Origin of the sequence: Pseudomonas sp. lyk4-TYG-107, from assembly GCF_030209055.1 — a bacterium.
Classification (GTDB): domain Bacteria; phylum Pseudomonadota; class Gammaproteobacteria; order Pseudomonadales; family Pseudomonadaceae; genus Aquipseudomonas; species Aquipseudomonas putida_A.
The window spans coordinates 1-113291 of sequence record NZ_JARVST010000035.1 but is presented as its reverse complement, the minus strand read 5'-3'; the positions used below and the strand labels follow the sequence as shown (position 1 = coordinate 113291).

Sequence of the window (113291 nt, the reverse complement as noted above, 5' to 3'; positions counted from 1 at the left end):
GTGCGGCGCCTGGAACACCCTGACCGAAACCATGATCGAAAGCGGCGGGGCCACGGCGCCCACCGGGCGTACCGGCTGGGCCGGGCAGCAAGCGCAGATCAAGACCCTGGCCGAAGTCAGCATCGAGGAGATTCCACGTTTCTCCACTGCGTCCGGTGAGCTGGATCGGGTTTTGGGTGGCGGTCTGGTCGATGGCTCGGTGGTGCTGATAGGTGGTGATCCGGGCATCGGCAAGTCGACGATTCTGTTACAGACCCTGTGCAACCTCGCCAAGAGCATGCCGGCGCTGTACGTCACCGGCGAAGAATCCCAGCAGCAAGTGGCAATGCGCGCCCGGCGTCTGGGGCTGCCACAGGATCAACTGCGGGTGATGACCGAAACCTGCATCGAAACCATCATCGCCACCGCCCGTCAGGAAAAACCCAAGGTGATGGTGATCGACTCGATCCAGACCATTTTCACCGAACAGTTGCAATCAGCGCCGGGTGGCGTCTCGCAGGTACGTGAGAGTGCGGCGCTGCTGGTGCGTTATGCCAAGCAGAGTGGCACGGCGATCTTCCTCGTCGGTCACGTCACCAAGGAAGGCGCATTGGCAGGCCCAAGGGTTCTCGAACACATGGTCGACACCGTGCTGTATTTCGAAGGCGAATCCGATGGCCGTTTGCGTTTGTTGCGGGCGGTGAAAAACCGTTTCGGTGCGGTCAATGAACTGGGCGTGTTCGGCATGACCGACAAGGGCCTGAAAGAAGTCTCCAACCCTTCGGCGATTTTTCTCACCCGTGCCCAGGAAGAAGTCCCGGGCAGTGTGGTGATGGCCACCTGGGAAGGCACCCGGCCGATGCTGGTGGAAGTGCAGGCGTTGGTCGATGACAGCCATCTGGCCAATCCACGGCGCGTGACGTTGGGCCTTGATCAGAACCGATTGGCGATGTTGTTGGCGGTATTGCATCGCCATGGCGGCATTCCGACCCATGATCAGGACGTGTTCCTCAACGTGGTCGGCGGGGTGAAGGTGCTGGAGACCGCGTCCGACCTGGCGTTGATGGCGGCGGTGATGTCGAGCCTGCGCAACCGGCCGTTGCCGCATGATCTGCTGGTGTTTGGCGAAGTCGGTTTGTCCGGCGAGGTGCGTCCGGTGCCGAGCGGCCAGGAGCGCTTGAAGGAAGCGGCCAAGCATGGCTTCAAACGGGCGATCGTGCCCAAGGGCAATGCACCGAAAGAGGCGCCGCCGGGGTTGCAGATCATTGCCGTGACCCGGTTGGAACAGGCGCTCGACGCATTGTTCGAATAGTCCTGTGGGAGCGGGCTTGCCCGCGAAAGCGGTGTGTCAGTCGAAATCAATGTTGATTGACACGGCTTCTTCGCGGGCAAGCCCGCTCCCACAGGGGATTTGTATTGATGGCTAGATTTCGATCAGGGCGCCGAGTTCGCGCTCAAGCTCGGCTTCGTCAGCCAGGTTGAGCTCGATCAACCGTCGCAAGCGCTGGATCGACTCCAGACTGATATGCCGGCAGACGAAGCCTAGTTGTCCGTGATCTTCGTGAGCCAGGTGTACATCCATCTCGATATCGACATCATCGCTCAGATGAATGTTGACGAAGAAATCCTGCTCCCTATCCCCAAGCCACGGCTCCGGCCGTTCGATCAGCAGCCCTTTGAGCGACAGGTCGATCAGTTTCACCGGCCAGATATATTCACCTTGGCGCAACTCGGTTCTGGCATCGAACGCAATACGTTTGAAGCGACGGCGATTGGCTGGGTGTTCGCTCATGGCGCAATCCTCGGGAGAGTTCGCTGACTATAGACCCGACTCGCGGGTGGCTGCCAATCAACGAGCCGTCTAGACCAACGTCGGGGTATGGCCTTTGGCGCCGTAAGCGCTAAACTCGGGGTGGCTGTCTTTCTTGTCCACCCTGGCTGGAATAATAAAATGAAAAATAATAATAGCCTGCTACGCCACTTACCCTGGCTAGTGCTGGCAATCGTAGGAGCGTGCGCCCTGGGCGTAGTGGCATTGCGCCGAGGAGAGGCGATCAACGCCTTGTGGATCGTGGTCGCGGCAGTGGCCATTTATCTGGTCGCGTACCGTTACTACAGCCTGTTCATCGCCAACAATGTGATGCAACTCGATCCGCGTCGGGCCACCCCCGCCGTGCTCAACAACGACGGTCTGGACTACGTTCCAACCAACAAACACATTCTTTTCGGTCACCACTTCGCCGCGATCGCGGGCGCCGGACCTCTGGTCGGCCCGGTATTGGCGGCGCAGATGGGTTATCTGCCCGGCACGCTGTGGCTGATTGCCGGGGTGGTGCTGGCGGGCGCGGTGCAGGACTTCATGGTTCTGTTCATGTCGACCCGGCGCAACGGCCGTTCCCTGGGCGACATGGTGCGTGAAGAAATGGGCCGCATCCCCGGCACCATCGCCCTGTTCGGCTGCTTCCTGATCATGATCATCATCCTCGCGGTGCTGGCGCTGATCGTGGTCAAGGCACTGGCAGAGAGCCCATGGGGCATCTTCACCGTGATGGCGACCATCCCGATCGCGATGTTCATGGGCATCTACATGCGCTACATCCGCCCGGGCCGCATCGGCGAGATCTCGGTCATCGGTGTGTTGCTGCTGCTCGGTTCGATCTGGCTCGGCGGGCAGATTGCCGCTGATCCGGTGTGGGCCAAGGCCTTCAGCTTCACCGGCGTGCAAATCACCTGGATGCTGATCGGTTATGGCTTCGTCGCCGCCGTGTTGCCGGTGTGGCTGATCCTCGCGCCACGCGACTACCTGTCGACGTTCCTCAAGATCGGCACCATCATCGCCCTGGCGATCGGCATTCTGGTGACCATGCCCGAGCTGAAAATGCCGGCGCTGACCCAGTTCGTCGACGGCACCGGCCCGGTGTGGAAGGGCGGTCTGTTCCCGTTCCTGTTCATCACCATCGCTTGCGGTGCGGTGTCCGGGTTCCACGCACTGATCTCTTCGGGCACCACGCCGAAGTTGCTGGATAACGAAACCAACGCGCGCTACATCGGTTACGGCGGCATGCTGATGGAATCGTTTGTGGCGATCATGGCCATGGTTGCCGCTTCGGTGATCGAGCCGGGCGTGTACTTCGCCATGAACAGCCCGGCCGCCGTGGTCGGCGGTGACGTCGCATCGGTGGCGCAGATGGTCAGCAGCTGGGGCTTCGCGATCACGCCGGAGGCGCTGCAAGCCGTGGCTCACGACATCGGCGAAACCACCATCCTCGCCCGTGCCGGCGGTGCGCCGACCCTGGCGGTCGGTATCGCGCAGATCCTGCACAGTGTCCTGCCGGGTGAAAACACCATGGCGTTCTGGTACCACTTCGCGATCCTGTTCGAAGCGCTGTTCATCCTGACCGCTGTAGACGCCGGCACCCGTGCCGGGCGCTTCATGCTGCAGGACCTGCTCGGCTCCTTCGTTCCGGCGCTCAAGCGCACCGAATCGTGGACTGCCAACCTGATCGCCACCGCCGGTTGTGTGGCGATGTGGGGCTGGTTGCTGTATCAGGGCGTGATCGATCCACTGGGCGGCATCAACACCCTGTGGCCGCTGTTCGGTATCTCCAACCAGATGCTGGCCGGTATCGCGCTGATGCTCGGCACCGTGGTCCTGATCAAGATGAAGCGCCAGCGCTACATCTGGGTCACCCTGCTGCCAGCCGCTTGGCTGCTGATCTGCACCACCACCGCAGGCTTCATCAAGCTGTTCGACGCCAACCCGGCGATCGGCTTCCTGTCGCTGGCCAAGAAATACAGCGATGCGCTGGCCAACGGTCAGGTGCTGGCACCGGCAAAAAGCGTCGAGCAGATGCAGCACGTGATCTTCAACGCCTACACCAACGCAACGCTCACTGCGCTGTTCCTGTTCGTGGTCTTCAGCATCCTGTTCTATGCGCTCAAGGTCGGCATCGCTGCCTGGGGCAAAAAAGAGCGTACGGATAAAGAATCGCCATTCCAGGCCCTGCCGGACGCGTAACCAGAGGATTGCACCATGTTCAATGACCTGAGTCGCCTCGGTAAATACCTCGGTCAGGCCGCGCGCCTGATGGTCGGCATGCCCGACTACGACACCTACGTCGAGCATATGCAAACCAAACACCCGGACAAACCGGTGATGAGCTACGAGATGTTCTTCCGCGAACGTCAGGAAGCGCGTTACGGTGGCAAGGGTGGGCCGAAGTGCTGTTGAGCTGACAGCCTGCGGTTGATGCAGTCCCCCTGTGGGAGCGGGCTTGCTCGCGAATACGGAGTGTCAGTTGATACGTGTGGTGACTGACACACCGCTTTCGCGAGCAAGCCCGCTCCCACATTTGTTTTGTGTTTCTTTAAGGAGATCGTGTTTTGTCTTCTCCCATACCTGTAACGGTACTCAGCGGTTTCCTCGGTGCCGGCAAGACCACCTTGCTGCGCCATCTGCTTAAAGCCGATCATGGCCTGAAGATCGCCGTGATCGAGAACGAATTCAGCGACGCCGGCATCGACACCCAGTTGCTCGGCGTCGAGCCGGTGCAAGTCATGACCCTGGCCAACGGCTGCGTCTGCTGCACCATCCACACCGATCTGACCAAGGCCCTGTACCTGCTGCTCGAACGCCTGGACAGCGGTGAAATCGCCTTCGACCGTCTGGTGATCGAGTGCACCGGTCTGGCCGATCCGGCCCCGGTGGCGCAGACCTTTTTTATCGACGAAGAACTGCGCGAGCGCTATCTGCTCGACGGCATCATCACCCTGGTGGATGCGGCTCACGCCGACCAGCACCTGACCCAGACCATCGCCCAGGCGCAGATCGGTTTCGCCGACCGCTTGCTGGTGAGCAAGACCGATCTGGTGGATGAGGCCACGTTCACCGCGCTGAGCGAACGCCTGACGCGGATCAATCGTCGTGCGCCGATCCGCGTGGTCGAGCATGGCAACATCGATCTGGCCGAACTGCTCGACGTGCGTGGCTTCAATCTCAATGCCGACCTCGGTGGCGGGGTGAGCCTGCGTCCGGTGAGCAAGGCGCCGTCCATCGACCGCATCTCCAGTCTGGTGCTGCGCACAGACCAGCCGCTGGATATCGATCAACTCAGCGAGTTCATGAATGAGCTGCTGGAAGAACATGGCAAGCAGTTGTTGCGCTACAAGGGCGTGTTGAACATCGCTGGCGAGGATCGGCGGCTGGTGTTTCAGGGCGTACTGAAACTTTACGGATTCGACTGGGACACCGAGTGGGCCGAGGGTGAGGCGCGGGAAAGTGTGATTGTGTTTATTGCCGATGATTTGCCGGAAGAGAAGATTCGGGCGGGGTTTGCCAGAGTGACTTCTGCCTGATGATTCTTCGGCGCCAGGGCTGACGCCTTCGCGAGCAAGCCCGCTCCCACAGTAGGCCGCATTCTGTCAGGAGGAATGCAATTCACTGTGGGAGCGGGCTTGCTCGCGAAGGCGATCTAACCGGCGACACGATGCTCAAGGGCTGTACCCAGCAAGGTCTGCTCAAGATGATCCAGGTGTTGATTCATCAGTCGCTCAGCCATGGACATATCCTCAGACGCGACCGCCTCGACAATCGCCAGATGCTCCTGCCACGCGCAGCAACCCGGCGTCGATCTATCACACCGCGCAATCGCCAGCGACGTCAACGGCACCAGGCTGCCAAGAAAATGCGCCAACGGTGCATTCCCCGCCATCCGTGCCAACTGCAGATGAAACTCGCCGGACAAACGAATCGCCGCCGCACGCCGTTCCTGAGCCACGGCCAGACGTTCGCGTTCGACCAGCGTGCGCAAGCGTTTCAAACCCTCCGCTGAGGCATTCTGACAAGCCAGACGCACCAGCGTCGCTTCGGTCAGGCGCCGGGCGTGCAGGGTTTGCCGGGTCTGCTCGGCATCCGGTGCGGCCACCCGTGGCCGATGGTTGGCGCGCAGCACAATCACCTGCTCATGGGACAACTGCGTCAGCACCCGGCGCACATCGGCGCGGCTGACGCCAAACATCTGCTTGAGACTGTCTTCGGTGAAGCGGCTGGCCGGGTCGATTCGCCGGTCCAGAATCGCGTCGAACAGCCGCGGGTATAGATCATCTGCCGGCGCCTGCAGGCGGGAGAAGGGCAGGGGGGCCGACATCTGACGAGTGTGCGGCGACGTGGCAAGGCTGTTCATGGCCGGTCTCCAGTGTGAATCAATCAGTGGCTGAGGTTGTCATCCGGAATGTTCAATTCAACGCCCATCCGTTGGCCTTCGCGCAGAATGTGCCGACGCATTTCGGCGCTGGCCTGAGCGCTGTTCTTGCTGCGGATTGCGCGTACCACCGCTTCGTTTTCTTCCAGGCGTTCGGCCAAATGCTCAGGCGAATTGCGCAGCACTTCGGCGCTTTGCTTGAGGGCATTGCTGGTTTGCTGCACCACACTCTGGAAAATCGGGTTCGAAGTCAGGGTGAACAGCTCCTCGTGGAAGGCGATGTAGGCGCTGACCCCGGCTTCACTGTCGCCTGCCTCAAGGGCTTCGCGCATGTCCATCAACGTCAGGCGCAATTGCCCGACTTCCTTGCTGCTGATCGACTGCGCGACCAGACCGACGATGAACGGCTCTAGGGTGTAGCGCAGTTGCAGCACGTCTTCGAGGCTGGCGCCGGCCACCGCGCTGTCGTGGCTCTGGCTGTCGCTGAGTTGGGCGTCGAGCACCACCACGCCTTTGCCCGGCATCGAACGCACCAGGCCAAGGGTTTCCAGGACGATCACCGCTTCGCGCAGGCTTGGGCGGCTGATGCCCAGTTGTTCGGCCAGTTCGCGCTGGCCCGGCAGCATGTCGCCGGAGCGCCACTGACCGCGGGCGAGGGCGGCGCGCAGTTTTTCTACGACTGAGTTGACGACGGTTGATGTGGTGATCACTTGTCTTGCTCCGTGAGCCCGTTGGGGCTGCCGCAAATAGGATCAGAAGATCGCAGCCTGCGGCAGCTCCTGTGGGGTTGAAAATCAGAACTCTTGCTGGTGCGCCGGAGTTCCGGTTTTACGCGGTTGAAAGGTGTAGCCCTGCTGACCGCTGAGTACTTTGTTTGCGCGTTGCACATCGATGTCCTTTTCCCAGCGGGCGATGGCCACGGTGGCGACGCAGTTGCCGATCAGGTTGGTCAGTGCCCGGCCGATGCCCATGAACCAGTCCACCGCCAGTACCAGCACCAGACCCACTACCGGAATCGCCGGGATCGCCGTCAGCGTCGCCGCCAGGATCACCAGCGCCGAGCCGGGAATGCCGTGGGCGCCCTTGGAAGTGATCAGCGACACCAGCAGAATCGTCAGCAGATCGGTCATCGCCAGTGGCGTGCCGGTGGCGTTGGCGATGAACACGATGGCCAGGGTCAGGTAGATCGAGAAACCGTCGAGGTTGAACGAATAGCCGGTGGGAATCACCAGCCCGACCGTCGAGCTGCCAATCCCCAGGTGTTCAAGTTTGCGCATGATCTGTGGCAGCACGGCGTCGGAAGAAGCGGTGCCCATGACGATCAGCAGCTCTTCACGCAGGTACTTGAGCAGCGGCCACAGACGCAGGCCCGAGGCGCGCATTACCACGCCGAGGATCACGCTGACGAACGCCATGCAGGTCAGGTAAAACAGGCCGACCAGACTGCCCAAGTGCTGTAGCGAATCGAGGCCGTACTTGCTGGTGGTGAAGGCGATGGCGCCGAACACGCCGATCGGCGCCAGGCGCACGATCATGCCCATGATCCGGAAGATCACATGGCTCAGTTCGTTGATCAGCCGCGAGATTCCGGAGGCCGCTTCGCCCACCAGATTCAGCGCACTGCCGAACAGCACCGAGAACAACAGCACTTGCAAAATGTTGTTGTCGGCGAAAGCTCCCAGCACCGAGGTCGGGATCAGGTCCATCAGGAACTGGGTGGTGGTGTGCATGTGCTGGCCGCGTTCAGCGATATCGCCCATGTCGGCGGCGGACAGTTGCTCCAGATGGATATTCGCGCCGCTGCCGATTCCGGTGCTGAAGGCGAATACCAGGCCGATCACCAGCGCGATGGTGGTCAGCACTTCAAAGTAGATCACCGACTTGAGGCCGATGCGCCCGACCTTCTTCAGATCGCCCGCGCCGCTGATGCCGCTGACCACCACGCAGAACACGATCAGGCCGATGAGCATCTTGATCAGTTTGATGAAGCCGTCGCCCAACGGTTTCAGCTGAGCGGAATATTCGGGAAGGGTCAGCCCGCAGACGATGCCGAGCACCAGTCCGAGAACCACTTGGAGGAAGATTGAACGCGAGCACCATCTGAGCATGGGAGGAATCCTGGTCGGTGTCCTGGCTGCCGTACGCCTTTGGGCGCATCAGATTCAGAACTTAATTATTGTGGTCTTACCGGTATGTCCAGTGCGGGTGCAGTCTAGGCGCGGATTTTTGCGGATCGCAAGTGAAAATTGATGAATTGGCATGACCGGTCTGACCAGTTGTGCGGTGAGTCCCATTCTTGAGCGGTTCAGGCGTTTGAAAAAATGTGGGCATAAAAAAACCGGCCAATCACGTGGCCGGTTTTTCATGCTGCGGATTTGGCGTCGCGATTACGCGCCGTACACCGGCAGTTTCTTGCAGATGGCTTTGACTTTCTCACGAACGGCGTCGATCACCGCTTCGTTGTTCAGGTCAGCCAGGATGTCGCAGATCCAGCCGGCCAGCTCTTTGCACTCTGCTTCCTTGAAGCCGCGAGTGGTCACAGCCGGGGTACCGAAACGCAGACCGGAGGTCACGAATGGCGAGCGTGGGTCGTTAGGCACGGAGTTCTTGTTCACGGTGATGAACGCTTTGCCCAGCGCGGCGTCGGCGTCTTTACCGGAGATGTCCTGCTTGATCAGCGACAGCAGGAACAGGTGGTTCTTGGTACCGCCGGAAACCACGTCGAAACCACGCTCGATGAACACTTCGGCCATGGCCTGGGCGTTCTTCACCACTTGTTCCTGGTAAGCCTTGAACTCAGGCTGCAGCGCTTCCTTGAAGCAGATCGCTTTAGCGGCGATCACGTGCTCCAGCGGGCCACCCTGGGCGCCCGGGAATACCGCGGAGTTCAGCTTCTTCTCGATCTCGGCGTTGGCGCGCGCCAGGATCAGACCGCCACGAGGACCGCGCAGGGTCTTGTGCGTGGTGGTGGTGACCACGTCAGCGAATGGCACCGGGTTCGGGTAGACGCCAGCGGCGACCAGACCGGCCACGTGCGCCATGTCGACGAACAGGTAGGCACCGACCTTGTCAGCGATGGCGCGGAAGCGTGGGAAGTCGAGGATCTGCGAGTAGGCAGAGAAACCGGCCACGATCATTTTCGGCTTGTGCTCAACCGCCAGACGCTCGACTTCGTCGTAGTCGATCAGGCCGTTGGCGTCGATGCCGTACTGCACGGCGTTGTACAGCTTGCCGGAGGACGAAACGCTGGCGCCGTGGGTCAGGTGACCACCGTGGGCCAGGCTCATGCCCAGGATAGTGTCGCCACCTTGCAGCAGAGCCAGGTAGACAGCGGCGTTGGCTTGGGAACCGGCGTGCGGCTGAACGTTGGCGTAATCGGCGCCGAACAGCTCTTTGGCGCGGTCGATGGCCAGTTGCTCAACAACGTCGACGTACTCGCAACCACCGTAGTAGCGCTTGCCCGGGTAGCCTTCGGCGTACTTGTTGGTCAATACCGAGCCTTGAGCTTCCATCACCGCAGGGCTGGTGTAGTTTTCCGAAGCGATCAGCTCAATGTGCTCTTCCTGGCGCTGAGCTTCTTGCTCCATGGCGGCAAAGAGATCGGCGTCGTACTTGGCAATAGTCAAATCACGGCTGAACATGGCGGTCCTCAAGGATCGGGGGCAGAAAAGGGGGGCATTCTAACCCAATGGGTTTTGGATGGCATATGAAACGACATCATGTCGCAGACAAGTGGCGTTCATGCCAGATGTGCGGTGCCTTTGAAGGCCTCTTCGCGAGCAGGCTCGCTCCCACAGTAATCGAGGCAGGCCTGCGATTTTGTGATCGACATCAATCCCAGTGGGAGCGAGCCTGCTCGCGAAGGGCGCGCCGCCGATGTTCAGTCGAACATGAAGAGGGCGTCGTTACTGAACTGCGCTTCAAACCGGCTCGCCGGCATTGGCCGTCCGAACAGATAGCCCTGAACCTCATCGCAGCCGTGCTCGCGCAGGAAGTCCAGTTGCTCATGGGTTTCCACGCCTTCGGCGATTACCGCCAGATTGAGGCTGTGGGCCATGGCGATGATTGCGCGAGCGATCTGCGCGTCCTGCTCGCCGGACGGCAGGCCGTCGACGAAGGTACGGTCGATCTTCAGCACGTCGATCGGAAATTGCTTGAGGTAGTTCAGCGACGAATAACCGGTGCCGAAGTCGTCGACCGCAATGCTCAGGCCCAGGTTTTTCAGCCCGGCCAGAATCTGCATTGCTTCGCTGACTTCGCGCATCAGGATACTTTCGGTCAGCTCCAGCTCCAGACACGCCGGTGGCAGCCCGGTTTCGCGCAGGATCGTGGCGATGCGCGTACCGAGCTGGCCATCGGAGAACTGCCGCGCCGAAATGTTCACCGACACCTTCGGCACGCGCACCCGATTCTGGTGCCAGGTCTTGAGCTGACGGCAGGCCTCGCTGATCACCCAGTCGCCAACGTCCACCACCAGACCCAGCTCTTCCAGCACCGGAATGAAATCCCCCGGCGGCACCAGTCCACGACGCGGATGACGCCAGCGTAGCAGTGCCTCGGCGCCAGTCAGGCGTTTGCCGTCGCCACTGAATTGCGGCTGGTAATACAGGACGAATTCGTTCTGCTCCAGCGCATGACGCAGGTCGCTTTCCAGCTCCAGACGTTCCAGCGCACTGGCGTTCATGTCGGCCTGATAGAACTGGAAGTTGTTCTTGCCGCGCTCCTTGGCGTGGTACATCGCGGTGTCGGCGTTCTTCATCAACTGGCTGAGTTCGTTGCCGTCCTGCGGGCTCAGGGCGATACCGATACTGGCGGTGACGAAGAACTCGCGACCTTCCAGCACAAATGGACGCACCAGGCTGGCGAGAATCTGCTCGGCCACATGAATCGCTCGGTTCAGCGCCATTTCGCGGCTGGAGCGGTGTTGCAGGAGCAAGGTGAACTCGTCACCGCCCATGCGCGCCACGGTGTCGTCATCGTCGACGCAGGCCAGCAACCGCGTGGCCATGTCTTTCAACATGCGGTCGCCAGCCGCGTGGCCGAGGGAGTCGTTGATCGGTTTGAAGCGGTCGAGGTCGAGGAACATCAGCACCACCCATGACTTCTGCCGTTCGGCCGATTGCAGCGCGGTGTGCAGACGATCCTGGAACAGCGTGCGGTTCGGCAGGTGGGTCAGGGCGTCGTAGTAAGCGAGACGATGGATGCGTTGTTCGCTGGCCTTGCGCTCGCTGATGTCGCTGAAGAAGCACACGTAACTGGCCAGATCGCCTTCATCGTCGAGTACCGCCGTGATGCCGACCCACGCCGGGTAATGCTCGCCGTTACGGCGCTTGAGCCAGACTTCGCCTTCCCAGGTGCTGTGCTGATGCAATTGCTTGAGCACGTAGCGCAGGTGCGCGTCCTGTTGCTCGTCGACGGTGAGCATGTTCGGCAACTGATCGAGCACCTCCGACACCGCGTAACCGCTGACCCGGCTGAAGGCTTCGTTGGCCTGCACGATGTAACCGGCCGGGTCGGTGATCAGGATCGCCGAGGTCGAGTGCTCGAATACGGTGGCGGCCATGCGCAAGTCTTTCTCGGCGCGGCGCTGCTGGCTGATGTCGCGACCGACGCCGAGCACGCCTTCGAACGCGCCGTGTTCGTCCCACACCAGCACCAGCCGCAGCTCGATCGGGATCTTGCGGCCGTCGGCGCGCAGGCAGTCGAACAGGAACATCTGCGTCTGTACCTGGCTTCGCAGTTGCGCGAGTTGCTCAGGCTTGTCGAGCGCTTTGCTCACCCGATCCATCAAGGTGTAGATGCCGGATAGCTGCTGCGGGTTGGCGATCGTCGATTGCCAGCCATTCTGGAAGATCCACTCGGCGTCGTAACCCAGCACCGCCTGCACCGACGGGCTGACGTAGTTCAACGACAGCTTGCTGTCGGTGGAGAAAATCACATCGCTGATGCTTTCGGCGAGCATGCGGTAGCGCTGCTCGCTGTCGCGCAGCGATTCGCTGGCCTCGATCTGCTCGGTGATGTCCTTGGCCACACCGATGATCCGCGTGACCTGATCATGTTTGTCACGGGCCAGCGCCTGCTCACGAATATCGAAGCGCCGCCACTTGCCGTCGCGATGACGGAAGCGCAATTGGCATTGCAACAGCTGGCTGTACCCGGCGTGCCGCTGCATCTGCCGCGAGCGGTGGTAATAGTCGGCATCCTCCGGGTGCAGGAGGATTTCCCAGAAGTACTCGCCCATCTGGTGCAGCTCGGAGCGGTTGTAACCGAGGGTCTGGCCGAGGTGGTGGTTGCTGAAAATCATCCGCTGGCTGATCACGTCCTGCACATACAGATGATCCGGCACGGTGCGCACCACGTCCGACCAGAAACCTTCGCGCTCCAGCAGCGACAGTTCGATCAGCTTGCGGCTGGTGATGTCGTTGATGCTGAGGATCACCGCTTTATAGTCGTGCTGTTCCTCGGGCAGGCGCAGGACCATCCACAGGTGCTGATCGCGGCCGTTGATGTCCGGCAGTCTGATTTCCAGCTCCAGCTGTTTTTGCTGCTGCAGAACCGCGTCGAGCACCTGGTGGCCGATGGCGCACTGGTTGTGCGGCTGACCGTCGATCAGCAACTGCCAGGCGTGCTCGCAGGAATTGACGTTGAGCAGTTGCAGCGCCACCTGATTGACCTCGGTGACGCGCAGTTCCTGCAGCAATTGCTGGCGCTGGACCGGTTGGTCGAGCCAGGCCTTGAGCTGGTCGCTGGTCTGAATCTGCGCCTTGTCGAACAACTGCTTGAGGCCGGACAGGTCGAGCACGCACAACGCAACGCCAGTGCCTTCGAAAATGTCCTGATAGCGCCGGCGACCTTCATGCAACTGGCGCTGGCGGCGACGCATGTTCAGCAGCGCGATCACCGGCAACATCGAGAACGCCAAACCCAGCAGGCATTTGCCGATGAACGCCGGCAGCAGTTCTTCGAGCACCCGCTGGCGATCGAACAGCCCGCGCAACTGCCAGTCGCTGCTGCTCAGCGGCACGGTCAGCACGGTGTTGGCCATGTCGTCCGGGCTCAGCACCCCGGGCCGGGCGGAGGATAGCGCTTCGTCGCGGCTGATGATTTGATGGTTGAGGCGGTTTTCCACCAGCCACAATGGGCGGATGCCGGTTTCGCCCAGCTTGGTCAGCGAGTCGAAGAAGGTCGGGGTCAGGCGCAATACCCAGTAGCCGCGCGTGCTGCCGCTGGCCTGATGCAATAACAGATGCACCACCGAGCCGTCGTCGGCGTTACTGAAGTAATGTGCCTGGGCGCGGCTGCGGCGCACCAGTTCAGCGAGGTAATCGGCGTCGTGGCTGTCGCTGGCGCTGTCGTTGAGGATTTTCCCGGAGGGGCTGAGCAGGGCCAGGCTGCGCAGTTCCGGCAGCGATTGCTGGAGCTTGCGCAGCAGCGCCTGCTGTTCGTCGGACGACTGCGGCTGTTCGACGATCGGTAGCAGGTTGAGGGCGATTTGCGCATTCAGCGACATGTTCAGGCTGACCTGCGAGGCGAGGTCGGCGGTGTAGTCGATGGTGTACTGGCGCTGGTTTTTCTGGGTCTCGCGCAATTGATCGAGCAGTTGCCAGAACAGCAAGGCCAGCAGCAAAAGTACCAGCGTCGCCAATGCACCCTTCAATGTTCCGCGCAGGGGCGAGCCGGTCCCCGGATTGGACGCGCTCACAGAAGCTGGCGGGGTAACGTTGGACAAGCTGAAATCCTGCGGTTTGGCTGGACTGGCGCGACGTGCACTATAAGCCGGACGCCCGAAGGGCGGCTAGCATGCCTTGAGTTGTGGCGAAGTGCCAGCCCCACTCGGCTGGACTGCCTTCCGTCATTAAGGTAGCTTTGCCGGTTACGCGGGAGCCCAGACACTGTTAAAACTACTGCGCTCGGAAATACTGCGTTGAAAACAGGCTCGGACTGCTCATTTACAACCCGTAAACTCCGCGTCCTCGCCTGTTTCCGCCTTGTCTTTCCTTCGCTCGTTACGTTTTAACAGCGTCTGGCCCAGCTCCTAGACTCAGACTTTTTCAGCGCGCACGCATTGTGATGACCATCAAGTGAACGACGCGCATCGGTCTGGCCGGGCATCGCCTGCGCTCCAATCATTCATCTGTCACTGACCCAAGGTTCTCCATGGCTCAATACGTCTTCACCATGCATCGGCTGGGCAAAGTTGTTCCGCCGAAGCGGGAAATCCTGAAAAACATTTCGCTGTCGTTCTTTCCCGGCGCCAAGATCGGCGTACTCGGCCTCAACGGTTCGGGTAAGTCCACGTTGCTGAAAATCATGGCCGGCGTCGACACCGAGTTCGAGGGCGAAGCCCGTCCGATGCCGGATCTGAACATCGGTTATCTGCCGCAAGAGCCACAACTTGATCCGACCAAGACCGTGCGTGAAGTGGTCGAGGAAGCGGTCAGCGTGATCAAGGATGCGCAAGCGCGTCTGGACGAGGTCTACGCCGCTTACGCCGATCCGGACGCCGACTTCGACAAGCTGGCAGCCGAACAGGCCAAGCTCGAAGCGATCCTGCAGGCCAGCGATGGTCATAACCTGGAGCGTCAACTGGAAGTCGCGGCCGATGCCCTGCGTCTGCCGGCCTGGGACGCCAAGGTCGAACACCTGTCTGGTGGTGAAAAACGTCGTGTGGCCCTGTGCCGTCTGCTGCTGTCCGCTCCGGACATGCTGCTGCTCGACGAACCGACCAACCACCTGGACGCTGACTCCGTGGCGTGGCTGGAGCACTTCCTGCACGACTTCCCGGGCACCGTGGTCGCGATCACGCACGACCGTTACTTCCTGGATAACGTTGCTGGCTGGATTCTCGAACTCGACCGCGGCGCGGGCATTCCTTACGAAGGCAACTACTCGGGTTGGCTCGAAGCCAAGTCCGATCGTCTGGCGGCCGAATCCAAGCAGCAGTCGGCTCACGAAAAAGCCATGAAGGAAGAACTGGAGTGGGTGCGCAAAGGCGCGAAAGCCCGTCAGTCGAAATCCAAGGCTCGTCTGCAACGCTTCGAAGAAATGCAGTCGCAGGAATTCCAGAAGCGTTCGGAAACCAACGAGATCTACATCCCGGCCGGTCCGCGTCTGGGCGACAAGGTCATCGAATTCAAGAACGTCACCAAGGGCTACGGCGATCGCGTGCTGATCGACAACCTGTCGTTCTCCATGCCGAAGGGCGCCATTGTCGGCGTGATCGGTGGTAACGGTGCCGGTAAGTCGACCCTGTTCCGCATGCTGATGGGCAAGGAAACTCCGGATTCCGGCACCATCGAAGTCGGCGAAACCGTGCAACTGGCCTGCGTTGACCAGAGCCGCGAAGACCTCGACGGCAGCAAGACCGTGTTCCAGCAGATCTCCGACGGTTCCGATCAGATCCGCATCGGCAACTACGAGATCCCATCGCGCACTTATGTCGGTCGCTTCAACTTCAAGGGCGGCGACCAGCAGAAGTTCGTCAAGGACCTGTCCGGTGGTGAGCGCGGTCGTCTGCACCTGGCGCTGACCCTGAAGGAGGGCGGCAACGTCCTGCTGCTCGACGAACCGTCCAACGACCTCGACGTTGAAACCCTGCGTTCGCTGGAAGAAGCCCTGCTGGACTTCCCGGGCGCCGCCATTGTGATCTCTCACGATCGCTGGTTCCTGGACCGCGTCGCGACCCACATCCTGGCGTACGAAGACGACTCGCAAGCGGTGTTCTTCGAAGGTAACTACACCGAGTACGAAGCCGACCGCAAAAAGCGCCTCGGCGAAGCGGCGGCCCAGCCACATCGGGTACGCCACAAGAAACTGGCCTGATTCGGGTTGGTTGCATGAAAAAGCGGAGCCTTCGGGCTCCGTTTTTTTTGAGTTTTTTTCAGTGATACCGAGTCGTGGCCATCGCGAGCAGGCTCACTCCTACAATTGAAATACGGTCCCCTGTAGGAGTGAGCCTGCTCGCGATAGCGGTGTAATTGTTGGTGCATTACTTCGATTTGACCTCCCCATTCAGGTGCAAAACCAGCTCAAAAAACCGCCTGATTTATATCCTGTGCACCATTTAATTTCATAACTGCGACATTTTGCGCTGTTCCTGTGCGCAAATCGTTTGCTACAGTCCGGCTCAATCGCTTCCAACGACAATAAATTTGCCGAGACTTTTCCCATGATCGAATCCGTCGAATCCTTCCTCGCCCGCCTGAAAAAACGCGACCCGGATCAACCCGAATTCCACCAGGCTGTCGAAGAAGTCCTGCGCAGTCTGTGGCCGTTTCTCGAAGCCAATCCGCGTTACCTGACCTCGGGCATTCTGGAGCGCATCTGCGAGCCGGAGCGCGCGGTGGTGTTTCGCGTGTCGTGGGTCGACGATCAGGGCAAGGTCCAGGTCAATCGCGGTTTCCGCATTCAGATGAACAGCGCGATTGGCCCGTACAAGGGCGGCTTGCGCTTCCATCCTTCGGTGAACATGGGCGTGCTGAAGTTTCTCGCCTTCGAACAGACTTTCAAGAACTCCCTGACCTCGTTGCCCATGGGCGGCGGCAAGGGCGGTTCGGACTTCGATCCGAAGGGCAAGAGCGACGCCGAAGTCATGCGTTTCTGCCAGGCGTTCATGAGCGAGCTGTACCGACATATCGGCGCGGACGTCGATGTGCCGGCCGGTGACATCGGTGTCGGTGCGCGGGAGATCGGCTTCCTGTTTGGCCAGTACAAACGCCTGAGCAACCAGTTCACCAGCGTGTTCACCGGTAAAGGCATGACCTATGGCGGCAGCCTGATTCGCCCGGAAGCCACCGGTTTCGGTTGCGTGTACTTCGCCGAGGAGATGCTCAAGCGCCGCGGGCAGACCGTCGAAGGCAAGCGCGTGGCGATCTCTGGTTCCGGCAACGTCGCGCAGTACGCGGCGCGCAAGGTCATGGACCTGGGCGGCAAGGTGATTTCGCTGTCCGACTCCGAAGGCACGTTGTACTGCGAATCGGGCCTGAGCGAAGAACAGTGGCAGGCGCTGCTGGAGCTGAAAAACGTCAAACGCGGACGCATCAGCGAACTGGCCACGGCGTTCGGTCTGGAGTTCCGCGCCGGTCAGTTGCCGTGGTCGCTGCCGTGCGACATTGCGCTGCCCTGTGCCACACAGAACGAACTCGACGCCGACGCGGCGCGTACGCTGCTGCGCAATGGCTGCGTGTGCGTCGCCGAAGGCGCGAACATGCCGACCACGCTGGCGGCTGTGGATATCTTCATCGAGGCCGGCATTCTGTTCGCCCCGGGCAAGGCGTCGAACGCCGGTGGGGTCGCGGTCAGTGGGTTGGAGATGTCGCAGAACGCCATGCGCCTGCTGTGGACGGCGGGTGAGGTGGACAGCAAGCTGCACGCGATCATGCAGTCGATCCACCATGCCTGCGTGCATTACGGCGAAGAGAACGGACGGATCAACTACGTCAAAGGCGCGAACATCGCCGGCTTCGTCAAAGTCGCCGATGCGATGCTCGCGCAGGGTGTGGTTTAAGCCGGTTCGATGCGAATCACTTCAATCACCTGATCGCCAGCGGGGCGCTGCCACAGCACTTCGTCATTGAGCCGGGCGCCGAGCAGCGCCCGGCCCAGCGGCGAAGCCCAGTTGATCAGGCCCTGGCTGGCGTCGGCCTGATCTTCGCCGACCAGTTGCACCCGACTTTCGGTGTTGTGTTCGTCGGCGTAGGTCACCCAGCTGCCGATCTGCACTTTATCGGTCGAGATCGCCGGGGCCGCGACCTGTGCGCTGGCGAGGCGTTGGTTGAAGTAGCGCAAATCTCTTTCGAGATCGGCTTGGCGCTGCTTGTCGGTCTGTTCGCCCTTGGCCGATTGTTCGGCGTGCAAGGCTTGCAGTTCGGCGACTTTAGCCTGCAACTGCACCAATCCTTGGGGGGTGACGTAATTGGGCTGCGCACTGACCTGCCGTTCGACGGGCTGATCGGCTTGCGCAGCGGCGTTATCTTCGTTGACGAAAGCGCGGCTCATGCTGTCCTCCTCTGCAAAGAGTTTGGGCCATGGTCGCCGGCATTTGGTTTCACTGGATGTCTGGAAGCGACCTATTGCGAGCGATAAGCCCGCCCGGCGTCCTGATCTTTCTGCTGCTGCCAGGCGCGCTCGCGTTCGTCCCAGTGCTCGTTGCGATACTCTTCGCGATCCTTGTTTTCCAGCATTGCCTGGCACTGGCGGAAGCCGTCGGTCCAGCCTTCGGCGTATTGCTTGTCCTTGAGATAGCGCGGCACGTTCTTGCGAAACTCGCCACTGATCGAACCGGCGGCTTGCCGGCCACTGACGCAGCCATCGTCAAAACCGTCGGCGAAGGCCGGTGGATAACCTTTGGCGATCAAGTCTTCGTGGGTGGTCTGGCAACCCCCGAGCAACAGCAAAACACCCAACAGCCCCGCACACCGCCCCATCGCACTCTCCCGCGCCGATTCTCGGCTGATAGGGAAAGTCTAGAAGCGGATACGTCGGGCGTTGGTGAAAGACATGTAAGTAATTCGTTGAATACCGGAGAACCCTGTGGGAGCGGGCTTGCTCGCGAAAGCGGTGGGTCAGTCGAGATTTGAATCGCCTGACACGACGCCTTCGCGAGCAAGCCCGCTCCCACAGGGGGTATTGATTAGGCTTCAGATCAGTAGTGGTACCACTTCACCTCAAGCATCACTTCGGTTTCCGGTGTCGCCACATGACTGAACTCACGCTGCGCACTCAGGCGCAAACCGAGGTTGCGCGACAATTCCCACTGCTGGTTCAGGCTCAGGCTGCGGCGTACTTCGCCGTTGGTGAAATAGTCGCCCTTGGCCTCGACGCTCATATTGCCCAACGGGTTTTTCCACAGCACGCCGGTGTTGAAGCCAGCGGCCGGCGTGACGAATCCGGCGAAGTCATTGTTGTGTTCGATGCGTACGGTGCCGAGGGCAAAGCCGAGCGTATCTTCGCCCAACTGCCAGGTGCCGCCACCACCACCGTTGACGTGGCTGACCAGGTTTTCGTCATCGTGTTTGCCCGGTACGCGCTCAAGGCCACCGGTGACTTGCCATGACAGTGGCTGCAGCAGTTCATTGCGCGGGGTGAGCGAGCGAATGGTCGCCAGGTCCAGTTGCTGGAACTGCCACTGGTTGCCTTCGTACTGGCGCAGCTTCATCTGCAGGATTTCGATTTGCGCGCCAAGGGGGAAGCTTTCGGCGTTGTCGTTGAGATCGTGATAGGCCATGCGCAAACCGTACTCACCGAATGCCCGATCACCGCGAGTGCCGATGCCAGCCTGCCAGGTGCGTGATTCGTGGCCGTCTTCGGGCAGGCCCGGTTGTGGAATCTGCAACTCCGGAGCCGGGTTCTTGTTGATCGCCCGCAGCAGTTCGAAGCTGCGCTGTGCACGTTGCGCATCACGTTCCTGCCCGTTGGCGCGGTAACGCTCCAGACGATAGGCGGCATCGATGATCAGCGCCTGACGATCCCGGGGCAGGGCCTTGAAGGTCGGCTCCTGCAACACCTGTTGATCGGCGCTGACCTTCAGCACCCATTGCTGTTCTTCCTTATTCAACGGCTCGGCGCGGCTGAGCAGTTCACGCTCGCGGGACGGGCGATATTCGATGCTTTCCACCAGCCCGGCTTCTTTCACCGCTTTGACCGTATCGGTAGGGATGGCGGTCAGCGGGAATTGCTCGGTCAGGCGCAGGCTCGGACGTGCCACTTGCAGCAGTTCGAGCAGGCGATAGGAGCAGTTTTCGTCGAAGAAGAAATAGTCGAACTGGATCTGCTTCAGCTCCCACACATGCTCGACCATGCGGGCGGTTTCTGTTTGCGTCAGGTTCAGCCGGTATTCCCACAGATCGCGGTTTTCCAGGCTGCGGTACTCGGAGAGTTTTTCCTGATACGGCACCAGCGCGAACAGCCCCGGGTAGCCACCCATCAAGCCCTTCCAGGCGTAGAGGATGCTATTGTCCGAGCCTTCGATGTAGGCGCCGAAGTTGATCGCGTAACTCAGCAGCGAAGTCTTGTCGCTTTGCACGTCAGCCTGGTCGATGCGCAGCAGGGTGTGGCCGAACATCGACGACGGGCTGTTGAGGTAGGCCGCCGGGAAGATCATCACCGCGCTGTGCGGCGAGACGTCCTTGAACCACTTCTTGAATTCGGCGCAATCGGGGGCGGGCAGATCGCTGAGGTTGAGCTGTGCTTTCAACCAGCGCGTACGCGCCGGGTAGACGCACTGCGCATGCTGTTCGCCGAGACTGGCCGGGGCGTACAGCGCCTGCACGGTGGCGGCCAGCTCATGGTCGGGGTGTTCGTTGCCATCGGGCGCAAGAAAGAATTTCCTGTCGCTGACATAGCTGCGCCAGCCGCCAAGCTTGGCGGTTTCGTAATGACCGAGGGAAATCCAGAAGCGGTCGTTGGCCAGTTGCTGCAAACGTTGAGGGTCGATGTGAGGCGCGGCGGACAGCGGGGCGCAGACACAGAGCGCCAGCCAGGCAAGGCGTTTGAGCATAAGTGGCAACTTAAGTCGAAAGAAAATAAAACCCGGATCGGGCTGCGATCACTCCCCTGTGGCGAGGGGATTCATCCCCGATGGGCTGCGAAGCGGCCCTCATACCTGCAAAACTCGGTGTATCAGATACACCGAATTGAATGGTTTCACGACTGCTCCGCAGCCGATCGGGGATAAATCCCCTCACCACAGGTTCAGCGTCACATTCGAGTGATTGCACTCAAAACAAAACCCGCTTCCCGAAAGAAGCGGGTGGGGTCGAGCTTAAGCCTGAGTTGCGTACTTGGCCAGACGTGGGTCCGACTTCAGCACGGCCAGGGTGTTGGTATGCACGTCTTCTGCGGTCACGTCAGCTTTGCTGAAGATCTGCTGGAAGTGCTCGTGAGTGACAGCAGCGAAGTGCGCACGGTCTTCCGGCGCCACGCCCAGTACCACGGCGTAGGTCGTCAGCGCTTCGCCGTTGCCCTTGGCCATGTCTTCGGACAGCTCGTTCATCATGCCATTCATGGCGAACCAGGATTTACCGCCGTAGGTCAGCGACGCGTTGGTCGAGCAACCGTTGGTGCCGGAAGTCATACCGAACGTAGCGTTACCGGAGGTGCCGTTAGTGGTGGATGCCAGGAAGTGTGCCGGGGTGCCACGCTGACCTTCGAACAGCATGTTGCCCCAACCGCAATCCGGGCCACCCGGGGCTTGCGCCATGGCGTTGATGGAAACAGCGGTGAAGAGAGTACCGAGAAGAATCCGTTTCATAGCTTTGTTCTCTTTGTGTGCATACCAATGGACAGGGTTCTGACACCTGACGGTGCCAGTGGGCCAGTATTCGTTCCAGCCGCGCAGTTTGGAGTTTAGGCACGTTCCAGGGGTTCCGTGAGTTTTTACAAAAGATTTGGCGATAACCCCGATTTGCCGGGGGGCGGGGCAGGGTCACCCGGTTGTCTATGCTTTGTCGTGTGGCGCGCCTTGCCAGTGGGGCACGGGCAGCGCCAGAATGCCGCTATCTGCCCCGCCTGATTGTTAAGGAAGCCCGATGCCTGATCCTGTTGCTGCCAGCCTGCGTATAGCGCCCGAAGCGCTGACTCGTCCGTTTTCCGCTGAACAGTTCAGCTTCACTACCACCAATGATCTGGAGCCCTTTCGCGGTGTGCTTGGCCAGGAACGTGCGGTCGAAGCCTTGCAGTTCGGTGTGGCGATGCCACGCCCCGGTTACAACGTCTTTGTCATGGGCGAACCCGGCACCGGCCGGTTTTCGTTCGTCAAACGCTACCTGAAGGCCGAGGGCAAACGTCTACAGACCCCGGCGGACTGGGTCTACGTCAACAATTTCGATGAGCCGCGCGAACCTCGCGCGCTGGAGTTGCCTTCCGGCACGGCGGCCTCGTTCATCGGTGACATCAACGGCCTGATCGATAACCTGCTGGCAACCTTTCCGGCGGTGTTCGAACACCCGTCCTACCAGCAAAAGAAAAGCGCCATCGACCGCGCCTTTAACCAGCGCTACGACAAGGCGCTGGACGTCATCGAGCGTCTGGCCCTTGAGAAAGACGTCGCCCTGTATCGTGACAGCAGCAACATTGCCTTCACCCCGATGCTCGAAGGCAAGGCGCTGGACGAGGCCGAGTTCTCGCAATTGCCGGAAGCCGAGCGTGAGCGTTTCCACGAGGACATCTCCGGCCTCGAAGAACGCCTGAACGAAGAACTCGCGAGCCTGCCGCAGTGGAAGCGCGAGTCGAACAATCAGTTGCGTCAGCTCAACGAAGAAACCATCACCCTGGCCTTGCAGCCGTTGCTCTCGCCGTTGTCCGAGAAGTACGCGGAGAACGCCGCGGTCTGCGGCTACCTGCAAGCGATGCAGGTGTATCTGCTGAAAACCGTGGTCGAGCAACTGGTCGACGACAGCAAGACCGACGCCGTGGCGCGCAAGCTGCTCGAAGAGCAATACGCGCCGAGCCTGGTGGTGGGCCATCCGGCCAGCGGCGGTGCGCCAGTGGTTTTCGAGCCGCACCCGACTTACGAAAACCTGTTCGGGCGCATCGAGTACACCACCGATCAAGGTGCGCTCTACACGACTTATCGCCAGTTGCGCCCGGGTGCACTGCACCGTGCCAACGGCGGCTTCCTGATTCTTGAAGCGGAAAAAATGCTCAGCGAGCCATTCGTGTGGGATGCGCTCAAGCGTGCCCTGCAATCGCGCAAGCTGAAGATGGAATCACCGCTGGGCGAGATGGGCCGTTTCGCCACCGTGACCCTCAACCCGCAGCACATTCCGTTGCAGGTCAAAGTGGTGATCATCGGTGCGCGGCAGTTGTACTACACGCTGCAGGATCTGGATCCGGACTTCCAGGAGATGTTCCGCGTACTGGTCGACTTCGACGAAGACATCCCGATGGTCGACGAAAGCCTGGAGCAGTTCGCCCAGTTGCTGAAAACCCGCACTTCGGAAGAAGGCATGGCGCCGCTGACGGCTGATGCGGTGGCGCGTCTGGCGACCTACAGCGCAAGGCTGGCCGAGCATCAGGGGCGTTTGTCGGCGCGGATCGGCGATCTGTTCCAACTGGTCAGCGAGGCGGACTTCATTCGTCATCTGGCCGGTGATGAAATGACCGATGCCGGGCATATCGAGCGCGCATTGAAAGCCAAGGCCACTCGCACCGGTCGGGTCTCGGCGCGGATTCTCGACGACATGCTCGCCGGGATCATCCTGATCGACACCGACGGCGCCGCGGTCGGCAAGTGCAACGGGCTGACTGTGCTGGAAGTCGGTGATTCGGCGTTCGGTGTACCGGCGCGGATTTCCGCCACGGTGTACCCGGGCGGCAGCGGTATCGTCGACATCGAGCGCGAGGTCAACCTTGGGCAACCGATCCACTCCAAGGGCGTGATGATCCTCACCGGGTATCTGGGCAGCCGTTACGCCCAGGAATTCCCGCTGGCGATTTCCGCGAGCATCGCGCTGGAGCAATCCTACGGTTACGTTGATGGCGACAGCGCATCGCTGGGCGAGGCCTGCACGCTGATTTCGGCGCTGTCGAAAACTCCGCTCAAGCAGTGTTTTGCGATCACCGGTTCGATCAACCAGTTCGGCGAAGTGCAGGCGGTCGGCGGGGTCAACGAGAAGATCGAAGGTTTCTTCCGCCTCTGCGAAGCACGCGGGTTGACCGGCGAGCAGGGCGCGATCATTCCGCAGGCCAACGTCGCCACGCTGATGCTCGACGAGAAGGTGCTGGCGGCGGTGCGCGCCGGGCAGTTCCACGTGTACGCGGTGCGTCAGGCCGATGAAGCGTTGAGCCTGTTGGTCGGCGAACCGGCCGGTGAGCCGGATGCTGACGGTCAGTTCCCCGAGGGCAGCGTCAATGCACGGGTAGTCGAGCGTCTGCGGGTGATTGCCGAGATGATCAGCGAAGACGATCTGAAAGAAGCCGAGAAGGAGTTGGCGCAGGAGGCGTTGGCAGAGGCCAAACCGGCGTAAGCCTCAACGCGGTCAAGCTGTAGGAGTGAGCCTGCTCGCGATAGCGGAGTGTCAGTCAACGAATGATTGCTCTGACACCGCTATCGCGAGCAGGCTCACTCCTACATTTGTTTTTTGGTGTAACTCAGCGAAAAGCGCCACTACTCTGGCGTCAGAATTCACACAATGACCATTCGGCGCCTTCTGGTTCTATCCAGCTTCCACGGCGGACTTTTCTTCTATTCTCTGCTCAAGGACATCGACAGTATCACTGGATCGAAACAGCCTTCGCGTGAAGGCTGAATACAGGTTTTACCGAGGGTCGCCGCCATGTCGCGCAACCTCTGCCTCACCCGTCAATGCCTGGGTCTTGTGACCCGCATCGAATGCGCCATCAAACCGCTAGCCGGCGATAACGGCATGTGGACCTTGCTCTTCGCTGCCGGCATGGCCGGCGAACAACCCTCCGCCATCAAGGCCCAGGGCCCGTTTCACGGGCCGGTCGCCGCCGAGTCGATTCTCGACACCATTGTTGAAAGCCTGACGATGCACGGTTACGAGCTGGCCGACGATCCGCAGATCTGGAGCCTGCACCTGCAGGCACAGTTGCGCCAGATCAATGGCGGGCGTGGGCGTACGGTCGGCGTGTTCGACCACTAGGCGCAATCATGGCGCGGTGTCGGACTGCTGCGCCTTGTCGAGTTTGACCTCAAAGCCGTATTGCACGGTATTGAGCTCGGTCCGCTGATAGGTCTCCACGTGCGTTGGACGACCATAGAAGTAATGCACGCCGAACAGCGCCGGGCCATCCGCACTCGCGTCATGACTGACCGAGAGAATCTGTTTCAGGTAGTTGCCGCTGTCGTCCTTGACGAAGAATCGCCAGGCGTTGGCCGGAAACAGTTTCAGGTCCACCACCAACGTGTTGTTCTTGATCTCCAGGCCTTTGGGCAGGGATTTGGCGTCGTAGGCTTTTTTCTCCACGCTGGCGAGAAACAGCGGCATAGACCCCACGGCAATCGCCGGGGTTTCCGGGAACAGGTTCAAATCGTAAGTAATGGTCGCTTGCAGCGGATCGACCTGATACGCCTCGGGCGGCAGTTCGATGGGCTCGTCGAGTTTGCCGCTGCGTTTCTCGGTGAAGAACGTCACGGGACTCTCGCCGGGGCTGAAATCATCACCGAGCAATTCATCGTTGAAGGTTCGCCGGTGAGAGAACTCGATGCGTGCAGCGCTCGGATCCTCCACGGACTGATGGATGCGGATGCCGGCCTTCAAGGATTCCTCGGTGAGGCTTGCGCCCTTGAGCCAGTTCGGCGCCAGATCGTCATAGACGACCACCGCCGGGTCCAGCGGTTGGATGGCTTTTTCGGTGGTGTGCTGGCTGAAAGTGCGCACTGGCAGATCCAGTGTTTTGCGGGTCACGGTTGCCGATGAGAAATCCAGCACGCTGACTTCGAGGGTGTCGATGGGGCCGTTGAAGTAGACCTTGTTGTAGCGGCGCGGATGCTGCTGCTCGAAGGTCTGCTGTTCGTCCTCGAGCTGTTTTTCCAACGCCTCGCTCCAGGTTTTCTGCTGTTGCAGATACGCCAGTTGTTTCTCGTAGAAGGCGACTTGTGCCGGGCTCTCATTGATTGAGCCGGCGCGCACCAGGTATTGCCCGCTGGTGTCACGGGCCTGAACGATGACTGGATTGAGCTGCGCACCCTCGACCTCAGGGGCCAATGGCAGGCTGTTGCTGAATTCGACTTCGGCGTAGTTCTTTTCAAGCTTCAGCAGGGTGACGCTGAGGTTGTCATCGGTGCGGGTCTGGCCGACGTCCTTCTGGCTCAGGTTGAAGCTGAACAGGCGGCGCGGCGCGATGACTTCGACTTTGCCTTGCAGGCTCACCGGTTGTGGCTGGCTCTTCTTGTCCACGTCCAGCCCTTCGATGAACGGGTAGGTCACGGTCAGGTCATCGGGGTTGTTGACGTTGGAGCTGGACGGGCTCAACTGAATGCCGGGATCGGTTTCCGACCACTCCGGCTGATAGGCGATCACGCGCTTGTTGCTCAGGGTCACCGACTGCCATTCCACGCCGTGCGGGAATAGAAAGCCGCCGGGAATGTTCAGGTTGAACGGGAATACCGGTTGCAGGTCGGTAAGGTAATCGGAGCTGGCGTCCTTGTGCAGCACGAACAGGCCGTTGATAAAGGTATCGACCAGCGCCTGCGGCGAAGGGTAGTGCTTGAGGATGCCGAGGGTGTCTTCGCCGTAGACGGTTTTCAGCGGGGCGCTGTCGAGCTTGAGCTGCGCGCGTTCGAGCAGCAGCAGCGAACCACCGAGTTCGGTCACGGCGTCCTTGAGTTTCGGGTCGGTAATGGCGTCCAGTGAGTGTTCGAAGGTTGCCGTCTTCGCGTCGAGGCTGACCGAGGGCTTTTTCTCATCGCCGGGTGAGCAGCCACCCAGCAGCAGAACGAGGCAAACTCCGGCAGTCGTCAACGGTAATCGCACATGCATTTCCAGTCGTCCTGTCCACTTTCGCTAGGCGGTCAATGGTTTGGACAGTAGCAGAAAAAAATTCACACACACACGCAGGTTGCGGTGATGGGAGGTGCGAGCCGGGCGGTTTCTGGCGGTCACGGGCGGCTGGTATACTCGCCGCCGATTTCAATCCTTATTGTGTGAGAGTCAATGGAACGCTTTATCGAAAATGCAATGTACGCCACGCGCTGGCTGCTGGCGCCGATCTATATCGGGCTGTCCCTCGGGCTGCTGGCGCTGGCATTGAAATTCTTCCAGGAAGTGTTTCATGTCATTCCCAACGTGTTTTCCATGGCCGAATCGGATCTGATTCTGGTGCTGCTGTCGCTGATTGACATGGCGCTGGTGGGCGGCTTGTTGGTGATGGTGATGATTTCCGGCTACGAGAACTTCGTGTCCGAGCTGAACATCGACGAAGGCAAAGAGAAGCTCAGCTGGCTGGGCACCATGGACTCCTCGTCGCTGAAGATGAAAGTGGCGGCGTCGATCGTGGCGATTTCCTCGATCCACCTGCTGCGGATCTTCATGGATGCCAAGAACGTCGATCCCGAGCACCTGATGTGGTACGTGATCATCCACATGACCTTCGTGATTTCGGCGTTTGCCATGGGCTATCTGGACAAGCTCACCAAGCACTGATCATTGTTTGATCGCTGCAAAAACACCGCCCGTCTGTTGCGAAACAGACGGGCGGTGTCGTTTGTGGCTTGTGCTTTGGTGCGCGCGGGCATATCCCTGTAAAGGTCCTGGCTCGCCACCGCACGAGGTGCGTTCATGAACCTGCAAGAGTTGAATGCGTTTGCCATCGCCAGAAAGGTCGATGAGCTGAACCTGATCTCCATGGAGGGCGGGATTTATCTGCTCGAAGCGCGGATGCACGGGGCGGCGTATCCGCTGAGTGATCTCAAGGGCGAGATGCTGCAGCTGCGTTCGGTGGAGCATGCACGGGATCTTTTGCATAACTTTCCGGTGCTGCCGTTCAACCTTGTGCACACCTCGGTGCACGACGAAATGTGCGGCCTGGGCGGCAGCGTCGATGAAAGCCTGAAAGTGCCACTGGCCTGGCGTTCGGCCCTATAGGCCTTGCGCCCCATCGCCGGGCATCTGTGCTAGTCTGCTCGCCCTTTTGGTTCCGGGCGCGCCGGGACGCGCTGTGCACGCACGGCAAGTCTGATGGCCGTCCGCACAGCGGAGCAGTGTCATGTCCGAAGTAAATCTGTCCACCGACGAAACCCGCGTCAGCTACGGTATTGGCCGTCAGCTGGGTGACCAGCTGCGCGACAACCCGCCACCGGGTGTCAGCCTGGACGCCATCCTGGCCGGTCTGACCGACGCATTCGCCGGCAAGCCAAGCCGTGTCGATCAGGAAGCCATGTCCGCCAGCTTCAAGGTTATCCGCGAGATCATGCAAGCCGAAGCCGCCGCCAAAGCTGAAGCGGCTGCCGGTGAAGGCCGTGCTTTCCTGGCTGAAAACGCCAAGAAAGAAGGCATCACTACTCTGGCTTCCGGTCTGCAATTCGAAGTGCTGACCCAGGGCGAAGGCGCCAAGCCATCCCGTGAAGACACCGTGCGTACTCACTACCACGGCATGCTGATCGACGGCACTGTGTTCGACAGCTCCTACGATCGTGGCCAGCCAGCAGAATTCCCGGTTGGCGGCGTGATTGCTGGCTGGACCGAAGCTCTGCAACTGATGAATGCCGGCAGCAAATGGCGCTTGTACGTGCCGAGCGAACTGGCTTACGGCGCTCAAGGCGTCGGCAGCATCCCGCCGCACAGCGTTCTGGTATTCGACGTCGAGCTGCTGGACGTTCTGTAATGCCTGGCCTGTCCCGGTGACAGGTCAATAATGTGGGAGCGGGCTTGCTCGCGAAGGCGTCCTTTCAGGCAATCATTCGTTGCCTGACACAGCGCTTTCGCCAGCAGGCTGGCTCCCACAGTTTTTTCCGCGCTACTCATATTTCGATCTTGTGATGCAGCTCATTGGTCGGGCGCAAGGCCCGGGCATAGCAGAACAGGAACAGATTGCGCACCAGCTCCTTGAGCACCAGCGGTTCGCTGGAATTCAGGCTGCTGACGTCCAGATCACCCTGATCCTGCAGCTCATGCAGGGCTTCTTCTTCCAGTACCGCACAGACTTCGCCGGTTTCCCGATGCAGGATCCTGAGGTACGGGTGTGGGCGGTCCAGCCAGGCATCGATCAAATAAGTCATGGGTCTCATCTCCTTGAAAGGTTTCAATGAGAATAATTCTTATTCGTCAAATAGCAAGTGCCTATTGGCGGAATGCGATTTTTTCCGGGTAAAGATTGCGTAAGGTCAAAACGGCTGGCGTCTGGCTATTACGCGAGAATGCGGGGGCTGGCGGGGAGGGTGACGCACCATCCCGCGGCGGGCACGGGATGGCTGACAGAAGGATCAGACCTTTCTGACGAACTCGGACTTGAGCTTCATCGGGCCGATGCCATCGATCTTGCAGTCGATGTCGTGGTCGCCGTCGCACAGGCGGATGTTCTTGACCTTGGTGCCGACCTTGACCACCAGCGAGGTGCCCTTGACCTTCAGGTCCTTGATCACGGTGATGGTGTCGCCGTCCTGCAGCACGTTGCCGACCGAATCTTTCTTCACGGCATCATCGGATGCCACTTCGGCTTCGCCGTTGGCCGACCACTCGTGGGCGCACTCAGGGCAGATCAGTTGGGCACCGTCTTCGTAGGTGTATTCGGAATTGCATTTCGGGCAGGGTGGCAACGTGCTCACTAAGGCTCCTTGATAGGGGATCGCTAAAAGTCGCACATTGTATAGGGTTTTACGCGCAGGAGGGCATAGCGCAGAAACAACTGTGGGAGCGGGCTTGCTCGCGAATGCGGTGTGTCATTGAACATTAATGTTGAATGACAGGTTGCTTTCGCGAGCAAGCCCGCTCCCACAGAAGGCAGATCAGTGCGTGCGGGCGACCGCAAATTCGCTCAGTTCCACCAGTGCATCGCGGTATTCGCTGGCCGGCAGCGCGTCGAGGCACTTGATCGCGCGGGCCACGTAGTCGCGGGCCAGTTGCGCGGTGTACTCCAGCGAACCCGAGGCTTCCACGGCGATGCGGATGCTTTCGAGGTCTTCGATCCCGCCTTTCTGGATCGCCTGGCGCACCAGCGCAGCTTGCTCCGGCGTACCTTCGCGCATGGTGTAGATCAGCGGCAGGGTCGGCTTGCCTTCGGCCAGATCGTCACCGACGTTCTTGCCCAGAGTCTCGGCATCGCCCTTGTAGTCCAGCAGGTCGTCGACCAGCTGGAACGCCACGCCGAGGTGATCACCGAAGGTGCGCAGGGCTTCGCTCTGCTCGGCGGTGGCACCGGCCAGTGCGGCGGCGCTGTGGGTCGAGGCTTCGAAAAGCATCGCGGTCTTGCCGCGGATGACTTCCATGTAGGTTTCTTCGGTGGTGCTGGCGTCGCGTACCTTGGACAGTTGCAACACTTCGCCTTCGGCGATGATGCGCGTGGCCTGGGACAGGATCTTCATCACCGGCATCGAGCCCAGCTCGACCATCATTTCGAACGAGCGCGAGTACAGGAAGTCGCCGACCAGCACGCTCGGGGCGTTGCCCCACATGGCGTTGGCGGTCGAGCGGCCACGGCGCATGCCGGACATGTCGACCACGTCGTCATGCAGCAGGGTCGCGGTGTGCAGGAATTCGATGGTGGCGGCCAGCAGGCGCATGTCGTCGCCTTCGCGACCCAGGGCCTTGCCGCACAGCAGCACCAATAAAGGACGCAGGCGTTTGCCGCCGGCCGAGGTGATGTAATCGCCGATTTTCGATACCAGCGGCACTCGGGAAGTCAGCTGCTTCTTGATGATGCCGTCGACGGCGTTAAAATCGTCCGCCACCGCGCGGTAGAAAGCTTGGGGTTGCATCAGCGACAGTTGCTCCAGAAGGGTTGCGCGGCATGCTAGGACCCACACCGGGGCCTGTCAAGGCGCGATGGACGGCCACTTGCGTGACTCTCGCGGCTTGCGTACAATCGCGCACCCTGAACTTCCTGGGCAGCACCTGCCTTACGCAATTGCACTTGGGCCGTTCCAGCCCCATGCAGCCATGCCAGCCAATACCTCTTCTTATAAAGAGCTGGGTGAGCAGGATTATCGGAGAAATACCATGTACGCAGTAATCGTTACCGGCGGTAAGCAATACAAGGTCGCTGAAGGTGAATACCTGAAGATCGAAAAACTGGAAGTCGCTACTGGCGAATCCGTGACTTTTGACCGCGTTCTGCTGGTCGCCAATGGCGACGACGTGAACATCGGCGCACCTGTTGTTGCTGGCGCAACCGTCAAGGCTGAAGTGATCTCCCAAGGTCGTCACGATAAAGTCCGCATCATCAAGTTCCGTCGCCGTAAGCACCACATGAAGCGTATGGGCCACCGCCAGTGGTTCACCGAGATCAAAATCACCGGTATTCAGGCTTAATTACAGCCTAATTCCTCACTAGGAGAATTGAACTCATGGCACACAAAAAAGCTGGTGGTAGTACCCGTAACGGTCGCGACTCAGAAGCCAAACGCCTTGGCGTGAAGATGTATGGCGGCCAGGTCATCAAGGCCGGCAACATCATCGTGCGTCAGCGCGGCACCCAATTCCACGCTGGCTACGGCGTTGGCATGGGTAAGGATCACACCCTCTTCGCGAAAATCGAAGGCGTGATCAAGTTTGAAGTAAAAGGCGCCTTCGGTCGTCGTTACGTGAGCGTTGTCGCGGCTTAATCGCGAGATCGCTGGAAGAGCCCTGTCTTGCGACGGGGCTTTTTCGTTTGTGGGGTGAGTCTCTTGCAAAACTGTTTGTATGGGCTGTCGGCGTGCGATGCAGGTCGTGTTTTGGGGTCGCTGCGCTCATTTTTGCAAGAGTCTTATGTCTTGATTGTTTTTCGGCTCGTCCGTATGGCGAGAGGCGTTGAGTTATGAAGTTTGTAGACGAAGTATCGATCCGCGTAAAAGCTGGCGACGGCGGCAATGGCTGCATGAGTTTCCGTCGGGAAAAATTCATTGAAAACGGCGGCCCGAACGGCGGTGATGGCGGTGACGGCGGTTCCATCTACATGATGGCCGACGAAAACCTCAACACCCTGGTCGACTACCGTTACACCCGGCACTTCGATGCCGAGCGTGGCTCCAACGGCGGCAGCACCGATTGCACCGGCAAGAAGGGTGAAGACCTGATCCTGCGCGTGCCGGTCGGTACCACCGTGATCGACTCGGCCACCCAGGAAGTGATTGGCGACCTGACCAAGGCCGGCCAGAAACTGATGGTGGTGCAGGGCGGTTGGCACGGTCTGGGCAATACCCGTTTCAAATCCAGTACCAACCGTGCGCCGCGCCAGACCACTCCGGGCAAGCCGGGTGAGCAGCGCGACCTGAAACTGGAAATGAAAGTGCTGGCTGATGTCGGTCTGCTGGGCTTGCCGAACGCCGGTAAAAGTACCTTTATCCGTTCGGTGTCGGCGGCCAAGCCGAAAGTCGCCGACTACCCGTTCACCACGCTGGTGCCGAACCTGGGCGTGGTCAGCGTTGATCGCTGGAAAAGCTTCGTCATCGCCGACATTCCGGGGCTGATCGAAGGCGCTTCCGACGGTGCCGGCCTGGGTATTCGCTTCCTCAAGCATTTGGCGCGTACGCGTCTGTTGCTGCACCTCGTCGACATGGCACCGCTGGATGACACCAGCGCACCGGACGCGGCTGAAGTGATCGTCAACGAGCTGGTCAAATTCAGTCCGTCGCTGGCCGAGCGTGATCGCTGGCTGGTGCTGAACAAGTGCGACCAGATTCTCGAGGAAGAGCACGAAGAGCGCGTCAAGGAAATCGTTGATCGCCTGCAGTGGGAAGGTCCGGTCTACGTGATCTCGGCCATCGCCAAAGAAGGCACCGAGCGCCTGACCCGCGACATCATGCGTTATCTGGAAGATCGTGCCGATCGCCTGGCTAACGACCCGGCGTACAAGGAAGAGCTGGCCGACCTCGATCAGCGCATCGAAGACGAAGCCCGTGCACAGCTGCAGGCGCTGGATGACAAGCGTGCCCTGCGTCGCAGCGGCGTGAAGTCGGTCCACGACATCGGCGACGATGACTGGGACGAAGAAGATGTGGATGATGAAGACGGTCCGGAAATCATTTACGTGCGCGACTGATTCGTTGCAGTAAACTTAAGCGCCGCTCAATCGAGCGGCGTTTTAGTATCTGGAAATCGCAAGTCACAAATAACGACATGGGCGGCGCTGGGTCGCGCTGCCCTCAAGCTAAGGTTGAAGATGATGCGGAGCAAGGTGACAGGTGCGCAGCGTTGGGTCGTGAAGATCGGCAGCGCTTTGCTGACAGCTGATGGCAAAGGGCTGGATCGTGCGGCAATGAGTGTCTGGGTCGAGCAGATGGTCGCCCTGCATGAGGCAGGTGTCGAGTTGGTGCTGGTGTCCTCCGGGGCGGTGGCTGCCGGCATGAGTCGTCTGGGCTGGACCGCACGACCCAGTGCGATGCATGAGCTCCAGGCCGCTGCTGCAATCGGTCAGATGGGCTTGGTGCAGGCCTGGGAATCGAGCTTTGCCGAGCATGGCCGGCATACCGCGCAGATTCTCCTGACTCACGATGACCTGTCCGACCGCAAGCGCTACCTGAACGCCCGCAGCACCCTGCGTGCGCTGGTCGAGCTGAAAGTCATCCCGGTGATCAACGAAAACGACACGGTGGTCACCGACGAAATCCGTTTCGGCGACAACGATACGCTGGCGGCGCTGGTGGCCAATCTGGTCGAGGCCGATCTGCTGGTGATCCTCACCGATCGCGACGGCATGTTCGACGCCGACCCGCGCAATAACCCTGATGCGCAACTGATTTACGAAGCGCGCGCCGATGATCCGACGCTTGATGCGGTGGCGGGCGGTACTGGTGGCGCGCTGGGGCGTGGCGGCATGCAGACCAAGCTGCGTGCGGCGCGGCTGGCGGCGCGCTCCGGGGCGCACACGATCATCGTTGGTGGGCGTCTGGAGCGAGTGCTTGATCGCCTGAAGGCTGGCGAGCGCATTGGCACGCTGCTGTCGCCGGAGCGCGGCATGTTGGCGGCGCGCAAGCAGTGGTTGGCCGGGCATCTGCAGACGCGCGGCACGCTGGTGCTGGACGAAGGCGCGGTGTCGGCGTTGTCGCAGGGCAACAAGAGTCTGTTGCCGGTCGGCGTCAAATTGGTCCAGGGCAGCTTCCGGCGTGGCGAGATGGTGGTCTGCGTGGCGCCGGACGGTCGTGAGATTGCCCGTGGCCTGGCCAACTACAGTGCGCTTGAGGCGCAAAAAATCATTGGTCAGTCGTCAGATGCAATTGTCGGCGTGCTGGGCTACATGGCTGAGCCGGAACTGGTTCACCGTGACAACCTGATTCTGGTCTAAGGAAAAACGCGATGCGCATGGCAAAAGGATTGTTGGGTCTGCTGATGGCGTTGCCATTGCTGGCCTCGGCCGAGGAAATCGGTCAGGTGTCGACGGTGTTCAAGTTCGTCGGCCCGAATGACCGGATCGTGGTCGAGGCTTTCGATGATCCGAAGGTCGACGGTGTGACCTGCTACCTGTCTCGCGCCAAGACGGGAGGGGTGAAGGGTGGTCTGGGTCTGGCCGAGGATCGCGCCGAGGCGTCGATCGCCTGTCGTCAGGTCGGTCCGATCAAGTTCAAGGGCGAACTGAAGGATGGTGATGAGGTGTTCAAGGAGCGCACATCGCTGGTGTTCAAGACCATGCAGGTGGTGCGTTTCCTCGACAAGAAGCGCAATACGCTGGTGTACCTGGTTTACAGCGATCGCGTGATCGAGGGTAGCCCGCAGAATGCGGTGACCGCGATCCCGATCGTGCCGTGGGTTCCGGTCCAGCAATAACACTGCAAATCCAGAATGTGGGAGCGGGCTTGCTCGCGAAGAGGTCGTGTCAGTCGCTAGAGATGTCGGCTGACAGATTGCATTCGCGAGCAAGCCCGCTCCCACTTTTTTATGTGCGGGATTTACTAAATCGCAGGCAATAAAAAACCGACCCTAAGGTCGGTTTTTAATGACTACGTCGATTAAGCAGCTTCTTTCAGTGCCTTGACGTGGCCATTCAGACGGCTCTTATGGCGAGCAGCCTTGTTCTTGTGGATGATGCCTTTATCGGCCATACGGTCGATAACTGGCACAGCCAGAACGTATGCAGCTTGAGCTTTTTCAGCGTCTTTTGCGTCGATGGCCTTAACTACATTCTTGATGTAGGTACGAACCATGGAACGCAGGCTGGCGTTGTGGCTGCGACGCTTCTCAGCCTGTTTTGCACGTTTTTTGGCGGAAGGTGAGTTGGCCACCGTCGAGCTCCTCGAAAGACTTTTTAGGAAATAGCAAACAAAATAGGCCGCGAATCATGCCGATGAAGAGAAGTCTTGTCAAGGGCGCTTGAAACGTTCCGCTAAGTGGTAGGTATGAAGAGGCGGGATATTTATTTCCGGCGCTTGACCTGTAAACTCGCGAGCTTTGGCTCTGTGCTGTTGCGGCGCGGAGTATCGCACAAGTGGGCGCATTGTTCGCCTGCTGTTTATCGACAGGCACACATTTCCTCAATGAATCTGCTCAAATCGTTGGCCGCTGTCAGCTCTATCACGATGCTTTCCCGGATTCTGGGGTTCGTTCGTGACACGCTCATCGCTCGCACATTCGGTGCCGGAATGGCGACGGATGCCTTCTTCATTGCCTTCAAACTGCCCAACCTGCTGCGGCGAATCTTCGCCGAGGGCGCGTTCTCGCAGGCTTTCGTGCCGATTCTGGCGGAATACAAGAGTCAGAAGGGCGAAGAAGCGACCCGCACCTTCATTGCTTATGTATCGGGCCTGCTGACACTGGTGCTGGCGCTGGTCACTGCGCTGGGGATGATCGCCGCACCGTGGGTGATCTGGGCCACGGCGCCGGGGTTTGCCGACACGCCGGAAAAATTCCAGCTCACCTCCGACCTGCTGCGGGTGACGTTCCCTTATATATTGCTGATCTCCCTGTCCTCGCTGGCCGGGGCGATCCTCAATACCTGGAACCGCTTTTCGGTGCCGGCCTTCGTGCCGACCCTGCTCAACGTCAGCATGATCGTGTTTTCGCTGTTCCTCACGCCGTATTTCGATCCGCCGGTGATGGCTCTCGGCTGGGCGGTACTGGTCGGTGGTCTGGCGCAGTTGCTCTATCAACTGCCGCACCTGAAAAAGATCGGCATGCTGGTGCTGCCGCGCTTGAATCTGCGCGATAGCGGCGTCTGGCGAGTGATGAAGCAAATGCTGCCGGCGATCATCGGTGTCTCGGTCAGCCAGATTTCGCTGATCATCAACACCATTTTTGCCTCGTTTCTGGTCGCCGGCTCGGTGTCGTGGATGTATTACGCCGACCGTTTGATGGAATTGCCGTCCGGTGTGCTCGGCGTAGCGTTGGGCACCATTTTGCTGCCGACGCTGGCCAAGACTTATGCGAGCAAGGATCGCCACGAATATTCGCGGATCCTCGACTGGGGGCTGCGCCTGTGCTTCGTGCTGGTGTTGCCGTGTGCACTGGCTCTGGGAATTCTCGCCGAGCCACTGACCGTCTCATTGTTCCAGTACGGTCAATTCAGCGCGTTTGATGCGTCCATGACCCAGCGTGCGCTGATTGCCTATTCTGTCGGTCTGCTCGGAATTATCGTGATCAAAGTGCTGGCGCCGGGCTTTTACGCGCAACAGAACATCCGCACCCCGGTAAAAATCGCAATCTTCACACTGGTGTGCACACAGCTGTTCAACCTGATGCTGATCGGCCCGCTGGCTCACGCCGGGCTGGCGCTGGCGATCAGTGCCGGTGCCTGTCTGAATGCCGGGCTGTTGTTCTATCAACTGCGCAAGCAAAAGATGTATCAGCCGCAACCAGGCTGGTACACATTTGGCTTCAAACTGGTGGTGGCAGTGGCGGTGATGTCGGCGGTATTGCTGCTGGGCATGCATTTCATGCCGGCCTGGGATCAGGGGCACATGCTGGAGCGCTTTCTGCGTCTGGGGGCGCTGGTGGTTGCTGGTGTGGTGGCGTATTTCGGTATGTTGCTGCTGCTCGGTTTCCGTCTGCGCGACTTCAATCGCAAGGCTTTGAGCTGAGGTTTCAGCCTTTATAACCGGGCACGGGCCGGCAGTTTTGTCGGCTCGATCACTTTGCGTTACGGTGTTGCCTGTCGTCGACCGTCGGGTGTGGTTATAATCGACCACTTTATGAGCAAGAAGCGCGTTATGCAGCTGGTTCGAGGCCTCCACAACTTGCGCCCCCAGCATCGGGGCTGCGTCGCCACTATTGGCAACTTTGACGGTGTTCACCGTGGTCACCAGGCTATCCTGGCCCGGCTGCGTGAGCGTGCGCTCGAGTTGGGCGTACCCAGCTGCGTGGTGATTTTCGAGCCGCAGCCACGGGAATTCTTTGCCCCGGAGACCGCTCCGGCGCGTCTGGCCCGCTTGCGTGACAAGCTGCAGCTGCTGGCCGCCGAAGGCGTCGACCGGGTGTTGTGCCTGGCTTTCAATCAGCGCCTGAGCAAGCTCAGCGCCAGTGAATTCGTCGATACCATCCTGGTGGACGGTCTCGGCGTGCAGCATCTGGAAGTCGGCGACGATTTCCGCTTTGGCTGCGATCGCCTCGGCGATTTCGATTTTCTGCTGCAGGCCGGCCAGGTCCACGGGTTTACCGTGGAAGCCGCGCAAACCGTCGAGCTGGACGGCATTCGCGTCAGCAGCACTCAGGTGCGCAACGCGTTGGCCGCCGCCGATTTTGCCTTGGCCGAACGCCTGCTCGGCCGCCCGTACCGGATCGCCGGTCGCGTGCTGCACGGTCAGAAACTGGCCCGGCAACTGGGTACGCCCACTGCCAACATTCAACTCAAGCGCCGTCGCGTACCGTTCACCGGGGTTTACCTGGTGGATGTGGACATCGACGGCAAGACCTGGCCCGGCGTCGCCAATATTGGCGTGCGGCCTACGGTCCAAGGTGATGGCAAAGCCCACCTTGAAGTTCATCTACTGGATTTTGCCGGCGATCTGTATGACCGGCGTCTGACGGTGGTTTTCCACCAAAAGCTGCGTGAAGAGCAGCGTTTCGCCTCCCTGGAGGCACTGAAAACGGCGATCAACGCGGATGTCGCCGCCGCCCGTGCACTAGCCGCACCTAGCGCCCATCGCTAATGAAGAGCCTTAAATGACCGACTATAAAGCCACGCTAAACCTTCCGGACACCGCCTTCCCAATGAAGGCCGGCCTGCCACAGCGCGAACCGCAGATCCTGCAGCGCTGGGACAGTATTGGCCTGTACGGAAAGTTGCGCGAGATTGGCAAGGATCGTCCGAAGTTCGTCCTGCACGACGGCCCTCCGTACGCCAACGGCACGATCCACATCGGTCATGCGCTGAACAAGATTCTCAAGGACATGATCATCCGCTCGAAGACCCTGTCGGGTTTCGACGCGCCTTATGTTCCGGGCTGGGACTGCCACGGCCTGCCGATCGAGCACAAGGTTGAAGTGACCCACGGCAAGAACCTGGGCGCGGACAAGACCCGCGAGCTGTGCCGTGCCTATGCCACCGAGCAGATCGAAGGGCAGAAGAGCGAATTCATCCGTCTCGGCGTGCTGGGTGACTTCGCCAACCCGTACAAGACCATGGACTTCAAGAACGAGGCCGGTGAAATCCGCGCCCTCGCCGAAATCGTCAAGGGCGGTTTCGTGTTCAAGGGTCTGAAGCCGGTGAACTGGTGCTTCGATTGCGGTTCGGCGCTGGCCGAAGCCGAAGTCGAGTACGAGAACAAGAAGTCCTCGACCATCGACGTGGCCTTCCCGATCGCCGACGAAGCCAAACTGGCCGCCGCGTTCGGTCTGCCGTCGCTGAGCAAACCCGCTTCGATCGTGATCTGGACCACCACCCCGTGGACCATCCCGGCCAACCAGGCGCTGAACGTACACCCGGAATTCAACTACGCGCTGGTTGATATCGGCGACAAGCTGCTGGTGCTGGCTGAAGAGCTGGTTGAATCCTGCCTGTCCCGTTACGGCGTTGAAGGCACCGTACTGGCCACCGCGCCGGGTTCGGCGCTGGAACTGATCAACTTCCGTCACCCGTTCTACGACCGCCTGTCGCCGGTGTACCTGGCCGACTACGTCGAACTGGGCGCCGGCACCGGTGTGGTTCACTCCGCCCCGGCCTACGGTGTGGACGACTTCGTGACCTGCAAGAAGTACGGCATGGTCAACGATGACATCCTCAATCCGGTACAAAGCAACGGCGTGTACGTGCCGTCGCTGGAGTTCTTTGGCGGCCAGTTCATCTGGAAGGCCAACCCAGCCATCGTCGAAAAACTCACCGAAGTCGGTGCGCTGCTGCACACCACCGTCATCGAACACAGCTACATGCATTGCTGGCGCCACAAAACCCCGCTGATCTACCGCGCCACCGCGCAGTGGTTCATCGGCATGGACAAGGAGCCGGTCAGCGGCGACACCCTGCGCGTGCGCTCGCTCAAAGCCATCGAAGACACCAAGTTCGTTCCGGCCTGGGGCCAGGCGCGCCTGCACTCGATGATCGCCAACCGTCCGGACTGGTGCATCTCCCGTCAGCGCAACTGGGGCGTGCCGATCCCGTTCTTCCTGAACAAGGAAAGCGGCGAACTGCACCCACGCACCGTCGAGCTGATGGAAGAAGTCGCCAAGCGCGTTGAAGTCGAAGGCATCGAAGCCTGGTTCAAGCTCGACGCCGCCGAACTGCTGGGCGACGAAGCGCCGCTGTACGACAAGATCAGCGACACCCTCGACGTGTGGTTCGACTCGGGCACCACCCACTGGCACGTGCTGCGCGGTTCGCACCCGATGGGTCACGAAACCGGCCCGCGCGCCGACCTGTACCTGGAAGGTTCCGACCAGCACCGCGGCTGGTTCCACTCGTCGCTGTTGACCGGTTGCGCCATCGACAACCACGCGCCGTACCGCGAGTTGCTGACACACGGTTTCACCGTCGATGAGTCCGGCCGCAAGATGTCCAAATCCTTGGGCAACGTGATTGCGCCGCAGAAAGTCAACGACACCCTGGGCGCCGACATCATGCGTCTGTGGGTCGCGTCGACCGACTACTCCGGCGAAATGGCCGTGTCCGAGCAGATCCTGCAGCGCAGCGCGGACGCCTATCGTCGCATCCGTAACACCGCGCGCTTCCTGCTTTCCAACCTGACCGGTTTCAACCCGGCCACCGACCTGCTGCCGGCTGAAGACATGCTCGCACTGGATCGCTGGGCGGTGGATCGCACGCTGCTGCTGCAACGCGAATTGCAAGAGCACTACGGCGAATACCGTTTCTGGAACGTCTACTCGAAGATCCACAACTTCTGCGTGCAGGAGCTGGGTGGTTTCTACCTCGACATCATCAAGGATCGCCAGTACACCACCGGCGCCGACAGCAAGGCTCGTCGCTCGTGCCAGACCGCGCTGTTCCACATCTCCGAAGCGCTGGTGCGCTGGATCGCGCCGATCCTCGCGTTCACCGCCGACGAGCTGTGGCAGTACCTGCCGGGCGAGCGCAACGAATCGGTGATGCTCAACACCTGGTACGAAGGTCTGACCGAGTTGCCGGAAGGCTTCGAGCTGGGTCGCGCGTACTGGGATCGCATCATGGAAGTGAAGGTGGCGGTCAACAAAGAAATGGAAATCCAGCGTGCGGCCAAAGCCGTCGGTGGCAACCTGCAAGCCGAAGTGACGCTGTTCGCCGAAGAAGCGCTGAGCGCCGACCTGGCCAAGCTGAGCAACGAACTGCGCTTTGTCCTGATCACTTCGACTGCCAGCGTGGCACCTTTCGTTCAGGCACCTGCGGACGCGGTAGCCACCGAAGTCAGCGGCCTGAAACTGAAGATCGTCAAATCGGCCTTCCCGAAATGCGCGCGTTGCTGGCATTGCCGCGAAGACGTCGGCGTGAACCCGGAGCATCCGGAAATCTGCGGCCGTTGCGTCGACAACATCAGCGGCGCCGGCGAGGTTCGTCACTATGCCTAAAGCCGTTGGCCGTTTCGGACGGTTGAGCTGGCTCTGGTTGAGTTTGCTGGTTCTGGTCATCGACCAGGCCAGCAAGTTCTACTTCGAAGGCAAGCTCGAAATGTTCCAGCAGATCGTGATCATTCCCGATTACTTCAGCTGGACCCTGGCCTACAACACCGGCGCGGCGTTCAGCTTCCTGGCCGACAGCTCCGGCTGGCAGCGCTGGCTGTTCGCCCTGATCGCGATCGTGGTCAGTGCGGTGCTGGTGGTCTGGCTCAAGCGTCTGGGCCGCAACGATACCTGGCTGGCTGTCGCTTTGGCGCTGGTGCTGGGCGGCGCGCTGGGCAATCTGTATGACCGCATTGCCCTGGGCCATGTGATCGACTTCATTCTGGTGCACTGGCAAAACCGCTGGTACTTCCCGGCGTTCAACTTCGCCGACAGCGCCATCACCGTCGGTGCGGTGATGCTGGCACTGGACATGTTCAAAAGTAAGAAAACCGGAGAAGCCGTTCATGACTGAACAGGTATTGGCTGAGCAACGCATCGGCCAGAACACGGAAGTCACTTTGCACTTTGCATTGCGCCTGGAGAACGGCGACACGGTCGACAGCACGTTCGACAAGGCTCCGGCGACCTTCAAGGTCGGCGACGGCAACCTGCTGCCGGGTTTCGAAGCAGCATTGTTCGGCTTCAAGGCCGGCGACAAGCGTACGCTGACCGTCGAGCCGGAAAACGCTTTCGGCCAGCCGAACCCGCAAAACGTACAGATCATCCCGCGTTCGCAGTTCGTCGACATGGAGTTGTCGCCGGGTTTGCTGGTGATCTTCAATGATGCGGCCAATACTGAGCTGCCGGGTGTGGTGAAAGAGTTCGATGACGCGCAAGTGACCATCGACTTCAACCACCCGCTGGCCGGCAAGACGCTGACCTTTGACGTCGAGATCATCAACGTCAAAGCGATCTGAGTAACACTGCAAAACCACTGTGGGAGCGGGCTTTTGTGGTGAGGGGATTTATCCCCGATGGGGTGCGAAGCGCCCCCGAATCTGATCACCGCGATTCAGAACCGGAAAGCGTTGACTGTTTTGACGATTGCTTCGCAATCGATCGGGGATAAATCCCCTCGCCACAACAGGCTCGCTCCCACAATGTTTTCAACCGTTTTCGCTATTTCTTGCGCGCAAGACACGAGGCACAGCATGCAAATCAAACTCGCCAACCCCCGTGGCTTCTGCGCCGGTGTGGACCGGGCGATCGAAATCGTCAACCGCGCCCTGGAAGTCTTCGGGCCGCCGATCTACGTGCGTCATGAAGTGGTGCACAACAAATTTGTCGTCGAAGACCTGCGCAGCCGTGGCGCGATCTTCGTCGAGGAGCTGGATCAGGTGCCGGACGACGTCATCGTAATCTTCAGTGCTCACGGCGTTTCTCAAGCCGTACGCAGCGAAGCCGCCGGCCGTGGCCTGAAAGTTTTCGACGCTACGTGCCCGCTGGTCACCAAGGTGCACATCGAAGTCGCCAAATACAGCCGCGACGGTCGTGAGTGCATCCTGATCGGCCACGCCGGTCACCCGGAAGTCGAAGGCACCATGGGCCAGTACGACGCCAGCAATGGCGGCGCGATCTACCTCGTCGAAGACGAGAAAGACGTCGCTGAACTGCAAGTGCGTGACCCGGAAAGACTGGCGTTCGTGACCCAGACCACCCTGTCGATGGACGACACCAGTCGGGTGATCGATGCCCTGCGCACACGTTTTCCGGCCATCGGTGGCCCGCGCAAGGACGACATCTGCTACGCCACGCAAAACCGTCAGGATGCGGTCAAGCAACTGGCTGACGAATGCGACGTGGTGTTGGTGGTGGGCAGTCCGAACAGCTCCAACTCCAACCGTCTGCGCGAACTGGCCGAACGCATGGCCACGCCGGCCTACCTGATCGACGGCGCCGAAGACCTGCAGAAGAGCTGGTTCGAGGGTGTCGAGCGCATCGGCATCACCGCCGGTGCTTCCGCACCGGAAGTGCTGGTGCGGGGCGTGATCCAGCAGTTGCAAGCCTGGGGCGCGACCGGTGCCGATGAACTGGCCGGCCGCGAAGAGAACATCACCTTCTCGATGCCGAAAGAGCTGCGCGTCCGTTCGATCTGACGCTCTTCGCCTTCAGGCACAGCGCTTGCTCAGCCTTTGCGCTGGTCAGGCGCACCCGGCCGGTTGCCGCCAGCACCACCTGGCGCTGGCTGACCGGCTCGTGTGCCGAACAGATATGTAAAGTCCCTGCCTGAAACGCCCGCCCGGGCATCAGCGGTTGTCCCAGACTGCTGAAACGTACATAACGACTGACCAGCCAATTGCCGACGATCGGTGTCCGCCCGTCACTCGCATGCTCCACCAGCAGCGGATTGCTGCTGTCCAGCGGCCCCTTGCCGCTGATATCCAGAATGATCCGCCAGCCCTGACTCCAGTCGCCGTTGATGCCATGGATAACCACGCTCTGATTGCGGGTGATGGCCAGGGTGCGGGCGTTGCGAATTCCGTCGAGCAGCGACTGCGCCGCCTGGTCGCGCTGAGTCGACTCGGTGAAGGCGGCGAACGCCGGACTGACCAGCGCCAGAACAATTGCGCCAATTGCCAGTCCCATAAGCAATTCGAGCAGGCTGAAACCCTGTTGCGGCATGACGACTCCCTCCGTGGAGCATGAAGCCCGGGGCGATCCTTTTCGCCGGGCAGGGCAAATCAACCGACGCAGGCCGGTTGAATGTTCTAGTTTGTAGAAGCAGGTATAGCCGACGGCAACGGAGGGCATCGATGGATCTTCGTACAAAAGGTTTCACGCTGCCCGAGTTGTTGGCTGCGGTAGCGGTGATGGTGATCCTCATCACCCTCGCGGTGCCGGGTTTTACCCGCTCGATCCAGAGCAGCAAGGCCGACACGGAAATGGGCGACCTGCAGCGCGCCATCAACTATGCCCGGCTGGAGGCGATTGATCGCGGCGTGACCACGCGCTTGCGCCCGAGCGCCGGCGGCAGCGTGTGGACCGGCGAATTGTCGGTCTACGACAGTACTGGCACACCGGCCAATGTATTGCGGGTTGTTCCAGCGATGAGCAGCGGCGCGACTCTGACGCTACCCTCAGGAGTGACCGCACTGGATTTCAATAATCTGGGTGGCCTGGCGGCGCCGTCGACGGCGGTGGCCATCAGTTACGTGTTGGGCACGCAAAGCAGGACGCTGAACGTGTGTCTGAATGGACGAATTCAATTGGGTGGAAGTTGCGGATGAGGGCAGGGAGCACACAGGCACAGGAGGGCATGTCGCTGATCGAAGTGCTGGTCGCGTTGCTGATTCTGACCGTCGGGATATTGGGCGCGGCTGCCGTTCAAGTGAATGCGCTGAAGTACACCGACAGTTCGCGAATGACCAGTCAGGCCAGCTTCATCGCCTACGACATGATGGACCGCATCCGTGCCAACTCCGCCGCCGATTACACGGTGACACCGCCGACCTCGGGCAACCTCAGTGTGGCCCGCGATCAGGATCTCTACGATTTCACCACCAACATCGTCAATTTCGGCGGGCCGACCGCCACCGGCACGATCACCCGCAATCAGCGGGTGTACACCATCACCATCAACTGGAATGACTCACGGGCCGCGAATGCCACCGGTACCACGCGCAGTTTCGTCCTGACCAGCCGTGCAACGGTCGATCCGGTGGCCACGCCATGAAGCACTCCAATCGTGGTTTCGGCCTGATCGAAATGCTTATCGCCCTGGCCCTTGGGCTGATCATCGTGCTGGGGGTGGTGCAGACGTTTCTCGCCGCTAAAAACACTTACGTCAGTCAGAACACCGCTGCAGCGATGCAGGAAGATGCGCGCTTCGTATTGAGCAAGATGATTCAGGAACTGCGCATGGTCGGCATGTTCGGCTGCCTGGGCACGATTACTGACGCGAGTTCGGCAGGGGATTTCAACGCGGCGCAGATCATCCCGATCAGTTGGGACAACAGCAACCTCAAGCTGACTCTGGTTACCGCCGATGTCGGCGGCAGTGGTGGCACGCCGACCTGGACGGTGGTCTCCGATTGCCGCAACAGTGCCACGGCCTATACCGGGTTGCGGGCGGCAGCGAGCGGGCAGATCGCTTTTCCGATCCGCCGCTTGATCTACAGCTTCAGCAACAACCAGATTCTCATGGGCACCGGCAGCGGCACTCCGACCCAACAGGTGCTGGTGAACAATGTCAGTGCGTTCAGCGTCATGTTCGGTCTGGCGACGGCCGCCACTGATGTCGCGGCGTCCTCCTACAGCGCCAACCCCAGCGATCCGGCGCGCATCCGCAGTGTGCGCCTGAGCCTGACTCTCACCGACCCGAACAACCGGGTGGCCAATCAAACCTTCAACGTGGTTGCCGCGTTGCGCAACCGCTTGCAATGAGGGCCGGGCCGATGAAGATGACTTTCAACCAGCGGCAAAACCAGCGCGGCATGGTGTTACTGGTCAGTCTGGTGTTTCTGTTGCTGCTGACCTTGATCGGGCTATCGTCGATGCAGAGTGCCAACCTGCAGGAGAAAATGGCCGGCAGTGTCAGCCTGCGCAATCAGTCGTTCCAGACCGCCGAGGCGGCGTTGCGCATCGGCGAGAGTGCGGTGCAACTCGACAGTTATTCGCTGGCGGTGTGTGCCAGTACCACGCAATGTGCGCCGCCGGCGGAGTCTTCTGTGGTCAGCGCGGCGGGGTTCAATTCGACTTCCGGAGTTACGTGGATCGCTGCCGGTAACGGCTTTTATGGTGTGCAGAACATTGGCACCACCCTGACGGCGGTCAACGTGCCGAGCAACACTTCGGCGACGCTGTATCGAGTTACGGCAGTCGGCATCGCCGGTACTTCGCGCAGTGTGGTGGAGAGCGTCTATGCGAAGTATTAAGCGCTGCTGGACGTTATTGACCGGCATGCTGCTGAGCTTGTATCTGGCGGCACCGGCCTACGCGTTCACGCCGTCCGACTCGCCACTGTTGAGCGCTGCAGCGGTGCCGCCCAACGTGATGTTGCTGATCGATGATTCCGGCAGTATGAACAGCATTATTTATGCGCCAGGATTCGACCCCGGCGTTGATCGCACACCCGCCCGGCAGTGCAACGCGTTGCTCGGACTGTGCCTGAGTTCTACTGCCATCACTGGTGATTCGGTGTTTCTCTCGAGCCTGCCGACCTCGGGTTGTTCCAGTGGGGCCTATGCCTTTTACAACAACAGTATCGCGCCGCTATGCCTGAAACTGCCGGATCCGGTGGGTGGCGGCAACACCCGCTACACCGGGGACTACATCGCCTACGTTGTCGGGCTGGCGATCAACAACGGCACCCGCGACTTCACCAACGGGGCAATTCCCAACGACTATCGGATCAACGTCGCGCGCAATGTGTCCACCGCGCTGGTCACCAGCAACCGTACCTTGCGCATGGGCCTGTCGACCTTCAATCCGGCCACCAGTAACAATTCGGGCAATGGCGGATATATCGCGCGATCGATCAGCGACCTGTCCCCGGTCTCCGGCAGCGTGACCCAGGCGCAGGCCGACGCCAACTACAACGCGCTGATTTCTTCGATCAACGGTTTGAGCGCCGTGGCCAATACGCCGCTGGCAGAAACCTATTACGAAATCACCCGCTACATGCGTGGCATGGCGCCTTACTACAACAGTACGCCGGCGACCTACACCAGCCCGATTCAGTACCGCTGCCAAAAGAACTACGGCGTGGTGATCACCGACGGTTTGCCGACCTACGACCGCACGTTTCCCACCAATGATCCGTTGGGTGGCAGTCGCCTGCCGAACTGGGACGGTATCAACAATGACGGCAACAACCTCAATGGCGATAACGAGGGTGACACGCTGTATCTGGATGACATTGCCAAATTCGCCTTCGACATCGACATGCGTTCCACGGGGACTGACGCCGCTGGCAAAAGCTGGAATGCCGTGGATTTTCCCAAACAGAACATGAACACCTACACCGTGGGTTTTACCGCCGACAACGACATGCTGTCGGACGCCGCCGCTTACGGGCAGGGCAGGTATTACCAAGCCACCGACAGCGCCGGTCTCAACACCGCGCTGTCCTCGGCGTTGAGCGACATCACTTCCAAGGCCGGTTCCGGCGGCAGCGGGGTCACCAGCGGTACCACGCTGGCCAGTGGCACCAGTTATTTCCAGACCAGCTACGATCCCAAGGACTGGCGCGGGACGATCAAGTCTTTCGGCTTCACCTCGGCCGGCGCGGTGAATACTTCGACAGCCCTGTGGACCACCGATACCACGATCGTGCCGGGCGCGACCGCTCCAACCTATCAATCGTGGAACACCTCCAGTAACGCCGCCGTCACCCTGGCCTATGGCAACTTTTCCGCAGCCCAACAGACGACGCTCAGCCAGAGCCTGCCCACCGGTATCAGCGGCAGCGATCTGGTGGAGTGGAGCAAGGGCACCAACAAGACCGGGCTGAAAGTGCGCAGCGTATTGCTCGGCGACATCATCAACTCGCCGCTGGTGCTGGCCTCGCCCAGCGACAAAACCGCCTCCGACCTTTCGGGTGACACCACCTACACTACGTACCTGACCACCAAAGCGGCGAACATGAATTCGAATCTGGTGGTGAATGCCAACGACGGTTTCGTCAACGTGATCAACTCGGCTAACGGCACCCGGCGTTATGCCTACATGCCGTCCAGCGTGTTGCCGTCGCTGCGGCTGATTGCCGACCCGGCTTACATCAATGGCGTCAGCCACAAGTTTCTGGTGGACGGTCAGGTCGGTGTGTATGACGCGCAAATCAACAGCGCCTGGAAAACCCTGGCCATCGGCGGTACCGGTGCTGGCGGCAAGACTTTCTATGCGCTGCAACTGTTCGACGCGTCGGCGGGCAATGTGCTCAATGCCCTGTGGGAAGTCAGTGCACCTGCCACGGCTAACACCGCCAACGCATTCAATGATCTGGGTTACGCCTATGCCCGGCCGGAAGTGGCACGCTTGGCCGATGGTCGCTGGGCGGCGTTCATTGCCAATGGTTATGGCAGCAGCTCCGGGGTGGCGGCGTTGTATGTGCTGGATGTGCGTGACGGATCGTTGATCAAGAAGATCGTGATCGACAGCACCGAAACCACCAATGGCCTGTCGTCGGTGAAGCTCAAGGTCAATTCTTCCAACGTGGTGCAGGCCGCTTACGGCGGTGACCTGAAAGGTCGCTTGTGGAAGTTCGATCTGAGCGCGACATCGACCGACAGTTGGGGCGTGGCGTTTTCCGGTAAGCCGCTGTTCACCACGGCGGGCGGGGCGACTCAACCGATCACCGCGCAGCCGCTGCTGGCGGATAATTCGCTGGGGGGCAAACAGATCTTCGTCGGCACCGGCAAATTTAACGAGACCGCCGACAAGACCAACAAGGATTTGCAGGCGTTCTACTCAGTGTGGGACGCCGATGGTGGTTCCGGCCAGTTGACTGTCAGCAGCTTGCAGGCGCAAGCAGTGACCGGGGTGTTCTCCGGCAGCACCGGGCAGTTCATCACCACCAGCCAGAACGACACGACCTATCCGGCGGAGAAGGGCTGGTACCTGCCCTTGGTGTACAACAACGTACTGACCGGCGAGCGGGTGATCAATCAGGCCAGTCTGGTGCTCGGACGCATCGTGTTTACCACCGCCAGTGTCGACACCACCGACCCGTGTGCCAGTTTCGGCACCGGCAAACTGGTCGAACTCGATGCGTTCAGCGGTAAGATGCTCAACTACGCGGTGCTCGACACCAACGCCGATGGCGTGGTCGACAGCAACGACACGATTTCCAGCGGCGTGGTGTTCACCGGCGGGATTCCGACCCTGAACGCCATCGTCAATGGCGCGACGCGCAAGATCGTCAACGATTCCAGTGGCACTGTCACCACACTGGTGGAAAAATCCGGCGGCGGCAGCCGGCGTATCATGTGGCGACAAATACAGTAAGTGAGAGTTTGAGGCATGCGCAGATTCAACCGAGGTTTCACCCTGATCGAAATCATGATCGTGATTGCGATCATCGGGATCATCATCACCATCGCCGCACCGAGCTACACCGAATACCTGAAAAAGGGCCGACGCGCCGAAGTGGTGTCGCTGCTCTCGGAGCAGGCGCAGAGCCTCGAGCGTTTCTATACCAAAAACAACGTCTACACCGGTATCACTGGTCTGAGCGCGGGCAATGATTTCTATACCATCACCCCGACGATCGCTGATCAGACCTTCCTGCTGACGGCCACCCGCAAGGCCGGCACTGCCATGGCCACCGACAAGTGCGGGGACTTCACCCTGACCAACACCGGCGTCAGAAGCATGAACAACGCTACCACCGGGCTGACCACCAAGGATTGCTGGGGCCGCTGAGGTACCTTCTTAAGGGCGCCTTTTTGCGCCCACTGTCTTTTTTACGGTTGGATCAAACATGACCAGGCAACAGCAAGTGGTGATTGTCGGTGGCGGGGTGATTGGCCTGCTGACCGCCTACAACCTCGCCTCCGAAGTGCGCAGCGTGGTGCTGCTGGATCGCTCGAACGTCGGCCAGGAATCGTCCTGGGCGGGCGGCGGTATCGTTTCACCGCTGTACCCGTGGCGCTACAGCCCGGCAGTCACCGCGCTGGCGCATTGGTCGCAGGATTTTTATCCACAGCTGGGCGAGCGGCTGTTTGCCGATACCGGGGTTGATCCCGAAGTGCACACCACCGGCCTGTATTGGCTGGATCTGGAGGATGAAGCCGAGGCGCTGGCTTGGGCCGAGCGGGAAAACCGTCCGCTGCGGGCTGTTGATATCTCGGCGGCGCACGACGCAGTGCCGGTGTTGGGCGGCGGGTTCTCCCGGGCAATCTACATGGCCGATGTGGCCAATGTGCGTAACCCGCGTCTGGTCAAATCATTGAAAGCCGCTTTGCTGGCGCTGCCGAACGTGACGATTCACGAGCAATGCGAAGCCAGCGGGTTTGTTCGCGAAGGCGAGCGGGTGGTTGGCGTCGAGACGTCCAAAGGCGTGATCAGTGGCGCTCAGGTGGTGCTGACGGCCGGGGCATGGAGCGGTGATCTGCTCAAGACGCTGGACCTGACGCTGCCGGTGGAGCCGGTCAAGGGCCAGATGATTCTCTACAAGTGCGCAGCGGATTTCCTGCCGAGCATGGTGCTGGCCAAGGGGCGTTATGCGATTCCGCGTCGTGACGGGCACATTCTGATCGGCAGTACGCTCGAGCACGAAGGCTACGACAAGACCCCGACCGATGTCGCGTTGCAGAGCCTCAAGGCTTCGGCGGTCGAGCTGCTGCCGGCGCTGGCGGAGGCCGAAGTGGTGGGGCACTGGGCCGGTTTGCGCCCGGGCTCGCCTGAGGGAATCCCGTATATCGGCCGCGTGCCGGGGTTTGAGGGGTTGTGGCTGAACTGCGGGCATTACCGCAATGGCCTGGTGCTGGCGCCGGCGTCGTGTCAGTTGTTTGCCGATATGATGCTGGGGGGTGCGCCGATTATCGATCCGACGCCGTATGCGCCTGCAGGTCGCATTTAGTCAGATTTTTCCCTGCTGGCTGGCAGACCGCTTTCGCGGGCAAGCCCGCTCCCACAGTTGATTTTTGTCGTTCACAAAATCCAATGTGGGAGCGAGCCTGCTCGCGAAGGGGCCCTCAATCCAGCCCGAGTTTCTTCAGGCGATAACGCATCGACCGAAACGAAAGACTCAAACGCTGCGCCGCCGCTGTACGATTCCAGCGCGTTTCCTCCAGCGCCTGCAGGATCAGTTTGCGCTCGACGTTCTCCAGATAATCTTCAAGATTGTCGATCTGCGTCAGGTCGGCAATGCCGTCCTCGACTGCGCAATTGCCTTCGCTCAAGCGCAAATCCGCAGCCTCGATCACCTGGTTTTCGCACAGCGTGTGCGCGCGTTCGAGGACATTCTCCAGTTCTCGCACATTTCCGGGAAAACGATAACGCTTCAGTGCTTCAAGCGCTTGCGGGTGCAATTGGGCTGCCGGCTGGCCACTGTTGCTGGCCAGACGCTGGAGCATGTGCGTGGCCAGCACTTCGATGTCGTCGCGCCGTTCGCGCAGGGATGGCACGCGCAGTTCGATCACATTCAAGCGGTAATACAGATCCTGGCGAAAGCGCCCGGCGGCGACTTCCGCTTCCAGGTCTTTGTGTGTGGCGCACAGAATGCGCACATCGACCACGGTTTCTTGCTGGCCGCCGACGCTGCGCACGGCTTTTTCCTGAATCGCCCGCAGCAGCTTGACTTGCATCGACAGCGGCAGATCCGCCACTTCATCGAGAAACAGGGTGCCGCCGTGCGCGGCCTGAAACAGCCCCGGTTTGTCGTCCACCGCGCCGGTAAAGCTGCCTTTGCGATGGCCAAAAAATTCGCTCTCCATCAGCTCTGAAGGGATCGCCCCGCAATTGACCGGTACAAACGGCTGTTGCGCGCGCGGCCCTTGTTCGTGGATCAGCCGCGCGACCAGTTCTTTGCCGCTGCCCGATTCGCCGCTGATGTAGACCGGGGCCTGACTGCGCGCCAATTTGTCGATCTGTTTGCGCAGGTCGCGCATGGGCTGCGAGTCGCCGAGCAGGCGCCGATCTATCGACGATGCGACGCCACCCGCCGCTGGCATGCGCAACGCGGTGCTGACCAGTTCGCGCAGGCGCGTGAGATCAACCGGTTTGGTGAGGAAGTCGAAGGCTCCGGCTTTCAGCGCATTGATCGCGGTTTCCAGGCTGCCATAGGCGGTGATCATCGCCACCGGCAGTTGTGGATGACGTTGCTGGATGTGCTGCACCAGGTCCAGCCCCGTGCCGTCGGGCAGGCGCATGTCGGTCAGGCACAGGTCGAACGCATTGCGCTGCAACAGTGCCTGGGCTTCGCCGAGGTTGCGAGCGCTGAAAGTGTCGAGTTTCATCCGTCCCAGGGTGATTTCCAGGAGTTCGCGGATATCCGGTTCGTCGTCGACGATGAGGATTTTTTGCCGTGGGCTCGTGTTCAACTTTGTTTCCGTCCGTGAGCAAAGGTGATGCGAAAGCAGCCGCCGCCTTGGCGTGGTTTGAAGTCTAGGCGCGCCTGGTTGCTTTCGCACAGCTCACGGGACAGATAAAGCCCAAGGCCGGTGCCTTGGCTGCTGGTGGTGAAGAACGGTTCGAACAGATGCGCCTGCTGATCGGACGGGACACCGGGGCCGTTGTCCTGTACTTCGAGCACCGCCAGCTGGCTGTCGGGGTCGACGAACAGCGCCAGCCAGACTTCGGCCTGCTGGTGCAGCAGGGCGCTGTGCCGCCAGCCGTTGCGTAACAGATTGTCGAGAATCTGCGTGAGCTGGTCGGGATCCATCAACGTGATGAAGTCCCCGGAATTGATCCGCAAATGAATCGACTGGCGCTCGCTCGCCTGCTCGCGGCTCTCGGCAACAAAGTGTTCCAGCCACGGTTTGAGATCCAGCCGTTGCGGAGCGCTTTGCTGGCGGCGCGACAGTTGTAGGACGTTTTCGATGACTCGGTTCATGCGCTGGGAGTGGTCTTGAATGATCTGCGTCAGACGCCGATCGGCGCTATCGAGTTCCTCGGACTCCGCCAATAGCTGCGCGGCATGACTGATGGCGCCCAGTGGATTGCGGATTTCATGGGAGATGCCGGCAGTCAGACGCCCCAGTGCGGCGAGTTTGAGCTGCTGGGCTTGCTGAGCGATTTGCGCCAGATCTTCGAGGAACACCAGGGTTTGCTGGTTGGGACTCTGGTCGAGGGCGATGAAGCTGGGTTGCAGTTCCAGGCCGTTGCCGGGGATCTTCAGGCTCTGCGGGCGCAGGGTCGGGTTGCTCAGCCACAGCTGCAGACGCTCGACCAATGCCGGCGAGTAGTCGCTGATCAAATGCCCTTCAAGATGCGACTGGGCCAACAGATTTTTCGCGCTGTGATTGGCCAGCTGTACCCGGCGCTGTTCGTCGAGCACCAGGATGCCGGTGCGCATGCGTTGCAGAATCAGGGCGTTGAGGGCTTCAAGACTGGTGACTTCGCTGGCACGCTGTTCGGCGAGATTTTCGCTGACTTCCAGACGCCGGATCAGGCCCTGGACCAGCAACGATGCGGCAAAACACAAAGCGCCGAGGGTCCCGGCTTGCAGATAGTCATTGGCGCTCAGGGGGTGACTGAAGCCCAGCAGAAAGCTGGAGCCGACAATGCCGAGTGCGCCGATGGCGGCAATCAGCAGGCCGATGCGCCGGCGCAGCAGGGTGTTGGCGATCGCCACCGAGACAATCAACAGGTTGCCGATGGCGCTGGCCACGCCGCCCGCCGCGTAGAACAGGCCGCACAGCAACAGCACATCGACCAAGGCCAGGGTGAACAACTGCGCCGGGCGGCGGGTGTTCTCCAGGAACACCACCAGCAGAATGTTCAGCACCAGATACAACCAGCTACCGCTGCGCAGCAGATCGTCGTCGGCTGACGTCAGCAGGCGGTTGTCCATGTTGCTGGAGATCAGCAGCACCAGCGTGATGCCGACGCTCAAACGGTAGAGATGATACAGGCGCAGCAGGCGCTGAGCCTGTTTACGGTCGGCGTTGGCGACCTCAGCGACCACTGGCACCCGGGCCTTGCTCAAGGTGAGCCTGGCTGCAATACCATTGTTGCTGAAGGTTCAGCGCGCGGTCGCGGGGCAGGTGCACGCCGCAGTGAGCGCAGCGCACCATCGGCGCGGCGTCTTGCTCGCGGGGCGATTGGGTAGACGAGGCGGGCGCCTTGAATTTGCGCCACAGCCATACCGCAGCGAAAATCAGGACAATCCAGAACAGTAAACGAAGCATGATGGGCGGCTTTTCGGCTAATGATTCGGCAGTTTAGCCAAGGCGCCGGCAAGCGCACAGACTATTAATGCGCAGCCATGAAAAAGGGAGATCCGCAGATCTCCCTTTTTTGTAACGCCCGGTGTGATCAGTCGAACACGCCGAAGGTCATGTAGCTGAACCACGAACGGTCATCGTTGTTGCCTTCAGCCTCGTGATGTTCTTCCTCGATCACGTCACCGTTTTCGTCTTTAGGCTTGAGCTCGTTCGGGATTGCGTCTTTCGCGTCCTGGAACTGCTTCTGCACGTCCTGGTTGGCGCGGGTTTCTCCCGGCGGCAGCGGTGGACGCGATTCGATCAGACCCAGCGTCGCCTTGCTCAGGAACGAGCGGTTGTCGGCTTCGGCGACCGATGGCACGAACTGACCGTCCTGCAGGCTTGGGTGGTTCGGGTAGTTGAGCTTCAGGGTTTCCAGACTGGTGGCGGCCAGATCGTCCAGGTGCAGACGCTGGTAAGCCTCGGTCATCACCGCCAGGCCGTCGCCGACCGATGGGGTTTCCTGGAAGTTTTCCACTACATAACGGCCACGGTTGGCGGCGGCGACGTAGGCCTGACGAGTCAGGTAGTAGTCGGCTACGTGGATTTCGTAGGCCGCCAGCAGGTTGCGCAGGTAAATCATGCGCTGCTTGGCGTCCGGTGCGTAGCGGCTGTTCGGGTAGCGGCTGGTCAGCTGCGCGAACTCGTTGTACGAGTCGCGGGCAGCGCCGGGGTCACGCTTGGTCATGTCCAGCGGCAGGAAACGCGCCAGCAGGCCGACGTCCTGGTCGAAAGAGGTCAGACCTTTCAAGTAGTACGCGTAATCCACGTTCGGATGCTGCGGATGCAAACGAATGAAACGCTCGGCGGCGGACTTTGCAGCTTCCGGCTCGGCGTTCTTGTAGTTGGCGTAGATCAACTCCAGCTGTGCCTGATCGGCGTAGCGACCGAACGGATAACGCGACTCCAGGGCCTTCAGCTTGGCTGTGGCGCTGGTGTAGCTGTTGTTGTCCAGGTCAGTCTGAGCCTGCTGATACAGCTCGGCTTCGCTGAGGTTTTCGTCTACGACTTCCTTCGATGAGCAAGCAGCGGTCAATGCGAGGATGGCGATCAGCAGCAGGTGTTTCACTTGCATGGCGGCTTGCGTCCCTATGACGGCCGCTGTCTTGGGCGGGGCCGTCCTGTTATGATGAGCGCCCCGTTGAAAAGCCTCGGGGCAAAAGACGCCGTATTTAACCACAAGCGCGCAGCCGAAACCAAAGGCTGTGCCGACGCCAGTCAGAGCATGTCCGATAAAATTGAACTTCGCGCAGAGGTGCCGTCCGATTTGGGCGGCCAACGCCTCGATCAAGTCGCCGCCCAACTCTTCGCTGAGCACTCACGCTCGCGCCTTTCCGCCTGGATCAAAGAAGGTCGCCTGACTGTGGACGGGGCGGTCATCCGCCCGCGCGACATCGTGCATGGCGGTGCCATTCTTGAGCTGACTGCCGAGCAGGAAGCCCAGGGCGAGTGGATCGCCCAGGACATCGAGCTCGACATCGTTTATGAAGACGACGACATCCTGGTGATCAACAAGCCTGCGGGCCTGGTGGTGCACCCGGCTGCCGGCCACGCTGATGGCACCTTGCTCAATGCCTTGCTGCACCACGTGCCGGACATCATCAATGTCCCGCGCGCCGGTATCGTGCACCGCCTGGACAAGGACACCACCGGTCTGATGGTGGTGGCCAAGACCATTCAGGCGCAGACCAAGCTTGTTGCCCAGCTGCAAAGCCGCAGCGTCAGCCGGATCTACGAGTGCATCGTGATCGGTGTCGTGACCGCCGGGGGCAAGATCAACGCCCCGATCGGCCGTCATGGTCAGCAGCGCCAGCGCATGGCAGTGATGGAAGGCGGCAAGCCGGCCGTCAGTCATTACCGCGTGCTGGAGCGTTTCCGGTCCCACACGCATGTGCGGGTCAAACTGGAAACCGGCCGGACCCACCAGATTCGTGTGCACATGTCGCACATCAACTTCCCGTTGGTCGGCGACCCGGCGTACGGTGGTCGTTTCCGCATTCCGCCAGCCGCGAACCCGACCATGGTCGAGTCGCTCAAGCACTTCCCGCGTCAGGCCCTGCACGCGCGCTTCCTTGAGCTGGATCATCCGACCACTGGTGAGCGCATGAGCTGGGAATCGCCGCTGCCGGAAGATTTCGTCTGGCTGCTGACCCTGCTCAAGCAGGATCGCGAGGCATTCGTCGGATGAACTGGCTGACGCCGGACTGGCCTGCGCCGGCCAGCGTCAGCGCCTGTGTCACCACCCGCGAGGGGGGTGTCAGCGAGGCGCCGTTCGACAGCCTCAATCTGGGCGATCATGTCGATGATCGCCCGGAAGCAGTCGCCGAGAATCGTCGGCGTCTGACCGAACACTTCTCGATAAAGCCTGCCTGGTTGCAGCAAGTACACGGGACTGCCGTGGCTCATGCTGATCCGGGCGTGGTTGCCACCGCCGATGCCAGTTGGACGGCGACTCCCGGGATTGCCTGCACGGCGATGACCGCAGATTGCCTGCCGGCGTTGTTCTGCAACCGTGCCGGTACTCGCGTCGCGGCGGCTCACGCTGGTTGGCGCGGTTTGGCGGCGGGCGTACTGGAAGCCACTCTCGATCATCTCGACACCGCTGCGGCGGACGTACTGGTCTGGCTCGGTCCGGCCATTGGCCCGAAGGCCTTTGAAGTCGGCCCGGAAGTCCGCGAAGTCTTCGTCAATCAATTGCCGGAAGCGGCATCCGCCTTCGCCCCCAGCCACAATGCTGGCAAGTTCATGGCTGACATCTATCTGCTGGCGCGCCTGCGTCTGGCTGAACGGGGTGTCACTGCGGTTTATGGCGGCGGTTTCTGCACTGTGACCGATCCACGCTTCTTTTCTTACCGCCGTGCGTCGCGCACTGGCCGTTTCGCCTCCCTTGTCTGGCTCACCCGCTAGACTTGCCTGACCTGAATCAACTCGCTGACGCTTGAATCTCCCAGAATCGACCGCATCTACAGTGGTATCTGGCAGGTTTCTTTATTCAGGATGGTTTTTAGGTCCGGCCTGCTCAAAAGGAAGGTGACCCATGCGTATAGACCGTTTAACCAGCAAATTACAGTTGGCGTTGTCCGACGCCCAATCCCTGGCCGTTGGCCACGATCATCCGGCCATCGAGCCGGCGCATTTGATGCAAGCCATGCTTGAACAGCAGGGTGGTTCGATCAAACCCCTGTTGATGCAAGTCGGCTTCGACGTCAACAGCTTGCGCAAAGAGCTGACCAAAGAGCTCGACCAATTACCGAAAATCCAGAACCCGACCGGCGACGTCAACATGTCGCAGGATCTGGCGCGCCTGCTCAATCAGGCTGATCGTCTGGCCCAGCAGAAGGGCGACCAGTTCATTTCCAGCGAGCTGGTGCTGCTCGCCGCGATGGACGAGAACAGCAAGCTCGGCAAATTGCTGCTCGGCCAGGGCGTGAGCAAGAAAGCCCTGGAAAACGCGATCAACAACCTGCGCGGTGGTGAGGCGGTGAATGACGCCAACCACGAAGAGTCGCGTCAGGCGCTGGACAAATACACCGTCGACCTGACCAAGCGCGCCGAAGACGGCAAGCTCGATCCGGTGATCGGCCGTGACGACGAAATTCGCCGCACCATTCAGGTTCTGCAGCGTCGCACCAAGAACAACCCGGTGCTGATCGGTGAACCTGGCGTGGGTAAAACCGCGATTGCCGAAGGTCTGGCCCAGCGCATCATCAACGGCGAAGTGCCGGACGGCCTCAAGGGCAAACGTCTGCTGTCGCTGGACATGGGCGCGCTGATTGCCGGTGCCAAGTATCGCGGTGAGTTCGAGGAACGCCTGAAAGCGCTGCTCAACGAACTGTCGAAGCAGGAAGGGCAGATCATTCTGTTCATCGACGAGCTGCACACCATGGTCGGCGCGGGTAAGGGCGAAGGCTCGATGGATGCCGGCAACATGCTCAAACCGGCACTGGCGCGCGGTGAGCTGCACTGCGTCGGCGCTACCACGCTCAACGAGTACCGCCAATATATAGAGAAGGATGCGGCCCTCGAACGGCGTTTCCAGAAAGTGCTGGTGGACGAGCCGAGCGAAGAAGACACCATCGCCATTCTGCGTGGCCTCAAGGAGCGTTATGAGGTTCACCATAAAGTGGCGATCACCGACGGCGCGATCATCGCCGCGGCCAAGCTCAGCCATCGTTACATCACTGACCGGCAGTTGCCGGACAAGGCCATCGACCTGATTGACGAGGCCGCCAGCCGTATTCGCATGGAGATCGACTCCAAGCCGGAAGTGCTGGATCGTCTGGAGCGTCGCCTGATTCAGCTCAAGGTTGAATCTCAGGCCCTGAAGAAAGAAAGCGATGAAGCGGCGATGAAACGCCTGGAAAAACTCCAGGAAGAAATCGTCCGCCTCGAGCGTGAATATTCGGATCTGGAAGAAATCTGGAACTCGGAAAAAGCCGAGGTGCAGGGTTCGGCGCAGATTCAGCAGAAGATCGAGCAGTCGCGTCAGGAGCTGGAAGCGGCGCGCCGTAAAGGCGACCTCAACCGCATGGCCGAATTGCAGTACGGGGTGATCCCGGATCTGGAACGCAGCCTGCAAATGGTCGATCAGCACGGCAAGAGCGAAAACCAGCTGCTGCGCAGCAAGGTGACCGAAGAGGAAATCGCCGAAGTCGTTTCGAAGTGGACCGGTATTCCGGTGTCGAAAATGCTCGAAGGCGAGCGCGACAAGCTGATGAAGATGGAAAGCCTGTTGCATCAGCGTGTGATTGGTCAGGACGAGGCGGTGGTCGCGGTCGCCAACGCGGTACGGCGCTCGCGTGCCGGACTGGCGGATCCGAATCGTCCGAGCGGCTCGTTCATGTTCCTCGGCCCGACCGGTGTCGGTAAAACCGAGCTGTGCAAGGCGCTGGCCGAATTCCTCTTTGATACCGAAGAGGCAATGGTGCGGATCGACATGTCCGAGTTCATGGAGAAACATTCCGTGGCGCGGCTGATCGGGGCGCCACCAGGCTACGTGGGTTACGAGGAGGGCGGTTACCTGACCGAAGCGGTACGTCGCAAGCCTTACTCGGTGATCCTGCTGGACGAGGTCGAGAAGGCGCATCCGGATGTATTCAACATCCTGCTGCAAGTGCTTGAGGATGGACGGCTGACCGACAGCCACGGACGCACGGTGGATTTCCGCAATACCGTGATCGTCATGACCTCGAACCTCGGTTCGTCGCAGATCCAGGAACTGGTCGGTGATCGTGAGGCCCAGCGTGCAGCGGTGATGGACGCGCTGACGTCGCACTTCCGTCCCGAGTTCATCAACCGGGTCGACGAAGTGGTGATCTTCGAGCCACTGGCGCGGGATCAGATCGCGGGGATTACCGAGATCCAGTTGGGCCGTCTGCGCAGTCGTCTGGCCGAGCGCGAGCTGAAGCTGGAACTGAGTCCGGAAGCGATGGACAAGCTGATTGCCGTGGGTTACGACCCGGTTTATGGCGCACGTCCACTCAAACGTGCGATCCAGCGCTGGATCGAAAACCCGTTGGCGCAGTTGATCCTGTCGGGGCATTTCATGCCGGGCGATACGGCAACCGGCAAGGTCGTGAACGACGAAATCGTTTTCGACTGAGCGGCAACGCCAATGAAATAAGGAAGGCCTCGCTTTGCGAGGCCTTTTTTTCGTTAGGCTGTTGAAGTCTAAGGAAAAGGCTTGTAAAGTGCGCCCCGCAGTCAGTCACCCGCAGCATCTCAGCTCACTGAGCTGAAATCTGAAATAAGTTGCAAATCATTAACTTGAAAGCGATTTAGGGGGTTGACAGAGGTGTTCTAGGTTGTAGAATAGCGCGCCTCAGACACACGAACGCAGCGATGCGAACGGAAGTCTAAGAGCTGTAAGTTTCACCGTTGTAAATTGAAATATGTAGTTCCGTGATAGCTCAGTCGGTAGAGCAAATGACTGTTAATCATTGGGTCCCAGGTTCGAGTCCTGGTCACGGAGCCAATTTCAAGCCGGGGTATAGCGCAGTCCGGTAGCGCGCCTGCTTTGGGAGCAGGATGTCAGGAGTTCGAATCCCCTTACCCCGACCATTTTTGGGTCGTTAGCTCAGTTGGTAGAGCAGTTGGCTTTTAACCAATTGGTCGTAGGTTCGAATCCCACACGACCCACCATTTTTGAAACCAGGTAACACTGGGATCGAATCTTAAGATCAGAGGCCAAAAGCGCTGATCGAAGAAGGCGATCTTTGAAAGGTCGCCTTTTTTTTACCGGGGTATAGCGCAGTCCGGTAGCGCGCCTGCTTTGGGAGCAGGATGTCAGGAGTTCGAATCCCCTTACCCCGACCATATTAAAAATCCTCGTATCGAAAGATACGGGGATTTTTTTTGTCCTCGCGAAAGACAATTCCCTTCAAGTCATCGTACAACTTGCCGATAGCCCGCTAACGAGAGGGGACTGCCGCTGTTCGCCCCTTCAATCTGGCCAATACAAGAATAAGGGCGTCCGTCATGTTGCTTCGTCAGTTGAATATTGCACCACGTGCCGCATTGGGTTTTGCCCTGATCGCGGTCCTGGTGGCGCTGCTTGGGGTATTCGCCTTGGGGCAGATGTCGAGCATCCGTGACAGTGAGGTCGCGGTCGAGAGCCAGTGGTTGCCGAGCATTCGCGGCGGTGACGAGATTCGCGAGCTGATGTTGCGGATCCGCACGATTTCCCTGCGCATGGCGCTTGATCAGGATCCGAAGAACGTCGCGACTTACCGCAGCCAGATGGATACCCGCGACAAGGAGCTGAGCGAGAAGATCGCCGCCTACGACAAACTGGTCACCACGCCGGAAGGCCAGCAGCTCTATGACCAGTTCAAAACAACCTTCGCCGCGTATCGCACCGGCATCGCGCAATCCTTCACCCTGGCCGATCAAGGCCAGCGTGACGAACTGACCAAATTGTTGCTGGTTGATATGAAAACCGTGGTCGACGGCTCCGGCAAGCAGCTCAATGACCTGGCAGATCTGTTCGCCAAACAGGTTGCTGCGGAGAGCCAGAAATCCGCTGACCACTACCAGACCTCACGCACCATCGTCAGTCTGTTCATCGCGCTGGCGGCGCTGGCCACGGTGGCGCTGGCCATGTTGCTCACCCGCAGCATCATTCGTCCGTTGAGCACGGCCGTCAGCGCTGCCGAAAGTGTGGCCCAAGGCGACCTGACCCGACCGATCGAAACCCACGGTAACGATGAAGTCAGCCGTTTGCTCAAGGCGCTGGCAACCATGCAGCAGAACCTGCGGGAAACGCTGCAAGGCATCAGCGGTTCGGCCACGCAATTGGCCACCGCTGCCGATGAGCTCAACGCGGTAACGCTCGACAGCACACAAGGCCTGCAGCAGCAGAACAACGAAATCGAACAGGCCGCCACGGCGGTCAATGAAATGACCACGGCGGTTGAAGAAGTCGCGCGCAACGCGGTGTCGACGTCCGATGCCACCCGCCAATCCAGTGAGTCGGCGCAACTGGGGCAGGCGCGGGTCAGCGACACCGCATCGGCGATCAATGCACTGGCCAGCGATGTGCAGCACACCGGCGAATTGGTGCAATCGCTGGCCAACCAGTCGCAAGACATCGGCAAAGTGCTGGATGTGATCCGTGCGATTGCCGAGCAGACCAACCTGCTTGCGCTCAACGCGGCCATTGAGGCAGCACGCGCAGGGGAGAGCGGACGCGGTTTTGCGGTGGTTGCCGATGAGGTGCGGGCGCTGGCCTATCGCACTCAGCAATCGACGCAGGAGATCGAGCAGATGGTGCAGGGCATGCGCACCGGTTCAAGCCTGGCGCTGGATTCGATGCAGGCCAGCGCTGCGCGGGCCACATCCACGCTGGCGTTGGCCGAGCGCGCGGGGGAGGCGCTGGAAACCATCACCGCGTCAGTGCATGAGATTCATGAGCGCAATCTGGTGATTGCCAGTGCGGCGGAGGAGCAGGCGCAAGTCGCGCGGGAAGTGGATCGTAATCTGGTGAATATTCGCGACCTGTCAGTCCGTTCCGCAGCGGGAGCCGATCAGACCAGCGCGTCGAGTCACCAACTGTCGCAACTGGCCAACGCGCTGCAAGGCATGGTGCGGCGCTTCCAGCTCTGATGTGCAGAGATCGATTGCAGGAGTGAGCTGGATTTTTGAGCTGCGCAGAACAGTGTGGGAGCGGGCTTGCTCGCGAAAGCGGTGTATCAGTCGACATGAATGTTGAATGACACGACCTCTTCGCGAGCAAGCCCGCTCCCACAGTTTTAGATCAATGCAGCTTCAAGCGTGGCTCGGTGCCGCGGCCGATCTTGCTGCCCAGCATCAGCATCGCCGTGCGGAACGGTCCGTACAGTGCCATCTGGTGCATGCGGTACAGCGACACGTAAAACATCCGCGCCAGCCAGCCCTCCAGCATCACACTGCCGGTCAGGTTACCCATCAAGTTACCCACAGCCGAAAAACGCGACAGCGAAATCAGCGAGCCGTAGTCGGTGTACTTGTACTCCGGCAGGGTTTTGCCTTCGATACGCAGCTTCAGCGACTTGGCCAGCAACGACGCCTGTTGGTGCGCGGCTTGCGCACGCGGCGGCACGTTGCGATCCGAACCCGGTTGCGGGCAGGCGGCGCAGTCACCGAAGGCGAAAATGTTTTCGTCGCGGGTGGTCTGCAACGTCGGCAGCACTTGCAGTTGATTGATACGGTTGGTTTCCAGACCGTCGATGTCCTTGAGGAAACCCGGCGCGCGAATGCCGGCGGCCCAGACTTTCAGGCTGGCCTTGATCACGTTGCCATCGGCGGTGATCAGGCTGTCGGCGGTCACTTCGCTGACCGAAGCGTTGGTCATCACATTGACCCCGAGTTTCTCCAGAGTCTTGTGCACCGGGCCGCTGATGCGCTCCGGCAGGGCTGGCAACACCCGTGGGCCGGCTTCGATCAGGGTGATGTGCATGTTTTCCGGTTTGATTCGGTCCAGACCGTAGGCCGCCAGTTCGTGTGCGGCATTGTGCAGTTCTGCCGCCAGCTCGACACCCGTGGCGCCGGCCCCGACGATCGCCACACTGATCTGCTCGATCACATCGGTCTGCCCGGCATGCGCGCGCAGGTAGTGGTTGAGCAACTGCTGGTGGAAGCGTTCGGCCTGTTTGCGGGTGTCGAGGAACAGGCAGTGCTGCGCTGCGCCCTGGGTGCCGAAATCGTTGGTGGTGCTGCCGACGCTGATCACTAGCGTGTCGTAGGCCACTTCACGCGCAGGAACCAGTTCCACGCCGTTTTCGTCGTAGGTGGCGGCCAGCTGGATTTTCTTCTGCGCGCGATCGAGCCCGCTCATGCGTCCCAGCTGGAACTCGAAGTGGTTCCATTTCGCCTGGGCAACATAGTTGAGTTCATCCTCGGAAGAGTTCAGCGATCCGGCGGCCACTTCGTGCAGCAGGGGCTTCCAGATGTGCGTGAGGTTCGCGTCGACCAGCATCACACTGGCCGTGCCGCGCTTGCCCAGAGTCTTACCCAGACGGGTAGCCAACTCCAGACCGCCGGCGCCGCCGCCGACAATAACAATACGATGGGACATAGGGATCACTCGCAAGGTTTTTAAAGGAAATCGGTGCAATCACCTTCGCGAGCGCAATGCTGCTCATAGCGTCAGGTAACTGATAAGTCGGCTCAGCAGGCCCAGACCAATGGTCACTGCCAGCACCAGCACCAGGAGCATCCACGGCCGAAAAGGCCGGCGCTCGACACGGTGTTGGGACAGTTGCAGGTACTCTTCGACATGCTTTTGGTCTTCGGGGTTCAGGCGGCTGGTCATAAAGGCCTCGTCAGGTAGACGTTGCTGAATGTGCAGAAGCTACAGCGGTTTTCAACCGGGGTTGAACGCAGCATAGCCGCTGTCCGGAACCGGTTCGACAGACACACCGTCGTCGAGGCGAATGATCCCGCTTTGTAACACCCGCGCGGTTATTCCGCCATGCCCGCGCACCGCTTGAAAGGTGCCGGGACCGAGGTTGTTTTGCAGGCGCGCACAGGGCTGGCACCAACCGGTGGTCTCGAATATTGCCTGACCGATGCGAAAGCGCCGACCCTTGAGACTAAACAGATTGATACCGCTGATGACCAGATTGCGCCGCAGGTCTTCAGGCCTCACGGGTTGATCTTCAGGCCGGCCCATCAACGCGCTGATCACGGCCAGGTGTTCGAACTGAATCAACGTTACTTGCCGCGCGTTGCGCACGCCGGGGCGGGCGTGGTCACCGGTCAATCCGGCTTCGAGCCGTGCCTCGACCGCGTCTAGCTCGATCATCGGGCCGCGAGACTCGGGGCGCACGCCGATCCAGCGTACGCGGCCAGTCTGCGGGACGTCGGCAATCAACTGCTGCAGCGGCGTCACAGGCTGATCCCGACATCGAAGACGATACTGCGACCGAGGTTGCTGCGCAGAAAGTCCGGCGCATCGGGATGGGCGAACAGCACCCGGGCGAAGGTCGGGCCGACCAGCGACAGCGAGCGCCAACCCTGACGCAGATACTCGGTCGGTGGTGGAAAATGGCTGTTGAGGTCCAGCACTTCGCGCTTGAGGCTGGCGAAGGCGATGATGTCCAGTTCGCCCAGATCCATGCCGCGTTCCTTGTAGTTGTGCGCTTTTTTGCGCAAGGTCGGCGCCAGTCGCAGTAAGAATTCATTGGCCGGGATCCGCCGTGGCTTGGCTTCACGACGCACCAACTGGCTGAGGGAAAACGCACTGCGGCGGCGTTGCAGTTCATCGCGCCATTCGTCGTTGAGCCGGCGGCCTTCATCGAGAACGAAGAACACTTCGAAATTGGCATCGCGAAACAGCACGTCCGGCGGCTCGCCGGCGGGGGCGAACTCATCGACACGGTAGGGAATGTTCAAGCCTTGCAGCAGGCGCTGGCAGACCCAACGCTCACGCTCCCATTTGCGGGCATTGGACAGGAACGCGTTGGCTTGCTCGGCCGCAATGGTCAGCAGGCGTAAGTAATCTGAGTCATCCATAGGCCAAGCTTAGCGTTCAAATGCGACAAGCAGAAAGCTTTGCATCGGCTGATGCCCGGAAGAGGGCGGTGTAGACTCCGATGAAGGAATCAAACCCATGGAGAAGGTAAGGGATTCATGATCGGTGCAGAACTGCTGTCCTCGACGAGCCTGACACTCGGCTGGCTGATTTACCTGCCGGTGCTGTTGTGGGCGATCTGTCGTGCGCCGTGGGTCGAGTTGTTCAGCGACAGTCGTCGTCAGCATCTGCTGTTCGGCACTGTGTTCGCCTTGTTTCTGCTGTGGATGGTGCGCAGGGATTTCGACACCGGGGTTTCTTATCACTTCATCGGCATGACCGCCGTGACGTTGCTGCTCGACTGGCCGCTGGCGATCATCGGCGGGCTGGTGGCGCAGCTCGGGCTGGTGTTGCTCGGACGTCAGGATCTGGCGGCGGTCGGGGTCAACGGTACGTTGCTGATCCTGTTGCCGGTGTTGATCACCGAGTGCGTGGCGATGGTGGTCGAGCGCGCCCAGCCGCGTAATCCGTTTGTGTACATCTTCTGTTCCGGGTTCTTTGCCGCAGCGTTGTCCGCATTGCTGTGTCTGACGCTGAGTCTGGGCCTGCTGTGGTACGACGGCCTGTTTGCCATGCCGGAATGGCTGGAAGACTTCATCGGCTACCTGTGGCTGCTGATCTTTCCCGAAGCGTTCATCAACGGCATGGTGATCAGCGCGCTGGTGGTGTTCAGCCCCGAGTGGCTGGAAACCTTCAACCGCACCCGCTACCTTTCGGCGCCGTGGAAGGACGACGATCCCAAGTCTTGATCCACATCAAATCCGTCATCCACGCGGCATTTCATGCTCGGCCAAATTCCTTCAGGAGCAGCGGCATGAGTGTTTACGAGTGGGCGAGGCAGGAGACGCGGCAGAGTCTGGACATGGCGCTGGAGGTGGGCTTCGATCCGGGCCTGAGTCTGCGCGCCTTGCTCAGCGCGGTGGTGCAACAGAGCAAGACGGTGCGCAACGCCGAAGACCTGGCCGACGAGTTGCGCTTTCTCGCGGAAAACCTCGACGACGATCAGGACTACGGCTTCATGCGGCCCTGATCGCGATCAGTGACGCGGGTCGAAATCGCCGGAGAACATTTCGTCTTCGGCATCCGGGGCGACCGGAATCTTGTGCTCTTCGGACGCCCAGGCGCCGAGGTCGATCAGCTTGCAGCGATCGGAGCAGAACGGGCGGAATTTGTTCTCGGGGGTAAATTCCACGGGGGCGCCGCAGGTTGGGCATTCGACGGTTGTAGGGCTCATGACTGGCCTCCGGATAAAGTCAGGTAAAAGTGATGCAGGCGCTCGACTTCGCTGTGCAACCAGGCGAGGTCGCGGTCGTTGACGACCACATCATCGGCACGGCTCACGCGGTCTTCACGGCTGGACTGGGCCTTGAGGATCGCCTGGACCTGCTGTTCGCTGGTCTGGTCACGCTGCAAGGTGCGTTCGATCTGCAGTTGTTGCGGGGCATCGATCACCAGAATTCTTTGAGTCATCGCGTACTGCCCGGATTCGATCAGCAACGGTGAAACCAGAATCGCGTAAGGCGATTTTGCCAGCGCCAGATGGTGCGCGATTTCCTCGGCGATCAACGGATGCAGCAGGGCTTCGAGCCAGCGGCGTTCTTCAGGCACTTCAAAGATCAATTTGCGCAGGGCCGCACGGTCCAGCGTGCCATCGGCTTGCAGGACACCGGAACCGAAGTGTTCAGCAATCTTCGCCAGTGCCGGACGCCCCGGCTCGACCACCCAGCGCGCCGCGTGGTCGGCGTCGACCACATGGATCCCGAGATCGATGAAGTGCTGGGCCGCGGCGCTTTTGCCGCTGCCGATGCCGCCGGTCAGGCCGAGAATCCAGGGTTTTTCCACAGGGGTATTCATTTCAAACCGACAAACTGCCAATAGAAGTCGGTTATTTGACCACCCCAAAGCAAGGCAATCCAGCCGGCAATTGCCAGATACGGGCCGAAGGGCATCGGCGTCGAGGTTTTCTGCTCACGCAGACGCAGTAGAACCACCCCGACAATCGCCCCCACCAGCGATGACAGCAGGATCGTCAGCGGCAGAATCTGCCAGCCGCCCCAGGCCCCGAGCAGCGCCAGCAGCTTGAAATCGCCGTGGCCGATGCCGTCCTTGCCGGTCAGCAGCTTGAACAGCCAGAACACTGACCACAGCGCCATGTAACCGGCCACCGCACCCCACAATGCCGCGTGCAGCGAGACGAACAACCCGAAACTGTTGACGATCAACCCCAGCCACAACAACGGCAACACCAGCACATCGGGCAGCAGTTGATGTTCGGTGTCGATCAGGCTCATCGCCAGCAGCCCCCAAGTGAGGACGATCAACAGACCAGCCGGCCAGCCGAACCCCAGATGCCAGGCGACGAATGCCGAGAGCAGGCCGCAGGCCAGTTCGGTCAGAGGATAACGTTTGCTGATGGGCGCGGCACACGCCGAACAGCGTCCGCGCAGCACCAGGTAACTGAGCAGCGGAATGTTTTCCCAAGCCCGAATCCGGTGGCCGCAGTGTGGGCACTGGGAGTGCGGCAGCATCAGGTTGTAGGTCGGCAGTGGCGTTTCGCTTGGCAGGCCGAGGACGTCCTGCGCCTGCTGGCGCCAATCGCGCTCGAGCATTTTCGGCAGGCGCCAGACCAGTACATTGAGAAAACTACCGACCACCAGACCCAGCAGCAGGGCGGTGCACACAAAGGCCAGCGGATACAGACTGAAGAGTTCGTCGATAGGCATGTCAGATCGCTGAGCCAAGCTGGAAGATCGGCAGGTACATGGCCACGACCAGCCCGCCGACGATGACCCCGAGCACCACCATGACGAACGGCTCCATCAGGCTGGTGAGGTTGTCGACCATGTTATCCACTTCCTCTTCATAAAAACCGGCGACCTTGTCGAGCATGTCATCCAGCGCGCCCGATTCCTCACCGATGGCGGTCATCTGCACCGCCATGTTCGGGAAGACTCCGGTGCTGCGCATCGAGAAATTCAGCTGCATGCCGGTGGCGACGTCCTGACGGATGCGCAGCACCGCGCGTTTGAACACCACGTTACCGGTGGCACCCGCCACCGAATCCAGTGCCTCCACCAGCGGTACGCCAGCGGCAAAGGTAGTCGACAGGGTGCGGGCGAATCGCGCCACCGCCGATTTGTACATCAGCGTGCCCACCAGCGGCAGCTTCAGCAGCCAGGTGTCTTTGCGGTCGCGCAAGGCCTGGGATTTCTTCAGCGCATGGCGGATGCCGAACACCGCCGCGATCAGCGCACCAAGCACCGCCCACCACCATTGCTGCATGAACTCCGAGATACTGATTACCATCAGGGTGAAGGCCGGCAATTCGGCGCCGAAGCCGGAAAATACCGATTGAAACTGCGGCACCACTTTTACCAGCAGAATCCCGGTGACGACCATTGCCACCAGCACCACGGCGCTGGGGTAGGTCAGGGCTTTCTTGATCTTGGCCTTGAGCGCTTCGCTTTTTTCCTTATAGGTCGCGACCCGCTCAAGCAACGTATCGAGGGCGCCGGATTGCTCGCCGGCATCCACCAGGTTGCAATACAGCTCATCGAAATACTGCGGTTTCTTGCGCAATGCGGCGGCGAAGCTGTTGCCGGCGGCCACTTCCTGCTTCACCTCGTCTACCAGTTTGCGCATCGCCGGGTTGTCGAAGCCTTCGCCAATGATGTCGAACGACTGCAACAGCGGTACGCCGGCCTTCATCATGGTTGCCATCTGCCGGGTGAACAGGGCGATGTCCTGGGCCTTGATGCGTTTGCCGAGGCTGAGCAGGGAGGTGGATTTCTTGCGTACCTTGCCCGGATTGATTCCTTGCTTGCGCAGTTGGGCCTTGATCAGCGCGGGGTTCTGCCCGCTCAACTCGCCCGTGACTTTGCTGCCTTTGCGATCCGTGCCTTCCCAGGCGTAGATGCTGATTTTCGCTGCCTTGACCGCCATGTTCAGTCCTTGGTGACCCGGTTGATTTCTTCCAGGCTGGTGATGCCTTGCATGGCCTTGTGCAGGCCGGAGGTGCGCAGGTCGTCGAAGCCGTCGCGACGCATCTGGCTGTCGATTTCCAGCGAATTGCCTTCGGCCATGATCAGCCGTTGCAGATCAGGAGTGTTTTTCACCACTTCGTAAATCCCCACGCGTCCCTTGTAGCCGCCGTTGCAGAGGTCGCAACCGACCGGCTCATAGATCGTGAAACTGCCGATCTGTTCCGGCGGGAAACCTTCCTTGATCAGTGTTTCGCGGGGGATCTCGATCGGTTTCTTGCAGTGGCTGCACAGCTTGCGCGCCAGGCGCTGGGCGATGATCAGGCTGACCGAGGTGGCGATGTTGAACCCGGGAATGCCCATGTTGTGCAGACGGGTCAGGGTTTCGGCGGCGCTGTTGGTGTGCAGCGTGGACAGCACCAGGTGGCCGGTCTGCGCAGCCTTGATCGCGATTTCGGCGGTTTCCAGGTCGCGGATTTCCCCGACCATGATCACGTCCGGATCCTGCCGCAGAAACGAACGCAGGGCCTGAGCAAAATCCAGCCCCTGTTTCGGATTGACGTTGACCTGGTTGATGCCTTCCATGTTGATTTCCACCGGGTCTTCGGCGGTGGAAATGTTGATGTCGACGGTGTTGAGAATATTCAGGCCGGTGTACAGCGATACGGTTTTCCCCGAACCCGTAGGCCCGGTAACCAGAATCATCCCTTGGGGCTGCTTGAGCGCGGCCATGTACAGGTCTTTCTGTGCCGGTTCGTAGCCCAATGCATCGATGCCGATCTGCGCGCTGGACGGATCGAGGATCCGGATCACCACTTTTTCGCCCCACAGGGTCGGCAGGGTGTTGACCCGGAAGTCGATGGACTTGGTCTTCGACAGGCGCATCTTGATCCGCCCGTCCTGGGGTTTGCGGCGTTCCGAGATGTCCAGGCTGGCCATGACTTTCAGGCGTGCGGCGATTCGCCCGGCCAACTGGATCGGCGGTTTGGCCACCTCGCGCAGCATGCCATCGGTGCGCACCCGCACCCGGAAGGTCTTTTCGTAAGGTTCGAAGTGCAGATCAGAGGAGCCACTCTTGATCGCGTCGAGCAGCATCTTGTGCACGAAACGCACGACCGGCGCGTCATCGGCGTCGAGTCCGCCAATGGCGTCCTGGCGGCTGTCGTCGACGGACTCGACATCCACGCCGTCGAGATCGACGTCGGCCATTTCTTCGAGGCCGCTGGCGTGGGTGTCGAAGAATTTCTCGATGGCCTCGGTGAGCTTGTCGTCCTCCACCAGAATGGCTTCGGTGCTCAGCCCGGTGCTGAACTGAATGTCATTGATCGCCTGATGATTGCTCGGGTCGGAAATGCCCACGAACAGCTTGTTGCCACGGCGCCACAAGGGCAGGGCGTGATGCTGGCGCACCAGTTTTTCACTGACCAGGCCTTTGGGCTGGGTTTCCTTGTCCAGGCAATTGAGGTCCATGAAGGCCATACCGAAATGCTCGGAAGCGATCTCGGCCACCTGTGAGCTCTTCACCAGTTTGTTCTGCACCAGGTAGCTGACCAGCGACAGCCGATTGCGCTGCGCCTGTTGCCAGGCCTGCTGGGCGCTTTTTTCCGTAAGCAGTTCGGCCTGCACCAATTGCTTGGCCAGACCGCTCAGAGCGATGTCATTCATGGGGATTCCGGATGCTGACAGTTCATGACTTATAGCCTAGTCAAGTGACAGCGCCAAACACGCCCGGTACAGGTGACAAAAAGTGTCAGATAGTGCGGTTACAGGTTGTAGGAAAGCGCGACACGGCACCTTTATGCCGAACGTGCGGGGTCTGCAAGCGGTTGGCACGGCCTATGCTGAGCCCTTTGCAGATCATGAGATTCCGACTCATGCATGGAGAGCCTGTCTATGAACAACCAAAAAGGTTTCACTCTGATCGAGCTGCTGATCGTGGTGGCGATCATCGGGATTCTGGCGACCATCGCCTTGCCGCAATACTCAAAATACCAGGCGCGTTCGAAAGTGACGGCAGGTCTGGCCGAAATCAGTGCGCTGAAGGTGCCGTTCGAGGACACCATTAATCAAGGTACTGACCCTACGCTGACACTGGTGGCGGGGGGCGCTTCAGCCACTACCTCCAACTGCACGCTGGCGGCGTCGGGAACTGCCTCGACCGGTGCCGGCTCGATTACTTGCACATTGGTGAACGCACCGGGTCCGGTATTGGGCAAAACCATCACACTCAGCCGTTCGGGTGCCGCAACAGGCAACACCTCTGGTGTGTGGACCTGCGCCACAACAGTCAATGCTGACTATTCGCCAAAAGGCTGCACCGCCAGCGGCACTTGATGCGATGGTCTGAAGGAAAATGCCCTGCTTTGCGGGGCATTTTTTTGTGTTTTGGCACTGGAAAAAGCTTCAAGAATTTCAGCGTGTTAGGAACTTTCCGAAAAGCCGCAACTTGCATGTCGATAATGCACTTGTCATGCAAATTGCATGATTTTGAAAATTTGCTGAATTCGTAACTATTTGATTTGCAACGATTTATTGCGTTTCGAAAAGTTGGCACAGCCTTCGCAATATACCCAGTAACCCTGCTGACAAGACAACCAGCAGACTTTCCAGAAAAACAGGAGTTACTCGTATGAAGAAGTTCGCTATCACTGCCGCTGCTGCTACCGCGCTGACCCTGACCATGGCTTCCGGTGCTTTCGCACAATCCACCCAGGCTACTCAGGCTCCAATGACTCTGGCTGCTGGTGAAATGACCAAGGCTAAAGAAGCTACTTCCGATACCTGGATCACTACCAAAGTCAAAAGCGACCTGGTAACCGAAAAAGGCATTCCTGGTACCGATATCAAAGTCGAAACCAACAAGGGTGTGGTTTCCCTGTCTTCTGACGTCGCTGTCACCGAAGCTCAGAAAACCACCGCTGTGAACATCACCAAGAAAATCAAAGGCGTCAAAGCGGTCTCCGCTGACGGCCTGAAAGCCGAGTAAGGCATGACTTCTCGCCTGGACCGGGAGAAGACGCGACAGACGGGCCGAGCAATACGTCTGCCGCAACTTTAGAGTTCATGCGAACGGTCACACGGATGTGACCATTACAGGCCCCGGCACTTGTGTCGGGGCCTGTTCTATTTTCAGGTGATAAAAAACGAAATGTGGGAGCGGGCTTGCTCGCGAATGCGGTGTGTCAGCAGGGCATATTCATCAACTGACCCACCGCATTCGCGAGCAAGCCCGCTCCCACAGGGATATAGGTTGTGGTTCAGTTACCGCGCTTGCTGTTGATCTGCCGCAGACGATTGCCTTCAAAGCGCAGGTATTGATACATGCCGTTGCTCGGGCCGTAGGTCCATTCCTCGACCTGAAATTCTTCGCGGCGATTGACGCTGCGCTTGTAGCCGAGGACATCGCGGCTCACGGGTTCGCCACACTTCTGCAGTACTTCGCTGGCGCGGTCGCCGAGACTGACCAGTTGGCTGCCGCAGCGCAGCGTGTCGGAGGCCAGCGCAGGGCTGGCGACGAGCAGCAGCGTCAGCGCAACCCGCCATTTGTGGTTCATCATTCGGCGTCCAGGTGCATTTGCGTCACGACCCGACCATCGCTCTCGGCTTCGCCGAGATTGGCATCAATGAAGTACACCCGATCATCGGCCAGTTGACCTTTGTCGACCAGATAGTCCTTGATGCTGCTGGCGCGTTCCTGACCCAGCTGCCGCAGCAGTACATCGCTGGAACTCCAGAACTTGATCACACCATCACGCATTTTCGCCGTGCGTTCTTCTTTGCCCAGATCCTTCCATTCGGCCGGTGGCTGGGTTTTCAGACGTGTGCGGTAGATGCCTTCGAGCAGCGGGCCTTTCTCGTTCTCCGGCACTTGCAACAGGGAAGCCTGGGCCGGCACCTTGTCACCACGGCGCTGGAGCATCTTGTAGTAGTTGTACTGGTATTCGCGCTCCAGACGCTGCTCGGCAATCAACGGGCCGTCGCTGCTCTGTGCGGCAGTGCCTTCGATTTCCAGACGCAGGGCTGGACGTTCCTTAAGGGCTTGGGACAGTTTATCCAGCGCTGCTTCGGCATCCTTGCTCAAATCGCTTGAGCCCGCAGCAAAGGACACGGTACCGAGGTCTTCGGAGCCGCCACCGTTGATCAGCCCGCCAATCATCTTGAACGGTGCGGCGGCGGCCTTGACGATCAGGTTGCGCAGGGTCTGCCAGACAATCGGCATCACGCTGAACTGCGGGTTGTTGAGGTCGCCGGTCACCGGCAGTTCGATGGAAATCTTGCCATCGACGTCCTTGAGCAGGGCAATCGCCAGTTTCAGCGGCAGGCTCACGGCATCCGGGCTGTCGACTTTTTCACCGAGTTGCAGTTGCTCGACCACCACTTTGTTTTCAGCCTTCAACTGGCCCTTGGTGATCAGGTAATGCAGGTCGAGGTTGAGCCGGCCCTTGCGGATGCGGTAACCGGCGAACTTGCCGGAATACGGGGTCAGGGTAGTCAGCTCGACGCGTTTGAAACTGGTGGCGATGTCGAGGCTGGCCATCGGGTCGAATGGATTGACCGCGCCTTTGATGGTCACCGGGGCATAGCGGTCGACCTTGCCCTTGATGTCGACGCTGGCCGGTTTCGCCTGACGACTGTCGATGGTGCCGATCTGGCCGTTGAGCTGTTGGACCGCCGTAGCGAAATTCGGCGTCAGGCTGAAGTCGGCGAAGTTGGCCGAGCCGTCGTTGATCGCAATCGCGCCGATGTGAATGCCCAGTGGTTTGTCTTTACTGGCCGGTTTCGCCGCTGCGGTTTTCGCACCATTGTCGGCGGGCTGCGGGATCAGCAGGTCGTCGATGTTGGTGGTGCGGTCATCGTTGATCATGAAACGCACATAGGGCTGGAACAGGTTGACCTTGTCGATCGACAGGCTGTCACCGTGTTGATAGTTGATGCCTTCAACCACCACTTGCTGCCACTTGAGGAAGTCGCGGGTTTTCAGGGTGTCGAGGGTGTGCAGTTGATCGATCTGCGCGCGCCCGGTCACGCCGAGTGCCAGGGGGGCGGTGCTCTTGAGGTTGACCTTGAGGTCGCTGCCGAGCATGCCGCTGCGCAGCTCAAGGCGAATGAACGGATTGATGTAGGACTGTGCAACCCGCAGGTCGATGTCCTGGGTTTTCACATTGAGCTGGGCGGTGACCGGCGCGAGGTTGACCACGCCATCGGCGTTGATCTTGCCTTGTTTGCCCAAGCCGCTGTCGAGCCTGACCTTGAAGGGCGAACCGTTGAGGCTGTCGAAATCCTGCAGATCAATGTTCAGCGGCGTCACATCCAGCGCCACCGGCGGGTTGGCCGAACGGTCGGCGAGATGCACGGTGTAGTTGCGTAGCTGGACGTCTTTGAGCAGCACTTGCCAGGGCTTGCTCGGCGCGGCCGGCGCTTTCGGCGAGTCGGCGGCGGCCGGAGTGGTCTTGGGTTCGGCGGCGGCCTTGGCGGCAGGTTTCGATGGCTGGCTGGCGAACAGTTTCTGCCAGTCGAGTTGGCCGTCGGCTTCGAGCGCGGCCCAGGTTTCCAGTTTGTTGCTGCGGATCTTGCCGACCACCACTTGCTGTTTGGCCAGGTCCAGCGAGGTTTCGCTGACGTCGAGGCGTTCAAGTTTTGCCAGCGGGCGGCCGTCCGGCGCCTTGATCGCGAACGGCGCAATGTTCACCGCGACGTTGTTCAACAGCAGTTCGGTTTCTTTCGACAGATTCAGTTTGTACTCGGTGCTGAGATTCAGCACGCCGTCTTCGAGTACCAGCGGCAGCGCGTCACGCACGTAAGGCCAGAAGGATTTCATCTTGCCGTCGGTGACTTTCAAGGTGCCTTCGGAGGTGAACGGGATCAGGCTGAAGTTGCCTTTCCAGTCGATCTGCCCACCGGCCGGGCCGGCGGCGACCAGGGTCATATCGGCGTTATCGTCGGGGAGGGTGCTGAGGTTTTTCAGCTCGAAGTCGAGTTTGTCGTAGATGAACTCGATCGGTTCACTCGGCCGCGCGTCCTGGAAATGTACGTTGCCACCGGCCAGCTGGATGCGATCGATGCGCAGCGGGAACGGCTTGGCATTCGGATCGGCCGGGGTCGGTTCGCTGGCGGGAATTTTGAACAGGCCCAGCAGATTGAGCTGGCCGTCCTTGGCGAAGAGGATTTCGGTCTTGGGCTTGTCCAGCTCGATATCGGCCAAGTGCAGCGCTTTGGTCCACAGGCTGTCGAGTTGCAGGTTGGCGTACAGCCGCTCGAAGCCGACTTGCTCCTTGCCCGGCTCACCGACGACCAGCCCCCACAGGGTGACTTCAAGGCTGAACGGATTGAGTTCGATGCGCTGGATATGCGCCGGCACCGTGGCGTAGTTCGCCAGTTGCTGGTTGGCGATGCGCAGGGCGATGCCCGGCAAAATCAGAAACCCCAGCAGGCTGTAGAGGGCCAGAGCAGTCAACAAGGCGCCAATCGCGCGAATCAATCCTTTGGGCATGTGCGGCGTCATCTCTGAATCGGAGTGCCTTGGAGTATGGCACGCGATTCTGGTTCCGAAGTACCTCGTGGGGTGCAGGATTGTTCAGATTGTTCTGCAGCAACACAAAACCCTGTGGGAGCGAGCCTGCTCGCGAAGGCGTTCTATCAGTCACCCTATCTGGTGGCTGATACACCGCTTTCGCGAGCAGGCTCGCTCCCACAGTGGGCAGCTGTCAGCCGCAGAGGAGGGTTACAACTGCAGGATCAGGGTTTTCAGCGGTGGCTGTTGGTCCAGCGACGGGAAATCCGCGCCCGGAGTCATCACGCTCCATTCGCGCACCGGTCGCCCGGCTTTCTCGGCGCAACGCAGAACCTGTTCGCGCCAGTCGTCCATGCTGACTTTTGCCAGGTTGTTGCAGCAGATCAGCACGCCGTTGTCAGCGGTGGTCAGCAGCGCCGGCTTGAGCAGGCTCTGATAGTCGCGCAGCAGGTCGACGGTGCCGAAGGCGCTCTTGGCCCAAGCGGGCGGGTCGAGCAGCACCAGATCGTATTGGCGCTGGTCGAGGCGCTGATAGCTCGGCAGCTTCTGCCCGCGTCGCTGGCTGATCGGCAGGCCGGCGAGCTGACGGATCGCCGGGAAATAATCGGACTGGATAAATTGCATCTCGGGCAATTGCGGGTTGAGCAGACCGTTTTCCCGGCCGACCGCCAGATTGCCCTCGGCGAAATCCAGATTGCACACCTCGCGCGCACCACCGGCAGCGGCACTCAGGCCGACGCCACAGGTGTAGGCAAAGAGGTTGAGCACACTTTTACCCTTGGCGTGATCCTTGACCCAGCCGCGAGTGTTGCGCAGGTCGAGGAACAGCAGCGGATCCTGCCCGGCATGCCGCCCGCGCACGCGATAGTTCAGGCCCCATTCGTGGCCGACCAGATCCGCCAGCGCGGCGTCGTCGGCCTTGTAGACGCTGTCTTCGCGATCGATGCGCGAGTTGCCGCGGGAGCGGTCGTTGTAGACCAGCAGAGTTTCAAAGCCCAGGGTCTGATTGACCATGGTGTGCAGTTGCAGCAGGTCGTCACGCTCCAGGGTCTGGTGAAAACTCTGCACCAGCAATTGCGGGCCGTAGCGGTCAACGGTCAGGCCACCGGCGCCTTCCTGGCTGCCGTGGAACAGCCGATAGCAATCGGTGCCCTGGCTGTGCAGCTCAGCGAGCAGGTTCTGGCGTTTATCGAGGGCGGCGCGCAGCGCCTGATTCAAGGAAGACATGCGTGCGCCTTGCTGGTGAGAATGGGGGCGCGAGAGTTTAGCAGTTTGGCGGGCAACCGAGTTAAGCCCTTCGCGAGCAAGCCCGCTCCCACAAGGGGGCTGATTTACACCATGGATTCCCTGTGGGAGCGGGCTTGCTCGCGAAGCTTTTCAGGTCAGCACTCCCATCCGCCGCTTGGCCCGCTGCACCGAACCGTTGCGCATCGCCCAGCGCAGCATCGGCGCGCTGCGCTTGACGCTGGCGCGGATCAACTGGCGTTGCAGCGGATTCTGCCGTATGCCGAACATGGCGCTGGCCCACTCCGGCAACAGGTCGATGCCGGCCTTCATCATCAGGTCACCAAACGGCCGCGCGAGAACGCTCGGAGCCGGGGCGTCGAGCAGCAGGCGCAGAACTTCGCGGCTGCGTTCATCACAGAGCAATTGCGGGCGCATGCGTTGCAGATAGTCGGCCACGGCCTGCCGCGATTTCGGCACGTCCCGCGCACCCAGGCGCTCGGCGACCACGGCGATTTCCGCGTAGTAACGATCCTGATCCGCCGCCGACAAATGCGGGTTGCGGTAACGCAGATGCGCGGCAAGAAAGTGACTGACCTCGGCCACATGCACCCAGGTCAGCAGGTCCGGATCGCTGGCGGCATACGGCCGGCCATCCGGTGCGGTACCGACCACTTGCAGGTGAATGGTGCGCACTTTGTCGATCAGCCATTCGGCGTCGCGGCGCGAGCCGAAGGTGGTGCCGGAGACAAACTGACTGGTGCGGCGCAAACGTCCGAGCATGTCCTGACGAAAATTCGAATGGTCCCAGACCCCGGCCAGCGCCAGCGGATGCAGGGCTTGCAGCAACAACGCGCTGATGCCGCCGATCAGCATGCTGCTGAAATCGCCATGCACTTGCCAACTGACCGAGTTCGGCCCGAACAGCCCGGGATCGCCCTTGGGGTTTTCCAGGTCGAGCTGACCGAGGGACAGCCCGGTCAGGCTCATGAGTTGGTTTTCGATGCGGCTGCGGATGAATTCCATGACAACTCATTGGTGGTGGACGGGCGCGGCCGGTTGACCGCGCCGGGGACGTTACTGATTCAGGCGTTTGTCGATCAACCCTTGTACTACGCTCGGGTCGGCCAGGGTCGAGGTGTCGCCGAGGCTGTCGAGTTCGTTGCAGGCGATTTTGCGCAGGATCCGCCGCATGATCTTGCCTGAACGGGTTTTCGGCAAGGCCGGCGCCCACTGGATCAGGTCCGGTTTGGCGAAGCTGCCGATTTCCTTGCTGACGTGGGCCAGCAGTTCTTTCTTCAGCTCATCGCTCGGCTCGACGCCGTTCATGGGGGTGACGAAGGCGTAGATGCCCTGGCCTTTGACATCGTGCGGGTAACCGACCACGGCGGCCTCGGCGATGCTGTCGTGCAGCACCAGCGCGCTTTCCACTTCGGCGGTGCCGATGCGGTGGCCGGAGACGTTGATCACGTCGTCGATGCGCCCGGTAATCCAGTAATCGCCGTCCTCGTCGCGGCGTGCGCCGTCACCGGTGAAGTAATAGCCGGGGTAGGGTTTGAAATAGGTGTCGACCATTCTTTGCGGATCGCCGTAGACGCTGCGGATCTGCGCCGGCCAACTGGATTTGATCGCCAGCACGCCGCTGCCGGCGCCTTTGATTTCCTTGCCGTGCTCGTCGAGCAGCACCGGTTGCACGCCGAACATCGGCTGCGTGGCGCAACCCGGCTTGATTCGTTGCGCACTGACCAGCGGGCTGAGCATGATGCCGCCGGTTTCGGTCTGCCACCAGGTATCGACAATTGGGCAGCGCTGCTCGCCGACCACGTTGAAATACCATTCCCACGCTTCCGGGTTGATTGGCTCACCGACACTGCCGAGCAATCTGAGGCTTTGGCGCGACGTTTCCTGCAGCGGCCCGGCACCTTCGCGCATCAGCGCACGCAGGGCGGTCGGTGCGGTGTAGAAGATGTTCACTTTGTGTTTGTCGATCACCTGCCAAAAGCGCGAAGTGCTCGGATAACTTGGCACGCCTTCGAAGATCAGCGTGGTCGCGCCGTTGGCCAGCGGGCCGTAGACGATGTAGCTGTGGCCGGTCACCCAGCCGACGTCGGCGGTGCACCAGAACACTTCGCCATCGCGGTAATCGAGCACGTATTTGAAGGTCATCGCCGCCTGCAGCAGGTAGCCGCCGGTGGTGTGCAGCACGCCTTTGGGTTTGCCGGTGCTGCCGGAGGTGTAGAGGATGAACAGCGGATCCTCGGCGTCCATCGGCTCAGGCGGGCAATCATCGCTGACGTCGCGCACGGCCTGGTGATACCAGAGGTCACGGCCTTCGACCCAATCGACTTTGCCTTGGCTGCGCTCGACTACAACGACGGTGCTGACGTCCGGGCAGTTTTGCAGGGCCTTGTCGACGTTGTGCTTGAGTGGCACGAACTTGCCGCCGCGTACGCCTTCATCGGCGGTGATCACCGTGCGGCAGTCGGCGTCGAGAATGCGGTCACGCAATGAGTCCGGGGAGAAACCGCCAAACACCACCGAGTGAATCGCGCCGATTCGCGCGCAGGCGAGCATGGCGTAGGCCGCCTCGGGGATCATCGGCATGTAGATGCACACCCGATCACCTTTTTTCACCCCACGGCTTTTCAGCACATTGGCCAGGCGGCAGACGTGATGGTGAAGTTTTTTGTAGGTGATCTGCGCTGATTCGGCAGGGTCGTCGCCTTCCCAGAGGATCGCGGTCTGCTCGCCGCGCTGGGCGAGGTGGCGGTCGATGCAGTTGTAACTGACGTTCAGTTGGCCGCCGGCAAACCAGGACGCTTCACCGGTTTTCAGGTCGTAACGCTGAACGGTCTGCCACGGTGTGCTCCAGTCGAGGAAGCGGGTGGCCTGTTCGGCCCAGAAGGCGCTGGGGTGTTCAATCGATTCGCGGTACAGACGCTTGTAGTCGTCCTGACTCAACTGCGCAGCCCGGCGGACGGCATCGGCTTTGGGGAACGTGCTGATATCGAACATGACGGTTCCTTATTCTTGTTGTGCGACAGGAATAAAGATGCGCCGAGCGGCCCGGAGGTTCAAGTCATCCCTAAAACAACTGTGGGAGCGAGCCTGCTCGCGAATGCGGTGTATCAGTCACAAAGATGCTGAATGACACACCGCATTCGCGAGCAGGCTCGCTCCCACATTGGAAATGGGTTGCCCACAGGAATTGTGGGCAACCCATTCACATCACCCGCGGTGACGACCGCGGAAGTAGTTGATCAGGCCCTGGGTAGAAGCATCGTCAGCAACGGTTTCATCGCTGCCGACCAGACGGTTGTAAACGCCTTTGCCCAGTTCCTTGCCCAGTTCCACGCCCCACTGGTCGAAGGCGTTGATGCCCCAGACCACGCTCTGCACGAACACTTTGTGCTCATACATGGCGACCAGCGCGCCGAGACGCCGTGGGCTGATGCGCTCGACCACAATGGTGTTGCTCGGACGGTTGCCCGGGATCACCTTGTGCGGTGCGAGTTTGTGCACCTGCTCTTCGCTCATGCCTTTTTCGCGCAGTTCGGCTTCGGCTTCCGGCAGGGTCTTGCCGAGCATCAGCGCCTGGCTCTGCGACAGGCAGTTGGCGTACAGCCACTGATGGTGGTCGGAGACCGGGTTGAAGCTGACGATCGGCACGATGAAATCGGCCGGGATCAGCTGGGTGCCCTGGTGCAGCAACTGGTGATACGCGTGTTGACCGTTGCAGCCGACGCCACCCCAGATCACCGGGCCGGTATCGGTCGACACCGAGGTGCCGTCCTGACGCACGCTCTTGCCGTTGGATTCCATGTCCAGCTGTTGCAAGTGCTTGGTGATGTTACGCAGGTAGTGGTCGTACGGCAGGATCGCGTGGCTTTGCGCGCCCCAGAAGTTGCCGTACCAGACGCCGAGCAGGGCCAGCAGCACCGGCATGTTCTGTTCGAACGGTGCGCTCTGGAAATGCTGGTCCATGGTGTAGGCACCGGACAGCAGTTCCTTGAAGTTGGACATGCCGATGGCCAAAGCAATCGGCAGACCGATGGCCGACCACAGCGAGTAACGACCGCCTACCCAGTCCCACATCGGGAAGATGTTTTCTTCACGGATGCCGAACGCAACGGCCGCAGCGTTGTTGCTCGATACCGCGATGAAGTGGCGATACAGCTCGGCTTCCGAACCACCCTGAGCCAGATACCAGGCGCGGGCGGCCTGAGCGTTCTTCAGGGTTTCGAGGGTGTTGAAGGATTTCGACGAAACAATGAACAGTGTGGTTTCGGCGCGCAACTTTTGCGTCAGTTCGTGGAACTCACTGCCGTCGATGTTCGCCAGGTAATGGCAACGCACGCCTTTCTGCGCGTAGGACAACAGCGCTTCGGAGACCAGCTCCGGGCCGAGGAACGAACCACCGATGCCGATGTTGACCACGTCAGTGATCGGCTTCTCGGTGTAACCACGCCACAGACCGTCGTGGATGCGGCCGACCAGATCCGTGATCTGGTTCAGCACCTTGTGCACTTCCGGCATCACGTTGACGCCGTTGACCGACAGCTTGTCGCCGACCGGACGGCGCAGGGCTGTGTGCAGCGCCGGGCGGCCTTCGGAGGCGTTGACGATTTCGCCGTCGAACAGCGCTTTGATCGCGCCTTTCAGATCGACTTCATTGGCCAGACCCACCAGCAGGTTGCGGGTTTCGGCGTTGATCAGGTTCTTCGAATAATCGAGAAACAGTCCGCAGCTGCTGAGCGTGAATTGATTGAAGCGCTGCGGATCGGCGTTGAAGGCTTCGCGCATGCTGAAATCCTGCATGGCTTGGCGGTGATCTTTCAACGCTTGCCAGGCAGGCAGAGCGGTAACGTCATGAGGAGTGCGGTAGTACGCCATCGCTGCGGTTTTCCTTTTTACTTGAACGGCCTTTTGAACACAGAACAGACCGATACGCCATGTTTGGGCGAGGGTCAAATGCGTCGACACGATTTTTCAACGCAGGGCGAATACAGTAAACCTCGCGCTGCGATCTGTCTTGACTTCTTCTGACCTGTTCCCTGTACTTTTTTAACATCAATACCGGGAGCGGGCCGACCAACGGAAGGGGAGTGGCGCGTCGAAGCGGCTCAGGCCACCTGAACCGGAATGGCGTTGCTGGTGTGGCTGAGCTCATTGCCTGGCGCCATGTACAGCATGCGCGGCTTGAAATTCAGCAGTTCCGCTTCGCTGTAATGGGCGTAGGCGCAAATGATCACGCGGTCGCCGACCTTGGCTTTGTGCGCGGCTGCGCCGTTCACCGAAATCATCCGCGAACCTTCTTCGCCACGAATCGCGTAGGTGGTGAAACGCTCGCCATTGTCGACGTTATAAATCTGGATCTGCTCGTACTCACGGATGCCGGACAAGTCCAGCCATTCGCCATCAATGGCGCAGGAACCTTCGTAATCGAGTACCGCGTGAGTGACTTCGGCGCGGTGCAGTTTGGCCTTGAGCATGATGGCGTGCATGAGGGATTTCCCGGGTTGGAAGCAAACGGCGGGCAGTGTGCCCGAAGGCTTTGGGGGCGGCAATATGGTCTGTGTGGACACCAGAAACCAATGTGGGAGCGAGCCTGCTCGCGAAAGCGTCGGAACAGTCGACATCGTTGTCAGCTGACAGATCGCATTCGCGAGCAAGCTCGCTCCCACAGGGGATATTGCGGTGTTGGTTAAGTCGGGCTATCGAGGTTCAGGTGCAGGTTGTCGATCAACCGCGTGGTGCCGAGGAACGCCGCCACCAGAATCACCAGATCGCGGTCTTCTGCCGTCGCCGGACGCAAGGTCAGGGCGTGGCGGATTTCCAGGTAATCCGGACGCAGGCCGGCGGCTTCCAGCTGTTGTACCTGAGCGGCGATCAGCGCCGGGTAGTCGCGCTCACCTTGCTTGATCGACTCGGCAATCGCGCTCAGGGTGCGATAGACCACCGGCGCCACCGCGCGCTGATCTTCGTTGAGGAAGCCGTTGCGCGATGACAGCGCCAGGCCGTCAGCCGCGCGCACGGTCGGTTCGCCGATGATCTGGATTGGCATGTTCAGGTCATGCACCAGCGCGCGGATCACCGCCAGTTGCTGGAAGTCCTTCTGGCCGAAGATCGCCAGATCCGGCTGGACCATGTTGAACAGCTTGCTGACCACCGTCGCCACACCTTCGAAGTGCCCCGGACGGCTGGCGCCGCACAGGCCTTCGGACAGTTGCGGAACGCTGACCCGGGTCTGCCCGGCCATGCCGTCGGGGTACATCTCTTCGACGGTCGGGGCGAACAGCAAGTGGCAGCCGGCTTGCAGCAGCTTTTCCTGATCCGCCGCCAGGGTGCGCGGGTACTTGTCGAGGTCTTCGCCGGCGCCGAACTGCAGCGGGTTGACGAAAATGCTCGCGACCACGAAATCCACGCGCTGAGTGGCTTTGGTGATCAGCGCGATATGGCCGCTGTGCAGGTTGCCCATGGTCGGCACGAAGCCGATGCGCTTGCCTTCACTGCGGGCGCGCGCCACGGCGGCGCGAAGTTCGCGTACGGTTTTAACGGTGTTCATGCAGAGAATCCGTGTTCGATCCCAGGGAAAGTAACGCCTTTGACTTCGTTGACGTAGGCCTTCAGGGCGGACTGGATGCTGTCCTGACCCTGCATGAAGTTCTTGACAAATTTCGGTACGCGGCCAGTGATCGACAGGCCGAGCATGTCGTGCAGCACCAGTACCTGGCCGTCGGTATCGCTACCGGCGCCGATGCCGATGACCGGAATCTTCACCGCCTGGCTGATTTCCGCAGCCAGCTCGCTCGGCACGCATTCGAGCAGCAGCATCGAAGCACCGGCCTGTTCCAGCGAGATCGCGTCGGCACGCATCTGCCGCGCCTGGTTCTCGTTGCGGCCCTGCACTTTATAGCCACCAAGAATGTTCACCGCTTGTGGAGTCAGGCCCATGTGCGCGCAGACCGGCACACCGCGCTCGGCCAGCAGGCGGATCGACTCCGCCAGCCACAGCGCACCCTCGACCTTGACCATGTGCGCACCGGCCTGCATCAGCATGGCGCTGTTGGTCATGGTTTGTTCGAGGGTGGCGTTGGCCATGAACGGCAGGTCAGCCAGGATCAGGGCGTCGGTGTTGCCGCGTTTGACGCAGGCGGTGTGGTAGGCCATTTCTGCGGTGGTCACCGGCAAGGTGCTGTCGTGCCCTTGCAGAACCATGCCGAGGGAGTCGCCCACCAGCAGCACTTCGACACCGGCCTCGTTGCAGGCGTGGGCGAAGGTCGCGTCATAGCAGGTCAGCATGGTGATCTTTTCACCTTTCTGCTTGAGGCTCTGGAGCGTGGTCAGGGTGATGGCTGGCATGTAAAAAATCCTCGTTCAGGCGCTCTGGAAACTACTGCGAGTAACGCGCGTGATTCTTCGTCTACTCAGGCGCACGCTCTTTTGTCGTGCTTATAAGGCCTGGATTGCGCCCGTATGTGCCGGGTTGGCGGCAGCGGGACGCCTATAGTCGTGAGGAGCCAAGCGGAAGTCAATTGCGTGTGTTACCGCATTGTTACGAGGGGAGTGTTACCGGCGTTACTGATGCGATTCAGCGGCGCGGCGGGGCTGATTGGCGGGTTTTTTGTCCGACAAAATCCAGCGTATGCAATAAACCAATGTGGGAGCGAGCCTGCTCGCGAAGGCGACGGATCAGTCAACGCAGTGTTGAATGACACACCGCTTTCGCGAGCAGGCTCGCTCCCACAGGGGATTGTAATCAATCTGTCGGGAGGCGTTCGAGGCCGACGAACGGGCAGGCGGCGAGCAGATCGGACAGCGCGCGGCCATCGGCCAGGCGCAGGTCTGCGGGAGCCAGTTCGGCCAGCGGATACAGAACGAACGCCCGTTCCTGAATCTGATAATGCGGGACTTTCAGGCGTGGCTCATCGATCAGGCGATCGCCGAACAACAGGATGTCCAGATCAAGCGTGCGCGGGCCCCAGCGTTCGAGGCGTTCGCGGCCCTGGTCGTTCTCGATGGCTTGCAGCGCATCGAGCAAATCGAGCGGCGCGAGATCACTGTCGAGGGCGGCGACCGCGTTGGTGTAACGCGGTTGCCCTGGCAGCAGTGAATCGCTCTGATAGAACGCCGAAACACCAGCAAGGGAAGTCTGCGGCAATTGCCCCAGCGCGCTGAGCGCGCTGCGCAATTGTTCGGCCGGGTCAGCGAGGTTGCTGCCCAGGCCGATATAGATGCGTTCCATGCCTTATTCGCCCGATGCGCTCGGTGCCCCGGCGCGCTTGCGCTTGGAGCCGCTGCTGCGGCGACGTTTGCGCGGCGCGCCGCTGGCGTCATCACCCTTGCCGCTGAGTTCGCGAATCATCTCGCGACGCTCGCTGTCGTTGGCGTCCTGATAATCCGTCCACCATTCGCCCAGGCCATCGGTCTGCTCGCCAGCGCTTTCACGTAACAGCAGGAAATCGTAACCGGCGCGGAAACGTGGATTGTCCAGCAGCAGGTCGGCGCGCTTGCCGCTGCGGCGTGGCAAGCGTTCCTGCATGTCCCAGATTTCGCGGATCGGCATGGTGAAGCGCTTTGGAATGGCGATGCGCTGGCACTGTTCGGCGATCAGCTCGTGCGCACCTTCCTGCATCGCCGGAATCGGCGGCATGCCACGCTCTTGCAGACGCAACACGCGGGCCGGCAGGGCAGGCCAGAGCAGGGCGGCAAACAGGAATGCCGGGGTTACCGGTTTGTTCTGCTTGATGCGCAGGTCGGTGTTGGTCAGCGCTTCGCTGATCAACGTATGGGTGTATTCCGGGTTGTATTCCAGGGCGTCGGCACTGGCCGGGAACAGTGGGGCAAACAGTTGCAGATCGACCAGCATCTCGAAGGTGATCGCGCCGTGGCCGGAAAGGAACAGCTTGAGCACTTCCTCAAACAGGCGAGCCGACGGGATCTCGCGCAGCATCGGCGCCAGTTCGCGGATCGGTTGCACAGTGTGTTTTTCGATGCCGAAATTCAGCTTGGCGGCGAAACGAACGGCACGCAGCATGCGCACCGGGTCCTCCTGGTAACGCTGCTTCGGATCGCCGATCAGGCGGATCAGGTGATTGCGGATGTCGTGTACGCCGTTGGCGTAATCGAGAATGCGCTCGCTGACCGGATCGTAATACAAGGCGTTGATGGTGAAGTCGCGGCGTTGCGCGTCTTCTTCCAGGGTGCCGTAGACGTTGTCGCGCAGAATCCGCCCGCTCTCGTTGCGCGAAGACTGGTTGCTGTCCTCGTCGTCTTCATTGACCGGGTGATTGGCGCGGAAGGTCGCGACTTCGATGATTTCGCGACCGAAATGAATGTGCACCAGTTTGAATCGGCGACCGATGATCCGCGCATTGCGGAATTCGGCACGGACTTGCTCGGGGGTGGCGCTGGTGGCGACGTCGAAGTCCTTGGGCGTGATGCCCAACAGCATGTCACGCACGCAACCACCGACCAGATAGGCCTGGTAGCCGGCGCCCTGCAAGCGTTCGACGATATTGACCGCATAGCGGCTGAATTGCCCCTTCTGCAGCGAATGTTGGCCGCTGTTGAGCACTTCAGGGGTGCTGCGGATGTGTTGCGTACGACGCACGGGAGTTCGGAATGACTGGAACAGCTTCTTCAGCATGGGATGCACTGTTTGAAGGAATGTTCGGCCATACCAAAGAATGACCGCATGATGGGCGCAGATTCTAGCATTTAGTCGGGGGATGGTGTAGGACGCAGCGGATTTGCGCTGTAAGTCGCAGGCTAAAGGCTTTGGGGGCGGGTTTTTGCGGGGGGGGAAGAAACTACAAGGGGAGCCGAAGCTCCCCCAGAAGTAGTTGCGTGCTCTTTTTATTATTGATTCGGGCTTCTTGTTTTTGTTGAGTGCCCTCGCCATGAAGCTTTTCCTTCATGACCCTCCCAATCGGGAGCCAAGAGCAAACGGATTGCTTTGGTCGCTGTGTTGCAGTGATCTTGCGATCCAACCAGTACAGGCTCTGTCTTAGGACAGTTTTTGTTGTTCTCGGCCTGGTCGTGGGGCTAGCCCCAAATACAACGCCTCTCCAAAAGAATCAGTTAGCTGCGCCTCTCGCCGTCTTGTTTTTATTGTGCGTGAGTCGATTCGTCTTATTTTTATTGTCTTGTGCATTGCTTGTTATTGTTCTTGTACCAAACATATAGCAGGTGCCGTGCCAACTTTTGCGAAGCCCAATAAAACAAGGGGTTAGGTCGATATAACGGTTTTCTCGGGGCGAAAAAAAGCCGGGGTTTCGTTACCGATAACCCCGGCTTCTGTTACGTGAAAGGACTGAGGTAACAGTTTTTTCACATCTTCAAGCGTTACGCGCACACTCGACAGGTAACGTTCAGCTCTCGCTGGCGACCCCGGTCTTGCGCCGTGGAATGCCCAGGCGCTGACGGCGTTCCCACAGGCACTTGCGGCTGACGCCCAGTTTGCGCGCCAGCTCGGTCTCGGTCATGTGGTCCTGATGCTCAAGAACGAAGTGCTGGAAGTAATCTTCCAGCGACAGGTCTTCCGTCGGCTCATGGCTGCTGTTGCTGGTGTTACCTGCGGTTTGCGCAGGCAAGCCGATGAACTCGTCGTCTTCCAGATCGCTCAACTCGATGTCGATGCCCAGCAGGTCGGCAGAGATTTCCGGGCTTTCGCTCAGGATCACTGCGCGCTCGACTGCGTTTTCCAGCTCGCGCACGTTACCCGGCCAGGAATAGTGCCGGATGGCCTGTTCGGCATCGGCGGCAAATTTCAGGTCGGTACGGTTGATGCGCGCACTCTGGCGAGCGAGGAACGCGGTGGCGATTTCGTTGACGTCGGCGCCACGTTCACGCAGGGGCGGCAATTTCAGGGCAATCACGTGCAGGCGGTAATACAGATCTTCACGGAACTGGCCGATTTTCGCCAGGCTCTTGAGGTCACGGTGGGTCGCGGCGATCAAACGCACATCGACCTTTTGCGACTGCACCGACCCCACGCGGCGAATCTCGCCTTCCTGCAGCACGCGCAGCAGACGGGCCTGGGCTTCGAGCGGCAGTTCGCCGATCTCGTCGAGGAACAGCGTGCCGCCGTCCGCCGCTTCCACCAGACCGGCGCGACCGGCGCTGGCGCCAGTGAACGCGCCTTTTTCGTGGCCGAACAGTTCGGACTCGATCAGGCTTTCCGGAATGGCAGCGCAGTTCACCGAAATCATCGGTGCCTTGGCACGCTTGGACAGGTTATGCAGGGCGCGGGCCACCAGCTCTTTACCGGTGCCGGACTCGCCCTGGATCAGGACATTGGAATCGGTCGGCGCAACTTTGCGGATCTTGCTGTACAGATCCTGCATCGGCGGGCACGAACCGATAATGCCGATCTCGCCGTTGCTGTTGTCGACAGACGACTTGCCGCTGCCATTGGCTGCTTTGCCGGCAGGCACTTCGCTGGCGGCAGGCGTCGACTGGTGATCACGCAGGATCCGCGCGACCGCCTGAAGCATTTCATCGTGATCGAAAGGCTTGGCGATGTAGTCCACCGCGCCCATCTTCATCGAGTCGACCGCCGAGCGCAGGCTGGCGTAGCTGGTCATGATCAGCACCGGCTTGCCCTGGCCAAGCTTGATCAGCTCTGTGCCGGGGGCGCCAGGCAGGCGCAGGTCGCTGACGATCAGATCGAATGTGGGAATACTGAAGCGTTCTTGTGCTTCCTGCACTGAACCGGCTTCGCTGACCTGGTACTGGTTACGTTCCAGCAGGCGGCGCAAGGCGGAGCGGATAATGGTTTCGTCTTCGACGATCAAAATGTGCGGCATTGATTCGATACTCTCGACGGTCTCAGTTCACAGCGGACGTCGCTTCGACATGACGCGGTAAGGTCACCCGGATACGGGTGCCGCGCTGGCTTTGTACATCAGCCGGGCTGTCGATGGTGATTTGTCCATAATGCTCTTCAACGATGGAATAGACCAGTGCAAGGCCCAGACCGGTACCTTCACCCGGGTCCTTGGTGGTGAAGAAAGGTTCGAACAATCGGTCCATGATGTTCTGCGGAATACCACTGCCCTCGTCTTCGACGATCAGATCGACCGTGTGTTCGCCGGCTTCACTCTTGACCCGCACGGCGCTGCCCGCAGGCGAGGCATCACGGGCGTTGGAGAGCAGATTGATCAGCACTTGGGCGAGCCGCTGGGGATCGCCTTCGACCCAGTGATCCGGATCGCACAGGTTGTAGAACTGCACTTCGAAGTTGCGCCGGTTCAGCGCCAACAGACCGATGGCGTCCTGCGCGACTTCGGCCAGACAAACCGGTTCGTCGCTGTGCTGATGGCTGCCGGCGTGGGCAAAGCTCATCAGCGACTGCACGATGCGCGACACGCGCTTGGTCTGTTCGAGGATCTGCCCGCTGATTTCCGTCAGTTCGCCGTCTTCTTCGCGCTCTTCGCGCAGGTTCTGCGCCAGACAGGCGATGCCGGTGATCGGGTTGCCGATTTCATGGGCCACACCCGCCGCCAGCCGACCGATGCTCGCCAGGCGCTCGGAGTGCACCAGTTTGTCTTCGAGCATCTGCGTCTCGGTCAGGTCTTCCACCAACAGCACCAGACCACTGTTGCCCGGCGCCAACGGTTCGTCGATCGCCGCTTTGTGCAGATTGAGCCAGCGGGTCTGGCCGTCGAGAGCCAGGTGTTGCTTGTGCAAGTGCTCGTCGGGCAGGTTGATGAAGCCTTGCAGCAATGGCTTCCACGGATCGGCGATGGTGCTCAGGCGCGAACCGACCACCCGTTGCGCTGCGATGCCGGTGAGTTCTTCCATGGCCTTGTTCCACATCAGGATCTCTTGATCCTTGGCCAGCGAGCAGACGCCCATTGGCAACTCCTGCAAGGTCTGGCGGTGGTAGCGGCGCAGGGCGTCGAGTTCGGCGGCCAGCCCGGTGAGGCGCGAGTGGTAATCCTCGAGACGGCTTTCGATGAAGTGGATGTCTTCGGTCACATAGTTTTCGCCGCCGGCCTTGTACGGCAGGAAGGTTTCGACCATGTCCTGCGCCACGCTCGGGCCCATCAGGCCGGAGAGGTTGGCTTCGATGCGGTCGCGCAAGCGGCGCAAGGCATAAGGACGGCGCTCGTCGAACGGCAGATAGAGGTCGCGCAGGGCCTGCTCGACTTCTTTCTGCGCCGCCTTGGCGCCCAGTGGTTTGGCCAGTTGCGTGGCGAATTCCTGGGGCGAAGCCGCGTGCAGTTCGCGGCGTTGCGGACGACGCACGTTATCCACCGCGCAGGCTTCGGCGGCGCTGGCTTCTTCGGGGCTGGCATTGGTGAACAGCGAGATCAGGGTGAACATCAATACGTTGGCTGCCAGCGAGGCGATCGCCGCCATGTGCCAACTGGTGTCGTCCAGCACGTAAATCATGTTCAGCAGGGGAATGTAGAAACCCTGCAGATTGCCGACCAGCGGCAACAGCATGGTCACGACCCACACCACAATCCCCGCCAGCAGGCCGGCGATAAAGCCGCGCCGGTTGGCGGTCGGCCAGTACAGCACCGAGAGCACGCCGGGCAGGAACTGCAAAGTGGCGACGAAAGCGACGATGCCGAGGTTGGCCAGATCCTGCCCGGCGCCGAGCATCAAGTAGAAGCAGAAGCCGGCCATGATGATCGCGACGATCAGCGCCCGACGTGTCCACTTCAGCCAGCGATAGATGTTGCCTTCGGCCGGCGGCTGATAGAGCGGCAGCACCAGGTGGTTCAGCGCCATGCCCGACAGTGCCAGGGTGGTGACGATGATCAGGCCACTGGCGGCTGAAAGCCCACCGACATAGGCCAGCAGTGCCAGCGGTTTGCTGTTGGCGGCGATGCCGATGCCGAGGGTGAAGTATTCCGGGTCGGTGGTGGCGCCGAGCTTCAGGCCGGCCCAGAGGATCAGCGGCACTGCCAGGCTCATCAGCAACAGGAACAGCGGCAGGCCCCAGCTGGCGCTGACCAGTGAGCGCGGGTTGAGGTTTTCGGTAAAGGTCATGTGATACATGTGCGGCATCACGATCGCCGAGGCGAAAAACACCAGCAGCAGCGTGCGCCATGGGCCTTCCTGCAGGGGCGTGTGCAGGGCGGCGAGGGCGGTCTGGTTTTGCAGCAGCCACAGTTCGAGTTGTTGCGGGCCGTCGAACACGCCGTACAGCGCATACAGACCGACGCCGCCGAGGGCGATCAGTTTGATCACCGATTCGAAAGCAATCGCGAACACCAGCCCTTCATGTTTCTCGCGAGTGGCGATATGCCGGGAACCGAAGAAAATCGTAAACAGAATGATCAGCGCACAGAACGCCAGCGCGACGCGGCTCTGGATCGGCTCACCGGTAAGAATGCCGATGGAATCGGCCACCGCCTGAATCTGCAGCGCCAGCAGCGGCAGCACGCCGATCAACATGAAGATCGTGGTCAGCGCGCCGGCCCAGGTGCTGCGAAAGCGGAACGCGAACAGATCGGCCAGTGACGACAATTGATAGGTGCGGGTGATTTTCAGGATCGGATACAGCAGCACCGGTGCGAGCAGAAACGCACCAGACACCCCGAGGTAACTGGACAGAAAGCCGTAGCCATACTGATAGGCCAGCCCCACCGTGCCGTAAAACGCCCAGGCACTGGCGTAGACCCCCAGCGACAGGGTGTAGGTCAGCGGGTGGCGAATGATCGCCCGCGGGATCATGCCCCGTTCGCTGATCCAGGCAACGCCGAACAGCACCGCCAGGTACGCGGCGCTGATCAGGATCATCTGGGTCAGGCTAAAGCTCATCGGCATCTTTTTGGCTCTGCAGGATGAAGGTCACGACAATCAGGATCAACCAGAGCAGATACGGCCGATACCAGGCGCCCGTGGCGTCGATCCACCAATCCATGATGGCTGGCGAAAACAGATAGATTCCCACGACCAGAAGCAGGACCAAGCGATAGATGTACATCCCGGCCTCTCTTTTTTATGCGCGTGCCCGAAAACGTGCGGCGATGGTAACGGATGGGCGCGCCACTGCAAGTGTCGTCATTGCAGTTGCGCTTCGGGCAGGGTCAGTGTGCGCGGGATCTTTGTCGCATCCCAGTGGGCTGCGCCCCATTTGAGCAATTCCTCGGGGGTGGCATGCGCCAGCTCGGCACCGGGGTTTTGCCCCAGCGCACGCAAGGCTCGCAACAGCAGCGGCGTGGCCTGATCGGACTCAAGCGGCGGCGAACGGTAGGATTTGCCGAGCTTGTTGCCGTCCGGCTGCGTGATCAATGGCAAGTGCAGATAGCGCGGCTGACGCAGGCCCAACAGTTCTTGCAGGTAGAGCTGGCGCGGCGTGGAATCGAGTAGGTCGGCACCGCGCACGATGTCGGTGATGCCTTGCCAGGCGTCATCCAGCACCACGGCCAGTTGATAGGCGTAGAGGCCGTCGCGGCGGCGAATCACGAAATCGCCGACGTCGCGCCCCAGATGCTGGCGGAACTCGCCCTGCACGCGGTCGATGAAGTGGTATTCCAGTTCCGGCACGCGCAGGCGGATCGCCGCGTCTTGCTGCTCATGCCCGGCATTGCGGCACAAGCCCGGGTAAATGCCGTGATACGGCTCCAGTTGCTTGCGCGAACAGGTGCAGGCGTAGGCCAGGCCGTGATTGAACAGACTGTTGAGGACTTCGGCGTAGGCGTCGTGCCGGTCACTCTGGCGCACCATTTCGCCGTCCCATTCGAAACCGTAGCTTTCCAGCGCTTTGAGAATGGCCGCCTGCGCGCCGGGCTCTTCCCGGGGTGGATCGAGATCTTCCATACGCACCAGCCAGCGCCCGCCGACCGCGCGTGCGTCGAGATAAGAGGCGAGGGCGGCAACCAGCGAACCGAAGTGCAGGTGGCCACTGGGGGTCGGGGCGAAGCGGCCGATGTAGGCGGAAGCGGTTTTGGCAGTCATGGAAACGAAACTACTTTTCAGGCTATACGCAGGTCAACTTGTGGGAGCGAGCCTGCTCGCGAAAGCTTGGTGTCAGACGATTAAATGTTGAATGACACACCGCTTTCGCGAGCAGGCTCGCTCCCACAAGGGCAAAAAGCAAAAGGCAGAAACAAAAACGGAGCGTTCGCACGCTCCGTTTTTCATTCAGGTCGAGATTACTTGCCGACCTGCTTTTCCTTGATTTCCGCCAGGGTCTTGCAGTCGATGCACAGATCCGCAGTAGGACGGGCCTCGAGGCGCTTGACGCCGATCTCGATGCCGCAGGACTCGCACCAGCCGTACTCTTCGTCCTGGATCAGTTCGAGAGTCTTGTCGATCTTCTTGATCAGTTTGCGCTCGCGGTCGCGGGCGCGCAGCTCAAGGGCGAATTCTTCTTCCTGGCTGGCACGGTCGGCCGGGTCAGGGAAGTTGGCCGCTTCGTCTTTCATGTGATCAACAGTACGGTCGACTTCCTGCATCAAGTCCTGTTTCCACTTGTTCAGGATCTTGGTGAAGTGCGCGCGCATCGGGGCGCCCATGTACTCCTCGCCTTCCTTCGGAACGTAAGGTTCGAAGCCGCTGATCGTCACTTGCTGCTGTTGCTTTGCTTGGGTGGGCATGAAATGGACCGCCTCTACTCTTGTAATCCATTGCGCAGGATTGCTCCATCACCGACACCTGCCGGCCCTGCGGCTGCAAGCGGGCGAACTTACCAGATCAATTCGGCCTGCGCTACTCCCGGATGTCGAGGCCCCGGCGGGTGGCGCTTGCAGAAGTCTGGCAAGCCATGTCTGACAGTGATGGAGACCTGATCAATCTCTGATTTTAGTCAATCCTGGAGCGTACGCGCATATCGTTACAGTCCAGCGTTCTTGAGGCTGTGACCGCGACGGGTTCTCGCTCGTTCCGGCAGATGGGTAGAATCGTCTCTTTTTCCCCGTCGAAGGAAAACCAATGGCTCAGCCTTACAGTGCGCGCAGTCGTGCGATCGAACCGTTCCATGTGATGGCGCTGCTGGCGCGGGCCAACGAACTGCAGGCCGAAGGTCACGACGTGATCCACCTGGAAATCGGCGAGCCGGACTTCACCACGGCCGAGCCGATCATCCGTGCCGGGCAAGCGGCGCTGACGGCGGGCAAGACCCGCTACACCGCCGCGCGGGGCATTCCTGAACTGCGCGAGGCGATTTCCGGTTTCTATCAGACACGTTACGGCTTGAACATCGATCCACGACGGATCCTGATCACGCCGGGTGGCTCGGGTGCGCTGTTGCTGGCCAGTGCCTTGCTTGTCGATCCCGGCAAACACTGGCTGCTGGCGGATCCGGGCTACCCGTGCAACCGGCACTTCCTGCGTCTGGTCGAAGGCGCGGCGCAACTGGTCCCGGTCGGGCCGGACGTGCGTTACCAACTGACTCCGGATCTGGTGGCACGCCACTGGGACCACGACAGCGTTGGTGCGTTGGTGGCATCGCCAGCCAACCCCACCGGTACCATCCTGACCCGCGATGAACTGGCCGGGTTATCCACCGCGATCAAGGCGCGGCACGGGCATCTGGTGGTGGACGAGATCTACCACGGCCTGACTTATGGCACCGATGCCGCCAGCGTGCTGGAAGTGGATGACAGTGCCTTTGTCCTCAATAGTTTCTCCAAATATTTCGGCATGACCGGCTGGCGGCTCGGCTGGCTGGTGGCGCCGGAGGCTGCGGTCAGTGAGCTGGAAAAGCTCGCACAGAACCTCTACATCAGCGCCCCGAGCATGGCGCAGTACGCGGCACTGGCCTGTTTCGAACCGGGCACCATCAGCATCCTCGAAGAGCGCCGCGCCGAATTTGGCCGCCGCCGCGACTTCCTGCTGCCGGCGTTGCGCGAGTTGGGTTTCAATATCGCCGTCGAGCCTGAAGGGGCGTTTTACTTGTACGCCGATATCAGCCAGTTCGGCGGTGATGCCTTCGCGTTCTGCCGACATTTCCTCGAAACCGAGCACGTTGCCTTCACCCCGGGGCTGGATTTCGGGCGTTATCAGGCCAGCCACCATGTGCGTTTCGCTTACACGCAAAACCTCCCTCGCTTACAGGAAGCGGTGGAACGTATCGCTCGCGGCTTGAAGAGCTGGCAAGGCTGATGCGCTTTTATCCGGCTCTGGAAGAGGCGCGGCTGATTCGTCGCTACAAACGTTTTCTGGCGGACGTTGAAACGGTCAATGGCGAGTTGTTGACCCTGCACTGCCCGAACACCGGCTCGATGCTCAACTGTCAGGTCGAAGGCGGGCAAGTGTGGTTCAGTCGCTCAAATGACCCGAAGCGCAAACTGCCCGGCACTTGGGAAATCGGTGAAACCCCGCAGGGCCGGCTGTTCTGCGTGAATACCGGCCGCGCCAACGCCTTGGTTGAGGAGGCGCTGCAAGCCGGAGTCATCAGCGAGTTGAACGGCTTTACGACGCTTAAGCGTGAAGTGGCGTACGGTCAGGAAAAGAGCCGTATCGATTTTCGCCTCGAATACCCGAGTGGCCCGGCCTACGTGGAAGTAAAAAGCGTCACGTTAGGCTTCGATGGAACCAACGTGGCCGCGTTTCCCGATGCGGTCACCCAGCGCGGTGCCAAGCACCTGCGTGAACTGGCGCATTTGGCCCGTGACGGTATTCGTGCGGTGCAGTTGTATTGCGTCAATCTCAGCGGCATCGAGGCGGTGCGGCCGGCCGAGGAAATCGATTCGGCCTACGCGGATGCCCTGCGCGAGGCCGTTGCATGCGGGGTCGAAGTGCTGGCCTACGGCGTGCGCTTGAACCACGAAGAGATGGTGATCGACCGGCGGCTGGACGTTTTGCTCAACGGTTAAACATCTATCCACAGCCCCTGCGCATCTTCGCGGCAGGGGATGGCGGTCAGCGATTGCCCGGCGCAGGGCCCGGCGACGCATTCACCGTCCTCGATCAGAAACAGTGCGCCGTGGGTGGCGCACTGGATCAGGCTGTTGCTCGGGTCGAGAAACTGGTCGGGCTGCCATTCCAGGCCGACGCCACGATGCGGGCAACGATTGAGATAAACATAGGCCTGGCCATTGCGGCGCACGGCAAACAGTTTGTTGCCATCGATGTCGAACCCACGGCTGCCGGCCTCAGCGAGATCGGCGCCGGCGCACAAAAACTTCATGGCTATCCTCAAATGTCTGCTCGTTTCAGGAAATGTCCGAGCTTGACGTTTAAATGCAAACAATTATCAAATGGCCGCCTTCGCCCACTGCGCGCAACCGCCGTCAAGGATACTTGGCCCGCCGGTTCGCTGCCCGGGAAAACTTTTCAAGGAAAGCTGCGTATGCGCCTGATTACCCGCGTTGCCCTGCTGTGTGTCGGACTGCTCGCCAGCCTTCAGGCGACAGCTGCCGATTTGCCACAGCGTTGGGTCAGCGCCGGTGGGGCGCTTTCGGAGTGGGTGAGTGCATTGGGTGGCGAATCCAAACTGGTCGGGGTCGACACCACCAGCCAGCATCCGCAGTCGCTGAAGAAGCTGCCCAGCATCGGCTATCAACGCAGTCTCTCGGCAGAAGGCATTCTCAATCTGCGCCCGGACATCCTCATCGGCACCGAAGAAATGGGCCCGCCACCGGTTATCGCTCAAGTGAAAAGCGCCAAGGTACAGGTCGAACTGTTCTCGGCGCAGCCGGATCTGTCGACCCTGGAAAAAAACATCACGCATCTCGGGCAGTTGCTCGGCGCGCAAGCCCAGGCGGCGCAGTTGCTGGAAAGTTATCAAAAGCAGCTAACCGCGCAGAAAGCCCGAGTCGCCGAGTTGCAGACCAAACATAATGCGCCCGGTGTGCTGGTGCTGATCGGGCATGCCGGCGGCAAGCCATTGATTGCCGGCAAGGACACTGCCGCCGACTGGCTGCTGCAACGGGCCGGCGGACATAACCTGGCGACGCATACCGGTTACAAGCCGTTCTCCGTGGAGTCGCTGGCCGGGCTCGATCCTGAAGTGCTGGTGTTCGCTGATCGGGCGTTGAGCGGTGAGGCGGCAAAAGCGGCATTGTTCAAGGAAAACCCCATTCTCAATTCAAGCCGCGCGGCCAAGGCCGGACGGGTGCTGGAGCTGGATCCGACGCTGCTGGTCGGCGGGCTCGGGCCGCGTTTACCGGCGGCGTTGAAGGATTTGTCTGACGGCTTCTACCCGACCGCGAGCGGCCAATGACCGTGCTGGTCAAACCACGAAGCCTGTTTATCGGCCTGGCGCTTCTGTGTTTGCTGGCCATCTGGCTGTCGTTGGCGCTGGGGCCGGTGAGCCTGCCGCTGTTCGATACGTTACGCGCTGCATTGCGCATGGTCGGTGTGCCGTTGGCGCCGGACGGTCTGGAGCAGGCCGAGCTGATCCTCGGGCAGATCCGTCTGCCGCGCACCTTGCTCGGTCTGGCCGTCGGCGGTGTGCTTGCACTGTCGGGTGTGGCGATGCAGGGCTTGTTTCGCAATCCGCTGGCCGATCCCGGGTTGGTCGGGGTTTCCAGTGGGGCAGCGCTGGGTGCGGCGGTGGCGATTGTCGGCGGGTCATTTTTTGGCGGTTTGCCGGAGTGGTTCGGGCCGTACCTGTTGTCGGCGTGCGCGTTTCTCGGTGGACTGGGGGTGACGGCGCTGGTCTATCGGCTCGGTCGGCGCAACGGCCAGACTAACGTCGCGACCATGCTGCTGGCCGGGATCGCCCTGACGGCATTGGCAAGCTCGGCGGTGGGTCTGTTCACCTATCTGGCGGATGACGCGACTTTGCGTACGCTGACGTTCTGGAATCTGGGCAGCCTCAATGGCGCCAGTTACGCGCGTTTGTGGCCGTTGCTGATTATCAGTGCTGGCGTCGCGCTGTGGTTGCCGCGGCGTGCCAAGGCGCTGAATGCGCTGTTGCTCGGGGAGTCCGAAGCCGGGCACTTGGGGGTCGATGTCGAACGGCTCAAGCGTGAATTGGTGTTCTGCACGGCGTTGGGTGTTGGCGCAGCGGTGGCAGCAGCCGGGATGATTGGCTTCGTCGGGTTGGTGGTGCCGCATCTGGTGCGTTTATTGGCCGGGCCCGATCACCGTGTGCTATTGCCCGCCTCGGTATTGGCCGGTGCCAGTCTATTGTTGCTGGCGGATCTGGTGGCGCGGCTGGCGCTGGCGCCGGCGGAATTGCCGATCGGTATCGTCACGGCGTTTATCGGTGCGCCGTTCTTCCTCTACCTGCTGTTGCGAGGTCGTGCCTGATGCTGCGTGCGCACAATCTGCACATCCGTCGCGGACGCAAGACCGTGCTCAGCGACGTCACCCTGCAACTTGAGCCCGGTGAGGTGTTGGGTGTGCTTGGGCCGAACGGTGCCGGCAAAAGCACCTTGCTCGGTGCCTTGTGCGGTGAGCTGACGGCCAGTGACGGTGAGGTGTTGCTCGACGACAAGGTGCTGAGTCACTGGACAGGTTCACAGCGCGCTCAGCGCCTGGCGGTGTTGCCGCAGGTGTCGACGCTGGATTTTGCCTTTCGCGTGGAAGAAGTGGTCGGCATGGGCCGCTTGCCGTATCAAAGCGGTCGGGTGCGCGACGACGAAATCATTGCGGCAGCGCTGGACGCTGCGGATGCCGGGCATCTGAGCGGGCGCAGTTATCTGGCGTTGTCAGGCGGCGAGCGCCAGCGTGTGCATCTGGCGCGGGTGCTGGCGCAGTTATGGCCGGGGCAGGTCGGGCAAACCTTGTTGCTGGATGAGCCGACCTCGATGCTCGATCCCTTGCATCAACACACCACGTTGCAGGCGGTGCGCGAGTTTGCCGATCGTGGCGCGGCGGTGCTGGTCATCCTGCATGATCTGAATCTGGCGGCGCGCTATTGTGATCGGGTGTTGCTGCTCGAAGGCGGGCGCCCGGTGGCGCTGGATACGCCGCAGCAAGTCTTGCGACCGGACTCGCTCAAAGCTGTGTTCGGTCTCGAGGTATTGGTGCAGGCGCACCCGGAGCGCGGGCATCCGCTGATCATCGCCCGCTGATTTCTCATCGAGGTGATGGTATGCGCGGGATGTGGTTGTTAGCGGTGTTGCTGCTTGCTGGGTGTCAGCATGTTGCCCCGCCCCCGCCAATCAGTGGCGAAATTCGTGATCTGCACAGCGGCCAGATACTGACGGCACAGGAACTGCTGACGCGTCTGTCGGGGCCGCAACTGCTCATCATCGGCGAGCAGCATGACAACGCCGATCACCACGCCGCGCAGTTGTGGCTGTTGCAGGCACTTGAGGAGCAGCGTCCTCAGGGCAGTCTGCTGCTGGAAATGCTCACGCCGAAGCAACAGCCGAACGTTGACCAGGTTCGCCATGCAGCAGCGCCCTCTACTGATCTTCCCGCCGCGTTGGCCTGGCAGGATGGCTGGGACTGGAATTTCTATGGACCGATCATTCGGTTTGCCCTCACGCAACCCTATCCGCTGTTGGCGGCCAATCTGGACGACAGTGAAATCCGCGCTGTCTATCGTCAGCCGCCAGCCCTGAACGGTGTCCGCAGCAATGCGGCCTCGGTGAAAGCCAGGCTGTTTGAGCAGATCAGCGATTCACATTGCGGCTTGCTGCCCAAATCACAGATGCCGGCGATGCTCGCGGTTCAGCAACAGCGCGATCGACGCATGGCCGAACGTTTGCTGGCAGCGCCGACGCCAGCCTTGCTGCTGGCGGGTGCCTGGCATGCGCGCAAGGATGTTGGCGTGCCGCTGCATGTGCTGGATTTGGGCGCAGCCCAAGCGCCAACGGTGCTGATGCTGGCCGAGCAGGGCGCCGAGGTGACTGCGGCGATGGCCGATTACGTCTGGTACACCCCGGCCACGCCCGCGCAGGATTACTGCGCACAGATGCGCAAACAGTTCGGCCAGTGACTTTTCCACAGGCAAAAAAAGACCCGGTAAAAAACCGGGTCAAATAACCGTGATTAGCCTGATGAGGAGATAATCTGAGAGTCCGAACCAAGGGCTTTTCAGAATATCGACTGATCTCGCGACCAGTTGTGATAATCATAGCGATTCTCATTAGCGAGTCAACCACTGTTTTTCCATTTACTTGATTTAGTCGTGCAAATGGCCGGAATGTCCCGGAAACAGGGGGCTTAACGCGCAGCCTTGATCGCATCCAGTTGCGTAATTTGCTGATTGAGCTGGCCAATACGCCGGGCCATGCTCTCAATCAGACTGTGGGCAATTTTCGGATTGTTGCGGGTCATGCTCAGAAACTGCTCGCCTGGAATCAGCATCACCGTGCTTGGCTCGCGAGCGATGACAGTGGCATTGCGCGGTTCACCGGTGAACACCGCCATGGCGCCGAAAATCTCGTCCTTGGGCACGTCGCCAACCTTGTGTCCATCCACGAACGCTTCGGCTTGCCCATCGATGATCACGAAGACGTGATCGGCGGCATCGCCCTGCTGGATCAACACCTCACCGCTTTCGACCCGTTTGAAGCCATTGGTGCTGCGAAACTCCCGTGGCTTCAGTTCGGCCACCGCGTGTGCCAGCAGCGCCATCTGCCCCAGCAGATACTCAAGCCATTGCTCGGCCCGATCCGGTTCGGCATACAAATGCTGGAACAGTTCGGTTCGCCGATAGGGCAACAAGCGCGATGGCCCTTCGCTGCGCAGTCGGCAATCGGCCCAGGCGTCACCTTGCTGCAGACCGAGCAGATCACCTTCCTGCCAGTAAAACAACGCACGGCCGCCGATGTAGCCGTGGATCACGCCTTCTGTCAGTAGAAACAGCTGATCGTGTGGGAGCTGCGCCATCAGGTCGTCAGAGACTTCTGGCTCAAAGGCTCGCCCGCACGGCGCAAGGCCTTCCAGCCAGCGCGCGGGCAAGCTCTGCAAACGATTGATCAGTGCATCGACCGGTGCCGATTGTTCCCCGAGCAAATACATGGCCGTCAGCGCCTGTTCAGTTCTTGTGACGCGAGGAGATGGCTTCGAGCTGCTTGTTCAAGGCGTCTTTGCGTTCGGCCGGGATGTCGTTCCAGTGCACATCCATCAGCGCCCCTTCGATCGCGTACAACAACACCTTTGATGCGCGAAACCCGCGGGTACGCACGGCCCGATAGGCGTCCACCGCCCCCAGGCGACGCAAGTCCGAGGCGCTGTGGATGCCCACGGCATGCAGCCACTGCGCCGACGTCTTGCCAAGATTCTTCAGGTGTTGCAGTTCATCATTCATCAAGCCTCCTTGCGACGGCCGAATGGTGCGTGGGCGATCTTCTCAGGAGTGTAGCCATCAGTAGGAAAAGCGTGGTTGTTTGGTCGGATTAGACGCAAACGCTTCTAAGAAAGGGGCTGCGAACGCAGAAAAGGAGGGAAGAAACGCGGAGATAATGTGGGAGCGGGCTTGCTCGAGAAGGGGGGCTTTCAGCCAACAGATGTATCGACTGACACTACGCCTTCGCGAGCAAGCCCGCTCCCACAGGGGAAAGGCGTCGGGTCAGAGAAAGATAAAAAAGTATCAGCGGGTGCGATAACGCAGGCGTGTACCAAAATTCATCGACATCAGAATCTCGTCGGCACTCAGTTCCGGCGGAAAGTACGCTCCGGAAATCTGTGCGTGCGCCAGGCTTGCGCCTTCCAGCGAGGAGTTACGGAAATCGATGCCGCGCAAATCGGCAGAGCGGAAGTACGCGTCCCGGAAATCCACGCCATCGGCGTTCAGTTCACGCAAGTCGAGACCACGGAAGTCGCCACCGACCATGTCGATCGGGCCGTCGTTCGGGCGTTCCTTGTTGAAGCCTGCGATGTCGTCTTTGTGCAGCAGGGCATAAAGCGGGGTGTCGAGAAGTTTCGGCTGGCTCATGTCACATCACCTGTTGGTTTTATGACGCCAGTATAGTGCCACTATTTGACGGCCGTGAAGCAAGCGAGGGCTTCACGGCCGAAATAGTTTCTTACAGGCCTGGCAGGCGCTGACGAATCTGCGCCACTACGGTGTCGAGGGTCCCGCTTTCATTGGTCTGCACGCGTTTGCTGCGCAGAATTTCTTCTGGCGTCAGCGCTTCGCGGCTGGCCTGCTGGGCCTCGATGACCACCAGCGTGGCGTCGGAAGGATCCTTCTTGTCTGCCTGACGAATCGCCAGCCAGCTCTCGATCACGGCTTGCGGTGCGTTGCAGTCGAGGATCAGGAACGGCGTGCCGGTGGCCTCGGCGACTTGAGCGGCGTTGTCGCGTTGCTCGCGCTTGAGGTAGGTCGCATCGATCACTACCGGGAAACCGGCGTGCAGAATCACTCCGGCAATCTCATGCAGGCGGGCATAAGTGGCGGCGCTGGCATCGGCGCTGTAAATCCCGGCCTGCACGTCGTTGGCTACGGTCTGCTCGCCGAACAGTCGCTTGCGCTCGACGTCGGAACGCAGGCGAATCGCGCCCAGCGCTTCGACCAGACGCATCGCCACGTGGCTCTTGCCGACAGCCGATACGCCGTGGGTGATGGCCATGAAGCGCGATGGAATGGTGCTGTAGCTTTCCGCCAGGTTTGCGTAGTTGCGGTACTGGCGCAGGGTGGTGGCGCGCTGCACCGGGGTGGCGTCCGCCGGCATGCTGAACAGTGCAACTTTTGCGCGAACCAGTGCGCGGTAGGCTTTATAGAAGTTCAGCACTTCCAGGCCTTGATAGTCGCCGGTCAGCTCCAGGTACTGGCTGATGAAGCGGCGGGCGAGGGATTTCAGGCCACGGTCTTCCAGGTCCATCGCCAGGAAACCGGTGTCGGCCCAGACGTCAGTGAAGCGGAACGGTTCGTTGAACTCGATGCAGTCGAAGATCACCACTTTGCCATTGATGACAGTGGCGTTGCCCAGGTGGATGTCACCGTGGCATTCGCGAGTGAAACCCTCGGCCTTGCGCTGGCTGAACAATGCCTTGAGACGATCGAAGCTGCTTTCGGCCCAGGCTTGCAGGGCTTCGAGTTGCAGCAGATCGTTTTTGTCGCTGAGGAACGGCAGGATCTGCTCGAAGTTCTGGCGCACCGGGGCCATCACGCTGTCCGGGGTCCCGGCCTCGTGTTCGGCCGGGACTTTTGGCGCACTGAGGTGGAATTTGGCGATCTGCTCGGCCATTTCATCGATGTGCTGGGTGGTCAGTTCACCGTTGGCTTGCAGGGTGCTGAGCAGGCCGGTCTGCGGGAATTGACGCATCTTCAGCACATATTCGATCACCGGGCCGTCGCCACCAAGTTGTGGCGCCTCGACGCTGCCGGTCACCGGCAACACGTCCAGATACAAATCGTCGGTCAGACGCTGGTTCAGGCGCAGTTCTTCAGCGCAGAAATGCTCGCGCTCTTCGAGGCTGGTGAAGTCGAGGAAGCCGAAATTCACTGGCTTCTTCACTTTATAAGCAAAGGGGCCGGTGAGGATCACCCACGAGATATGGGTTTCGATGACCTGGAACCCTTCGACGGGGTGCGGGTAGAGGGCCGGGTTTTGCAGGGCAGCGATCAGGGACTGGCTCACGGGCGATCCTTCAGAGACTGGGAAATTCGAGGTCGCCATTATGGCCGCTCGCCAGCCTGACGCAAACCTCGGAGCGCTCCTGTTGAGTATGAATAAAGTGCGTATAATCCGCCGCCATGACTCGAACTCGATCCCCCCGTACCAAGAAAAAACCAGTCTCCAAGGGCCTCAGCCCGTGGTTGAGCTGGGCCATTAAACTCAGCCTGGTCGGCCTTGTGGTGCTGGCCGGCTTCGCCGTTTACCTCGATGCCGTGGTGCAGGAGAAGTTCTCCGGCAAGCGCTGGACCATCCCGGCCAAGGTCTACGCGCGTCCGCTGGAGCTGTTCGTCGGACAAAAGCTGAGCAAGGATGATTTCCTCACCGAACTCGACGCCTTGGGCTATCGCCGCGAAGCCGTGAGCAATGGCCCAGGTGCCGCCGCCGTCAACGGCAATACCGTTGATCTGAATACTCGCGGCTTCCAGTTCTATGAAGGCCTGGAGAAACCGCAGCCGGTGCGCGTGCGCTTCTCCGGCGACTATGTGGCCGAACTCTCCGGGCTCAATGGCGGAAAATTGTCCGTGGTGCGGCTTGAGCCGCTGATGATCGGCGGCATTTACCCGAAAAACCTTGAAGACCGCATCCTGATCAAGCTCGATCAGGTGCCACCGTACCTGCTGGAAACCCTGGTAGCGGTGGAAGACCGGGACTATTACAGCCACTGGGGCGTGTCGCCGAAATCGATTGCCCGGGCGATCTGGGTCAACACCTCTGGCGGCAAGATGACCCAGGGCGGCAGTACGCTGACCCAGCAACTGGTGAAGAACTTCTATCTGACCAACGAGCGCAGCCTGAGCCGTAAGCTCACTGAAGCGATGATGGCGATGCTGCTGGAGCTGCACTACGACAAAAAGGAAATCCTTGAGGCCTACCTCAATGAAGTCTTTGTCGGCCAGGACGGTCAGCGTGCCGTGCACGGCTTTGGTCTGGCCAGTCAGTTCTTCTTCGGTCAGCCACTCTCCGAGCTGAAGCTGCATCAGGTCGCGCTGCTGGTCGGCATGGTCAAAGGTCCGTCCTACTACAACCCGCGCCGCAATCCCGAGCGTGCGCTGGAACGGCGTAACCTGGTGCTCGACGTGCTTGAGCAGCAAGGCGTGGCGACTGCCGAACAGGTTGAAGCGGCGAAGAAAATGCCCTTGGGCGTGACCACGCGCGGCAAGCTTGCCGACAGCTCGTTCCCGGGCTTTATCGATCTGGTCAAACGCCAGTTGCGCGAAGACTATCGCGACGAGGACTTGACCGAAGAAGGCTTGCGGATCTTCACCAGTTTCGACCCGATTCTGCAGATGAAGGCCGAAGCGTCGGTGAATGACACCTTTAAACGCCTGGCTGGACGCAAGGGCTCCGATGACGTGGAAGCGGCGATGGTCGTGACCAACCCGGAAACCGGCGAAGTGCAGGCGATGATCGGTAGTCGTCAGGCCAGTTACGCCGGTTTCAACCGAGCGCTGGACGCCGTGCGGCCGATCGGTTCCCTGGTCAAGCCAGCGGTGTATCTGACCGCACTGGAAAAACCGAGCCGTTACACGCTGACCAGTTGGCTGTCGGATGATCCGCTGTCGATCAAAGGCGCGGACGGCCAGGTGTGGAAGCCACAGAACTACGACCGTCGCTCCCACGGCACAGTCTTCCTCTATCAAGGGCTGGCGCATTCGTACAACCTGTCGACCTCGCGCCTGGGTCTGGAAGTCGGTGTGCCGAATGTGCTCAAGACCCTTGCGCGTCTGGGCGTGACCCGGGAGTTCCCGGCGTTCCCGTCGATGTTGCTGGGTGCTGGCGGCATGACCCCGATCGAAGTGGCGACCATGTATCAGACCCTCGCCAACGGTGGTTTCAATACGCCGATGCGCGGGATTCGCAGTGTGCTGACCGCCGAGGGCGAGCCGCTCAAGCGTTATCCGTTCCAGATCGAGCAGCGATTTGATCCGGCGTCCATTTACCTGATCCAGAACGCCATGCAGCGTGTGATGCGTGAAGGTACCGGCAGCTCGGTTTATAACGTGCTGCCCAAGACCCTGACGCTGGCCGGCAAGACCGGTACCAGTAACGATTCGCGTGACAGCTGGTTCGCCGGTTTCAGTCAGGATCTGCTGGCGGTAGTCTGGCTGGGTCGTGACGACAACGGCAAGACCCCGTTCACCGGGGCGACCGGTGCATTGCAGGTCTGGACCAGTTTCATGCGCAAGGCCGATCCGCTGCCGCTGGACATGCCACAGCCGGACAACATCGTGCAGGCGTGGGTCGATTCGCGTACCGGGCAAGGCTCCGATGCCAACTGTCCGGGGGCGGTGCAGATGCCGTATATTCGCGGCAGCGAACCGCCACCCGGCGCCGCGTGTGCAAGCGAAACGCCTGCCTCGCCGGAGTCGGTGATGGATTGGGTCAAGGGCTGGATGAATTAAGCAAAGAGGGTTTCAAGTGAACAAGTGGTTGATTCCAGCGGTGACTGCCGTGGCTTTGCTCAGTGGCTGCTCTACCGTACAGCGTGGTTCGATCCCGGTGGTGGACGCCGGCACAGCCGTGTCCAACAGCGAACGGCTGTCGGCCAACGGCGGTTTCCGCAAGACGACAGTCACACGCCCAGTCCAGGGCCAGGCGCAATCCCAGGCCATCCCGCAAGGCGATACCGGCGTGGTGGTGATGGTGCCGGGTGGTGGCGCCACAACATCGGCGCCGATCAGCTCCTCGCCGATCGTTCCGGGCCCGGCTTCCGGCGGTATCACTGCGGGGCCGTACAACCCGTCGCCGGTCGAGTCGGCACCGATCAACTCCGGCAGCTACAGCATGCCTTCGACGCCAAGCGGGATTCCTTCGGCCAGCAGTGGCGGTGGTCTGTCGGCGGACGAACAGCTCGATGGCCCGGTGCTCGCCTTGCTGACCACTGCGCAACAGCAGCAGGCCGGTGGCGACCTCAACGGTGCGTCTTCCAGTCTGGAGCGCGCTCAACGCGTTGCCCCGCGTGAGCCGCAAGTGCTCTATCGTCTGGCGCAAGTACGCATGGCTCAAGGTGATGCGCCACAGGCCGAGCAGTTCGCCCGTCGTGCACTGACCATGGCCAACGGTCGTCCGGACTTGCAGGCCAACCTATGGGAGATCATCGCGCAGTCCCGTGAGAAACAAGGCGATTCCGCCGGCGCAGCGCTGGCTCGTCAGAAGGCCAAGGTTTCGCTGTGATGGATTCCCGGTTCCCGAAAATCGCTGATCAGTTGCTGTTGATCGAGCGCGAACTGCGCACGCAGGGTTGGTGGGACGAGGTCCAGCCATCGGCCGAAGCCCTGAGCAGTGTCGAACCGTTTTCGGTCGACACGCTGGATTTCGAGCAATGGCTGCAATGGATCTTCCTGCCACGGATGAAAATGATCCTTGAGCAGGATCTGCCGTTGCCCAACGCCTCGGGCATTCAGGAAATGGCGGAAATGGTCTTCGCCCAGCGCAATCTGCAGGGCAAGGATCGACAGCTGCAGGTGCTGCTCAAAGAGTTTGACCTGCTGATTACCGCCTCGCGCTAAGCCTCTGTAGGAGCTGCCGCAGGCTGCGATCTTTTGATCTTGGTTTCAAAGATCAAAAGATCGTCCGATCGCGGCCCGAGCCTGCGGCAGCTCCTACAGGTGTCTATTCGCAGTTCTGCGCAATCTGCTTCTGCGCTTCGACAATGCGCTCCTGCCGCTGCGCATCATCCAGCCGCCTTAATTGTCCTTCCACTTCCTCCCTCAACCGCGGATTGTTCTGCAATTGCGCCAGGTTCGTCCGTGCCTGTTCGCAAAATGCCTTGAGCTGCGCCTGCTGCTCCGCCACCTGTTTCTTCACCTTGTCGTCGATGGCTTTCTGATCGCCCAGCGCACCACTGCCAGGCATGGCGGCAGGTTTCGTTGGGGGCGAGGAGGGCGTCTGCACAGTCGTCGCCGGCAGCCCTTGCGGTGGCTGCGCATCGAAGTGCGTGACGCCCTGGGCATCTACCCATTTGTAGATTTGAGCGGCCGAGCACCAGGGGCTGAGGCCGATCAGCAGAGTTAGTAGAAGCGTTCGCATGCTGATTCCTTGGCAAAATTGCGCAATTGACGCTAACAGAGTAGCTGTTTTCAGGTTTTTTCTTGCGTTCTCATGTGCTTACCCACAATTAAGCACATTGACGGCTTGACTTGGAGAGGGCGAAACAGAAGAATCCAAAGTCCGCTGTAGAGGGACTGCCAGAAGCAGACCCACTCGGTAGATCATGAGGCGCATATCCGCGTCGACCTGTTACACCCGCAACGCGTTACCTCGCGCTGGGTGGGAAAGGCCCGCAACACTTGGGACGATCCCAATACTTGCTCAGTCAGTGCTGACGTAGTCGGCGACCACCGTCGCTCATGCTCTGCCGAGAAGTAAACCTATTAAGACCCGCCCCTTTTGTGTGGACGGTATTCTGGCGTTTTAGAGGTGAACAACGTGGAGCTTTTATCTGGCGGTGAGATGCTCGTCCGCTTCTTGCGTGACGAAGGCGTCAAATATATCTACGGGTACCCGGGTGGTGCTCTTCTTCATGTTTACGATGCCCTGTTCAAAGAACCGGAAGTGACCCACATCCTGGTTCGTCACGAACAAGCGGCTACCCATATGGCTGACGGCTATGCCCGTGCCACCGGTAAAGCCGGCGTGGTATTGGTGACATCAGGTCCTGGCGCCACAAACGCCATCACCGGTATCGCCACCGCCTATATGGATTCGATTCCAATGGTGATCATTTCCGGTCAGGTGCCAAGCACCATGGTCGGCACCGACGCGTTCCAGGAAACCGACATGATCGGTATCTCCCGGCCGATCGTGAAGCACAGCTTCATGATCAAGCACGCCTCGGAAATCCCGGAAGTCATGAAGAAGGCCTTCTACCTGGCGCAATCCGGTCGTCCGGGCCCGGTCGTGGTCGATATCCCGAAAGACATGACCAACCCGGCCGAGAAGTTCGAATACATCTTCCCGAAAAAAGCCAAGCTGCGTTCCTACAGCCCGGCCGTCCGCGGCCACTCCGGGCAAATCCGCAAGGCGGCAGAAATGCTGCTGGCAGCCAAACGCCCAGTGCTCTATTCCGGTGGCGGCGTGATCCTCGGCAACGGTTCCGCACCGCTGACCGAACTGGCGAAAATGCTCAACCTGCCAGTGACCAACACCTTGATGGGCCTGGGCGGTTTCCCTGGCACCGACCGGCAGTTCATCGGCATGCTCGGCATGCACGGCAGCTACACCGCCAACCTGGCGATGCACCATGCCGACGTGATCCTGGCTGTCGGCGCGCGTTTCGATGACCGTGTGATCAACGGCGCGGCGAAGTTCTGCCCGAACGCCAAGATCATCCACATCGACATCGACCCGGCTTCGATCTCCAAGACTATCAAGGCCGACGTGCCAATCGTTGGCCCGGTGGAGAGCGTCCTGACCGAAATGGTCGCGATCCTCAAGGAAATCGGCGAGACCCCGAACAAGGAGTCCGTTGCCAGTTGGTGGAAGCAAGTCGATGAGTGGCGCGGTGATCGCGGCTTGTTCCCTTATGAAAAGGGCGACGGCAGCCTGATCAAGCCGCAGACCGTGATCGAGACCCTGTGCGAAGTGACCAAGGGCGATGCCTTCATCACTTCCGACGTGGGCCAGCACCAGATGTTCGCGGCGCAGTACTACACGTTCAACAAGCCGAACCGCTGGATCAACTCCGGTGGTCTGGGCACCATGGGCTTCGGTTTCCCGGCGGCCATGGGCATCAAGTTGAGCTTCCCGGATGACGACGTTGCCTGCGTCACCGGTGAAGGCAGCATCCAGATGAACATCCAGGAGCTGTCGACCTGCCTGCAATATGGCTTGCCGGTGAAAATCGTCATCCTGAACAACGGTGTTCTGGGGATGGTTCGTCAGTGGCAGGACATGAGCTATGGCAGCCGCCACTCGCACTCTTATATGGAGTCGCTGCCTGACTTCGTCAAACTGGCTGAAGCCTACGGTCACGTCGGCGTGCGCATCACCGATTCGAAGGATTTGAAGTCGAAGATGGAAGAGGCGTTCGCCATGAAAGATCGTCTGGTGGTGATCGATATTTCGGTCGATACCAGCGAGCACGTCTATCCGATGCAGATCAAAGACGGCTCCATGCGCGATATGTGGCTGAGCAAGACGGAGCGTACTTAATCATGCGGCACATTATTTCCCTGCTTCTGGAAAACGAACCCGGCGCTTTGTCTCGCGTAGTCGGCCTGTTCTCGCAGCGCAACTACAACATTGAAAGCCTGACGGTGGCGCCAACCGAAGACCCAACGCTGTCGCGTCTGACGCTGACCACTGTCGGCCACGATGAAATCATCGAGCAGATCACCAAAAACCTGAACAAGCTGATCGAAGTGGTCAAGCTGGTGGACCTGTCGGAAAGCGCTCACATCGAGCGCGAGCTGATGCTGGTCAAGGTCAAGGCCACTGGCGCCCAGCGCGCCGAGATCAAACGCACCACCGATATTTACCGTGGACAGATCGTCGACGTCAGCGCCAGCGTGTATACCGTTCAACTGACCGGTACCAGCGACAAGCTCGACAGCTTCATTCAGTCCATCGGCACCGCATCGATTCTGGAAACCGTCCGTAGCGGCGTGACCGGCATTGCCCGCGGCGACAAAGTACTCAGCATCTAAACCAAATTAGCGAATGGCCTGAACGGCCTGGATATATAGGGGAAATTCATGAAAGTTTTCTACGATAAAGACTGCGACCTGTCGATCATCCAGGGCAAGAAAGTTGCCATCATCGGTTACGGTTCCCAGGGCCACGCCCAAGCGTGCAACCTGAAAGATTCCGGTGTCGACGTAACCGTCGGTCTGCGTAAAGGTTCGGCTACCGTTGCCAAAGCCGAAGCTCACGGCCTGAAAGTGACCGACGTGGCCGCCGCTGTTGCCGGCGCCGACCTGGTCATGATCCTGACCCCGGACGAATTCCAGTCCCAGCTGTACAAGAACGAAATCGAGCCGAACATCAAGAAAGGCGCCACCCTGGCCTTCTCCCACGGTTTCGCGATCCACTACAACCAGGTTGTTCCGCGTGCCGACCTCGACGTGATCATGATCGCGCCGAAAGCGCCGGGTCACACCGTGCGTTCCGAGTTCGTGAAGGGCGGCGGTATCCCTGACCTGATCGCGATCTACCAGGACGCTTCGGGCAACGCCAAAAACGTTGCACTGTCCTACGCAGCTGGCGTGGGTGGCGGTCGTACCGGCATCATCGAAACCACCTTCAAGGACGAGACCGAAACCGACCTGTTCGGCGAACAAGCCGTACTGTGCGGCGGTACCGTTGAGCTGGTGAAAGCCGGTTTCGAAACTCTGGTTGAAGCTGGCTACGCGCCGGAAATGGCCTACTTCGAATGCCTGCACGAACTGAAGCTGATCGTTGACCTCATGTACGAAGGCGGTATCGCCAACATGAACTACTCGATCTCCAACAACGCCGAATACGGCGAGTACGTGACCGGTCCGGAAGTGATCAACGCCGAATCCCGTCAGGCCATGCGCAACGCCCTGAAACGTATTCAGGACGGCGAATACGCCAAAATGTTCATCAGCGAAGGCGCGACCGGCTACCCTTCGATGACCGCCAAGCGTCGTAACAACGCCGCTCACGGTATCGAAATCATCGGCGAGCAACTGCGCTCCATGATGCCGTGGATCGGTGCCAACAAGATCGTCGACAAAGCCAAAAACTAAGTCGTCATCCTTGTACGAAAAACGCGGCCTCGGCCGCGTTTTTTCGTTTGAAACCGATGGTTCTGGTATAAAGCTGCATCGTTTGTGGCCGAACCATCGTCACAGGCACCTGTCGAATTTTTCCAAACCGTTGCAAGGTAATGTCCATGAGCGAACGTCCCGAAGAGCCGAACCAGGCTTCTGACGCCGAAAGCCTGCTGCCCATCGATGAACATGTCGAGGAAGGGCACGACGCGGAAGGCCGTAAAGTCCGGCATCGTGGTATCTATCTGCTGCCGAATCTATTCACCACTGCGAACCTGTTCGCAGGGTTTTATTCCATCATCAACTCGATGAGTGCCCAGGCTGCCTTGAGCGCCGGTGACTCTGCGAATGCGAGCAAGTATTTCGCCTTCGCCGCGATCGCGATTTTCGTGGCCATGGTGCTCGATGGTCTTGATGGCCGTGTAGCGCGCATGACCAATACGCAAAGTGCCTTCGGCGCCGAGTATGACTCGTTGTCGGACATGGTCGCGTTCGGTGTAGCGCCGGCGCTGCTGGCCTTTGGCTGGGCATTGGGCGACATGGGCAAGGTCGGCTGGATGGTCGCCTTCATCTATGTCGCCGGTGCAGCATTGCGTCTGGCGCGTTTCAATACCCAGGTCGGTACGGCGGACAAGCGCTATTTCATTGGTCTGGCCAGCCCGGCGGCTGCAGGCGTGGTGGCGGGTATCGTCTGGGCGTTCAGCGATTACGGCATTCAGGGTTCGAAGATGTCGTTCCTGGTCGCCTTGATGGTGGCGGCTGCCGGCATGTTGATGGTCAGCAACATCAAGTACAACAGCTTCAAGGAGCTGGACTTGAAGGGGCGCGTGCCGTTCGTGGCGATCCTCGCTGTGGTGCTGGTGTTCGCCGTGGTGTTCAGCGATCCACCGCGAATTCTACTGCTGGTGTTCCTCGGTTACGCCGCTTCCGGCCCTGTGCAATACCTGTTGCGTCTTCGTCGTCACAAAAACGCCGAATGATGTAATTTCCCGCATACTCCGCAGTCTATGGGTGCATCTGTCCTCCAAAACTGCGGAGTTGCCATGCTGATCAAAATCCCCAAAGCGTCCGACTGCCATGAGTCGGATGTCACGCCTGAATCCATTTATCTTTCTCGTCGCCAATTGCTCGGAGCTACCGCTGCCGGTATCGCCGTGAGCAGCCTGCCGCGTTGGGCCAGTGCCGGGGATGCGGCGCGTTATGCCGATGTCGAGCCGGGCAAGGCGCCTGCCTGGTTTGCCGAGAAGCTCCCTTCTACCAAGTGGGGCGCCGTCAACGTCAAAGATGAGGCGATCACGCCTTATAAAGACGCGACCCATTACAACAACTTCTATGAGTTCGGCACCGACAAGGGTGATCCGGCCGCCAATGCCGGCTCGCTGAAAACCGAGCCGTGGAGCGTTGTCGTGGACGGGGAAGTGGGTAAGCCAGGGCGTTACGCGCTGGAAGACTTCATGAAGCCGTACCAGTTGGAGGAGCGTATCTATCGCCTTCGCTGTGTTGAGGCGTGGTCGATGGTCATCCCGTGGATTGGCTTTCCGATTTCTGCGTTGCTCAAGCAGGTCGAACCCACCTCCAACGCCAAGTACATTCGCTTTGAGACTCTGCAGGATCCCAAAAGCATGCCGGGTCAGCGCTCAGGTTTCGCCCTGATCGACTGGCCATATGTAGAAGGCCTGCGCCTGGACGAGGCGATGAGTCCGCTGGCGATTCTGGCGGTTGGCATGTATGGCCGTGAGTTGCCGAATCAGAACGGTGCGCCGCTGCGCCTGGTAGTGCCGTGGAAGTACGGCTTCAAGAGTGTGAAGTCCATCGTGCGTATCAGTCTGGTCAGCGAGCAACCGAAAACTACCTGGCAGAGCATCGCGGCAGATGAGTACGGGTTTTATGCCAACGTGAATCCGACGGTTGATCACCCGCGCTGGACTCAGGCACGGGAGCGGCGTCTGCCGAACAGTCTGTTCAAGCCGAATGTGCGTGATACACAGATGTTCAACGGCTATGCGGATGAAGTCGCTTCTTTATATACAGGGCTCGATCTGCGGAAGAACTACTGATGCGATATCCGTTCTGGCGTGTAGGCGTTTTTATCGCTGCGGCGATTTGGCCATTGCTTTGGTTTTATCAAGCGTTCGCCGATTTGCTCGGGCCGGATCCTGGCAAAGTCCTGGTTGATCGATTGGGGCTGGGAACGCTGGTATTGCTGTTGATTACATTGAGCATGACGCCGCTGCAGAAATTGACGGGGTGGGCGGGCTGGATTGCTGTGCGCCGTCAGTTGGGACTTTGGTGTTTTGCCTATGTGGGTCTGCATTTGTTCAGCTATATGGCGTTTATCCTCGGCTTCGACTGGTCGCAGTTGGGCGTGGAGTTGCGTAAGCGGCCATACATTATTGTCGGCACACTGGGTTTTCTCGGGTTGTTGGCGTTGGCAGTAACCTCTAATCGCTACAGCCAGCGTCATTTAGGTGTGCGCTGGAAGAAACTGCATCGGTTGGTCTACGTGATTCTGGGGCTGGGATTGCTTCATATGTTGTGGATCGTGCGTGCTGATCTCAAGGAGTGGGCGATCTATGCCTTTGTGGGGGCGGCGCTTTTGCTGCTGCGGGTGCCTGCCGTTGCGCGTCGAATTCCGCGCTTGCTGACTAAAAAGCAGGTTTTGCAATAAAACTGAAATTAACGGTTGACGGCAGATTCAGGAGGTCTATAATTCGCCCCACTTCCGGCGCAGTCGAAACGGAAAACTCCTTGAGATTC

At 60.2% G+C, this 113291-nt stretch carries 103 protein-coding genes, 4 tRNA genes and 1 pseudogene (1 of these 108 running past the window's edge); 57 read left to right on the top strand and 51 right to left on the bottom strand.

All coding sequences use genetic code 11. The features are described 5' to 3' along the window. A protein-coding gene (gene radA / locus QRN61_RS26365; protein ID WP_007963764.1) for a DNA repair protein RadA crosses the window boundary here: on the top strand, window positions 1-1291 show its 3' portion. Its footprint begins 77 nt before the window's first position; only the last 1291 of its 1368 coding nucleotides appear in the window; its start codon lies off the left edge, out of view; its stop codon occupies window positions 1289-1291. A 111-nt stretch (window positions 1292-1402) separates the two neighbouring features. Here radA and QRN61_RS26360 read toward each other — a convergent pair whose 3' ends face one another. Continuing rightward, complete coding sequence (locus QRN61_RS26360; RefSeq protein ID WP_103367278.1) at window positions 1403-1771, bottom strand: PilZ domain-containing protein; 369 nt, start codon at window positions 1769-1771, stop codon at window positions 1403-1405. Between the two features lie 159 nt (window positions 1772-1930). Between QRN61_RS26360 and QRN61_RS26355 the strand changes: the two genes are divergently transcribed. The 3 genes from QRN61_RS26355 (at window position 1931) to yjiA (ending at window position 5334) form a co-directional block, all read left to right on the top strand. After that, entirely contained in the window at window positions 1931-3997 is a 2067-nt protein-coding gene (locus QRN61_RS26355; RefSeq protein WP_097089275.1) for a carbon starvation CstA family protein, read from the top strand. 15 nt (window positions 3998-4012) lie between these two features. Beyond that, complete coding sequence (locus QRN61_RS26350) at window positions 4013-4210, top strand: YbdD/YjiX family protein (protein ID WP_003228401.1); 198 nt, start codon at window positions 4013-4015, stop codon at window positions 4208-4210. Between the two features lie 152 nt (window positions 4211-4362). After that, window positions 4363-5334: a GTPase gene (yjiA, locus tag QRN61_RS26345; protein ID WP_285376208.1), complete on the top strand. Its 972-nt coding sequence runs from the start codon at window positions 4363-4365 to the stop codon at window positions 5332-5334. A gap of 116 nt (window positions 5335-5450) precedes the next feature. On the opposite strand, the gene QRN61_RS26340 is transcribed toward yjiA, so the two are convergent. From QRN61_RS26340 to morA, 5 genes are all read right to left on the bottom strand, one after another. Next, window positions 5451-6161, bottom strand: a complete 711-nt coding sequence (locus QRN61_RS26340) for a GntR family transcriptional regulator (protein WP_285376207.1) — start codon at window positions 6159-6161, stop codon at window positions 5451-5453. A gap of 23 nt (window positions 6162-6184) precedes the next feature. Beyond that, window positions 6185-6889, bottom strand: coding sequence for a FadR/GntR family transcriptional regulator (locus QRN61_RS26335; RefSeq protein WP_027612834.1), 705 nt, complete (start codon window positions 6887-6889; stop codon window positions 6185-6187). An 84-nt stretch (window positions 6890-6973) separates the two neighbouring features. Then, window positions 6974-8287: a C4-dicarboxylate transporter DctA gene (locus QRN61_RS26330; RefSeq protein ID WP_007963773.1), complete on the bottom strand. Its 1314-nt coding sequence runs from the start codon at window positions 8285-8287 to the stop codon at window positions 6974-6976. A 279-nt stretch (window positions 8288-8566) separates the two neighbouring features. Further along, window positions 8567-9820 carry a serine hydroxymethyltransferase gene (gene glyA / locus QRN61_RS26325; RefSeq protein ID WP_003228394.1) on the bottom strand — a complete coding sequence of 418 codons (1254 nt, stop codon included), beginning with the start codon at window positions 9818-9820 and terminating at the stop codon, window positions 8567-8569. Between the two features lie 239 nt (window positions 9821-10059). Further along, the gene (gene morA / locus QRN61_RS26320; RefSeq protein ID WP_285376203.1) at window positions 10060-13908 is read right to left on the bottom strand and encodes a cyclic di-GMP receptor MorA; all 3849 of its coding nucleotides are present in this window, start codon (window positions 13906-13908) and stop codon (window positions 10060-10062) included. 428 nt (window positions 13909-14336) lie between these two features. On the opposite strand from morA, the gene ettA reads away from it, so the two are divergent. Next, entirely contained in the window at window positions 14337-16001 is a 1665-nt protein-coding gene (ettA, locus tag QRN61_RS26315; protein ID WP_003228391.1) for an energy-dependent translational throttle protein EttA, read from the top strand. Window positions 16002-16347: 346 nt separating this feature from the next. Further along, window positions 16348-17685 (top strand): NADP-specific glutamate dehydrogenase, encoded by a 1338-nt coding sequence (gdhA, locus tag QRN61_RS26310; protein WP_285376201.1) that lies wholly within the window; start codon window positions 16348-16350, stop codon window positions 17683-17685. Here the strand turns inward: gdhA and QRN61_RS26305 are convergent. From QRN61_RS26305 to QRN61_RS26290, 4 genes are all read right to left on the bottom strand, one after another. Further along, complete coding sequence (locus QRN61_RS26305) at window positions 17682-18176, bottom strand: GreA/GreB family elongation factor (RefSeq protein WP_097089266.1); 495 nt, start codon at window positions 18174-18176, stop codon at window positions 17682-17684. The two genes, gdhA and QRN61_RS26305, sit on opposite strands and share 4 nt — an antisense overlap. Before the next feature lie 71 nt (window positions 18177-18247). Next, the gene (locus tag QRN61_RS26300) at window positions 18248-18604 is read right to left on the bottom strand and encodes a hypothetical protein (RefSeq protein WP_097089264.1); all 357 of its coding nucleotides are present in this window, start codon (window positions 18602-18604) and stop codon (window positions 18248-18250) included. Between the two features lie 218 nt (window positions 18605-18822). After that, on the bottom strand, window positions 18823-20676 hold the full coding sequence (locus QRN61_RS26295) for an Lnb N-terminal periplasmic domain-containing protein (protein WP_285376197.1): 1854 nt from the start codon (window positions 20674-20676) through the stop codon (window positions 18823-18825). A gap of 264 nt (window positions 20677-20940) precedes the next feature. Further along, window positions 20941-21429, bottom strand: coding sequence for a DUF3015 domain-containing protein (locus tag QRN61_RS26290; protein WP_007909797.1), 489 nt, complete (start codon window positions 21427-21429; stop codon window positions 20941-20943). Between the two features lie 277 nt (window positions 21430-21706). On the opposite strand from QRN61_RS26290, the gene QRN61_RS26285 reads away from it, so the two are divergent. Together QRN61_RS26285 and QRN61_RS26280 are read left to right on the top strand one after the other, a co-directional pair. Continuing rightward, window positions 21707-24145: a Lon protease family protein gene (locus QRN61_RS26285; protein WP_285376194.1), complete on the top strand. Its 2439-nt coding sequence runs from the start codon at window positions 21707-21709 to the stop codon at window positions 24143-24145. A gap of 309 nt (window positions 24146-24454) precedes the next feature. After that, the gene (locus QRN61_RS26280; RefSeq protein WP_007963794.1) at window positions 24455-24784 is read left to right on the top strand and encodes a PA4575 family protein; all 330 of its coding nucleotides are present in this window, start codon (window positions 24455-24457) and stop codon (window positions 24782-24784) included. 6 nt (window positions 24785-24790) lie between these two features. Here QRN61_RS26280 and QRN61_RS26275 read toward each other — a convergent pair whose 3' ends face one another. Further along, entirely contained in the window at window positions 24791-26623 is a 1833-nt protein-coding gene (locus QRN61_RS26275; RefSeq protein WP_285376192.1) for a hypothetical protein, read from the bottom strand. Window positions 26624-26797: 174 nt separating this feature from the next. Between QRN61_RS26275 and QRN61_RS26270 the strand changes: the two genes are divergently transcribed. The 3 genes from QRN61_RS26270 (at window position 26798) to bamJ (ending at window position 28466) form a co-directional block, all read left to right on the top strand. After that, a complete protein-coding gene (locus QRN61_RS26270; RefSeq protein ID WP_007963798.1) occupies window positions 26798-27286 on the top strand; it encodes a TIGR00645 family protein in 489 nt (162 codons plus the stop codon). Between the two features lie 135 nt (window positions 27287-27421). Continuing rightward, window positions 27422-27727, top strand: a complete 306-nt coding sequence (locus QRN61_RS26265; protein WP_027612827.1) for a DUF6482 family protein — start codon at window positions 27422-27424, stop codon at window positions 27725-27727. Between the two features lie 121 nt (window positions 27728-27848). Beyond that, the gene (gene bamJ, locus QRN61_RS26260; protein WP_003228367.1) at window positions 27849-28466 is read left to right on the top strand and encodes a BamJ family beta-barrel-assembly machinery protein; all 618 of its coding nucleotides are present in this window, start codon (window positions 27849-27851) and stop codon (window positions 28464-28466) included. Between the two features lie 136 nt (window positions 28467-28602). On the opposite strand, the gene QRN61_RS26255 is transcribed toward bamJ, so the two are convergent. From QRN61_RS26255 to QRN61_RS26245, 3 genes are all read right to left on the bottom strand, one after another. Then, entirely contained in the window at window positions 28603-28860 is a 258-nt protein-coding gene (locus QRN61_RS26255) for a PA4570 family protein (RefSeq protein ID WP_003228365.1), read from the bottom strand. A 204-nt stretch (window positions 28861-29064) separates the two neighbouring features. Beyond that, window positions 29065-29406 (bottom strand): zinc ribbon domain-containing protein YjdM, encoded by a 342-nt coding sequence (locus QRN61_RS26250; protein ID WP_003228364.1) that lies wholly within the window; start codon window positions 29404-29406, stop codon window positions 29065-29067. A gap of 180 nt (window positions 29407-29586) precedes the next feature. Further along, a complete protein-coding gene (locus QRN61_RS26245) occupies window positions 29587-30555 on the bottom strand; it encodes a polyprenyl synthetase family protein (protein WP_003228362.1) in 969 nt (322 codons plus the stop codon). Between the two features lie 241 nt (window positions 30556-30796). On the opposite strand from QRN61_RS26245, the gene rplU reads away from it, so the two are divergent. The 5 genes from rplU (at window position 30797) to QRN61_RS26220 (ending at window position 34540) form a co-directional block, all read left to right on the top strand. Further along, window positions 30797-31108 carry a 50S ribosomal protein L21 gene (gene rplU / locus QRN61_RS26240; RefSeq protein WP_003228361.1) on the top strand — a complete coding sequence of 104 codons (312 nt, stop codon included), beginning with the start codon at window positions 30797-30799 and terminating at the stop codon, window positions 31106-31108. Window positions 31109-31143: 35 nt separating this feature from the next. Next, the gene (rpmA, locus tag QRN61_RS26235) at window positions 31144-31401 is read left to right on the top strand and encodes a 50S ribosomal protein L27 (protein ID WP_003228360.1); all 258 of its coding nucleotides are present in this window, start codon (window positions 31144-31146) and stop codon (window positions 31399-31401) included. Between the two features lie 194 nt (window positions 31402-31595). Continuing rightward, window positions 31596-32819, top strand: coding sequence for an Obg family GTPase CgtA (gene cgtA / locus QRN61_RS26230; protein ID WP_003228358.1), 1224 nt, complete (start codon window positions 31596-31598; stop codon window positions 32817-32819). Between the two features lie 123 nt (window positions 32820-32942). After that, window positions 32943-34061, top strand: a complete 1119-nt coding sequence (gene proB / locus QRN61_RS26225) for a glutamate 5-kinase (RefSeq protein WP_027612826.1) — start codon at window positions 32943-32945, stop codon at window positions 34059-34061. A gap of 11 nt (window positions 34062-34072) precedes the next feature. Further along, the gene (locus QRN61_RS26220) at window positions 34073-34540 is read left to right on the top strand and encodes a CreA family protein (protein WP_003228353.1); all 468 of its coding nucleotides are present in this window, start codon (window positions 34073-34075) and stop codon (window positions 34538-34540) included. Window positions 34541-34722: 182 nt separating this feature from the next. Here QRN61_RS26220 and rpsT read toward each other — a convergent pair whose 3' ends face one another. After that, entirely contained in the window at window positions 34723-34995 is a 273-nt protein-coding gene (gene rpsT / locus QRN61_RS26215) for a 30S ribosomal protein S20 (RefSeq protein WP_003228351.1), read from the bottom strand. A gap of 252 nt (window positions 34996-35247) precedes the next feature. Between rpsT and murJ the strand changes: the two genes are divergently transcribed. From murJ to ispH, 6 genes are all read left to right on the top strand, one after another. After that, window positions 35248-36786: a murein biosynthesis integral membrane protein MurJ gene (gene murJ / locus QRN61_RS26210; protein ID WP_285376187.1), complete on the top strand. Its 1539-nt coding sequence runs from the start codon at window positions 35248-35250 to the stop codon at window positions 36784-36786. 129 nt (window positions 36787-36915) lie between these two features. Further along, on the top strand, window positions 36916-37854 hold the full coding sequence (gene ribF / locus QRN61_RS26205) for a bifunctional riboflavin kinase/FAD synthetase (RefSeq protein WP_003228347.1): 939 nt from the start codon (window positions 36916-36918) through the stop codon (window positions 37852-37854). Window positions 37855-37867: 13 nt separating this feature from the next. After that, window positions 37868-40699 (top strand): isoleucine--tRNA ligase, encoded by a 2832-nt coding sequence (gene ileS, locus QRN61_RS26200; protein WP_285376184.1) that lies wholly within the window; start codon window positions 37868-37870, stop codon window positions 40697-40699. Beyond that, window positions 40692-41204 carry a signal peptidase II gene (gene lspA, locus QRN61_RS26195; protein WP_103367288.1) on the top strand — a complete coding sequence of 171 codons (513 nt, stop codon included), beginning with the start codon at window positions 40692-40694 and terminating at the stop codon, window positions 41202-41204. Before ileS ends, lspA begins: the two co-directional genes overlap by 8 nt. Window positions 41205-41211: 7 nt before the next feature. Continuing rightward, the gene (fkpB, locus tag QRN61_RS26190) at window positions 41212-41649 is read left to right on the top strand and encodes an FKBP-type peptidyl-prolyl cis-trans isomerase (RefSeq protein ID WP_177325639.1); all 438 of its coding nucleotides are present in this window, start codon (window positions 41212-41214) and stop codon (window positions 41647-41649) included. Window positions 41650-41883: 234 nt separating this feature from the next. Continuing rightward, on the top strand, window positions 41884-42828 hold the full coding sequence (ispH, locus tag QRN61_RS26185) for a 4-hydroxy-3-methylbut-2-enyl diphosphate reductase (RefSeq protein WP_097089253.1): 945 nt from the start codon (window positions 41884-41886) through the stop codon (window positions 42826-42828). On the opposite strand, the gene QRN61_RS26180 is transcribed toward ispH, so the two are convergent. Then, window positions 42785-43354: a GspH/FimT family pseudopilin gene (locus QRN61_RS26180; protein WP_285376180.1), complete on the bottom strand. Its 570-nt coding sequence runs from the start codon at window positions 43352-43354 to the stop codon at window positions 42785-42787. The genes ispH and QRN61_RS26180 overlap by 44 nt on opposite strands. Before the next feature lie 131 nt (window positions 43355-43485). On the opposite strand from QRN61_RS26180, the gene QRN61_RS26175 reads away from it, so the two are divergent. The 7 genes from QRN61_RS26175 to thiO are packed head-to-tail and all read left to right on the top strand — an operon-like array spanning window position 43486 to window position 50252. After that, window positions 43486-43959: a GspH/FimT family pseudopilin gene (locus QRN61_RS26175; RefSeq protein ID WP_285376178.1), complete on the top strand. Its 474-nt coding sequence runs from the start codon at window positions 43486-43488 to the stop codon at window positions 43957-43959. Beyond that, entirely contained in the window at window positions 43956-44405 is a 450-nt protein-coding gene (gene pilV / locus QRN61_RS26170) for a type IV pilus modification protein PilV (protein WP_027612818.1), read from the top strand. The genes QRN61_RS26175 and pilV overlap by 4 nt, the downstream gene beginning before the upstream one ends. Further along, entirely contained in the window at window positions 44402-45115 is a 714-nt protein-coding gene (locus QRN61_RS26165; protein ID WP_285376175.1) for a PilW family protein, read from the top strand. Before pilV ends, QRN61_RS26165 begins: the two co-directional genes overlap by 4 nt. Before the next feature lie 11 nt (window positions 45116-45126). Continuing rightward, complete coding sequence (locus QRN61_RS26160) at window positions 45127-45606, top strand: pilus assembly PilX family protein (protein ID WP_027612816.1); 480 nt, start codon at window positions 45127-45129, stop codon at window positions 45604-45606. After that, complete coding sequence (locus tag QRN61_RS26155) at window positions 45593-48676, top strand: pilus assembly protein (protein ID WP_285376173.1); 3084 nt, start codon at window positions 45593-45595, stop codon at window positions 48674-48676. Before QRN61_RS26160 ends, QRN61_RS26155 begins: the two co-directional genes overlap by 14 nt. Window positions 48677-48691: 15 nt before the next feature. Beyond that, window positions 48692-49093, top strand: coding sequence for a type IV pilin protein (locus QRN61_RS26150; RefSeq protein WP_097089243.1), 402 nt, complete (start codon window positions 48692-48694; stop codon window positions 49091-49093). A 58-nt stretch (window positions 49094-49151) separates the two neighbouring features. Then, on the top strand, window positions 49152-50252 hold the full coding sequence (gene thiO, locus QRN61_RS26145; protein WP_285376169.1) for a glycine oxidase ThiO: 1101 nt from the start codon (window positions 49152-49154) through the stop codon (window positions 50250-50252). Window positions 50253-50367: 115 nt separating this feature from the next. Here thiO and QRN61_RS26140 read toward each other — a convergent pair whose 3' ends face one another. The 4 genes from QRN61_RS26140 to QRN61_RS26125 all read right to left on the bottom strand — a co-directional run bounded on the left by QRN61_RS26140 (window position 50368) and on the right by QRN61_RS26125 (window position 54673). After that, window positions 50368-51714, bottom strand: coding sequence for a sigma-54-dependent transcriptional regulator (locus QRN61_RS26140; RefSeq protein WP_134787358.1), 1347 nt, complete (start codon window positions 51712-51714; stop codon window positions 50368-50370). Next, window positions 51711-53300 carry a sensor histidine kinase gene (locus tag QRN61_RS26135; RefSeq protein WP_096795281.1) on the bottom strand — a complete coding sequence of 530 codons (1590 nt, stop codon included), beginning with the start codon at window positions 53298-53300 and terminating at the stop codon, window positions 51711-51713. The genes QRN61_RS26140 and QRN61_RS26135 overlap by 4 nt, the downstream gene beginning before the upstream one ends. Further along, entirely contained in the window at window positions 53290-53523 is a 234-nt protein-coding gene (locus tag QRN61_RS26130; RefSeq protein WP_096795226.1) for a PP0621 family protein, read from the bottom strand. Before QRN61_RS26130 ends, QRN61_RS26135 begins: the two co-directional genes overlap by 11 nt. A gap of 127 nt (window positions 53524-53650) precedes the next feature. Then, on the bottom strand, window positions 53651-54673 hold the full coding sequence (locus QRN61_RS26125) for an outer membrane protein assembly factor BamD (RefSeq protein WP_027612809.1): 1023 nt from the start codon (window positions 54671-54673) through the stop codon (window positions 53651-53653). A gap of 150 nt (window positions 54674-54823) precedes the next feature. Between QRN61_RS26125 and rluD the strand changes: the two genes are divergently transcribed. From rluD to QRN61_RS27835, 9 genes and pseudogenes are all read left to right on the top strand, one after another. Then, window positions 54824-55786, top strand: a complete 963-nt coding sequence (gene rluD / locus QRN61_RS26120) for a 23S rRNA pseudouridine(1911/1915/1917) synthase RluD (RefSeq protein ID WP_007963852.1) — start codon at window positions 54824-54826, stop codon at window positions 55784-55786. Further along, window positions 55783-56505: a peptidoglycan editing factor PgeF gene (gene pgeF, locus QRN61_RS26115; RefSeq protein WP_097089232.1), complete on the top strand. Its 723-nt coding sequence runs from the start codon at window positions 55783-55785 to the stop codon at window positions 56503-56505. Before rluD ends, pgeF begins: the two co-directional genes overlap by 4 nt. A gap of 130 nt (window positions 56506-56635) precedes the next feature. Beyond that, window positions 56636-59200: an ATP-dependent chaperone ClpB gene (gene clpB, locus QRN61_RS26110; protein WP_285376165.1), complete on the top strand. Its 2565-nt coding sequence runs from the start codon at window positions 56636-56638 to the stop codon at window positions 59198-59200. A 296-nt stretch (window positions 59201-59496) separates the two neighbouring features. Next, a tRNA-Asn gene (locus QRN61_RS26105) sits at window positions 59497-59572 on the top strand. Between the two features lie 9 nt (window positions 59573-59581). Next, a tRNA-Pro gene (locus QRN61_RS26100) sits at window positions 59582-59658 on the top strand. A gap of 5 nt (window positions 59659-59663) precedes the next feature. Beyond that, window positions 59664-59739: transfer RNA gene (locus QRN61_RS26095), tRNA-Lys, on the top strand. A 97-nt stretch (window positions 59740-59836) separates the two neighbouring features. Next, a tRNA-Pro gene (locus tag QRN61_RS26090) sits at window positions 59837-59913 on the top strand. Window positions 59914-60075: 162 nt separating this feature from the next. Beyond that, window positions 60076-60846: pseudogene (locus tag QRN61_RS27840) on the top strand (MCP four helix bundle domain-containing protein); the annotation flags it as partial. After that, window positions 60838-61701, top strand: coding sequence for a methyl-accepting chemotaxis protein (locus QRN61_RS27835; RefSeq protein WP_373558108.1), 864 nt, complete (start codon window positions 60838-60840; stop codon window positions 61699-61701). The pseudogene QRN61_RS27840 and the gene QRN61_RS27835, both read left to right, overlap by 9 nt. A gap of 151 nt (window positions 61702-61852) precedes the next feature. Here the strand turns inward: QRN61_RS27835 and QRN61_RS26080 are convergent, their stop codons facing one another. The 4 genes from QRN61_RS26080 to QRN61_RS26065 all read right to left on the bottom strand — a co-directional run bounded on the left by QRN61_RS26080 (window position 61853) and on the right by QRN61_RS26065 (window position 64590). Next, a complete protein-coding gene (locus QRN61_RS26080) occupies window positions 61853-63151 on the bottom strand; it encodes an NAD(P)/FAD-dependent oxidoreductase (RefSeq protein WP_285376161.1) in 1299 nt (432 codons plus the stop codon). A gap of 63 nt (window positions 63152-63214) precedes the next feature. Beyond that, window positions 63215-63388 (bottom strand): DUF3094 family protein, encoded by a 174-nt coding sequence (locus tag QRN61_RS26075; protein WP_003228304.1) that lies wholly within the window; start codon window positions 63386-63388, stop codon window positions 63215-63217. Between the two features lie 51 nt (window positions 63389-63439). Further along, the gene (locus QRN61_RS26070; protein WP_096795222.1) at window positions 63440-63967 is read right to left on the bottom strand and encodes an MOSC domain-containing protein; all 528 of its coding nucleotides are present in this window, start codon (window positions 63965-63967) and stop codon (window positions 63440-63442) included. Further along, window positions 63964-64590 (bottom strand): DUF1780 domain-containing protein, encoded by a 627-nt coding sequence (locus tag QRN61_RS26065; protein ID WP_025108806.1) that lies wholly within the window; start codon window positions 64588-64590, stop codon window positions 63964-63966. Before QRN61_RS26065 ends, QRN61_RS26070 begins: the two co-directional genes overlap by 4 nt. A gap of 117 nt (window positions 64591-64707) precedes the next feature. Between QRN61_RS26065 and QRN61_RS26060 the strand changes: the two genes are divergently transcribed. Both QRN61_RS26060 and QRN61_RS26055 read left to right on the top strand, forming a co-directional pair. Further along, window positions 64708-65397 carry an energy-coupling factor ABC transporter permease gene (locus tag QRN61_RS26060; protein ID WP_183786030.1) on the top strand — a complete coding sequence of 230 codons (690 nt, stop codon included), beginning with the start codon at window positions 64708-64710 and terminating at the stop codon, window positions 65395-65397. Window positions 65398-65462: 65 nt separating this feature from the next. After that, complete coding sequence (locus QRN61_RS26055) at window positions 65463-65678, top strand: hypothetical protein (RefSeq protein ID WP_003228298.1); 216 nt, start codon at window positions 65463-65465, stop codon at window positions 65676-65678. Between the two features lie 6 nt (window positions 65679-65684). Here the strand turns inward: QRN61_RS26055 and yacG are convergent, their stop codons facing one another. From yacG to pilB, 5 genes are read right to left on the bottom strand one after another with little or no spacing between them, the layout of a single operon-like run. Then, on the bottom strand, window positions 65685-65882 hold the full coding sequence (gene yacG, locus QRN61_RS26050; protein WP_003228296.1) for a DNA gyrase inhibitor YacG: 198 nt from the start codon (window positions 65880-65882) through the stop codon (window positions 65685-65687). Beyond that, window positions 65879-66502 (bottom strand): dephospho-CoA kinase, encoded by a 624-nt coding sequence (coaE, locus tag QRN61_RS26045; protein ID WP_096795220.1) that lies wholly within the window; start codon window positions 66500-66502, stop codon window positions 65879-65881. Before coaE ends, yacG begins: the two co-directional genes overlap by 4 nt. Then, complete coding sequence (locus QRN61_RS26040; protein WP_096795219.1) at window positions 66499-67371, bottom strand: prepilin peptidase; 873 nt, start codon at window positions 67369-67371, stop codon at window positions 66499-66501. The genes coaE and QRN61_RS26040 overlap by 4 nt, the downstream gene beginning before the upstream one ends. A gap of 1 nt (window position 67372) precedes the next feature. Next, window positions 67373-68590, bottom strand: coding sequence for a type II secretion system F family protein (locus QRN61_RS26035; RefSeq protein WP_096795218.1), 1218 nt, complete (start codon window positions 68588-68590; stop codon window positions 67373-67375). A gap of 2 nt (window positions 68591-68592) precedes the next feature. Beyond that, window positions 68593-70293 (bottom strand): type IV-A pilus assembly ATPase PilB, encoded by a 1701-nt coding sequence (pilB, locus tag QRN61_RS26030; protein ID WP_285376154.1) that lies wholly within the window; start codon window positions 70291-70293, stop codon window positions 68593-68595. A 228-nt stretch (window positions 70294-70521) separates the two neighbouring features. On the opposite strand from pilB, the gene QRN61_RS26025 reads away from it, so the two are divergent. Then, window positions 70522-70962, top strand: coding sequence for a pilin (locus QRN61_RS26025; protein WP_027614108.1), 441 nt, complete (start codon window positions 70522-70524; stop codon window positions 70960-70962). 295 nt (window positions 70963-71257) lie between these two features. Next, entirely contained in the window at window positions 71258-71614 is a 357-nt protein-coding gene (locus tag QRN61_RS26020) for a BON domain-containing protein (protein ID WP_007963876.1), read from the top strand. Between the two features lie 271 nt (window positions 71615-71885). Here QRN61_RS26020 and QRN61_RS26015 read toward each other — a convergent pair whose 3' ends face one another. The 16 genes from QRN61_RS26015 to dksA form a co-directional block, all read right to left on the bottom strand. Beyond that, a complete protein-coding gene (locus QRN61_RS26015; RefSeq protein ID WP_285376250.1) occupies window positions 71886-72182 on the bottom strand; it encodes a DUF2845 domain-containing protein in 297 nt (98 codons plus the stop codon). Then, on the bottom strand, window positions 72182-75130 hold the full coding sequence (locus QRN61_RS26010) for a DUF748 domain-containing protein (RefSeq protein WP_285376152.1): 2949 nt from the start codon (window positions 75128-75130) through the stop codon (window positions 72182-72184). Before QRN61_RS26010 ends, QRN61_RS26015 begins: the two co-directional genes overlap by 1 nt. Window positions 75131-75349: 219 nt before the next feature. Further along, entirely contained in the window at window positions 75350-76366 is a 1017-nt protein-coding gene (locus QRN61_RS26005) for a class I SAM-dependent rRNA methyltransferase (protein ID WP_285376151.1), read from the bottom strand. Window positions 76367-76516: 150 nt separating this feature from the next. Then, window positions 76517-77389, bottom strand: coding sequence for an oxygenase MpaB family protein (locus tag QRN61_RS26000; protein WP_247269212.1), 873 nt, complete (start codon window positions 77387-77389; stop codon window positions 76517-76519). 51 nt (window positions 77390-77440) lie between these two features. Beyond that, window positions 77441-79378: an acetate--CoA ligase gene (gene acs / locus QRN61_RS25995; RefSeq protein WP_285376147.1), complete on the bottom strand. Its 1938-nt coding sequence runs from the start codon at window positions 79376-79378 to the stop codon at window positions 77441-77443. A 213-nt stretch (window positions 79379-79591) separates the two neighbouring features. Beyond that, the gene (gene pgi / locus QRN61_RS25990) at window positions 79592-81256 is read right to left on the bottom strand and encodes a glucose-6-phosphate isomerase (RefSeq protein WP_027614102.1); all 1665 of its coding nucleotides are present in this window, start codon (window positions 81254-81256) and stop codon (window positions 79592-79594) included. Window positions 81257-81486: 230 nt separating this feature from the next. Continuing rightward, window positions 81487-81867 (bottom strand): aspartate 1-decarboxylase, encoded by a 381-nt coding sequence (gene panD / locus QRN61_RS25985; protein ID WP_003228271.1) that lies wholly within the window; start codon window positions 81865-81867, stop codon window positions 81487-81489. 200 nt (window positions 81868-82067) lie between these two features. Further along, a complete protein-coding gene (gene panC, locus QRN61_RS25980) occupies window positions 82068-82928 on the bottom strand; it encodes a pantoate--beta-alanine ligase (protein WP_027614101.1) in 861 nt (286 codons plus the stop codon). After that, a complete protein-coding gene (gene panB, locus QRN61_RS25975; RefSeq protein WP_027614100.1) occupies window positions 82925-83725 on the bottom strand; it encodes a 3-methyl-2-oxobutanoate hydroxymethyltransferase in 801 nt (266 codons plus the stop codon). The genes panC and panB overlap by 4 nt, the downstream gene beginning before the upstream one ends. A gap of 397 nt (window positions 83726-84122) precedes the next feature. Continuing rightward, a complete protein-coding gene (gene folK / locus QRN61_RS25970) occupies window positions 84123-84608 on the bottom strand; it encodes a 2-amino-4-hydroxy-6-hydroxymethyldihydropteridine diphosphokinase (RefSeq protein WP_285376141.1) in 486 nt (161 codons plus the stop codon). A 3-nt stretch (window positions 84609-84611) separates the two neighbouring features. Continuing rightward, entirely contained in the window at window positions 84612-86012 is a 1401-nt protein-coding gene (locus QRN61_RS25965) for a polynucleotide adenylyltransferase PcnB (RefSeq protein WP_285376139.1), read from the bottom strand. Window positions 86013-86736: 724 nt separating this feature from the next. After that, window positions 86737-88173 carry a sigma-54-dependent transcriptional regulator gene (locus tag QRN61_RS25960; protein WP_285376137.1) on the bottom strand — a complete coding sequence of 479 codons (1437 nt, stop codon included), beginning with the start codon at window positions 88171-88173 and terminating at the stop codon, window positions 86737-86739. 22 nt (window positions 88174-88195) lie between these two features. Continuing rightward, on the bottom strand, window positions 88196-91150 hold the full coding sequence (locus QRN61_RS25955) for a sensor histidine kinase (protein ID WP_161794896.1): 2955 nt from the start codon (window positions 91148-91150) through the stop codon (window positions 88196-88198). Beyond that, the gene (locus QRN61_RS25950; protein WP_003176118.1) at window positions 91134-91310 is read right to left on the bottom strand and encodes a hypothetical protein; all 177 of its coding nucleotides are present in this window, start codon (window positions 91308-91310) and stop codon (window positions 91134-91136) included. The genes QRN61_RS25955 and QRN61_RS25950 overlap by 17 nt, the downstream gene beginning before the upstream one ends. Window positions 91311-91387: 77 nt before the next feature. After that, window positions 91388-92284: a tRNA glutamyl-Q(34) synthetase GluQRS gene (gluQRS, locus tag QRN61_RS25945; protein ID WP_096797550.1), complete on the bottom strand. Its 897-nt coding sequence runs from the start codon at window positions 92282-92284 to the stop codon at window positions 91388-91390. 197 nt (window positions 92285-92481) lie between these two features. Next, window positions 92482-92925, bottom strand: a complete 444-nt coding sequence (gene dksA, locus QRN61_RS25940) for an RNA polymerase-binding protein DksA (protein WP_027614094.1) — start codon at window positions 92923-92925, stop codon at window positions 92482-92484. Window positions 92926-93259: 334 nt separating this feature from the next. Here dksA and QRN61_RS25935 point away from each other — a divergent pair, with 334 nt between their 5' ends. Together QRN61_RS25935 and sfsA are read left to right on the top strand one after the other, a co-directional pair. After that, complete coding sequence (locus QRN61_RS25935) at window positions 93260-94432, top strand: pyridoxal phosphate-dependent aminotransferase (protein ID WP_096797549.1); 1173 nt, start codon at window positions 93260-93262, stop codon at window positions 94430-94432. Then, a complete protein-coding gene (sfsA, locus tag QRN61_RS25930) occupies window positions 94432-95145 on the top strand; it encodes a DNA/RNA nuclease SfsA (protein ID WP_096797548.1) in 714 nt (237 codons plus the stop codon). The genes QRN61_RS25935 and sfsA overlap by 1 nt, the downstream gene beginning before the upstream one ends. On the opposite strand, the gene QRN61_RS25925 is transcribed toward sfsA, so the two are convergent. Next, on the bottom strand, window positions 95142-95459 hold the full coding sequence (locus tag QRN61_RS25925; RefSeq protein WP_096797547.1) for a Rieske (2Fe-2S) protein: 318 nt from the start codon (window positions 95457-95459) through the stop codon (window positions 95142-95144). The genes sfsA and QRN61_RS25925 overlap by 4 nt on opposite strands. Before the next feature lie 162 nt (window positions 95460-95621). Between QRN61_RS25925 and QRN61_RS25920 the strand changes: the two genes are divergently transcribed. From QRN61_RS25920 to QRN61_RS25905, 4 genes are read left to right on the top strand one after another with little or no spacing between them, the layout of a single operon-like run. Next, window positions 95622-96494, top strand: a complete 873-nt coding sequence (locus QRN61_RS25920; protein ID WP_096797546.1) for a heme/hemin ABC transporter substrate-binding protein — start codon at window positions 95622-95624, stop codon at window positions 96492-96494. Window positions 96495-96544: 50 nt separating this feature from the next. Continuing rightward, window positions 96545-97528 carry a FecCD family ABC transporter permease gene (locus QRN61_RS25915; protein WP_179353369.1) on the top strand — a complete coding sequence of 328 codons (984 nt, stop codon included), beginning with the start codon at window positions 96545-96547 and terminating at the stop codon, window positions 97526-97528. Next, window positions 97528-98295, top strand: coding sequence for a heme ABC transporter ATP-binding protein (locus tag QRN61_RS25910; RefSeq protein WP_150367925.1), 768 nt, complete (start codon window positions 97528-97530; stop codon window positions 98293-98295). The genes QRN61_RS25915 and QRN61_RS25910 overlap by 1 nt, the downstream gene beginning before the upstream one ends. A gap of 20 nt (window positions 98296-98315) precedes the next feature. Then, window positions 98316-99167, top strand: a complete 852-nt coding sequence (locus QRN61_RS25905; RefSeq protein WP_096797543.1) for a ChaN family lipoprotein — start codon at window positions 98316-98318, stop codon at window positions 99165-99167. A gap of 227 nt (window positions 99168-99394) precedes the next feature. Here QRN61_RS25905 and QRN61_RS25900 read toward each other — a convergent pair whose 3' ends face one another. From QRN61_RS25900 to QRN61_RS25885, 4 genes are all read right to left on the bottom strand, one after another. Next, complete coding sequence (locus tag QRN61_RS25900; RefSeq protein WP_285376134.1) at window positions 99395-100195, bottom strand: Crp/Fnr family transcriptional regulator; 801 nt, start codon at window positions 100193-100195, stop codon at window positions 99395-99397. A 16-nt stretch (window positions 100196-100211) separates the two neighbouring features. Beyond that, the gene (locus QRN61_RS25895; protein WP_003228231.1) at window positions 100212-100484 is read right to left on the bottom strand and encodes a TfoX/Sxy family protein; all 273 of its coding nucleotides are present in this window, start codon (window positions 100482-100484) and stop codon (window positions 100212-100214) included. Between the two features lie 282 nt (window positions 100485-100766). After that, entirely contained in the window at window positions 100767-101111 is a 345-nt protein-coding gene (locus QRN61_RS25890) for a pentapeptide repeat-containing protein (protein ID WP_007963914.1), read from the bottom strand. A 91-nt stretch (window positions 101112-101202) separates the two neighbouring features. Beyond that, window positions 101203-102759, bottom strand: coding sequence for a bifunctional aminoglycoside phosphotransferase/ATP-binding protein (locus tag QRN61_RS25885; protein WP_285376130.1), 1557 nt, complete (start codon window positions 102757-102759; stop codon window positions 101203-101205). Window positions 102760-102875: 116 nt separating this feature from the next. On the opposite strand from QRN61_RS25885, the gene mrcB reads away from it, so the two are divergent. From mrcB to QRN61_RS25870, 3 genes are read left to right on the top strand one after another with little or no spacing between them, the layout of a single operon-like run. Next, complete coding sequence (gene mrcB / locus QRN61_RS25880) at window positions 102876-105200, top strand: penicillin-binding protein 1B (protein ID WP_027614084.1); 2325 nt, start codon at window positions 102876-102878, stop codon at window positions 105198-105200. A gap of 16 nt (window positions 105201-105216) precedes the next feature. Then, window positions 105217-105972 (top strand): tetratricopeptide repeat protein, encoded by a 756-nt coding sequence (locus tag QRN61_RS25875; protein ID WP_096797538.1) that lies wholly within the window; start codon window positions 105217-105219, stop codon window positions 105970-105972. Then, on the top strand, window positions 105972-106307 hold the full coding sequence (locus tag QRN61_RS25870) for a YqcC family protein (RefSeq protein WP_007963922.1): 336 nt from the start codon (window positions 105972-105974) through the stop codon (window positions 106305-106307). Before QRN61_RS25875 ends, QRN61_RS25870 begins: the two co-directional genes overlap by 1 nt. A gap of 103 nt (window positions 106308-106410) precedes the next feature. On the opposite strand, the gene QRN61_RS25865 is transcribed toward QRN61_RS25870, so the two are convergent. Beyond that, on the bottom strand, window positions 106411-106827 hold the full coding sequence (locus tag QRN61_RS25865; RefSeq protein ID WP_027614082.1) for a DUF4124 domain-containing protein: 417 nt from the start codon (window positions 106825-106827) through the stop codon (window positions 106411-106413). Window positions 106828-107226: 399 nt separating this feature from the next. On the opposite strand from QRN61_RS25865, the gene QRN61_RS25860 reads away from it, so the two are divergent. The 6 genes from QRN61_RS25860 (at window position 107227) to msrQ (ending at window position 113202) form a co-directional block, all read left to right on the top strand. Next, window positions 107227-108951 (top strand): acetolactate synthase 3 large subunit, encoded by a 1725-nt coding sequence (locus QRN61_RS25860; protein WP_027614081.1) that lies wholly within the window; start codon window positions 107227-107229, stop codon window positions 108949-108951. A gap of 2 nt (window positions 108952-108953) precedes the next feature. Further along, on the top strand, window positions 108954-109445 hold the full coding sequence (gene ilvN / locus QRN61_RS25855) for an acetolactate synthase small subunit (RefSeq protein ID WP_003205610.1): 492 nt from the start codon (window positions 108954-108956) through the stop codon (window positions 109443-109445). 48 nt (window positions 109446-109493) lie between these two features. Continuing rightward, complete coding sequence (gene ilvC / locus QRN61_RS25850) at window positions 109494-110510, top strand: ketol-acid reductoisomerase (RefSeq protein WP_007959661.1); 1017 nt, start codon at window positions 109494-109496, stop codon at window positions 110508-110510. Between the two features lie 146 nt (window positions 110511-110656). After that, a complete protein-coding gene (pssA, locus tag QRN61_RS25845) occupies window positions 110657-111514 on the top strand; it encodes a CDP-diacylglycerol--serine O-phosphatidyltransferase (protein WP_027614080.1) in 858 nt (285 codons plus the stop codon). Between the two features lie 63 nt (window positions 111515-111577). After that, window positions 111578-112591 carry a protein-methionine-sulfoxide reductase catalytic subunit MsrP gene (gene msrP / locus QRN61_RS25840; protein WP_096797536.1) on the top strand — a complete coding sequence of 338 codons (1014 nt, stop codon included), beginning with the start codon at window positions 111578-111580 and terminating at the stop codon, window positions 112589-112591. Then, window positions 112591-113202: a protein-methionine-sulfoxide reductase heme-binding subunit MsrQ gene (msrQ, locus tag QRN61_RS25835; RefSeq protein ID WP_096797535.1), complete on the top strand. Its 612-nt coding sequence runs from the start codon at window positions 112591-112593 to the stop codon at window positions 113200-113202. Before msrP ends, msrQ begins: the two co-directional genes overlap by 1 nt. Window positions 113203-113291: the final 89 nt, after the last annotated feature.

What these genes read in the sequence shown, in the direction of transcription:
- QRN61_RS26360 (WP_103367278.1), bottom strand. Translation starts at nt 1,771, where the DNA reads ATGAGCGAACACCCAGCCAATCGCCGTCGCTTCAAACGTATTGCGTTC.
- QRN61_RS26355 (WP_097089275.1), top strand. Translation starts at nt 1,931, where the DNA reads ATGAAAAATAATAATAGCCTGCTACGCCACTTACCCTGGCTAGTGCTG.
- QRN61_RS26350 (WP_003228401.1), top strand. Translation starts at nt 4,013, where the DNA reads ATGTTCAATGACCTGAGTCGCCTCGGTAAATACCTCGGTCAGGCCGCG.
- QRN61_RS26340 (WP_285376207.1), bottom strand. Translation starts at nt 6,161, where the DNA reads ATGAACAGCCTTGCCACGTCGCCGCACACTCGTCAGATGTCGGCCCCC.
- QRN61_RS26330 (WP_007963773.1), bottom strand. Translation starts at nt 8,287, where the DNA reads ATGCTCAGATGGTGCTCGCGTTCAATCTTCCTCCAAGTGGTTCTCGGA.
- glyA (WP_003228394.1), bottom strand. Translation starts at nt 9,820, where the DNA reads ATGTTCAGCCGTGATTTGACTATTGCCAAGTACGACGCCGATCTCTTT.
- ettA (WP_003228391.1), top strand. Translation starts at nt 14,337, where the DNA reads ATGGCTCAATACGTCTTCACCATGCATCGGCTGGGCAAAGTTGTTCCG.
- gdhA (WP_285376201.1), top strand. Translation starts at nt 16,348, where the DNA reads ATGATCGAATCCGTCGAATCCTTCCTCGCCCGCCTGAAAAAACGCGAC.
- QRN61_RS26305 (WP_097089266.1), bottom strand. Translation starts at nt 18,176, where the DNA reads ATGAGCCGCGCTTTCGTCAACGAAGATAACGCCGCTGCGCAAGCCGAT.
- QRN61_RS26300 (WP_097089264.1), bottom strand. Translation starts at nt 18,604, where the DNA reads ATGGGGCGGTGTGCGGGGCTGTTGGGTGTTTTGCTGTTGCTCGGGGGT.
- QRN61_RS26295 (WP_285376197.1), bottom strand. Translation starts at nt 20,676, where the DNA reads ATGCTCAAACGCCTTGCCTGGCTGGCGCTCTGTGTCTGCGCCCCGCTG.
- QRN61_RS26290 (WP_007909797.1), bottom strand. Translation starts at nt 21,429, where the DNA reads ATGAAACGGATTCTTCTCGGTACTCTCTTCACCGCTGTTTCCATCAAC.
- QRN61_RS26285 (WP_285376194.1), top strand. Translation starts at nt 21,707, where the DNA reads ATGCCTGATCCTGTTGCTGCCAGCCTGCGTATAGCGCCCGAAGCGCTG.
- QRN61_RS26280 (WP_007963794.1), top strand. Translation starts at nt 24,455, where the DNA reads ATGTCGCGCAACCTCTGCCTCACCCGTCAATGCCTGGGTCTTGTGACC.
- QRN61_RS26275 (WP_285376192.1), bottom strand. Translation starts at nt 26,623, where the DNA reads ATGCATGTGCGATTACCGTTGACGACTGCCGGAGTTTGCCTCGTTCTG.
- QRN61_RS26270 (WP_007963798.1), top strand. Translation starts at nt 26,798, where the DNA reads ATGGAACGCTTTATCGAAAATGCAATGTACGCCACGCGCTGGCTGCTG.
- QRN61_RS26265 (WP_027612827.1), top strand. Translation starts at nt 27,422, where the DNA reads ATGAACCTGCAAGAGTTGAATGCGTTTGCCATCGCCAGAAAGGTCGAT.
- bamJ (WP_003228367.1), top strand. Translation starts at nt 27,849, where the DNA reads ATGTCCGAAGTAAATCTGTCCACCGACGAAACCCGCGTCAGCTACGGT.
- QRN61_RS26255 (WP_003228365.1), bottom strand. Translation starts at nt 28,860, where the DNA reads ATGACTTATTTGATCGATGCCTGGCTGGACCGCCCACACCCGTACCTC.
- QRN61_RS26245 (WP_003228362.1), bottom strand. Translation starts at nt 30,555, where the DNA reads ATGCAACCCCAAGCTTTCTACCGCGCGGTGGCGGACGATTTTAACGCC.
- rplU (WP_003228361.1), top strand. Translation starts at nt 30,797, where the DNA reads ATGTACGCAGTAATCGTTACCGGCGGTAAGCAATACAAGGTCGCTGAA.
- rpmA (WP_003228360.1), top strand. Translation starts at nt 31,144, where the DNA reads ATGGCACACAAAAAAGCTGGTGGTAGTACCCGTAACGGTCGCGACTCA.
- cgtA (WP_003228358.1), top strand. Translation starts at nt 31,596, where the DNA reads ATGAAGTTTGTAGACGAAGTATCGATCCGCGTAAAAGCTGGCGACGGC.
- proB (WP_027612826.1), top strand. Translation starts at nt 32,943, where the DNA reads ATGCGGAGCAAGGTGACAGGTGCGCAGCGTTGGGTCGTGAAGATCGGC.
- QRN61_RS26220 (WP_003228353.1), top strand. Translation starts at nt 34,073, where the DNA reads ATGCGCATGGCAAAAGGATTGTTGGGTCTGCTGATGGCGTTGCCATTG.
- murJ (WP_285376187.1), top strand. Translation starts at nt 35,248, where the DNA reads ATGAATCTGCTCAAATCGTTGGCCGCTGTCAGCTCTATCACGATGCTT.
- ribF (WP_003228347.1), top strand. Translation starts at nt 36,916, where the DNA reads ATGCAGCTGGTTCGAGGCCTCCACAACTTGCGCCCCCAGCATCGGGGC.
- ileS (WP_285376184.1), top strand. Translation starts at nt 37,868, where the DNA reads ATGACCGACTATAAAGCCACGCTAAACCTTCCGGACACCGCCTTCCCA.
- lspA (WP_103367288.1), top strand. Translation starts at nt 40,692, where the DNA reads ATGCCTAAAGCCGTTGGCCGTTTCGGACGGTTGAGCTGGCTCTGGTTG.
- ispH (WP_097089253.1), top strand. Translation starts at nt 41,884, where the DNA reads ATGCAAATCAAACTCGCCAACCCCCGTGGCTTCTGCGCCGGTGTGGAC.
- QRN61_RS26180 (WP_285376180.1), bottom strand. Translation starts at nt 43,354, where the DNA reads ATGCCGCAACAGGGTTTCAGCCTGCTCGAATTGCTTATGGGACTGGCA.
- QRN61_RS26175 (WP_285376178.1), top strand. Translation starts at nt 43,486, where the DNA reads ATGGATCTTCGTACAAAAGGTTTCACGCTGCCCGAGTTGTTGGCTGCG.
- pilV (WP_027612818.1), top strand. Translation starts at nt 43,956, where the DNA reads ATGAGGGCAGGGAGCACACAGGCACAGGAGGGCATGTCGCTGATCGAA.
- QRN61_RS26165 (WP_285376175.1), top strand. Translation starts at nt 44,402, where the DNA reads ATGAAGCACTCCAATCGTGGTTTCGGCCTGATCGAAATGCTTATCGCC.
- QRN61_RS26160 (WP_027612816.1), top strand. Translation starts at nt 45,127, where the DNA reads ATGAAGATGACTTTCAACCAGCGGCAAAACCAGCGCGGCATGGTGTTA.
- QRN61_RS26155 (WP_285376173.1), top strand. Translation starts at nt 45,593, where the DNA reads ATGCGAAGTATTAAGCGCTGCTGGACGTTATTGACCGGCATGCTGCTG.
- QRN61_RS26150 (WP_097089243.1), top strand. Translation starts at nt 48,692, where the DNA reads ATGCGCAGATTCAACCGAGGTTTCACCCTGATCGAAATCATGATCGTG.
- thiO (WP_285376169.1), top strand. Translation starts at nt 49,152, where the DNA reads ATGACCAGGCAACAGCAAGTGGTGATTGTCGGTGGCGGGGTGATTGGC.
- QRN61_RS26130 (WP_096795226.1), bottom strand. Translation starts at nt 53,523, where the DNA reads ATGCTTCGTTTACTGTTCTGGATTGTCCTGATTTTCGCTGCGGTATGG.
- QRN61_RS26125 (WP_027612809.1), bottom strand. Translation starts at nt 54,673, where the DNA reads ATGCAAGTGAAACACCTGCTGCTGATCGCCATCCTCGCATTGACCGCT.
- rluD (WP_007963852.1), top strand. Translation starts at nt 54,824, where the DNA reads ATGTCCGATAAAATTGAACTTCGCGCAGAGGTGCCGTCCGATTTGGGC.
- pgeF (WP_097089232.1), top strand. Translation starts at nt 55,783, where the DNA reads ATGAACTGGCTGACGCCGGACTGGCCTGCGCCGGCCAGCGTCAGCGCC.
- clpB (WP_285376165.1), top strand. Translation starts at nt 56,636, where the DNA reads ATGCGTATAGACCGTTTAACCAGCAAATTACAGTTGGCGTTGTCCGAC.
- QRN61_RS27835 (WP_373558108.1), top strand. Translation starts at nt 60,838, where the DNA reads ATGCAGCAGAACCTGCGGGAAACGCTGCAAGGCATCAGCGGTTCGGCC.
- QRN61_RS26080 (WP_285376161.1), bottom strand. Translation starts at nt 63,151, where the DNA reads ATGTCCCATCGTATTGTTATTGTCGGCGGCGGCGCCGGCGGTCTGGAG.
- QRN61_RS26075 (WP_003228304.1), bottom strand. Translation starts at nt 63,388, where the DNA reads ATGACCAGCCGCCTGAACCCCGAAGACCAAAAGCATGTCGAAGAGTAC.
- QRN61_RS26065 (WP_025108806.1), bottom strand. Translation starts at nt 64,590, where the DNA reads ATGGATGACTCAGATTACTTACGCCTGCTGACCATTGCGGCCGAGCAA.
- QRN61_RS26060 (WP_183786030.1), top strand. Translation starts at nt 64,708, where the DNA reads ATGATCGGTGCAGAACTGCTGTCCTCGACGAGCCTGACACTCGGCTGG.
- QRN61_RS26055 (WP_003228298.1), top strand. Translation starts at nt 65,463, where the DNA reads ATGAGTGTTTACGAGTGGGCGAGGCAGGAGACGCGGCAGAGTCTGGAC.
- yacG (WP_003228296.1), bottom strand. Translation starts at nt 65,882, where the DNA reads ATGAGCCCTACAACCGTCGAATGCCCAACCTGCGGCGCCCCCGTGGAA.
- coaE (WP_096795220.1), bottom strand. Translation starts at nt 66,502, where the DNA reads ATGAATACCCCTGTGGAAAAACCCTGGATTCTCGGCCTGACCGGCGGC.
- QRN61_RS26040 (WP_096795219.1), bottom strand. Translation starts at nt 67,371, where the DNA reads ATGCCTATCGACGAACTCTTCAGTCTGTATCCGCTGGCCTTTGTGTGC.
- QRN61_RS26035 (WP_096795218.1), bottom strand. Translation starts at nt 68,590, where the DNA reads ATGGCGGTCAAGGCAGCGAAAATCAGCATCTACGCCTGGGAAGGCACG.
- pilB (WP_285376154.1), bottom strand. Translation starts at nt 70,293, where the DNA reads ATGAATGACATCGCTCTGAGCGGTCTGGCCAAGCAATTGGTGCAGGCC.
- QRN61_RS26025 (WP_027614108.1), top strand. Translation starts at nt 70,522, where the DNA reads ATGAACAACCAAAAAGGTTTCACTCTGATCGAGCTGCTGATCGTGGTG.
- QRN61_RS26020 (WP_007963876.1), top strand. Translation starts at nt 71,258, where the DNA reads ATGAAGAAGTTCGCTATCACTGCCGCTGCTGCTACCGCGCTGACCCTG.
- QRN61_RS26015 (WP_285376250.1), bottom strand. Translation starts at nt 72,182, where the DNA reads ATGAACCACAAATGGCGGGTTGCGCTGACGCTGCTGCTCGTCGCCAGC.
- QRN61_RS26010 (WP_285376152.1), bottom strand. Translation starts at nt 75,130, where the DNA reads ATGACGCCGCACATGCCCAAAGGATTGATTCGCGCGATTGGCGCCTTG.
- QRN61_RS26005 (WP_285376151.1), bottom strand. Translation starts at nt 76,366, where the DNA reads ATGTCTTCCTTGAATCAGGCGCTGCGCGCCGCCCTCGATAAACGCCAG.
- QRN61_RS26000 (WP_247269212.1), bottom strand. Translation starts at nt 77,389, where the DNA reads ATGGAATTCATCCGCAGCCGCATCGAAAACCAACTCATGAGCCTGACC.
- acs (WP_285376147.1), bottom strand. Translation starts at nt 79,378, where the DNA reads ATGTTCGATATCAGCACGTTCCCCAAAGCCGATGCCGTCCGCCGGGCT.
- pgi (WP_027614102.1), bottom strand. Translation starts at nt 81,256, where the DNA reads ATGGCGTACTACCGCACTCCTCATGACGTTACCGCTCTGCCTGCCTGG.
- panD (WP_003228271.1), bottom strand. Translation starts at nt 81,867, where the DNA reads ATGCACGCCATCATGCTCAAGGCCAAACTGCACCGCGCCGAAGTCACT.
- panC (WP_027614101.1), bottom strand. Translation starts at nt 82,928, where the DNA reads ATGAACACCGTTAAAACCGTACGCGAACTTCGCGCCGCCGTGGCGCGC.
- panB (WP_027614100.1), bottom strand. Translation starts at nt 83,725, where the DNA reads ATGCCAGCCATCACCCTGACCACGCTCCAGAGCCTCAAGCAGAAAGGT.
- folK (WP_285376141.1), bottom strand. Translation starts at nt 84,608, where the DNA reads ATGGAACGCATCTATATCGGCCTGGGCAGCAACCTCGCTGACCCGGCC.
- QRN61_RS25965 (WP_285376139.1), bottom strand. Translation starts at nt 86,012, where the DNA reads ATGCTGAAGAAGCTGTTCCAGTCATTCCGAACTCCCGTGCGTCGTACG.
- QRN61_RS25960 (WP_285376137.1), bottom strand. Translation starts at nt 88,173, where the DNA reads ATGCCGCACATTTTGATCGTCGAAGACGAAACCATTATCCGCTCCGCC.
- QRN61_RS25955 (WP_161794896.1), bottom strand. Translation starts at nt 91,150, where the DNA reads ATGCCGATGAGCTTTAGCCTGACCCAGATGATCCTGATCAGCGCCGCG.
- QRN61_RS25950 (WP_003176118.1), bottom strand. Translation starts at nt 91,310, where the DNA reads ATGTACATCTATCGCTTGGTCCTGCTTCTGGTCGTGGGAATCTATCTG.
- gluQRS (WP_096797550.1), bottom strand. Translation starts at nt 92,284, where the DNA reads ATGACTGCCAAAACCGCTTCCGCCTACATCGGCCGCTTCGCCCCGACC.
- dksA (WP_027614094.1), bottom strand. Translation starts at nt 92,925, where the DNA reads ATGCCCACCCAAGCAAAGCAACAGCAGCAAGTGACGATCAGCGGCTTC.
- QRN61_RS25935 (WP_096797549.1), top strand. Translation starts at nt 93,260, where the DNA reads ATGGCTCAGCCTTACAGTGCGCGCAGTCGTGCGATCGAACCGTTCCAT.
- sfsA (WP_096797548.1), top strand. Translation starts at nt 94,432, where the DNA reads ATGCGCTTTTATCCGGCTCTGGAAGAGGCGCGGCTGATTCGTCGCTAC.
- QRN61_RS25925 (WP_096797547.1), bottom strand. Translation starts at nt 95,459, where the DNA reads ATGAAGTTTTTGTGCGCCGGCGCCGATCTCGCTGAGGCCGGCAGCCGT.
- QRN61_RS25920 (WP_096797546.1), top strand. Translation starts at nt 95,622, where the DNA reads ATGCGCCTGATTACCCGCGTTGCCCTGCTGTGTGTCGGACTGCTCGCC.
- QRN61_RS25910 (WP_150367925.1), top strand. Translation starts at nt 97,528, where the DNA reads ATGCTGCGTGCGCACAATCTGCACATCCGTCGCGGACGCAAGACCGTG.
- QRN61_RS25905 (WP_096797543.1), top strand. Translation starts at nt 98,316, where the DNA reads ATGCGCGGGATGTGGTTGTTAGCGGTGTTGCTGCTTGCTGGGTGTCAG.
- QRN61_RS25900 (WP_285376134.1), bottom strand. Translation starts at nt 100,195, where the DNA reads ATGTATTTGCTCGGGGAACAATCGGCACCGGTCGATGCACTGATCAAT.
- QRN61_RS25895 (WP_003228231.1), bottom strand. Translation starts at nt 100,484, where the DNA reads ATGAATGATGAACTGCAACACCTGAAGAATCTTGGCAAGACGTCGGCG.
- QRN61_RS25890 (WP_007963914.1), bottom strand. Translation starts at nt 101,111, where the DNA reads ATGAGCCAGCCGAAACTTCTCGACACCCCGCTTTATGCCCTGCTGCAC.
- mrcB (WP_027614084.1), top strand. Translation starts at nt 102,876, where the DNA reads ATGACTCGAACTCGATCCCCCCGTACCAAGAAAAAACCAGTCTCCAAG.
- QRN61_RS25870 (WP_007963922.1), top strand. Translation starts at nt 105,972, where the DNA reads ATGGATTCCCGGTTCCCGAAAATCGCTGATCAGTTGCTGTTGATCGAG.
- QRN61_RS25865 (WP_027614082.1), bottom strand. Translation starts at nt 106,827, where the DNA reads ATGCGAACGCTTCTACTAACTCTGCTGATCGGCCTCAGCCCCTGGTGC.
- ilvN (WP_003205610.1), top strand. Translation starts at nt 108,954, where the DNA reads ATGCGGCACATTATTTCCCTGCTTCTGGAAAACGAACCCGGCGCTTTG.
- ilvC (WP_007959661.1), top strand. Translation starts at nt 109,494, where the DNA reads ATGAAAGTTTTCTACGATAAAGACTGCGACCTGTCGATCATCCAGGGC.
- pssA (WP_027614080.1), top strand. Translation starts at nt 110,657, where the DNA reads ATGAGCGAACGTCCCGAAGAGCCGAACCAGGCTTCTGACGCCGAAAGC.
- msrP (WP_096797536.1), top strand. Translation starts at nt 111,578, where the DNA reads ATGCTGATCAAAATCCCCAAAGCGTCCGACTGCCATGAGTCGGATGTC.
- msrQ (WP_096797535.1), top strand. Translation starts at nt 112,591, where the DNA reads ATGCGATATCCGTTCTGGCGTGTAGGCGTTTTTATCGCTGCGGCGATT.